102 protein-coding genes and 8 pseudogenes (2 of these 110 cut by a window edge) are annotated in these 115,343 nt (G+C 60.1%); 65 read left to right on the top strand and 45 right to left on the bottom strand.

Annotation, left to right across the window (positions count from 1 at the left end; genetic code table 11):
- On the bottom strand, positions 1 to 483 hold the 5' end (the start) of the coding sequence (locus J5286_RS21570) for a GcvT family protein (protein ID WP_142843381.1). It extends 1,959 nt beyond the left edge of the window; only the first 483 of its 2,442 coding nucleotides appear in the window; it begins with the start codon at positions 481 to 483; its stop codon lies off the left edge, out of view.
- 95 nt (positions 484 to 578) lie between these two features.
- Here J5286_RS21570 and J5286_RS21575 point away from each other — a divergent pair, with 95 nt between their 5' ends.
- Positions 579 to 1,481 (top strand): LysR substrate-binding domain-containing protein, encoded by a 903-nt coding sequence (locus J5286_RS21575; protein WP_142843382.1) that lies wholly within the window; start codon positions 579 to 581, stop codon positions 1,479 to 1,481.
- 43 nt (positions 1,482 to 1,524) lie between these two features.
- Here the strand turns inward: J5286_RS21575 and J5286_RS21580 are convergent, their stop codons facing one another.
- The gene (locus J5286_RS21580) at positions 1,525 to 2,763 is read right to left on the bottom strand and encodes a DUF3422 domain-containing protein (protein ID WP_142843413.1); all 1,239 of its coding nucleotides are present in this window, start codon (positions 2,761 to 2,763) and stop codon (positions 1,525 to 1,527) included.
- A 193-nt stretch (positions 2,764 to 2,956) separates the two neighbouring features.
- Between J5286_RS21580 and J5286_RS21585 the strand changes: the two genes are divergently transcribed.
- From J5286_RS21585 to J5286_RS21615, 7 genes are all read left to right on the top strand, one after another.
- A complete protein-coding gene (locus J5286_RS21585) occupies positions 2,957 to 4,240 on the top strand; it encodes an NAD(P)/FAD-dependent oxidoreductase (protein WP_142843383.1) in 1,284 nt (427 codons plus the stop codon).
- An 11-nt stretch (positions 4,241 to 4,251) separates the two neighbouring features.
- Entirely contained in the window at positions 4,252 to 5,148 is an 897-nt protein-coding gene (locus J5286_RS21590) for a LysR family transcriptional regulator (RefSeq protein ID WP_142843384.1), read from the top strand.
- Between the two features lie 123 nt (positions 5,149 to 5,271).
- On the top strand, positions 5,272 to 6,687 hold the full coding sequence (hglS, locus tag J5286_RS21595; RefSeq protein ID WP_142843385.1) for a 2-oxoadipate dioxygenase/decarboxylase HglS: 1,416 nt from the start codon (positions 5,272 to 5,274) through the stop codon (positions 6,685 to 6,687).
- Positions 6,688 to 6,699: 12 nt separating this feature from the next.
- Positions 6,700 to 9,723, top strand: a complete 3,024-nt coding sequence (locus J5286_RS21600; protein WP_142843386.1) for an FAD-binding and (Fe-S)-binding domain-containing protein — start codon at positions 6,700 to 6,702, stop codon at positions 9,721 to 9,723.
- A complete protein-coding gene (amaB, locus tag J5286_RS21605) occupies positions 9,713 to 11,275 on the top strand; it encodes an L-piperidine-6-carboxylate dehydrogenase (RefSeq protein WP_142843387.1) in 1,563 nt (520 codons plus the stop codon). Before J5286_RS21600 ends, amaB begins: the two co-directional genes overlap by 11 nt.
- 9 nt (positions 11,276 to 11,284) lie before the next feature.
- A complete protein-coding gene (locus J5286_RS21610) occupies positions 11,285 to 12,511 on the top strand; it encodes a pyridoxal phosphate-dependent aminotransferase (RefSeq protein ID WP_142843388.1) in 1,227 nt (408 codons plus the stop codon).
- A gap of 235 nt (positions 12,512 to 12,746) precedes the next feature.
- Positions 12,747 to 14,099 carry a Glu/Leu/Phe/Val family dehydrogenase gene (locus tag J5286_RS21615; protein ID WP_161991477.1) on the top strand — a complete coding sequence of 451 codons (1,353 nt, stop codon included), beginning with the start codon at positions 12,747 to 12,749 and terminating at the stop codon, positions 14,097 to 14,099.
- 326 nt (positions 14,100 to 14,425) lie between these two features.
- Here J5286_RS21615 and J5286_RS21620 read toward each other — a convergent pair whose 3' ends face one another.
- Positions 14,426 to 15,088: a helix-turn-helix domain-containing protein gene (locus J5286_RS21620; protein WP_142843390.1), complete on the bottom strand. Its 663-nt coding sequence runs from the start codon at positions 15,086 to 15,088 to the stop codon at positions 14,426 to 14,428.
- Between the two features lie 564 nt (positions 15,089 to 15,652).
- Between J5286_RS21620 and J5286_RS21625 the strand changes: the two genes are divergently transcribed.
- The 5 genes from J5286_RS21625 (at position 15,653) to J5286_RS21645 (ending at position 19,382) form a co-directional block, all read left to right on the top strand.
- Positions 15,653 to 16,414, top strand: coding sequence for an amino acid ABC transporter ATP-binding protein (locus tag J5286_RS21625; protein WP_142843414.1), 762 nt, complete (start codon positions 15,653 to 15,655; stop codon positions 16,412 to 16,414).
- Positions 16,411 to 17,055: an amino acid ABC transporter permease gene (locus J5286_RS21630; RefSeq protein ID WP_142843391.1), complete on the top strand. Its 645-nt coding sequence runs from the start codon at positions 16,411 to 16,413 to the stop codon at positions 17,053 to 17,055. The genes J5286_RS21625 and J5286_RS21630 overlap by 4 nt, the downstream gene beginning before the upstream one ends.
- Positions 17,055 to 17,717, top strand: coding sequence for an amino acid ABC transporter permease (locus J5286_RS21635; protein ID WP_142843392.1), 663 nt, complete (start codon positions 17,055 to 17,057; stop codon positions 17,715 to 17,717). The genes J5286_RS21630 and J5286_RS21635 overlap by 1 nt, the downstream gene beginning before the upstream one ends.
- Before the next feature lie 23 nt (positions 17,718 to 17,740).
- Positions 17,741 to 18,580 (top strand): substrate-binding periplasmic protein, encoded by an 840-nt coding sequence (locus J5286_RS21640; RefSeq protein ID WP_142843393.1) that lies wholly within the window; start codon positions 17,741 to 17,743, stop codon positions 18,578 to 18,580.
- A gap of 67 nt (positions 18,581 to 18,647) precedes the next feature.
- Positions 18,648 to 19,382 (top strand): aspartate/glutamate racemase family protein, encoded by a 735-nt coding sequence (locus J5286_RS21645; RefSeq protein WP_142843394.1) that lies wholly within the window; start codon positions 18,648 to 18,650, stop codon positions 19,380 to 19,382.
- Between the two features lie 569 nt (positions 19,383 to 19,951).
- Here the strand turns inward: J5286_RS21645 and J5286_RS21650 are convergent.
- Together J5286_RS21650 and gcvA are read right to left on the bottom strand one after the other, a co-directional pair.
- A pseudogene (locus J5286_RS21650) lies at positions 19,952 to 20,859 on the bottom strand (IS1595 family transposase); the annotation flags it as partial.
- A complete protein-coding gene (gcvA, locus tag J5286_RS21655; protein WP_142843396.1) occupies positions 20,828 to 21,751 on the bottom strand; it encodes a transcriptional regulator GcvA in 924 nt (307 codons plus the stop codon). The pseudogene J5286_RS21650 and the gene gcvA, both read right to left, overlap by 32 nt.
- A gap of 636 nt (positions 21,752 to 22,387) precedes the next feature.
- Between gcvA and J5286_RS21660 the strand changes: the two genes are divergently transcribed.
- Together J5286_RS21660 and J5286_RS21665 are read left to right on the top strand one after the other, a co-directional pair.
- Positions 22,388 to 23,071: a GGDEF domain-containing protein gene (locus tag J5286_RS21660; RefSeq protein WP_269835163.1), complete on the top strand. Its 684-nt coding sequence runs from the start codon at positions 22,388 to 22,390 to the stop codon at positions 23,069 to 23,071.
- Between the two features lie 126 nt (positions 23,072 to 23,197).
- Positions 23,198 to 23,879, top strand: a pseudogene (locus J5286_RS21665) (IS5 family transposase); the annotation flags it as partial.
- Between the two features lie 125 nt (positions 23,880 to 24,004).
- On the opposite strand, the gene istB reads toward J5286_RS21665, so the two are convergent.
- Together istB and istA are read right to left on the bottom strand one after the other, a co-directional pair.
- The gene (gene istB, locus J5286_RS21670; RefSeq protein ID WP_126924644.1) at positions 24,005 to 24,742 is read right to left on the bottom strand and encodes an IS21-like element helper ATPase IstB; all 738 of its coding nucleotides are present in this window, start codon (positions 24,740 to 24,742) and stop codon (positions 24,005 to 24,007) included.
- Between the two features lie 12 nt (positions 24,743 to 24,754).
- Entirely contained in the window at positions 24,755 to 26,284 is a 1,530-nt protein-coding gene (gene istA, locus J5286_RS21675; RefSeq protein ID WP_142843251.1) for an IS21 family transposase, read from the bottom strand.
- 890 nt (positions 26,285 to 27,174) lie between these two features.
- Here istA and J5286_RS21680 point away from each other — a divergent pair.
- Positions 27,175 to 29,145: a diguanylate cyclase gene (locus J5286_RS21680; RefSeq protein WP_142843253.1), complete on the top strand. Its 1,971-nt coding sequence runs from the start codon at positions 27,175 to 27,177 to the stop codon at positions 29,143 to 29,145.
- Between the two features lie 96 nt (positions 29,146 to 29,241).
- Here J5286_RS21680 and J5286_RS21685 read toward each other — a convergent pair.
- Positions 29,242 to 29,595, bottom strand: a pseudogene (locus J5286_RS21685) (IS5 family transposase); the annotation flags it as partial.
- Between the two features lie 656 nt (positions 29,596 to 30,251).
- On the opposite strand from J5286_RS21685, the gene J5286_RS21690 reads away from it, so the two are divergent.
- On the top strand, positions 30,252 to 32,351 hold the full coding sequence (locus tag J5286_RS21690) for a putative bifunctional diguanylate cyclase/phosphodiesterase (RefSeq protein WP_142843254.1): 2,100 nt from the start codon (positions 30,252 to 30,254) through the stop codon (positions 32,349 to 32,351).
- A gap of 1,145 nt (positions 32,352 to 33,496) precedes the next feature.
- On the opposite strand, the gene J5286_RS21695 is transcribed toward J5286_RS21690, so the two are convergent.
- The 4 genes from J5286_RS21695 to J5286_RS21710 form a co-directional block, all read right to left on the bottom strand.
- A complete protein-coding gene (locus J5286_RS21695) occupies positions 33,497 to 34,285 on the bottom strand; it encodes a sulfite exporter TauE/SafE family protein (RefSeq protein WP_142843255.1) in 789 nt (262 codons plus the stop codon).
- Positions 34,286 to 34,366: 81 nt separating this feature from the next.
- On the bottom strand, positions 34,367 to 34,801 hold the full coding sequence (locus tag J5286_RS21700) for a DUF6691 family protein (protein WP_142843256.1): 435 nt from the start codon (positions 34,799 to 34,801) through the stop codon (positions 34,367 to 34,369).
- The gene (locus tag J5286_RS21705; RefSeq protein WP_142843257.1) at positions 34,801 to 35,232 is read right to left on the bottom strand and encodes a YeeE/YedE family protein; all 432 of its coding nucleotides are present in this window, start codon (positions 35,230 to 35,232) and stop codon (positions 34,801 to 34,803) included. The genes J5286_RS21700 and J5286_RS21705 overlap by 1 nt, the downstream gene beginning before the upstream one ends.
- Before the next feature lie 4 nt (positions 35,233 to 35,236).
- Entirely contained in the window at positions 35,237 to 36,175 is a 939-nt protein-coding gene (locus tag J5286_RS21710; RefSeq protein ID WP_142843258.1) for an MBL fold metallo-hydrolase, read from the bottom strand.
- 127 nt (positions 36,176 to 36,302) lie between these two features.
- Here J5286_RS21710 and J5286_RS21715 point away from each other — a divergent pair, with 127 nt between their 5' ends.
- Positions 36,303 to 36,941 (top strand): peroxiredoxin, encoded by a 639-nt coding sequence (locus J5286_RS21715; RefSeq protein WP_142843259.1) that lies wholly within the window; start codon positions 36,303 to 36,305, stop codon positions 36,939 to 36,941.
- Positions 36,938 to 37,354, top strand: a complete 417-nt coding sequence (locus J5286_RS21720; protein WP_237681471.1) for an ArsR/SmtB family transcription factor — start codon at positions 36,938 to 36,940, stop codon at positions 37,352 to 37,354. The genes J5286_RS21715 and J5286_RS21720 overlap by 4 nt, the downstream gene beginning before the upstream one ends.
- Positions 37,355 to 37,915: 561 nt before the next feature.
- Here J5286_RS21720 and J5286_RS21725 read toward each other — a convergent pair.
- The 8 genes from J5286_RS21725 to J5286_RS21760 form a co-directional block, all read right to left on the bottom strand.
- Positions 37,916 to 38,920 (bottom strand): NADP-dependent oxidoreductase, encoded by a 1,005-nt coding sequence (locus J5286_RS21725; protein ID WP_209192022.1) that lies wholly within the window; start codon positions 38,918 to 38,920, stop codon positions 37,916 to 37,918.
- Entirely contained in the window at positions 38,917 to 39,414 is a 498-nt protein-coding gene (locus J5286_RS21730) for a PaaI family thioesterase (protein WP_142843261.1), read from the bottom strand. Before J5286_RS21730 ends, J5286_RS21725 begins: the two co-directional genes overlap by 4 nt.
- A 12-nt stretch (positions 39,415 to 39,426) precedes the next feature.
- Positions 39,427 to 40,125, bottom strand: a complete 699-nt coding sequence (locus J5286_RS21735) for an SDR family NAD(P)-dependent oxidoreductase (RefSeq protein WP_237681472.1) — start codon at positions 40,123 to 40,125, stop codon at positions 39,427 to 39,429.
- A complete protein-coding gene (locus J5286_RS21740; protein WP_142843262.1) occupies positions 40,122 to 40,712 on the bottom strand; it encodes a 2-hydroxychromene-2-carboxylate isomerase in 591 nt (196 codons plus the stop codon). The genes J5286_RS21735 and J5286_RS21740 overlap by 4 nt, the downstream gene beginning before the upstream one ends.
- Positions 40,712 to 41,206, bottom strand: coding sequence for a winged helix-turn-helix transcriptional regulator (locus tag J5286_RS21745; RefSeq protein ID WP_142843263.1), 495 nt, complete (start codon positions 41,204 to 41,206; stop codon positions 40,712 to 40,714). Before J5286_RS21745 ends, J5286_RS21740 begins: the two co-directional genes overlap by 1 nt.
- Positions 41,207 to 41,355: 149 nt before the next feature.
- Entirely contained in the window at positions 41,356 to 41,688 is a 333-nt protein-coding gene (locus J5286_RS31750) for an ATP-binding cassette domain-containing protein (RefSeq protein WP_161596379.1), read from the bottom strand.
- On the bottom strand, positions 41,633 to 41,926 hold the full coding sequence (locus J5286_RS31755; protein WP_142843265.1) for an ATP-binding cassette domain-containing protein: 294 nt from the start codon (positions 41,924 to 41,926) through the stop codon (positions 41,633 to 41,635). Before J5286_RS31755 ends, J5286_RS31750 begins: the two co-directional genes overlap by 56 nt.
- A 187-nt stretch (positions 41,927 to 42,113) precedes the next feature.
- Positions 42,114 to 42,584, bottom strand: coding sequence for a nuclear transport factor 2 family protein (locus J5286_RS21760; RefSeq protein WP_142843266.1), 471 nt, complete (start codon positions 42,582 to 42,584; stop codon positions 42,114 to 42,116).
- A gap of 186 nt (positions 42,585 to 42,770) precedes the next feature.
- Here J5286_RS21760 and J5286_RS21765 point away from each other — a divergent pair, with 186 nt between their 5' ends.
- Together J5286_RS21765 and J5286_RS21770 are read left to right on the top strand one after the other, a co-directional pair.
- Positions 42,771 to 43,148 carry a winged helix-turn-helix transcriptional regulator gene (locus tag J5286_RS21765; RefSeq protein ID WP_237681475.1) on the top strand — a complete coding sequence of 126 codons (378 nt, stop codon included), beginning with the start codon at positions 42,771 to 42,773 and terminating at the stop codon, positions 43,146 to 43,148.
- 572 nt (positions 43,149 to 43,720) lie between these two features.
- A complete protein-coding gene (locus J5286_RS21770; RefSeq protein WP_142843268.1) occupies positions 43,721 to 45,895 on the top strand; it encodes a methyl-accepting chemotaxis protein in 2,175 nt (724 codons plus the stop codon).
- A gap of 135 nt (positions 45,896 to 46,030) precedes the next feature.
- On the opposite strand, the gene J5286_RS21775 is transcribed toward J5286_RS21770, so the two are convergent.
- Together J5286_RS21775 and hpaR are read right to left on the bottom strand one after the other, a co-directional pair.
- Entirely contained in the window at positions 46,031 to 46,276 is a 246-nt protein-coding gene (locus tag J5286_RS21775) for an SDR family oxidoreductase (protein ID WP_309546942.1), read from the bottom strand.
- Between the two features lie 229 nt (positions 46,277 to 46,505).
- A complete protein-coding gene (hpaR, locus tag J5286_RS21780; protein WP_142843269.1) occupies positions 46,506 to 46,985 on the bottom strand; it encodes a homoprotocatechuate degradation operon regulator HpaR in 480 nt (159 codons plus the stop codon).
- Between the two features lie 115 nt (positions 46,986 to 47,100).
- Here hpaR and J5286_RS21785 point away from each other — a divergent pair, with 115 nt between their 5' ends.
- The 16 genes from J5286_RS21785 (at position 47,101) to J5286_RS21860 (ending at position 64,407) form a co-directional block, all read left to right on the top strand.
- The gene (locus tag J5286_RS21785) at positions 47,101 to 47,493 is read left to right on the top strand and encodes a 5-carboxymethyl-2-hydroxymuconate Delta-isomerase (protein WP_142843270.1); all 393 of its coding nucleotides are present in this window, start codon (positions 47,101 to 47,103) and stop codon (positions 47,491 to 47,493) included.
- A 61-nt stretch (positions 47,494 to 47,554) separates the two neighbouring features.
- On the top strand, positions 47,555 to 49,069 hold the full coding sequence (gene hpaE / locus J5286_RS21790; RefSeq protein ID WP_142843271.1) for a 5-carboxymethyl-2-hydroxymuconate semialdehyde dehydrogenase: 1,515 nt from the start codon (positions 47,555 to 47,557) through the stop codon (positions 49,067 to 49,069).
- 59 nt (positions 49,070 to 49,128) lie between these two features.
- Positions 49,129 to 50,109: a 3,4-dihydroxyphenylacetate 2,3-dioxygenase gene (gene hpaD / locus J5286_RS21795; protein ID WP_142843272.1), complete on the top strand. Its 981-nt coding sequence runs from the start codon at positions 49,129 to 49,131 to the stop codon at positions 50,107 to 50,109.
- Positions 50,110 to 50,175: 66 nt separating this feature from the next.
- On the top strand, positions 50,176 to 51,630 hold the full coding sequence (gabD, locus tag J5286_RS21800; RefSeq protein ID WP_209192023.1) for an NADP-dependent succinate-semialdehyde dehydrogenase: 1,455 nt from the start codon (positions 50,176 to 50,178) through the stop codon (positions 51,628 to 51,630).
- An 11-nt stretch (positions 51,631 to 51,641) separates the two neighbouring features.
- On the top strand, positions 51,642 to 52,514 hold the full coding sequence (locus tag J5286_RS21805; RefSeq protein ID WP_142843274.1) for a fumarylacetoacetate hydrolase family protein: 873 nt from the start codon (positions 51,642 to 51,644) through the stop codon (positions 52,512 to 52,514).
- Between the two features lies 1 nt (position 52,515).
- Positions 52,516 to 53,319: a 2-oxo-hept-4-ene-1,7-dioate hydratase gene (hpaH, locus tag J5286_RS21810; protein WP_142843275.1), complete on the top strand. Its 804-nt coding sequence runs from the start codon at positions 52,516 to 52,518 to the stop codon at positions 53,317 to 53,319.
- 53 nt (positions 53,320 to 53,372) lie between these two features.
- A complete protein-coding gene (gene hpaI, locus J5286_RS21815) occupies positions 53,373 to 54,179 on the top strand; it encodes a 4-hydroxy-2-oxoheptanedioate aldolase (RefSeq protein ID WP_142843276.1) in 807 nt (268 codons plus the stop codon).
- A gap of 92 nt (positions 54,180 to 54,271) precedes the next feature.
- On the top strand, positions 54,272 to 55,228 hold the full coding sequence (locus J5286_RS21820; RefSeq protein WP_142843277.1) for a helix-turn-helix domain-containing protein: 957 nt from the start codon (positions 54,272 to 54,274) through the stop codon (positions 55,226 to 55,228).
- 104 nt (positions 55,229 to 55,332) lie between these two features.
- Positions 55,333 to 56,739 (top strand): aldehyde dehydrogenase family protein, encoded by a 1,407-nt coding sequence (locus J5286_RS21825; RefSeq protein ID WP_142843278.1) that lies wholly within the window; start codon positions 55,333 to 55,335, stop codon positions 56,737 to 56,739.
- 58 nt (positions 56,740 to 56,797) lie between these two features.
- Entirely contained in the window at positions 56,798 to 58,390 is a 1,593-nt protein-coding gene (locus tag J5286_RS21830) for a GMC family oxidoreductase (protein WP_142843279.1), read from the top strand.
- 69 nt (positions 58,391 to 58,459) lie between these two features.
- Positions 58,460 to 59,716 (top strand): ABC transporter substrate-binding protein, encoded by a 1,257-nt coding sequence (locus tag J5286_RS21835; protein ID WP_142843280.1) that lies wholly within the window; start codon positions 58,460 to 58,462, stop codon positions 59,714 to 59,716.
- A gap of 30 nt (positions 59,717 to 59,746) precedes the next feature.
- Positions 59,747 to 60,604 (top strand): branched-chain amino acid ABC transporter permease, encoded by an 858-nt coding sequence (locus J5286_RS21840; protein ID WP_161991473.1) that lies wholly within the window; start codon positions 59,747 to 59,749, stop codon positions 60,602 to 60,604.
- A 4-nt stretch (positions 60,605 to 60,608) separates the two neighbouring features.
- Positions 60,609 to 61,631: a branched-chain amino acid ABC transporter permease gene (locus J5286_RS21845; RefSeq protein ID WP_161596380.1), complete on the top strand. Its 1,023-nt coding sequence runs from the start codon at positions 60,609 to 60,611 to the stop codon at positions 61,629 to 61,631.
- Positions 61,628 to 62,341: an ABC transporter ATP-binding protein gene (locus J5286_RS21850; protein ID WP_142843283.1), complete on the top strand. Its 714-nt coding sequence runs from the start codon at positions 61,628 to 61,630 to the stop codon at positions 62,339 to 62,341. Before J5286_RS21845 ends, J5286_RS21850 begins: the two co-directional genes overlap by 4 nt.
- Positions 62,341 to 63,048 (top strand): ABC transporter ATP-binding protein, encoded by a 708-nt coding sequence (locus tag J5286_RS21855; RefSeq protein ID WP_142843284.1) that lies wholly within the window; start codon positions 62,341 to 62,343, stop codon positions 63,046 to 63,048. The genes J5286_RS21850 and J5286_RS21855 overlap by 1 nt, the downstream gene beginning before the upstream one ends.
- A gap of 402 nt (positions 63,049 to 63,450) precedes the next feature.
- Positions 63,451 to 64,407, top strand: a complete 957-nt coding sequence (locus J5286_RS21860; RefSeq protein WP_161596381.1) for a helix-turn-helix transcriptional regulator — start codon at positions 63,451 to 63,453, stop codon at positions 64,405 to 64,407.
- Between the two features lie 166 nt (positions 64,408 to 64,573).
- Here J5286_RS21860 and J5286_RS21865 read toward each other — a convergent pair.
- The 3 genes and pseudogenes from J5286_RS21865 to J5286_RS31300 all read right to left on the bottom strand — a co-directional run.
- Positions 64,574 to 64,693, bottom strand: a pseudogene (locus J5286_RS21865) (transposase); the annotation flags it as partial.
- Between the two features lie 64 nt (positions 64,694 to 64,757).
- Complete coding sequence (locus tag J5286_RS21870) at positions 64,758 to 66,866, bottom strand: methyl-accepting chemotaxis protein (RefSeq protein ID WP_142843286.1); 2,109 nt, start codon at positions 66,864 to 66,866, stop codon at positions 64,758 to 64,760.
- Positions 66,867 to 67,717: 851 nt separating this feature from the next.
- A pseudogene (locus J5286_RS31300) lies at positions 67,718 to 68,064 on the bottom strand (IS5/IS1182 family transposase); the annotation flags it as partial.
- 649 nt (positions 68,065 to 68,713) lie between these two features.
- On the opposite strand from J5286_RS31300, the gene J5286_RS21875 reads away from it, so the two are divergent.
- From J5286_RS21875 to J5286_RS21890, 4 genes are all read left to right on the top strand, one after another.
- The gene (locus J5286_RS21875) at positions 68,714 to 70,681 is read left to right on the top strand and encodes a methyl-accepting chemotaxis protein (protein ID WP_373692763.1); all 1,968 of its coding nucleotides are present in this window, start codon (positions 68,714 to 68,716) and stop codon (positions 70,679 to 70,681) included.
- Positions 70,681 to 71,157, top strand: coding sequence for a chemotaxis protein CheW (locus J5286_RS21880; RefSeq protein WP_142843288.1), 477 nt, complete (start codon positions 70,681 to 70,683; stop codon positions 71,155 to 71,157). The genes J5286_RS21875 and J5286_RS21880 overlap by 1 nt, the downstream gene beginning before the upstream one ends.
- 253 nt (positions 71,158 to 71,410) lie before the next feature.
- A complete protein-coding gene (locus tag J5286_RS21885; RefSeq protein ID WP_204814857.1) occupies positions 71,411 to 71,860 on the top strand; it encodes a hypothetical protein in 450 nt (149 codons plus the stop codon).
- A 72-nt stretch (positions 71,861 to 71,932) separates the two neighbouring features.
- Positions 71,933 to 72,187: a Tn3 family transposase gene (locus J5286_RS21890; RefSeq protein ID WP_204814859.1), complete on the top strand. Its 255-nt coding sequence runs from the start codon at positions 71,933 to 71,935 to the stop codon at positions 72,185 to 72,187.
- Between the two features lie 148 nt (positions 72,188 to 72,335).
- Here J5286_RS21890 and J5286_RS21895 read toward each other — a convergent pair.
- Positions 72,336 to 72,602: pseudogene (locus tag J5286_RS21895) on the bottom strand (IS5/IS1182 family transposase); the annotation flags it as partial.
- 150 nt (positions 72,603 to 72,752) lie between these two features.
- On the bottom strand, positions 72,753 to 73,622 hold the full coding sequence (locus tag J5286_RS21900; protein WP_142843289.1) for a helix-turn-helix domain-containing protein: 870 nt from the start codon (positions 73,620 to 73,622) through the stop codon (positions 72,753 to 72,755).
- A 94-nt stretch (positions 73,623 to 73,716) separates the two neighbouring features.
- Here J5286_RS21900 and J5286_RS21905 point away from each other — a divergent pair, with 94 nt between their 5' ends.
- The 8 genes from J5286_RS21905 (at position 73,717) to J5286_RS21940 (ending at position 84,271) form a co-directional block, all read left to right on the top strand.
- Positions 73,717 to 75,279: a 4-hydroxyphenylacetate 3-hydroxylase N-terminal domain-containing protein gene (locus J5286_RS21905; protein WP_142843290.1), complete on the top strand. Its 1,563-nt coding sequence runs from the start codon at positions 73,717 to 73,719 to the stop codon at positions 75,277 to 75,279.
- A 10-nt stretch (positions 75,280 to 75,289) separates the two neighbouring features.
- On the top strand, positions 75,290 to 75,811 hold the full coding sequence (locus tag J5286_RS21910; protein ID WP_142843291.1) for a flavin reductase: 522 nt from the start codon (positions 75,290 to 75,292) through the stop codon (positions 75,809 to 75,811).
- Between the two features lie 207 nt (positions 75,812 to 76,018).
- Entirely contained in the window at positions 76,019 to 76,267 is a 249-nt protein-coding gene (locus J5286_RS21915; protein WP_348529280.1) for a LuxR C-terminal-related transcriptional regulator, read from the top strand.
- A gap of 309 nt (positions 76,268 to 76,576) precedes the next feature.
- Positions 76,577 to 76,753 (top strand): hypothetical protein, encoded by a 177-nt coding sequence (locus J5286_RS21920; RefSeq protein ID WP_162854294.1) that lies wholly within the window; start codon positions 76,577 to 76,579, stop codon positions 76,751 to 76,753.
- 178 nt (positions 76,754 to 76,931) lie between these two features.
- Entirely contained in the window at positions 76,932 to 77,960 is a 1,029-nt protein-coding gene (locus J5286_RS21925; protein ID WP_142859880.1) for a DUF3991 and toprim domain-containing protein, read from the top strand.
- A 66-nt stretch (positions 77,961 to 78,026) separates the two neighbouring features.
- Positions 78,027 to 78,632, top strand: coding sequence for a DUF1419 domain-containing protein (locus J5286_RS21930; protein ID WP_142859647.1), 606 nt, complete (start codon positions 78,027 to 78,029; stop codon positions 78,630 to 78,632).
- Positions 78,633 to 78,645: 13 nt separating this feature from the next.
- Positions 78,646 to 79,047: a DUF3085 domain-containing protein gene (locus J5286_RS21935; protein ID WP_142859646.1), complete on the top strand. Its 402-nt coding sequence runs from the start codon at positions 78,646 to 78,648 to the stop codon at positions 79,045 to 79,047.
- Between the two features lie 112 nt (positions 79,048 to 79,159).
- A complete protein-coding gene (locus tag J5286_RS21940; protein WP_142859644.1) occupies positions 79,160 to 84,271 on the top strand; it encodes a helicase-like domain-containing protein in 5,112 nt (1,703 codons plus the stop codon).
- Here J5286_RS21940 and J5286_RS21945 read toward each other — a convergent pair.
- Together J5286_RS21945 and J5286_RS21950 are read right to left on the bottom strand one after the other, a co-directional pair.
- Positions 84,268 to 84,705 (bottom strand): type II toxin-antitoxin system MqsA family antitoxin, encoded by a 438-nt coding sequence (locus J5286_RS21945; protein WP_247749725.1) that lies wholly within the window; start codon positions 84,703 to 84,705, stop codon positions 84,268 to 84,270. The two genes, J5286_RS21940 and J5286_RS21945, sit on opposite strands and share 4 nt — an antisense overlap.
- Complete coding sequence (locus J5286_RS21950; protein ID WP_142859641.1) at positions 84,702 to 85,013, bottom strand: type II toxin-antitoxin system MqsR family toxin; 312 nt, start codon at positions 85,011 to 85,013, stop codon at positions 84,702 to 84,704. The genes J5286_RS21945 and J5286_RS21950 overlap by 4 nt, the downstream gene beginning before the upstream one ends.
- A gap of 314 nt (positions 85,014 to 85,327) precedes the next feature.
- Here J5286_RS21950 and J5286_RS21955 point away from each other — a divergent pair, with 314 nt between their 5' ends.
- From J5286_RS21955 to J5286_RS21980, 6 genes are all read left to right on the top strand, one after another.
- Positions 85,328 to 87,082: a ParB N-terminal domain-containing protein gene (locus J5286_RS21955; protein WP_142913687.1), complete on the top strand. Its 1,755-nt coding sequence runs from the start codon at positions 85,328 to 85,330 to the stop codon at positions 87,080 to 87,082.
- A gap of 99 nt (positions 87,083 to 87,181) precedes the next feature.
- Positions 87,182 to 87,655 carry a UCP036055 family protein gene (locus J5286_RS21960; RefSeq protein ID WP_142859637.1) on the top strand — a complete coding sequence of 158 codons (474 nt, stop codon included), beginning with the start codon at positions 87,182 to 87,184 and terminating at the stop codon, positions 87,653 to 87,655.
- The gene (locus J5286_RS21965; RefSeq protein WP_142913688.1) at positions 87,652 to 88,545 is read left to right on the top strand and encodes a DUF7007 domain-containing protein; all 894 of its coding nucleotides are present in this window, start codon (positions 87,652 to 87,654) and stop codon (positions 88,543 to 88,545) included. The genes J5286_RS21960 and J5286_RS21965 overlap by 4 nt, the downstream gene beginning before the upstream one ends.
- Positions 88,542 to 88,877: a hypothetical protein gene (locus J5286_RS21970; protein WP_142913689.1), complete on the top strand. Its 336-nt coding sequence runs from the start codon at positions 88,542 to 88,544 to the stop codon at positions 88,875 to 88,877. Before J5286_RS21965 ends, J5286_RS21970 begins: the two co-directional genes overlap by 4 nt.
- A gap of 386 nt (positions 88,878 to 89,263) precedes the next feature.
- Entirely contained in the window at positions 89,264 to 89,851 is a 588-nt protein-coding gene (locus tag J5286_RS21975) for a hypothetical protein (protein ID WP_142859631.1), read from the top strand.
- A gap of 313 nt (positions 89,852 to 90,164) precedes the next feature.
- Positions 90,165 to 91,091: an ArdC family protein gene (locus J5286_RS21980; protein ID WP_142859629.1), complete on the top strand. Its 927-nt coding sequence runs from the start codon at positions 90,165 to 90,167 to the stop codon at positions 91,089 to 91,091.
- 3 nt (positions 91,092 to 91,094) lie between these two features.
- Here J5286_RS21980 and J5286_RS21985 read toward each other — a convergent pair whose 3' ends face one another.
- Positions 91,095 to 91,271: a hypothetical protein gene (locus J5286_RS21985; RefSeq protein WP_162854295.1), complete on the bottom strand. Its 177-nt coding sequence runs from the start codon at positions 91,269 to 91,271 to the stop codon at positions 91,095 to 91,097.
- A 454-nt stretch (positions 91,272 to 91,725) separates the two neighbouring features.
- Between J5286_RS21985 and J5286_RS21990 the strand changes: the two genes are divergently transcribed.
- From J5286_RS21990 to J5286_RS22010, 5 genes are all read left to right on the top strand, one after another.
- Positions 91,726 to 92,034, top strand: coding sequence for a DUF736 domain-containing protein (locus tag J5286_RS21990; RefSeq protein ID WP_142913690.1), 309 nt, complete (start codon positions 91,726 to 91,728; stop codon positions 92,032 to 92,034).
- Positions 92,035 to 92,204: 170 nt separating this feature from the next.
- Positions 92,205 to 93,260, top strand: a complete 1,056-nt coding sequence (locus J5286_RS21995) for a Fic family protein (RefSeq protein WP_109461990.1) — start codon at positions 92,205 to 92,207, stop codon at positions 93,258 to 93,260.
- A 421-nt stretch (positions 93,261 to 93,681) separates the two neighbouring features.
- Positions 93,682 to 93,990, top strand: coding sequence for a DUF736 domain-containing protein (locus J5286_RS22000; RefSeq protein WP_011427435.1), 309 nt, complete (start codon positions 93,682 to 93,684; stop codon positions 93,988 to 93,990).
- A 324-nt stretch (positions 93,991 to 94,314) separates the two neighbouring features.
- Positions 94,315 to 94,479: a hypothetical protein gene (locus J5286_RS22005; RefSeq protein WP_162854296.1), complete on the top strand. Its 165-nt coding sequence runs from the start codon at positions 94,315 to 94,317 to the stop codon at positions 94,477 to 94,479.
- A 321-nt stretch (positions 94,480 to 94,800) separates the two neighbouring features.
- Entirely contained in the window at positions 94,801 to 95,292 is a 492-nt protein-coding gene (locus J5286_RS22010; RefSeq protein ID WP_142859877.1) for a hypothetical protein, read from the top strand.
- A 535-nt stretch (positions 95,293 to 95,827) separates the two neighbouring features.
- Here the strand turns inward: J5286_RS22010 and J5286_RS31310 are convergent.
- From J5286_RS31310 to traC, 5 genes and pseudogenes are all read right to left on the bottom strand, one after another.
- Positions 95,828 to 96,076, bottom strand: a pseudogene (locus tag J5286_RS31310) (WGR domain-containing protein); the annotation flags it as partial.
- Between the two features lie 199 nt (positions 96,077 to 96,275).
- On the bottom strand, positions 96,276 to 96,719 hold the full coding sequence (locus tag J5286_RS22020; protein WP_193559327.1) for a thermonuclease family protein: 444 nt from the start codon (positions 96,717 to 96,719) through the stop codon (positions 96,276 to 96,278).
- A 360-nt stretch (positions 96,720 to 97,079) separates the two neighbouring features.
- Entirely contained in the window at positions 97,080 to 99,056 is a 1,977-nt protein-coding gene (gene traG / locus J5286_RS22025; RefSeq protein ID WP_142913691.1) for a Ti-type conjugative transfer system protein TraG, read from the bottom strand.
- Positions 99,049 to 99,264: a type IV conjugative transfer system coupling protein TraD gene (gene traD / locus J5286_RS22030; RefSeq protein ID WP_142913692.1), complete on the bottom strand. Its 216-nt coding sequence runs from the start codon at positions 99,262 to 99,264 to the stop codon at positions 99,049 to 99,051. Before traD ends, traG begins: the two co-directional genes overlap by 8 nt.
- Positions 99,265 to 99,268: 4 nt before the next feature.
- Positions 99,269 to 99,565 (bottom strand): conjugal transfer protein TraC, encoded by a 297-nt coding sequence (gene traC, locus J5286_RS22035; protein WP_142913693.1) that lies wholly within the window; start codon positions 99,563 to 99,565, stop codon positions 99,269 to 99,271.
- Between the two features lie 254 nt (positions 99,566 to 99,819).
- Between traC and traA the strand changes: the two genes are divergently transcribed.
- Genes traA through J5286_RS22055 form a run of 4 tightly spaced genes read left to right on the top strand, consistent with a single transcriptional unit; the run spans position 99,820 to position 105,478 of the window.
- Positions 99,820 to 103,131, top strand: coding sequence for a Ti-type conjugative transfer relaxase TraA (traA, locus tag J5286_RS22040; protein WP_142913694.1), 3,312 nt, complete (start codon positions 99,820 to 99,822; stop codon positions 103,129 to 103,131).
- 23 nt (positions 103,132 to 103,154) lie between these two features.
- A complete protein-coding gene (gene traF / locus J5286_RS22045; protein ID WP_142913700.1) occupies positions 103,155 to 103,694 on the top strand; it encodes a conjugative transfer signal peptidase TraF in 540 nt (179 codons plus the stop codon).
- A complete protein-coding gene (locus tag J5286_RS22050) occupies positions 103,684 to 104,847 on the top strand; it encodes a conjugal transfer protein TraB (RefSeq protein ID WP_142913695.1) in 1,164 nt (387 codons plus the stop codon). The genes traF and J5286_RS22050 overlap by 11 nt, the downstream gene beginning before the upstream one ends.
- 16 nt (positions 104,848 to 104,863) lie before the next feature.
- Entirely contained in the window at positions 104,864 to 105,478 is a 615-nt protein-coding gene (locus J5286_RS22055) for a TraH family protein (RefSeq protein ID WP_142913696.1), read from the top strand.
- Positions 105,479 to 105,494: 16 nt separating this feature from the next.
- On the opposite strand, the gene J5286_RS22060 is transcribed toward J5286_RS22055, so the two are convergent.
- The 3 genes from J5286_RS22060 to J5286_RS22070 all read right to left on the bottom strand — a co-directional run bounded on the left by J5286_RS22060 (position 105,495) and on the right by J5286_RS22070 (position 106,885).
- On the bottom strand, positions 105,495 to 105,872 hold the full coding sequence (locus J5286_RS22060) for a DUF5615 family PIN-like protein (protein WP_142913697.1): 378 nt from the start codon (positions 105,870 to 105,872) through the stop codon (positions 105,495 to 105,497).
- The gene (locus tag J5286_RS22065) at positions 105,869 to 106,501 is read right to left on the bottom strand and encodes a DUF433 domain-containing protein (protein WP_142913698.1); all 633 of its coding nucleotides are present in this window, start codon (positions 106,499 to 106,501) and stop codon (positions 105,869 to 105,871) included. The genes J5286_RS22060 and J5286_RS22065 overlap by 4 nt, the downstream gene beginning before the upstream one ends.
- Before the next feature lie 171 nt (positions 106,502 to 106,672).
- Positions 106,673 to 106,885, bottom strand: a complete 213-nt coding sequence (locus tag J5286_RS22070; RefSeq protein ID WP_037094533.1) for a helix-turn-helix domain-containing protein — start codon at positions 106,883 to 106,885, stop codon at positions 106,673 to 106,675.
- Positions 106,886 to 107,081: 196 nt separating this feature from the next.
- Between J5286_RS22070 and J5286_RS22075 the strand changes: the two are divergent.
- A pseudogene (locus J5286_RS22075) lies at positions 107,082 to 107,387 on the top strand (transcriptional repressor TraM); the annotation flags it as partial.
- Positions 107,388 to 107,472: 85 nt separating this feature from the next.
- Here the strand turns inward: J5286_RS22075 and J5286_RS22080 are convergent.
- The 7 genes from J5286_RS22080 to J5286_RS22110 all read right to left on the bottom strand — a co-directional run.
- On the bottom strand, positions 107,473 to 107,733 hold the full coding sequence (locus J5286_RS22080) for a PilZ domain-containing protein (protein ID WP_161596383.1): 261 nt from the start codon (positions 107,731 to 107,733) through the stop codon (positions 107,473 to 107,475).
- A 54-nt stretch (positions 107,734 to 107,787) separates the two neighbouring features.
- Positions 107,788 to 108,225, bottom strand: coding sequence for a TadE/TadG family type IV pilus assembly protein (locus tag J5286_RS22085; protein WP_142843320.1), 438 nt, complete (start codon positions 108,223 to 108,225; stop codon positions 107,788 to 107,790).
- Positions 108,222 to 108,818 (bottom strand): TadE/TadG family type IV pilus assembly protein, encoded by a 597-nt coding sequence (locus J5286_RS22090; protein ID WP_142843321.1) that lies wholly within the window; start codon positions 108,816 to 108,818, stop codon positions 108,222 to 108,224. The genes J5286_RS22085 and J5286_RS22090 overlap by 4 nt, the downstream gene beginning before the upstream one ends.
- Positions 108,815 to 110,752 (bottom strand): pilus assembly protein TadG-related protein, encoded by a 1,938-nt coding sequence (locus J5286_RS22095; protein WP_237681478.1) that lies wholly within the window; start codon positions 110,750 to 110,752, stop codon positions 108,815 to 108,817. The genes J5286_RS22090 and J5286_RS22095 overlap by 4 nt, the downstream gene beginning before the upstream one ends.
- Before the next feature lie 249 nt (positions 110,753 to 111,001).
- Positions 111,002 to 112,669 carry a globin-coupled sensor protein gene (locus J5286_RS22100; protein ID WP_142843322.1) on the bottom strand — a complete coding sequence of 556 codons (1,668 nt, stop codon included), beginning with the start codon at positions 112,667 to 112,669 and terminating at the stop codon, positions 111,002 to 111,004.
- 384 nt (positions 112,670 to 113,053) lie between these two features.
- The gene (locus J5286_RS22105; protein ID WP_142843323.1) at positions 113,054 to 114,310 is read right to left on the bottom strand and encodes an ABC transporter substrate-binding protein; all 1,257 of its coding nucleotides are present in this window, start codon (positions 114,308 to 114,310) and stop codon (positions 113,054 to 113,056) included.
- Positions 114,311 to 114,335: 25 nt separating this feature from the next.
- Positions 114,336 to 115,343, bottom strand: partial view of a putative bifunctional diguanylate cyclase/phosphodiesterase gene (locus J5286_RS22110; protein ID WP_142843324.1) — the 3' end only. It continues 1,083 nt past the right edge of the window; 1,008 of the gene's 2,091 nt are visible here — the last part of the coding sequence; its start codon lies beyond the right edge, outside the window; its stop codon occupies positions 114,336 to 114,338.

Raw genomic sequence — 115,343 nt, forward strand, 5'->3', positions numbered from 1 at the left:
ACCCTTGGCCATGGCCTGGGTCACGTCGGCCGGCGCGATATGGCCGTCGTCGGGATGGTAGAGCGCAGCCAGCATGTCCTTGTTGTTTTCGAGCAGCGGCCAGAGTTCGCGCGCTTCCTGCGGCGTGACCAGTTCGGCGCGAATGCCCTGCACGGCGGCAACGCTCATATAGCTCTTGTATTCGTCGAGACGGTCGCGCGTGTTGGCGATGCGCAGCTGGCCGCATTTGTGCCAGCCGACATGCTGGCCGGTTTCCGCTTCCAGCCCTTCGTAGATCTCGATGGTCTTGGCGATCATCCGGCCGATACTGATGTTGCGGGCATAGGAAGGAATGAGGCCGGCGGCATGCCAGGTCGATCCGGCCGTCAGCTGGGTGCGCTCAAGAAGCGCGACATCGGTCCAGCCACGCTTGGTAAGACCGTAAAGTATGGCGGCGCCGACACAACCACCGCCGATGACAACGGCGCGAGCATGAGTTTGCATGGAAGAGGTTCCCTCGTATTGGTTTGTCCAACCCTACAAACGCCAGTGGCCGTTGTAATCTTGCAAAAAATTCTTCAACGGCATAACTTCAAATTATGCACCGGCTTCGTTCTCTTGTCCCCTCCGCCAATTACCTGTTCTGCTTCGAGGCAGCCGCCCGCAGGCGCAGCTTTACTGCGGCCGCGCAGGAACTAAATGTCAGCCAACCGGCCGTGAGTAAGACCATCAGGCTGCTGGAGGAGGCAACGGGGCTGAAACTGTTTCGCCGCGAGCATACGCGGCTGGAGCTGACGGCGGACGGCCAGCGGCTTTACAGGGAGACACAGGACGCATTCGACCGCCTGCACATGGTCATCTCCTCGCTCCAGAAGAAACATTCCAATGACGTCGTGCGGGTGTCCTTCTCGGCCGCCTTCGTGCAGCTCTGGCTGCTTCCGCGACTGAAGGATTTCAAGGCTAAGCATCCGGACGTACCGTTGCGCATCGAGGAAAGCAGCCGCGACGATCAGGACCTCGTGGAAGAGGATATCGATGTTTCAGCACGCCTCGGCGATGGCAAATGGCCGGGACTCCAATCCTGGCATTTCTTCAACGAAGAGATCTTGCCGGTATGCAGCCCTGACTATCTTCGGGACTTCGGCCCGATCGTCGAACCGGCCGACCTGCTTAAGCACACGCTTCTGAATTTCGAGGAGAGGCACCGTACGCGCCTTGCCTGGCGCGAATGGCTGGAGTGTCATTCGGTGTCCGTGGCGCGGCTAAGGCAGGATTTCGTTTTTACCGACGCACTCGGCTCAATCGAGGCGGCGGTGCGCGGGCAGGGCATCGCGCTCGGCTGGAAACATCTGGTGCAGGAGCACCTAGAGGCCGGCCGGCTGGTCGCGCCACTGAAGGAGATCTATCAATCCGGTCAGTCTGTGCATCTCATCATGTCAGCTCAGAGGTTGCCGAAAAGCGGCGCGGCACTTTTCCGAGATTGGCTGATTCACCAAATTTAGTGAGCCTCCGATAACGTTTGCTAGGCAAACACAACGCGATGGTTCAACTTGGTGTTTTCGCGGTGATGGCTCGTCTGACGCGCCTGATTATTCCCGATAGCAAAAGCACGATCATAGGTAATGCGAAAAGGATTGATAACTTCGCTAAATGTGGGTTGAGACCAAGCTCTACAGCTGCCTCGAGACATATTTTGATGAGGCCGATTACGTAATATGCTATCGCGATTACGGAGAAGCCCTCGACAGCCTGCTGGATGTGGACCTGTACTCGCGTCCTCTCTTCGACCGAAGCAAGAAGCGACGCATTTTGGTCTTCAAGTTGAACTTGGACCGTTGTTCGTAGCAGGTCTCCTGCTAGTGCAACACGTTCGCCGAGTTCAGCGAGTCGACGTTCCGCAGCGCTCGCCGATTGAACTGCCGGCAGGAATCGACGCTCGATAAAGGTGGAGATACGTTGGCGCTGTTCGACGCGCTCCTCTCGAATTTCAACCAACCTCCTATTTACGATGTCAGCGTAAGCTTTTGTTGCACCAAATCGTGTTCTCGCGTTTGACGAGTAGTTTAAAACATCAGACGATAGCTTTGTGACATCAGAAAGAAGGGCTTTATCGACCTTGGCGGAGGTCTGCATGTGGGTTATCAAATGATCAACCCGCGCATCGAACTGTACGATTTTCTCCAAAGTCTCGCGTGTAACCGGAACGGCGAGCAGCGCCATCATTCTATAGGTCTCGATTTCCAACAATCGCCGCACCATACGACCCGTGCGGTAGGCATTGAGCTTTCGATTAAAAAAGTGCAGCTCGACGAAGCCGCTTTCGCTCAGTTGGAAGTTCGAACAAACCTCCGCGTCACCGCCTCCCACTTTGGAAGCGACAAAGTCGTCAGCTGGTTGACTATGTGGTTTACTGTCATTCTCGTCGCGGACGATGACGCGCGTCGCGCTAATAACCTCTCCACCCAGGCGTTCAATGTAGTCGAATATACTTGGGAGCTTATTGGCGTAATCGGAGTCTGCCGGTATCAGATAAGTGAGAGTAACAAATTCGGTATGCGCTTCCCATTTGAGTCGGCCGTTTTCCAAGCGGCCGATGCCGTGGCAGCCTTGCCCGGTGGTTGACACGTCTTCAAGGCCGGAGGTGAAGGACGTCAAACATGATCGATCGCACTCGACAATCGCGACATGCCAGACATCCGTATCACCGTCGAAGTAGAGAGATGGTCGAGCGTGTAACTCTTCGTGTAAGTTTCTGCGGAGCGGATGCTCCGTGGCAAACGGCATGGACATAACGCCTCCGATCCAAACCGGGCAATCGAACGACGATCCCGCAACACGGCAGCCGTCGAAATAGCAGGTCTGCAAGTGTGACGCTTATTCTGAATCGGAAAGACCTATTGCGCATACCTGCATATATCTGACTGGGAGACCGGGGTATTATGCAATTATAAACGGATGAGTTAGGAAAGCCCGTCGCATGCTGAATAACCCTAGATCCCATGGACTTTGGGAGCACTCCGCCACTCCGGCCCGAGAGACCGAAGCACTCGAAGCCGCCGTTGTTGCCGATGTCGCGATCGTCGGTGGGGGCTTTACCGGACAGTCGGCGGCGCTTCACCTGGCACAACGCGGAATGACAGCAGTCGTTCTTGAAGCTGTTGAAATCGGTTTTGGCGGTGCCGGGCGTAATGTCGGACTGATCAACGGCGGCATGTGGGTGATGCCTGACGACATCCCCGGCGTCCTTGGGACGAAGTACGGGGAACGCTGCCTTGGCCTTCTCTCCGATGCCCCGACTTTGGTTCGCAGGATCATCGAGGAAGAGGGCATTTCCTGTGAGATCGAGAAGAATGGAACCCTGCACCTTGCGGTGGGGTCGCAAGGACTTAAGGAACTGGAGGAACGTCATCGCCAGTGGACGGCCCGTGGGGCGCCGCTGCAGCTTTTGGATGCTGAGGAGGCCCGACGCCGAACCGGATCGCCCGCCTATGCCGGGGCGTTGTTCGACCCTCGCGCTGGCACGCTGCAACCCTTGAGTTATGTGCGCGGACTGGCTGCTGCAGCGATGGATGCCGGAGCCCAAGTATTCACGCGCAGCCCGGTCGTGTCGTACGAGCGACAAGGTGATGGCTGGCAGGTCACGACACCGCGCGGATCAGTGACTGCGAGATGGGTTATCGTCGCAACCGATGCGTATTCGACGGGTCCATGGCAGGCTGTTCGCGAGGAACAGGTTCACCTTCCCTATTTCAATCTTGCAACGAAGCCTCTGTCGTCCAATCTCCGCAAAAGCATTTTGGCGAATTGCGAAGGCTGCTGGGACACCAAGGAAATTCTTTCCTCATTCCGCATGGACCAGCGTGGCCGACTGATCTTCGGCAGTGTCGGAGCCCTGCGCAATACTGGCAATGCTATCCATCAGGCTTGGGCGAGGCGGTCCTTGAAACGATTGTTCCCGCAGCTTGCCGAAGTCGAATTTGAGTTTGCTTGGTTTGGGCAGATTGGGATGACCAGCGATGCCGTCCCGCGCTTCCACAAGTATGAGGATAACATGGTTGGTTTTAGCGGCTACAATGGCCGTGGCATTGCGCCGGGTACAGCATTCGGTCGCGTCCTTGCGTCCTATGTTTGCGGTGAAATCAACGATGATGACCTTCCATTGCCGGTGACCGAGGTGCGGCCGCAGACGTTGCGTATAGCAAAGGAAGGCTTTTACGAGTTGGGTGCACAAATCGCTCACTTGGCTGGAGCCCGCATTTAAGAGGAACCAATTTGCAACTTCCCCGCCGTTTTTTGCCTCCGCTTTCCTGGCTGGCCGCCTTTGAGGCGGCTGCTCGAACTGGAAGTGTTACCCTGGCGGCCAAAGAATTGAACCTCACTCAGAGCGCTGTCAGTCGACAGATCCGCGCGCTGGAGGATCAACTCGGCGTGGAGCTCTTTCACAGGGAAAAGCAGACGATCAAATTGACGATCGGAGGAGAGGGGTACGCCCGTGAAATTCGCGACGCTCTCTTCAAGATCAGCGCGGCTTCGCTCAATCTCCGGGCAAATCCCTATGGAGGGACGCTTAATCTCGCAATCCTCCCGACATTCGGCACGCGGTGGCTCGCACCGCGTCTTCCGGAGTTCCTGGCACAGAATCCGGGCATAACGATTAATCTCGTCACAAAAATCACCGCGTTCGATTTCCGTTTGGAACCTGTCGACGCTGCGATTCATTTCGGCCGACCAGAGTGGAGCAGCGGGGAGTTGGCGCTGCTTCGTCACGAGATCGTGGTGCCAGCCTGCAGTCCGCAACTGCGGGATCAGTTCGAATTTTCGGAGCCGGCCGATGTTCGGAAGGCGCCTCTCCTGCATCTTTCCAGCCGACCAGATGCCTGGGAGCGTTGGATGGTGATCAATGGCGTATCGCCCGATTCCGTCCATGGCATGCTCTTCGATCAGTTCGCAACGGCAACTCAAGCTGCGGTTGCCGGCGTTGGGGTTGCATTGCTGCCGAGGTTTCTTATCGAGGAAGAGCTGGCGTCTGGGAAGCTGGTATGTGCCCTCGACCTCCAGATGAAAAGCGCAGAGGCATACTATCTTGTTTGGCCCTCCGATCGTGCTTCGCATCCTCCGCTGCAGGCTTTCAAGAAATGGATTCTAGCGGAGACAGCGGATCAACGTTGATTGGTCCTATTCCCAAGCGGAATGACATCTGACGGATCGATTGATTGCTGTTGGCATTTTCCGGATGAATACTCCTCTGCATCATGAGCCCCGGGAATGAGGGCATCGACAGAGGAGGCCGTTATGACAACGCAATTCGCGCATCCCGACGACATTCGTACACGCTTTTCCAAAGCGATGTCCGAGATGTATCGCAATGAGGTGCCGCAATATGGGACCTTGATGGAACTCGTTTCGGACGTGAACGATGCGACATTGGCGAATGATCCTGCGCTTCAGGAGGCGATGGTCAGAAATGACGAGCTGGATCGTCTTGATATCGAGCGTCACGGCGCGATCCGTCTCGGGACGGCTGAAGAGCTGTTCAATATCCGGCGCGTTTTCGCGGTCATGGGAATGTATCCGGTAGGATACTACGACCTTTCGGTTGCCGGCATTCCCGTCCACTCAACGGCGTTTCGTCCGGTTGACGATAAAGCGTTGAGCCGCAATCCTTTCCGTGTGTTCACGTCGCTCCTTCGTCTCGAACTCATCGAGGACGAAGCCCTTCGTGCCGAGGCCGCCGAGATTCTCGGGCGCCGGCAGATCTTCACGGCGCCGGCTTTGGCTCTGGTTGAGAAGGCCGAGGCAGACGGCGGCCTGAGCGATGCCGACGCCGACGATTTCGTCCGCGAGGCCCTTGAGACATTTCGCTGGCACAACGATGCCACCGTTACGCTTGCCGCATACAAACGCCTTCATGATGCCCATCGCCTTATCGCCGACGTCGTGAGCTTCAAAGGGCCGCACATCAACCACCTGACACCGCGCACGCTCGATATCGATGCCGTCCAGGCAGAAATGCCGAAGCGCGGGATTTCCCCTAAGGCCGTAATCGAGGGGCCGCCGCGGCGCAAATGCGCGATCCTCCTGCGTCAGACGAGTTTCAAGGCCTTGGAAGAGGGCATCAATTTCAAGCCGTCCGAGGACCAGCAGTCGAGCGGAATGCACACCGCGCGATTCGGCGAGATCGAGCAGCGCGGTGTCGCGCTGACTCCGAAGGGCCGCAAGCTTTACGACGATCTTCTTGCGGCGGTCCGGCGCGATGTACAGGTCGGGGCATCCGGAGGTAAGTCAAAAGACTACAATGTCCAACTGACCGAGACCTTCGGTGAGTTTCCCGACGAATGGGCCGATCTGCGAAAACAGGAATTGGCGTATTTCCGGTACTCGACAACAGAAAAGGGGAGTCGTTGCTCGCCTCACGACCGCTTGCCGACAACGCTCGATGCTCTGATCGACGCCGGCTTTATCCGCTTCGACCCGATCGTTTACGAAGATTTTCTCCCCGTCAGCGCGGCAGGCATTTTCCAGTCGAACCTGGGTACCGACGCGCAGCAGAACTACTCTGAACGGTCGAACCGAGATGCATTTGAAAACGGTCTCGGTAGCACTGTGCAAGACGAGCTTGCCCTATATGCGGAGGCTGAGAATCGGTCGTTGGATCAGACCTATGAAACGCTCGGTCATCCCGAACTCGCGCAGCGTTCGATCGCGTAAGGGGTGACTTCGATGCCTGCGCGCGAAACGGAGCGAAATCAACAGGCGTTCAAACGCTTTTCCACAACGCTGGTGCGCGCCGGCTTTAAAGGCGAGACAGTCAGCGACCTCGGATCTCTGACTGTCTATTCAACTGACAACAGCATCTATCAGGTCCGCCCGATGGGCGTGGCCTTCCCGAGATCTGCCGACGATCTGGTGATCTTGGTTAAGTGTGCCGGCGAAACGGGAATCCCGCTTTCCGCTCGCGGCGGCGGAACGGGCACCAACGGCCAATCTCTGACCAGCGGTGTCGTGGTTGATCTCTCGCGCCATATGAATGGCATCGAGGGTCTCGATCTGGCCGCTGGGACGGTCACCGTCCAGCCAGGCGTCGTTCTCAACGAACTCAATGCGTTTCTCGAGCCGCACGGTTATTTCTTCCCGCCCACGGTTTCGACGGCATCTCGCGCGACGATCGGTGGGATGATCGGAACCGATGCCTCGGGAAAAGGCTCGCGCATATACGGCAAGACGTCAGACTACCTGCATTCACTCGAGATCGTGCTCTCGGATGGCAGCGCTTCTAAAATCGAGGACCTCGACCTTGCGACTGCGCGCCTCGTGGCGCAACAGGATTCACTTGTCGGTCGAGCCTACCGCGAAGTTCTGCGCGTCATTTCGGAAAACGTCGAGGAGATTGCATCGGCGTTCCCCAAAATGAATCGCGGTCTCACGGGATACAACCTTCAAAGCGTCCTGAAAGACGATGGGAAAGTACGGCTCGCTTACTTGCTGGCAGGTTCCGAAGGAACATTGGCGTTCACGACGTCGGTGACCCTGAGAATTTTGCGCCGTCCGAAGCTGAAGGCGCTCGTTCCGATACGCTACGCGCACTTCCAGACGGCGCTTGAGGATGTTTTGCTTCTTTTGGACGCAAATCCCTCGGCGGTCGAAATCATCGACGACAAGGTTCTGACCCTGGCACAGCAGGATCCTGTCTGGTCATCGATCGAAGCGGTGCTCGGAAGTGATGCAAGGGTCGCCGTCGGCGGTCTGAATTTCGTAGAGTTCCTAGCTGACGACGAAGACGAACTGCAGCGCAAGCTCGATAGTTTGGCCGGGCAACTCGCTCAGCGCTCGCACCTCTTTATCGACTGGAGGATTGTCACCGACTCAAAGCTTATTGCCGAGCTTTGGTCTCTTCGGGAAAAGTCCGTCGGCCTGCTCGGCAGGCTTTCGCCGACAAAGCAAGGCATCGCGTTCGTCGAAGATACGGCTGTTCCACCGGAAAGGCTCCCTGACTTTGTCCGCGAGTTCCGAGACGTATTGGACAGTCATGGCGTGACCTACGGCATGTATGGCCACGCCGATGTCGGTTGCCTTCACGTTCGGCCCGCGCTCAACATGCGTGATCCTCGCGATGCCGCCCTCATTCGTCCCATCAGTGACGCAATCGCGTCTTTGTCGAAGAAATACGGCGGCCTCCTGTGGGGCGAACACGGCCGCGGCTATCGAGGCGAATACTCGCCGTTCTTCTTTGGAGACAGGCTTTACCGGGAACTTTGTTCAATCAAGCGCGTCTTCGACCCTTCGAACCTGTTCAATCCCGGAAAACTCGCGTCGCCCACGGGCGAGGGGATCGATGCGATCGACACGGTCTCGTTTCGTGGAGAGTTCGATCGTCAAATCGACGCGACCCATGCGAAGGCTTTCGATCGCGCTCTAGCGTGCAACGGCAATGGCGCGTGCTTCAACTGGGACAAATCCGATCCCATGTGTCCGTCCTACAAAGCGACACGCGACCGAAACCAGTCTCCAAAGGGGCGCGCGGCCCTCATCCGTGAATGGGCTCGTTTGCGGTCTCTTAATGGCACGAGTCGCACGGCAGCCGAACTGTCCGGCGTCGAGGAGGCATTGAAACAAAGCCTTTCGACATGTCTCTCCTGCAAGGCGTGCTCGAGCCAGTGTCCGATCAAGGTCGACATACCTTCGATGAAGGCGCAATTTCTGCATAACTACTATCGCCGACGGCGCAGGCCGTTCCGGCACCATCTACTATCGCAAAGCGAAAATGCATTCCGCATTGCGCGACGGCTTCCGAAGATTGCGAATATTGCCAAAGCGGCAATGAGCTTCTGCGGAGGGGATCGTCTGACTAGATTGGTCGATCTCCCTGACTTCTATCCTGCCAAAGCTTCGCGTCCGACCCTTGGCGACCCTGAACGCCTCTTGAATCTTCCGGACGATGAGAAGCAGCGAACGGTTATTCTGCTCGAAGATACTTTTACGAGTTCCTTTGACGGCGGTGTGGTGAGCGCGTCATACGCGCTTCTCGAACGGCTTGGTTACAAGGTCTGGCGTGAACCGCCGATGGCCAATGGGAAGGCCGCTTACGTCATCGGAAATCTGGAAGCTTTCGAAAAAACCGCGCGTGCAGCGATATTGCGGCAGGAGACGCTTCTGGCAACAGGCATTTCCGTTATCGGCATCGAGCCGGTAACGACCCTGATGCATGACCATGAATACAAATCCTACCGTGCAGACAGCGCAACGTCCGCTGTTATCCTCACGTTCGAAGATTTTCTACTTCGGGAGATAAAGAGCGATCGCATCTCGATCTCTACCCTCCCAGCGAATAAGCAGAACTACTCCCTGTTCCTGCACTGCACGGAGAAAACCGCCAGACCATCTGCCGCTGCAAGTTGGATCGAGATCTTCACGTTCTTCGGCGCGGATGCGACATATGTTCCGACAGGTTGCTGCGGCATGGCCGGAATGTTCGGACACGAAATCGAACACCAAGCAATGTCCAAAAAGCTCTTCTCTATGAGCTGGGCGGAGAAACTGGACGGTCTAAAAGGCAGCATTCCTCTCATTACCGGGTTCTCTTGCCGCTGTCAGACAGAGCGTCTGACAAACATGGAAGCGCGGCACCCGGTTGAGGCCCTCTTGCAGATTGTCAGCGGCGTGCCCGCGTCCGGTCATGCGCTGACGAGACAAAACACACTCAAATCCACACAATCAGATTATGAAAGGAATGGTCATGTCGACTAACGCACTTCAAAAAGGAGCAGGCGCATCGAGCCTGCCGTTGAAAACAGTCACCGACAAGCTCCTTACAGAACTTGGGATCGCGCCGGAAGCATATGCCAAGGGCGAGATTCGCGCTCGGACACCGATTACAGGTGAGACCCTTGGTCAGATTGCCAGCATCACCCGTGATGAGGCTTCCGCAATCGTTGAAAAATCTCATCAGTCATTTCTCGAATGGCGTGACGTGCCGGGCCCACAACGTGGCGAATTGATCAGGCTTTTGGGTGAGGAACTGCGCGCGAACAAGGAGGCTCTGGGCCAGCTTGTTTCCATCGAGGTCGGCAAAATCACGTCCGAAGGTCTGGGCGAAATTCAGGAAATGATCGATATCTGCGATTTCGCAGTCGGTCTATCGCGCCAGCTCTACGGTCTGACGATCGCGACCGAGCGTGCCGACCACCGCATGATGGAAACTTGGCACCCACTCGGTGTTATCGGCATTATAACGGCCTTCAATTTCCCGGTTGCGGTTTGGGCCTGGAACGCGGCACTGGCGCTGGTTTGCGGAAACAGCGTCGTCTGGAAGCCGTCCGAGAAGACAATGCTGACCGCTCTTGCGACCCAGGCTATCTTCGAGAAAGCGCTCAAGCGCTTTAAGGCTCAGGGTGGTCAGGCTCCCGAAGGTCTTGCTCAGATGATTATCGGCCGCCGTGACGTCGGCGAGGTTCTCGTCGAAGACCATCGCGTTCCTCTCGTATCGGCGACGGGCTCAACGGCGATGGGCCGTGCGGTCGGGCCGAAGCTCGCCCAGCGTTTCGCCCGCGCAATTCTGGAGCTCGGTGGAAACAACGCCGCTATCGTTTCGCCGACAGCGGATCTCGACCTTACCCTGCGTGGCGTTGCCTTCGCAGCAATGGGGACCGCCGGCCAGCGTTGCACATCGCTGCGCCGCTTGTTCGTTCATGAAAGCGTCTACGATAGCTTCGTCGACAGGCTGACGAAGGCCTACGCCTCCGTCTCTGTCGGAAATCCGCTCGAAGGCAATCTCGTCGGTCCGCTGATCGACAGGCTCGCCTTTGACGCTATGCAATCCGCACTGCAGGCCGCTCAGGCAGCAGGTGGAAAGGTAAGTGGTGGCGAGCGTCTTAGCGCCGAAAGCGAAGAAGCCTACTACGTGCGTCCGGCACTGGTCGAAATGCCAAGCCAGCTTGGCCCCGTAAAAGACGAGACATTCGCTCCGATCCTCTACGTCATGAAATACAGCGCGTTCAACGACGTCTTGCGACTGCATAACGCAGTGCCCCAGGGTCTTTCCTCGTCAATCTTCACAAATGATATGCGTGAAGCTGAGCTGTTCATCTCCGCTCGTGGCTCGGATTGCGGTATCGCCAATGTCAACATCGGTCCGTCCGGTGCAGAAATCGGTGGCGCCTTTGGCGGCGAGAAGGAAACTGGCGGCGGCCGTGAATCCGGCTCGGACGCGTGGAAGGCCTACATGCGCCGCGCAACCAACACGATCAACTATGGCCGCACCCTGCCGCTCGCGCAGGGCGTCAAGTTCGACATCGAGTAGGACCGAACGATGGACACTGTCGTCAACAGCTCACATTTCCGGCCAGCCGAAAGGCTGGTCGAGATCGGCGTCTCCGAGATCCTGAAGATCACCGGCCATGCCAACGAACTGAAGAAACAAGGTCGCGATGTCATCATTCTCGGTGCGGGCGAACCGGACTTCGACACGCCCGACAACATCAAGGAGGCCGCGGTTAGAGCGATCGCGGCTGGCCAGACGAAGTACACCGCCCTCGACGGTACCGCAGAGCTAAAGGCGGCAATCCGGCACAAGTTCAAGACCGAAAACGGTCTGGAATTCGAGCAGAACCAGATAACTGTCGCGGCCGGCGCCAAGCAGGTGATCTACAACGCGATGATGGCGACGCTCAATCCGGGCGATGAGGTGATCATCCCGACGCCGTTCTGGGTAACCTATGCGGACATCGTGCTGATCGCCGGCGGCAAGCCCGTTCTCGTCCCCTGCAGGGAAGAGAACGGCTTTCGTTTGTCGCCGAGTGATCTCGAGGCGGCGATAACGCCGAAAACGCGTTGGCTGATGTTGAATTCTCCGTCGAACCCTTCCGGCGCGGCCTATTCGGCTGAACAATATCGCCCGCTCCTCGACATCCTGCTGCGTCATCCGCAAGTCTGGCTGATGGTGGACGATATGTACGAGCATATCGTCTATGGCGACTTTGAGTTCGTCACTCCGGCGGCGATCGAACCTAGGCTTGCCGCACGAACACTGACGATCAACGGCGTATCGAAGGCCTACGCCATGACGGGCTGGCGTATCGGATATGCCGGAGGGCCGACGGAGCTTATCAGATCGATGGCGATCGTTCAGAGCCAGTCGACTTCCTGCCCGTCGTCGGTCAGCCAGGCTGCTGCCGTCGAAGCGCTCACGGGCTCCCAGGATATTCTTGCGCCGCGCCGCGCATCCTTCCAGCAGCGCCGCGACGTCGTTGTCAGTGCCCTGAACAACATCGTCGGCATAAGCTGCCGCGTTCCGGACGGCGCTTTCTACACCTATGCGAGCGTCGAAGGTCTGATTGGGCGCAAAACGCCGACGGGAGACGTCATCGATAGCGATTCTGCTTTTGCATCCTATCTGCTCCGGGCAGCAGACGTCGCCGTCGTCCCTGGCTCCGCGTTCGGCTTGGCGCCATACTTCCGGATTTCCTACGCCACTTCAATGGAGGAATTGGTGGAAGCCTGCCGGCGCATCAGCGTCGCAGCATTGCACCTGCAGTAAGGTCGCCCGCCGGGCCGGGCGTTGGGACCTGGCCTGTCGACTTTTATGCACCGGCCTCGATGGTTCGCCGATGCAACCCAGAAATCGCCAAATGTTGGTTGGGTCGCCGGTCAGCGAGCCCCTCACTTGTCGCCTATCGCTTAGGGAGGTCTTGAAGATGGATCAATTAGCATCCAACAAAACTACACAGACGACAACATTCCTCGAAAGCGTCGATGCCTACATCGATAGCGCCATGGGCCATTTGAACCTCTCCGATGGATTGGCAGAGCGTATCAAGGCCTGCAATTCGACTTACACCGTCCGTTTCGGCGTGAGACTGCGCGGGCGGATGTTCAGTTTTGTCGGCTGGCGATCAGTCCACAGCGAACATGTCGAACCAGCAAAGGGTGGCATCCGGTACTCCATCCACTCCGACCAGGAAGAAGTTGAAGCGCTCGCGGCGTTGATGAGCCTGAAATGCGCCGTGGTCGATGTTCCCTTTGGCGGATCGAAAGGAGCGCTTAAGATAAATCCTGCGGATTGGGATGCACACGAACTGGAGCGTATCACCCGCCGCTTTACGCAAGAGCTCGCGAAAAGGAATCTGATTTGCCCAGGCCGGAATGTTCCTGCACCCGATATGGGAACAGGTGAGCGTGAGATGGCCTGGATGGCCGACGAATACAAGAGAACCGGCGCGTCTGACATCGTGAATGCAAATGCATGCGTAACGGGCAAACCACTGGCACGGGGCGGGATCGCAGGGCGCACCGAGGCGACCGGCCGAGGTGTCCAGTATGCGATCCAAAGCTACCTTCGCGACTTGAACGAAAATGGTGTCGATGGTCGCCGAAATCTTGCAGAGATGACTGTGATCGTGCAGGGCTTCGGAAACGTCGGCTATCATGCCGCAAAATTCCTACATGAGAATGATGGTGCGAAGATCGTCGCGATCGTTGAGCGCGACGGCTATATTTTTAATGACAAAGGCCTGCCTGTCGAAGATGTCAAACGCTATCAGCTCACCCACGGAACAGTTCTCGGCTTCCCGTCCGCCGAGAGCGTTCAGGATCCGGAAGCGGGTCTTACGCTTGAGTGCGACATCCTTATACCGGCAGCGATGGAAAATGCGATTACGGTCCGCAACGCCGACCAGATCAAGGCACGGCTGATCGTCGAAGGTGCGAATGGACCAGTCAGCTTCGACGCCGAAGAGCGTCTCACCGACCGGGGAGTCGTCGTGCTTCCCGATCTCTTCGTCAATGCTGGAGGCGTTGTCGTCAGTTACTTTGAGTGGGTCAAGAACATAACTCACATACCGTTTGGTCTGATGGAGCGCCGCCGTCGCGAACGTCGCAATCTTCAGATGACCCAGGCAATGGAGGCGATGACCGAGCGAGCCTTCCCTGCCGACATCAAAGACGAGTTTCTGGAGGGTGGAGCGGAGATCGACCTCGTTCGCTCCGGATTGGAAGATGTCATGCGTAGCGCCTACGATAATATCTCCGAACTGAAGCGGGCATCGAAGATTATGACCTTCCGGACCGCGGCGTATGTCATCGCCATCCGGAAGATTGGTGACGCGTATCAAGCGATCGGAATTTGATCGTCCGGGATCTCCTTTGATGAAGCTTGCAGTGAAAAAATGACTTCTTCTGCAATGCCAGATCCTGCGATGTTTTGAGTTCACATTCGCGAAAACCGCGTTTTCTCACGACGATGAAACTTGCATGCTCCAGATGAATTTTTCCGCCCTGAAGCGTTCAGGCGCGATCAGACCGCGTACAGCATGCTTCTCATGTAGATGGGGGAAGCATGCTAGCCGCGTCGATGGCCATTGCACCTCGTGCGTTCCGTTTTTACGCTACTTGTATTTGAAGAATTCATTCAACGGCGCATTCCGATGGACCAAATTCAAGCGCACTCCGGGCATCAATGCAGTTCTAGATCTCCTTCCTCTACTCCTTTGATGTTGTCACACACCCACACAATGTCGGCATCTTCCTCAGAAGTCGAAACAATAGCGTGCGCCATCATGCTATCAAAATATATGCTGTCACCGGCTTCCATTTTGAGAGGTGCGTACAAGTCGGAATAAAATGTGACGGTTCCGCTCACGACGAAGATGAAAACTTCTCCCTCGTGCGAGATGAGCGTTTTGAAATCCGAGATTTTCCTCGCCTTGACCTTTGTACGAAACGGCAGGACCCGCTTTTTCGATATGTCGGAGGCAAGTGCGTGATGTATATAATGCTTACTGGACAAAGCAGGCCCTTCGCCGCTTTTTGTATAGCTCCTTCGTCCTGCGCCCGCCTGCACCGGTGTTGAACTGAACAAGGCGCCGATCTCAAGTGAAAAGCCGGCAGCCAACTTTTGCAGGATATCGAAGGTAGGGGACATCACACCATTCTCTATCTTCGAGAGCGTGGAGCGTGCGACTTTTGTCTCATTGCTCACTTCCTGGAGCGTCAGCCCGCGCTCAAGCCGCAAATCACGAAGCTTCTGGCCAAGTTCTTGGCGACCATCGGAAGATAAATTTTCCGACATCCCTGAGCTTTGCAATAGCGTGATCTTCGTCTGCTTTGTCGCTCGCATTACTTTCCTACCTTCAAATCGACTTCAAGTACCATCGGCATACTCTGTTTCGAATTTCATACGGCGCGAACGACTGTGGCGTCAAGGAGCGCGGGGAATGAGTTTCCTATAGGAAACAAATGTCATAAATTTGAGAAAAAGTGCTTGACCGGTAGGCATCAAAGTGAGACAAACTGCCCGACAAGCTCGGAGAACGGCCAGTACGGTCGGAAAGTCGCTCAAAGAAACGACAGTCATCCGAGCATTAAAAGAGGGTGATCAATTGCGTGGATCTCAATAACGTCGTGTCATAATCGAAAGCGTTCAGATTTTAGACCAGATGTTGTCTCGCCTGGCAGCAAGTCTAAATTGAATCGTGGGCGCGCGGCGTGAGGGTTTACGTGGCTTAACGTCGAGATTGGGCGAATCGCGCAGAATATTACCTTGAAACGAAACCTGTTGTGAATCGGATGCAATCGCACGCCGACGCTTTAGCATGGGAATTCTAATGGCATGGATGGTGCAATTCTTTATCTTGGCGGGAACCAAAGCGCCGTATTGCCACCGACGGGGTGCCCGGACGTGATGGCGGCGACTGACAACGTTCTCATCCGGCTGTCTTCCTTGAGTAAGCATTACGGAAGCCACACGGTTCTTGACGGTATAGATCTCGAAGTGCGTTCGGGTGAAGTTCTCGCGATCATCGGACCGAGCGGTTCCGGGAAAAGCACGCTACTGCGCTGTATCAACTATCTCGAGCCGCCAGATGGCGGTACGATCTCTATCGGTGCAATGACGATTGACGCTGCGCGGCCCGTTGCACGCGCGGAGCTTTCTGGCCTTCGCCGGCGTGTCGGCATGGTTTTCCAGTCGTTCAATCTCTTTCCGCACATGTCGGTCCTGCGAAATGTAAGCTTGGCGCAAGAGCGCGTGCTTGGCCGCAGCCGCAGGGAAGCCGACGAGCGATCAATGCAGCTTCTCAAGCGCGTGGGCCTCGCCGATAAGGCGGAACAGTTTCCCGTCCGGTGTTCCGGCGGCCAGCAGCAGCGTATCGCTATTGCCCGTTCGCTCGCGCTCGATCCGGAAATCATGCTGTTCGACGAGCCGACATCGGCTCTCGACCCCGAGCTCGGCCTTGAGGTTCTCGCCGTAATGCGCGAGCTGGCCGAAAGCGGCATGACAATGATCGTCGTTACCCACGAGATGAGCTTTGCCGAGAACGTTTCCGACACGGTCATGATCATGGCCGACGGTCATATCGTAGAAAAAGGACCGTCGAAGGAGGTCATGCGCAATCCGCAACAGGAGCGGACGAAGCGCTTTCTCCGCGCGGTACACGATCGATGAGCGTGGCAGAGTTTCTTCCCCTCCTCCGGGGTCTAACCTGGACGATCGCGCTGACGGCAGGAGCCTTTCTAATCGGGGCCGTGCTCGGCATCCCGCTGCTTGTAGCACGCCAGAGCAAATTCTTGCCGCTGCGGGCGCTCGCGATGGTCCTAATCCAGGTCGTGCGAGCCATACCGCCTATTCTCTGGCTCTTCATCATCTTCTTCGGTCTTGGCATGAGCGTGACGCCGATAAGCCCTTTCCATGCCGCTCTTATGGGGCTTGGGCTGATTGCAGCCGCGAACATGGCGGAGATATATCGGGGCGCGGTCGCGTCCGTCCATCACGGACAGTGGGAGGCCGCCTCAGCACTCGATCTTGGCCACTGGTCGGTCTTCCGCGACATCATCGCACCCCAGGCATTCCGCGTCGCGCTGCCGTCGGCGGCGAGCTATCTCATCGGCCTCATGAAGGAGACGGCAGTCGCCTCCGCCATCGGCGTGTCGGAGCTCGCCTACCAAGGCAACCAGCTTTCGCAGCTCACCTATCGAGGCCTTGAAGTGTTCGCAGTGGTCGGGCTCTTTTACGTGCTTCTGAGCCTTCCAATCGCATGGCTCTCGCGCATGGCCGATGGCTATCTCCAGGCAAGGGTGGCGCGCTGATGTTTCCGACTTACGACGAAATCTCCACTTGGCTGCCTCATCTCCTTGGCGGGCTCTCGATCAGCCTGCAGGTAACGGCACTCAGTCTTCTTATCGGCATTCCGTTTGGTCTGGTTCTGGCGCTCGGCGTGCTGGCCAGGAACCGCGCGCTGAAGGGCCTCAGTCTCTTTCTTGTCGAGATCGGCCGCGGTGCGCCCGCGTTGGTGCTCCTTCAGTTCATCTATTTCGGCTTGCCAACGACCGGGGTGACGCTTGGCTCTTATGCCGCCGCGGTGATCGCGCTCGCTTGGAACACCGGCGCATATACCAGTGAGATCATTCGTGCCAGCTTGCAATCCGTCGCCCATGGCCAGCGGGAGGCGGCGGTCGCCCTCGGTCTCAACCGGCTCGACGAACTGCGCTACGTGCTCCTGCCGCAGGGCCTGCGTGTGGCACTTCCTGCATTGCTCGGTTTCTCGATCCTTATTTTCCAAGGTACGTCGCTCTGCTTCACCATCGCACTGCCGGAGCTGGTGAGCCGTGCCTACGAGATCGGCTCGACGACCTTCCGCTATTTCCCGGCTCTGCTTTCAGCTGGCGCACTCTATGCCTGCATTTCCATCCCCGCCGCCCTCTTCGTCAGTCACGTCGAGAAGCGTGCGGGACTTTACGCCCACCGTTGAACCTCAACTGAAAGGATACCTGCATGACCATCGTATCGACCACCAAGCAGATTCTTCTAACCGGCATTGCCGGGTTCCTGATCTCGTCCTCTCTTGCGTCCGCGCAAGATTGCACGCCGAAGCACCAGTTCGCGACAGTTGAAGCCGGAACGCTGACGGTCGCGGTTACCACCTATGCCCCGCATTCCTTCATCGATGACAGTGGGGCCATGAAGGGCATCGATGGCGACATCGCCGCGGAGTTTGCCAAGCGCGAATGCCTGAAGGTCAAGGCCGTCGCCGTCGATCCCGCCGCTGCCATCCAATATGTGCTCTCCGGCCAGGCCGATATCACAACTGGCGACTGGTATCGCACGGCAGAGCGCGCGAAGGTCATGAGCCTCTCCGCACCGCTCTACACCGACCAGATGGGCATCTACTCAAAGGAAGACTTCAAGAAGGTCTCGGATCTTGAAGGCAAGCAGGTCGGCACGGTGCAGGGCTATCTTTGGGTCGCAGACCTGAAGACCCTGCTTGGCGACTCCCTGAAACTCTACCCGAATTCGGTCAACATGCAGCAGGACCTCAAGTCCGGCCGGATCGATGTGGCCGTCGACGGCTATTCGACCGGCGTGGTTGCCGCGCAGAAAGGTGCGCTCGGTGATATCAAGGTCAATGTCGCGACCTCCGATGATCGCGTGAAGGCGAGCAAGGAAGCAGCGCAGGCGGCCTTCCCTTATTCGCTGAAAGCCAAGGAACTGGGCGTCGCGCTTGATGCCGGGATCGCCGAGATGCATGCGGATGGCACGATCGTCACCATCCTGAAGTCCTATGGACTGGACGGTACCGCAGCAGAGACCGGTGCCCCGCGCCTCGTCGAGTAAGCATTTTATCAGCGGGGGAGTTCGCTCCCCCGCTTTTCAGCTTAAATGGAAATCGGAGACAATAAAGATGACTGTCTATACGGTCACGCGCAAAACGCAGTCCTGGTACGGTGAGCAAATCGGCATCTTGATCCTGGATGCAGCCTATCCTTGTGTGCCAGGAAACGTTGGCAACGCAACCACTTATGACTACCCCGTCCGCTTCCAGGAAGTGCGCGGCGCCTCCATCGACCGGCTGCTGAACCAGCGCGATCCGGCGTTGAAAGAGGTCTTTATCGAAGCGGCCGTCGAATTGCAGAACCGCGGCGTGAAGGCTATCACCGGCGCCTGCGGCTTCATGGCCTATTTCCAGGAGGAGGTCGCGGCAGCGGTCGATATTCCGGTCTTTCTGTCCAGCTTGATGCAGATCCCGTTCATGCATGCGCTGTGCGGAGGCCGCGTCGGCGTCATTACTGCCAATGCCTCGCGGCTGACGCCGCGCCATTTCGCGGCCTGCAATGTTGCTGATTTCATTCCGTTGGCGGTTTCGGGCATGGAAGATCAGACGGAATTTCGAGAGGCCATCCTTGAAGAGCGCGGCACACTGGATTCTGCCGCAATTGAGCGTGAGGTGACAGCCGTTGCGCGCAAGCTGGTCGCCGATAACCCGGACGTAAAATCGATTCTACTCGAATGCAGTGACCTACCGCCATATGCACACGCAGTGCAGTCTGCAACCGGACGGCCGGTCTTCGACTTCATTACAATGATCAACTATGTACAGAGTTGTACCGCACGCCGTCCCTATTTCGGAAGCATTTAGGGTGCCAGACAGCAGTTTTTGGAGTTCAAGGTAGCTATTAGCTGTTACCGTTTTCAAACTGGAGGGTGATTTCCAGAGATTGGCTGAATTGTCTCCAGACTCAGCAGAAAGTAGCAGGCCAGGAATGCTCTCTCCACTGGAGAAAGCGTGCCTTCGTTGGCTTTTGCGAGGCAGAACAATTGATGAGATGGTCGTTCTAGTTGGCAGATCAAAACACGAGATTGAAACGTGTATTGCCAATGCGGTTAAGGCTGTTGGTGCAACTTCCATTGAAAATGCACTACATATACTCGCCACGAGGAAGCGTCGTGACCTTTGAGTAAATTCGAGGTCGACAAGTCTTTTCGGTCGGAATTGCTCTCCATGACTTAGTGATGTTGGATGAACCCGGGCAACCATTCTGGCCTAGCGTCTTAGCGGCACCCCACTCTGACAGAATCGCGATTAGGTCAGATTGGGGTGCCTCCATGCCGTTTTAAACCACGTCTTTCGACGATCATCTTGAGCTACCTGGCGCTGACCGGCTAGGGGTCGGAACAAGAGCAGTTCGAAATCGTACCAGGCCTTTATCAACCAAAGACAGCCACGGCAGATTTGATGGTGATGCCGCCGCTTCGACTACGGCGCATTTGGCGGCCGGTAGCAGCATGGAAGACCTGCTGCAATTGCGGTGCGGGAGGAACGCGTGATCAGAGGGTTTTCGTGCTTTCCTTGCCGCTTCGGCTTTTCCGCACTCCTTGGCCGATAACAACGCGCTGGGACAAGCGGAACCCGATTTCATGGAAATACAGGTCGGCAAGTTCCGGGCTGATGCGATGAAAGACGCCTGCAATGGTTCGCCGGATCCGGGCATTGAACCCCTCGGCTGAATTGACGTGGACGGCATCCCGTACATATTCGCGGCTGGAGTGGTTGACCGTCTCGTGTACGGCAAAGCTTTCCCCTATGGCCACGAACGCCTTTGCCTCGTCGCTCATCAAATGCGCTCGAAGTTCAACTTGTGTTGCAACTGCTCGTACAGCAGCACGCAATGAAAGGCCCGTAACGACAGTGGCACGGGCATCGCCCGCAATGGAACCTGGGGTGAGGTCTGCCGGTCGCTGCACAATCGCAATGACCGGCGTCTTCTCCGTCTTTATCTGCCCCCCTTGCGGCCTCTTCCAGGAGGCGGATCATCGGGATGCTTTCTGGGTCTGCCGCCGAGATAGAAATGGTCGACTTCCACCGTGCCGTCGAGCATGTGCTCGCGCGCCACCATGAGCCGCAGTGCATGACCGATCCGCCAGGCGGTCGGTTGGCTAACGCCAAGGGTCTCGGCGAGACGGACCGAGGATAGGCCTTTATCCGACTGCAACAACAGCCACATTGCTTTGAGCCAGGTGCGCAACGGAAGCTTCGTGGCATGCAAGGGCGTATGCGTTGTCACGGTGAACTGCAAGCGGCAATCACCGCTGGAGCATTGGTAGAGGCCAGGCCGACGTAAACTGACGAACCTGGTCAGCGACCCAAGCCCGAAAAGCCCTGACCTTAGGATGGTCCTGATTGCCAATCCGATAGACAAGGTCATAGCCCCATTCTACCTCAAGCGTCGCCTGCGGGAAGAGAGGCAGGAGACGCCCGGCAACAAGGTCTTCAGCAACAAGAACACTCCGCCCAAGTACCACGCCCACGCCACGGACCGCCGCCTCGATCGACATGCTACCATGGCTATAGCCCGGGCTTCGCATGACCGGATAAGGCAACTGCATCACGGCGAACCATCGTTCCCATGTCGTGGTCATGCCGATCTCGTGGATCAGTTGGCACTTCGCCAGGTCTTCGACCCGATCCAACCCTCCCATCTTCTCCCGGTATTCCGGAGAGCAGACGGGCGAGACAACCTCATTCATGATGCGCTCGGCCGATGCGAAGGGATATTGCCCGTTGCCATAGCGGAGCGCCACGTCGACATGGCCAGAGGCAAAGTCGACGGGGTTGTCTGTAACTTCCACGTGAACGTCCAAATCGGGATGGTCTCCAATCAGCCGATGAAGCCGCGGCATGAGCCATTTGCTTGCGAAGGACACGCCGCAACTGACCACCAGTCGGCTCCTATCGTTCCTGCGCCTGATGTCTTCGGACTCACGTGATAGTTCTGACAGGACTCGCGTGACGGTGCTGAAGAAAGATTGGCCCGCTTCAGTAAGCTCGATCCTGCGGGTCAGGCGGCGGAAGAGGGGGACGCCGACGTGGTCCTCGAGTGCTTTTATCTGGCGGCTGACCGCTCCATGCGTCAAATGCAGTTCCTCGGCCGCGAGCGTCATGCTGAGCCGCCTTCCCGTAGCCTCGAACGCGCGCAGTGTCTGGAGCGGGGGAAGAATGTCGGCCATGGCATCCCAGGCGTGAGCCGCTCTCACGCATCCCGTGAGAGCAAATGGTTTGTCGAAAGATTACACCGCATCTTACACATGCTGCGAACGCACGCCAAATTCAAGTCTCGTTCGGGACCTGTCTGCAGCCTGGTCAAGCAGAACTTGGGAAACGCCATTATCGACATCTTCACGGTTGCGGACACCGACACGCGAGATCTCCATCATTCCCGTCAAAGAACCCACCGAGTTTCAGACATTTGTAGCCAAGCAGGCGGATGTGAACCCTTCGTGTGCTTGGCGGCTCACAAGGGAAAAGTCGCGGTGGGCTCCCGCAAAAATCAAACTTCTACTGCCGCCCCGGCAAAGCCGGGGGAACTCTCACGTTCGCTTAGGAATATGTTATCCAGCTGCGGCTAAAATCATCTAATGTCTTTGCTCTGCTCCTTGATGATTGTGATTGGAATCGGATTGCTTGTTGCGGCCGTGCCGTCCCTGTCTTCTATTTTACGCACGTTGAACCAGGGTCGGATGCGCCGGGGCTGGTACAGCCTGCGGGCGCTTATCTTTCTATTCCTCATAGGCTATGCCTGTTTTGGCGTTCTCGCGGTTAACTCGCGAGCAGCAATGACGGAGTTGGTTGTTTCGACCATTTTGATGGCCGGCGGCGCCTTTGTTTTGATTGTGTCGCGTCTGTCCGATTTCACCACCAAGGATATCGTGCGGATCGCCGCTCTTGAACGCGACGTCATGCGCGATCCGTTGACCGGCGCATTCAACCGACGCTATCTCGACCACAAGCTCGACGAAGAAATCAACAGGTCCCGACGCTTAAGCCGGCCGCTCTCGGCGTTGATCCTGGACCTCGATCACTTCAAGCATATCAACGACACCTACGGACATCCGACCGGTGATGAGCTTCTACGGCACGTTTGTATGTTGATCGACAGCCATCTCCAGACAATGGGAACGGTCGTTCGCTATGGCGGTGAGGAGTTTGTCGTGGTCGCGCCTGATCACGACATCAATGCTGCCGATGCTCTCGGCAACAGGATGCTGCGCCATATCGCAGATCGGCCACTAATTTTATCGGACGGAACTAAGCTTACCGTGACCGCAAGCGTAGGCGCGGCCGAGTTCGACCACAATGATACGCCCGCGGAACTGCTCTTGAGAGCCGATGAAGCGCTATACGTGGCGAAGCGGAACGGCCGCAACCAGCTTCGGACCGCGACTCGAAGACAAGTCGTAACAGCGGCCCTAGAGCCCCCGCTTTGTCCTTTTCCTAGAGGACCTGACGGTCTCGCCACCATGGATGAGAGATCGAGGCAGCAGTTTTAGTGCATCATAAATGCGGTGCAGATGCCCCTCGCTTGAACCGATTAACGAGGGCGTGGTGACGATTTAACGATTTGGGATTCCCGGGGCGGACCAAATCAGGTTCAAGGCTAGTTTTGAAGATTGGCCATGGATTGCGATGCGCTTCGGGATGATCGGTGGGAACAGATCAAAAGATTTGTGCCCGGCGGCACGAAAGGCAAGCGCAGTCCGCGCACGAACAACCGTCGATTCCTGGACGCGCTGTTGTGGATCGCCCGCTCCGGTGGTCGCTGGCGTGATCTGCCAGAACGGCTCGGCCATTACCGCTAGGTGAAACGACGTTATTACCGCTGGATCGAAATGGGCGTCCTTGACGAGATGCTTTCGGTTTTGGCCCGCGAAGCCGACCTCGAACGGCTGATGATCGACAGTACCGTCGTGTGGGCGCATCAGCATGCGGCAGGCGCGCGCAAAGTCAAAGGGGGCAGATGCCCAGGGCCTGGGTCGGTCTCGGGGCGGGTTGAGCACCAAAATCCACGCCGCCACCGAGGCGCTCGGGCTTCCAGTCCGTTTGATCGCCAGCCCGGGGCAGCGCAACGACATCGCCTTTGCCCATGATCTCGTCGAGGGCTTCGACGCCGACGCCACCATCCCCGACAAGGGATATGACGCAGATCATCTCGTCGACAGGGCCGACAAGGCCGGAATTGACGTCGTCATCCCACCCAAGCGCAAAGTCCTGCGCCCTTACGACGCCGATCTCGACAAGGAGCGCAACAAGACCGAACGCTTCTTCAACAAGCTTAAACAGTTTTGGCGCGTTGCAACCTGCCGATTCCGATGAAGCCGCCCCATTGTTCCGAGATGATTGCGCCCCCGGATTCCGGGATGATCTCGCCCCCCGTTTCAGGGGTCTGCAGGCAATAATTGTTGTCAGTTCGTTCGAGTGATGTGTCAAGCTTTGCGCGGCAGATTTCGTCGTAGGCTTTCTCCGCTGAGTTCGATGCGGTGGGCATTGTGGACGAGACGATCCAGGATGGCGTCGGCATAGGTGGGATCACCGATGACACCGTGCCAGGCGGATACGGGGAGTTGGCTGGTGATGATCGTCGAGCGCCGGCCGTAACGGTCCTCGAGGATTTCAAGCAGATCGTGACGGGCCTGTTCGTTGAGTGGCTCGAGGCCCCAATCGTCCAGGATCAGGAGCTGAACGTGGCCCAGGGTGCGTTGTAGGCGAGCGTATCTACCGTCGCCGCGGGCGAGCGCGAGCTGGGCAAAGAGCCTTGGGACACGCTGATAGAGAACAGAACGGTCGTCACGGCAAGCCTTGTGGCCAAGGGCACATGCCAACCAGCTCTTTCCGACACCCGAGGGACCGCAGATAGCGAGATTGTCGTGAGCGCCGATCCAGTCGCCCCCGAGCAGTTTCATGAAGAGCGCACGGTCGAGACCGCGTTCGGCGCGATAATCGACATCTTCCGGGGTGGCCTGATGACGAAGCTTGGCGAACCTAAGACGCGCCGCAAGCTTGCGGTCGTAACGGGAGCTCCATTCCCGCTCGAGCAGCAGTCCGAGCCATTCGGCATGAGAGAGATGTTCGGCCTCGCCGTTGGCGACGAGTTCGCCGAAGGCTTTGGCCATGCCGGCCAGGCCCATGGCGTTCAGTCTATCAAGTGTTGGATGAGCAAGCATTCTTCGTTCTCCTTAGTGGTAATAGCGAGGTCCGCGGATGTTCTCGTGGTGGATCGGTTCGTGCGAGGCGGCTCCTTTCGTGTCCGCTGTTCGGTCGAGGCGATTGTCGAGGATGGAGCGCACCGAGCCATAGGTCCGGGCCCCGATCTCCAGCGCGCGGGCGCAGGCTGCATTGACCCTGTCGCGGCCGAAGCTCTTGTTAAGGCGGATAATGCCGAGGCAGGCGCGAAAGCCCTGCTCGGGATGCGGCCGGTCGGCAAGGATGCGCTCGCACAACAGCTCGACATCCGGCCCCATGGCAGAGGCTTCGCGCCGAATGCGTTCGATCGTCCAGTCGGCAAACCGACGATGCGCCGAGGGCATATGATCGGGGATGGTCGTGTGCTTGCCGTTGCCGCTCGAGCGGCGGTGCGCGGCAATCCGCTCGCCCTTGTGGAATATCTCGATCGTATTGGCGGTGATGCGCGCCTCGACCTGCTCGCGGGCGAAGCGATAGGGAACGGAGTAATAATGCCGTTCGATCTCGACGTGGTAATCCAGTCCAGCGCGCCGGATACGCCATTCGGCGAAGACATAGCGCTCGACAGGCAATGGCCGCAGAGCCGGACGATCGAGTTCCTCAAACAATTGACGCCGCGTGCAATTGACCCGACGCAAGACCCTGATGTCGTTGAGGTCACGGAGCAATTCCATGATCGCGGCATTGACCTCGGCGAGACTGTAAAAGACGCGATGGCGCAGCCGGCCCAGCAGCCAGCGCTCGACGATACGAACCGCGGCCTCCACTTTCGCCTTGTCGCGCGGCCGCCGCGGCCGTGTCGGAAGGACCGCGCTCCCGTAGTGCGCCGCCATGGCACAATAGGTCCTGTTGACCTGAGGATCGAAGTGGCAGGCCTTGATGATCGCCACCTTGGCATTGTCAGGGACCAGAAGGGCCGGCGAACCGCCGAAGAACTCCAGCGCCTGAACATGGCATTCGATCCAGTCCGGAAGCGTCTCTGTCCAGCGCGCCTGCGCATAAGACAGGCTGGACGCTCCCAAAACCGCGACGAACAGGTGCGCCTGCCGCGTCTTGCCCGACAGCCGATCAACGACGACTGTAACCGTGTCGCCCGCATAATCGACGAACAGCTTGTCGCCGCTTGCATGCTCCTGCCGCATCGTCACTGGCAGCTTCAGTGCCCAGCCGCGGTAAAGGTCACAATACCGGCTGTAGCGATACCCGTCCGGATAGCGGCCGATATATTCGTCCCAGAGGATTTGTAGTGTCACGTGCTTGCGCTTGAGCTCGCGATGGACCTCGGCCCAGTTCGGCTCGGGGGCCCGGCGATGACCCGTCTTCGTCCCGGCCGCCTTGTAGAGCGCCGCCTCCAGGACGGCATCGCTCACGTCGTCATCCAACGGCCACGAAAGCCCCGCAGCCGTCGCTCGCCGCAGGGTCTCGCGCACCGTCGACGGTGCTGCCCCGACCCGAACCGCGATCGATTTGTGGCCCAGTCCTTGCTCGGCTCGATATCTCAGTATCTCGCGGACACGCCGCATCTCTAGTCTCTCCGCAGGCATACCGTTCCTTCCTCGTCACCATCGACGGAAGGAACTTCACACCGGCAGAACACCCACGCCACACCCCGTCCGAAGGGGGCGGCATCATCTCGGAACGAGGGGGCGACTAATTCTCGGAATCGGGGGGCGAGATCATTTCGGAATCAGGGGGCGGATTGCCTCGGAATTTGCATTGCAACCAGATACGACAAGCTCGTCGCCAACTTCATGGGCTTCGTCAAACTCGCCGCTATCGCAATCTGGCTCTAATAGTTAAATCTTCACTGCGGATCGGAAGCATGCCTTCAAGGATACGCAGGCGCAGCTTCGCTTGGACGAAGACCCCTATCTCGTCGTGACCGGCAATTTCCTTCAGCAGGGTGGCTTCAACGCGACAAGCAACTAAGCAAGTGCCACTGCGGCAATTGCTCCATAATGCCGCAATAGCCACGAGCGCCAGTCGTTTGACAAAAGCAACCTGTTGCCTCCGTTCTCAACGTCGTTCACCTATGTCTAGCTGTTTGTTCTGGGTTTTGAGCCAGTTTTTAAGATTCTATCCAAATTGCGCAGGCAACTTCGGCCGCGTTTCGGTGTCAGCATCCTTTGTTAACTTCTCGCCACGCCTTAATGGCTCCGGTTCTTCGAGCAATGTCTCGATGCGCTGGCTGAGCTTCGGCGCCGCTGCCGAACTCGTCGCTCCACGAATGAATTGTGGCGCTTTCCCCGATGCCCATAAATGCACGACGTCTTGATGCTGCTCTCGAGGGGCAGCCGGGCGGGCTTGCTTCCAACGACTGAGGTAAATGCATGATCTCGAGCAGCCTGCTGGTTATTGGCATGCGAGCGGTCGACGCAATCGGGTTGTCGATCATGCAGGCCGGAGCACTGAAATGAGCGGCACCGGCATGAGCACGTTGTTGAAGATCGTCTTCAGGCCGAAGGTGAAGCGGAAAACACGCCATACGCTGGCGTCGCGGGCGCTGCGGCTTGCGGCACTGCGTATCGCGCTGGTCTGCGCCTGTGCCGGCGGCGTGTCCTATTTCATCAATCATTCCGCGCTTGAGCGCTCGTTGCGCTCGCAGCTCTCCTTTTCGACCGAGCAGGCTCTGCAGCGCGAGTCGCTGCCCTTCCGCGAAGTGAAGGACCTCCAAAAGAATTTCCTTGCCGAATTCAGCAGGATCTACGCGATACCGGAAGCCCGGCAATCCTTGGCACGGAATTTCGATGATATTTTCTATCGCCACGAGGACGGATCCTACACCCAGCGTCCCGGATTGTTTGAAGGCGAGCCTTTGCCCGACGGGCGCAGATTTCCCAACATGTCGGCGACCTACGCGCCCGACGTGACGCCGGATGAGGACGTGAAAACGCGGTTTGCGCTGTCTTACCTGCTCTCTTACCAATTCGGTTCTGCCACCAAGGGCCGCCTCTTCAATTTCTACGGCGTGGTTCCGGAAAAAGGCTTCCCGATTTATCAGGCTGCCGACATCGCCAAGGTTTTCAAATATGAAGGCCCGGATGCACTGAAGCTCGAGACTTTCGAATTTTTCTCCCGCGGCTTCGGGGGGCCTCAAAACGATACGTTCTTTACGCGCATCTATTGGGATCCCTCCAACAATGCATGGATGACGACGATCGCGACGCCCGGTGCGCCAGACGTTTCAGGCAAGCATCGCATCATGGCCTGCGTCGACGTGCTGCTCGACGATCTGATGAAACGAACTGCAAATCCGACGCTGCCGGGCGCACGCGCGACGATCTTTGCGGCCGATGATCAGGGAACCCTGATCTTCGACGGCAAATACGCCGATGCGATCACCGCCAGCGCCGGCGAAGCCTCGATTTCCTCCCTTGAAATTGCCGACTACCAGCCATTGCTGAAGGCAAGCCGGTCGATCGGAGCGGGTTCGGTGTCGCTCGTCGACAGCGCCAGCGAAATTACCGCGGTCGGCCGGATTCCGGATACGCCCTGGGTGCTTGCCGTCCACTATCCGAAATCTCTCATGCGGCCCGCCGTCCTCACCAATCTCGGGATCGTCATCGCGCTCGGGCTGCTTACCCTGTTCGTCGAACTCTTCATCCTCCGTTCGATCCTGCAAAAGCAGGTCGCCGAACCGCTGGTGCGATTGATCCACGCCACGCAGCTGGTCGGCCGCTCCGGCGTTACCGTTGCCAACGACGCCCTGCCCACGCACTCCGACGACGAGATCGGCGAGCTTGCCCGCGATTTTGCGTCGATGGCCGCGCGCGTTCACGCAGCCCATGAAGCGCTTGAGGGAAAGATACGGGATCGAACGTCAGAGCTGGAGCGGCTCAATCAGAAGCTCGTGACCATCAGCCAGACGGACGAGATGACGGGCGTCGCCAACCGCCGCCGCTTCGACGCCGTTCTCGCAAGCGAACTCGCAGCGTTTGGGCAAGGTCAGGACCTGCTGATGCTTGCCATGGTGGATGCCGATTGGTTCAAAGGCTACAACGACCGATACGGCCATCCGGCGGGAGACGCCTGCCTGAAGGAAATCGCCGGGGTGCTGGAACGCAATACGCGCAGCCAGCAGGATCTCGTTGCCCGCTATGGCGGAGAGGAATTCGCCATCATTGCGCGGATCGCCTCAGCCAGGAACGCGCCTGCCATCGGACAGGCTCTGTGTTCGGCAATGGCGGCCGTCAAGCTGCCGCATGAGGGATCGCCTTTCGGGCACGTGACGCTCAGCGTCGGCATTGCGCTGGCGGCGCCGGATGAGAATATCTCTCCGGAAGCGCTTTTGCTCGAAGCCGATCGCGCGCTCTATCGCGCCAAGCAGGCAGGGCGAAATCAAGCCGTCGTTGCCGACACACAGATGCAGCAGCTGGACGCCTGAAGCATATCGCGAAAAGTGTGCGGCGGCTTTTGCGGCAACCACACGGGAAAGATCGCGGTCCGCTTTAGAAAATTCTAGGCTGTGGTGACAATTTAATCATTTGAGCCAGAGCATGATGGCGGCGATCTTGATGAATCCCATGAAGTTGGGCGGCGATTTTGTCGTAGCGCGTTGCGATTCGGCGCCATTGCTTGAGCTTTGCAAAGAAGCTCTCGACGCCCCAGCGGGCCTTATAGGCGATGCGGTCGTAGCAGTGCTGATATTTTCGATGACGGCGCGGTGGAATGACCGGTTCGCTACCCTGTTCAAGGATAATGTCATGCAGGCTATCGGCGCCATAGGCGCGGTCGGTGAGCACATGCTTGGCCGACAGCCCCCTGACGACGTCGCAGGCAGAAGCCAGATCGTACTGCTGGCCGGGTCCAGGTGAAAGCGCACCGGCAGGCCGAGCTGCATCCAGTGCGGATATCCAGTGGCTGCGCCCTCTATCCTAAAGCTGCAACATTTCGGCTTATCTGCTACCCAGCTACTAGCTGATTAAATACGAGTTTACGATTGACCCCAATTTTGGGTCTGATCGAAAAGGCGGGTGACGCCAGGGCTGGCAGGATGTCGGATTTCGATACGATTGAGGCAGATGCCCAGTCGATGTCTCCCTTCTACGCCATCGAGGACACGTTGCCAGCTTACTCTCCCAACGACCATACGAGTTCTTGCCCGCAATAACTCCGCTGGAGGCTGCGCCAGATTCCATGAAGTATGCTCAACATTGAGATCGAACGCTGAAGCTGTAAGCGGCGCTGGTGCGAGAAATAACAAAACCATCTATCTTCGTAATTCAGGAAGTATATCAAAAATGCCAAATATCGTATCTTTTCCCAGCGTCAGGTTCCAACAGACTTCATTCCCTCAACTTCAGGAGGCACGGGACCAGATGGTCGAGATCTTCGCTAAGCTCGAAGAGATCCGTTTGGCCATGGCATCTCTGTCCCAAGGGGGGGATTTCTCACGAGATAGGGAGGTCTCGCACGAAGAGCTGAAGTTCGATGGGGCGAGAGATCGGCCTGCAATCGTGGCGATCTGTCTTTCGGATGACGGAGCATAAGATGGTCGGATCGGCAACGCCAGTAAGCGAACAAAACCGGTCCATGGGGCGGTATATCCGGTCGATCGGCCGTCAGTACGTCAATACTGTTGCAGTCGCGGTGTTGCTGGTCGGAGCCACATGCATGACGGTGCTGGTGGCGCTTGATCGTCACTCTTTGCAGGAGGACATAAGCTTTCTAACCAGCAATCAGTTCATAAGATTTCAACAGCTTGCCAACCAGACCCGAGCTCTGATGCGCGCTTCTGTGGATGTCCAGTTGCCTGAATACATTGTCGACGGAATGCGTGACGATATTTTGCAGGCGATCGGGGAGATACGTTCAGTAGGCGCCCGCTTGGACACGCTGCACGATGAGATCAACGAAAATTATCTTGGACAAATCCTGCCGCAGGATGAGGAATTCGAGCGTCTACGACAGGATCTAAATGCTTCGGCAAACGGATTTCTCGAGCGCGCCGAGAGGATCGCCAAGGCTGATTCTCAAGAGCGCCGGGATCGCTATACGTTCTGGGGAGCGATAGACTTCGCCGCCTCCTCGGACAGCATGCTGATGCGCGGTCTTGGCGACCTCAGCCGGCGGGTTCGTGAAAGAAGCTCGCTCAGCACCCATAACGCCAAGCTTGCAGTAGTGAGCCTTCTTTCACTCATTGCAGCGACCGTTCTTCTCACCGCCATTCTGGTATTCCGTCCCCTTTTGCAAAAGCGGCGCACAGAACATCGCCGAACCGTGAACTACCAATGCAAGCTGTCCCGAATTGCGAGCATGGACGATCTAACTGGACTCGGCAATCGCGCCTACTTTAACTCGGCCATGGCGCGTCTATTCGCAGGCGTTGAAGCCAAGCAATCGGGCTTCTCGCTGCTATTGGTAGATCTCGACCATTTCAAGAGTATCAATGACAGCCTTGGTCATGCCGCCGGCGACGCGGTTTTACGGCATGTCGCCGAAGCGCTGCGCCAGACTATTCGGTCTGGTGACATCGCGGCGCGTCTGGGTGGGGACGAGTTTGCAATACTCCTCTCCGGCGTGACAGATGCATCGTTGCTGGCCACGATTGCCGAGCGCGTCCGGCAGGCTATCGCAGCTGATATACCTTTCGACGGGCGCCTTTTGCGGACTTCGGCATCTGTCGGAGGTGCTATTGCGCCAACGCACGCGAACGATGAAAAATCCCTCCTTCAAGCGGTCGATGTTGCCTTGTATTCGGCTGAACGTGAGGGTGGAGCGGCCGTTATTTTTGACGAGGCTGCGCTTGCCAAGCGCCTTGAGCGCACGCAACTTGTGAGCGCTCTTGGCGTTGCCGCTGATCGCGATGAGTTTGTCGTGCACTACCAGCCCAAAGTCGATCTTGTTACGGGAGCTCATATTGGATTCGAGGCGTTGGTGCGATGGCAACATCCCAGCCTCGGACTATTGCCCCCCGGGCGCTTTCTGAAGTTGATGGAGGGGACCGAGCTTATGAGAGGCATGACGCGAGGCGTGATTTCGGCGGTCGGTCGCGACCTCAATGCCTGGAAACGGGCCGGGCTGGCCCCAGGTACAATCGCCATCAATATGCCTGAGCTGCTTCTTCTCTCGGAGGAAGGGTACAACATCTTCGCCGAAGTCGTTCGAGCGAATTCTCTTGAATGGAGCGACTTTGCAGTCGAGATCACCGAGGATGTATTTCTCAACCGAAACTCACAACAGATACTTAGTTCCGTCGAGGCTTTTCGTCGGCGTGGGGTCTCCGTTTCCCTCGACGACTTTGGTACCGGATTTGCTTCTCTTGTACACCTGCGGGACTTTCCGTTCGATGAATTGAAGATCGACCGGAGCTTCGTTTCGGGGATCGAAACGGATCCGCGCTCAGCACAGATCATTCGTGCAATCGTGGACCTGTCGCGCAATCTCGGGAAACGATGTGTTGCTGAGGGTATCGAAACGGATGCGCAGCAGCGTTTCCTGCTCACGGTCGGCTGCGAACTGGGACAGGGCTACCTGTTCGGTAAGCCGGCACCGGCCGCAATGGCAACCTCCCATATCCCGGCGGTTCGCACGGTACAGCTTATGAAATCGGTCTGGGCGGAACTCAGCATCGTCGGGAGCGCACATTAAAGACGCTCCGAGGCCATAGAAGGAGAACAAATTTGGTAAGGAATCTAGAGCATTTCCGGTGAACTCCGGTTCACCGGAAATGCTCTAGTTGTGAGCTGTTTTTGCCGCATTATCCGACGACGAAGCGACTTCGCTTCGGCTGGAAATGCCCTAGCATCTTTCTGCGGGCGGTAACGTCACTGCTGCTTGCACTACCGTCAAATCGTGCACACGTCCGGAACGTAGGGCAGTCGACATCGTTCACTTTTGGATTTCCAAGAGCGAGGTGACAGCGCTCGATGTGTTCGACACGCGTGGACACGGGCGGGAAATCGCTGGGTCAATATATTCGTAGCCGCTGATAGGCTCCAACAGAGAGGGCACGTGGCCCTCGCTTTGATGAAAATGATTGCCCAAAACAGTGACGTCGGTGCTCAGTCCATGGCGATGTCATGGGCAGATGTCAGAAGGGTTTATCACTCTGCTAGCCGACTTCTTTGACCATAACTGCATTTCAGTCGAAACGGCGCAGGAGCGGCTATACGCCATACTCGACCAAGGATAGCACAAAGTTCTTACCGATCGGAAATTGGCTATGCGAATTGGCTCGCGATGTGGGAAACTGCCCATCAGAACATGGTACCTCCGCTCAGCCGCCCCTTGTCGAAAGAGCGGCTATCCGGCCGGCATCCTCTCCGGCGCGCAACCTGCGGACGAACTACTCGAATCCTTCCCCAGCCAAGGCAACGCGGCGCTTGCCGCTGGCGACTGGGAGGAATTCTGACGAAGCAGCGTAAGCGGCTGCTCGGCGGCAATGCCGGTTCGCCCACGGATTGTCCGCTACCGGGGTCCGCCTGGCGCGTGCAGCGCTCAGATTGCGCGGGATCCGCTCTATCGGGAGTTTATTTTCGACACCATCGCAGAGCAACGGCGACTGCTGGAAAGCGCCGTTCAGCAGGACCGAAGCATGCGCCGCCGGGCCGAACGAGCACTCGCCCTTGGCGGGGAACGGTCAGCGCGCCGGCTGAAGACGAGACCTTGATCGACTTGTCGCCCTTAACTACGCCCGCGGCCTCAATCCCAAATCCGTGTCGTGATGGAATACATCCCTCTATCACCGCCGGTCAAAGCTCTTTTGGTCACAGGCTAGAAAGAATTGGCGCCGGTTAGGTGACTAATTGTCCATAGCCTTTGAAGAGCATGTATCCTGCAACGACGAAGATGAGTAGAGCGAAGAAGGTATTGAGCACGCCCTTTCGGGCAGCAAGCCCGCGCGCGGCAAAGGCGCCGATCAAGCCGCCCACTATGCCGCCACCGATGAAGACGGCGGCGAGTACCCAGTCGACCAGGCCGGAATAGGCATAGTTGAGTGCCGTCGTCAGGCCGAAGGCAGTGACCGCGAGGAGAGAGGAGCCGATGGCGAAGAGGATGGGCATGCCGGTCGCAGCGATGAGGCCGGGCACGATGAGAAAGCCTCCACCAATGCCGAAGAAGCCGGAAAAGGCCCCGGTTAGCCCGCCGAAAGCGATCACTTTCGGGGCGTTCTCGCTGGAGCACTGCGCATCGGGATCGCCCTCCGCGCCGCGCCCCTTGAACATGAGCGCGCCGACGACGAGCATTAGCAGGGCGAATAGGATAAGCAGGTGCTGCCCGTCGATCATCTTGCCGATGGAGGAGCCGATGAAGGCGCCAGCGATGCCGGTGAGACTGTAGACGCCCGCGCAGCGCCATTTGACATTGCCGAAGCGGGCATGGCCGAGAAGGTTGGCAAAGGCGTTGGCGGCGACCGCGAAGGCGCTGGTGCCGATGGCGAGATGCGGGTTGGGAACGCCGACCACATAAACCATCAGCGGAACGGCGAGAATGGAGCCACCGCCCCCGAACAGGCCGAGGGTGAAGCCGACGAGCCCGCCGGACAGCGCGCCGAGGCCGTATTGAATGGATTCCAGAGGCATGGCGCACCTTTTGCCGCACGTTCAAGCGGCCGTGGTCCAGTGTTGTCGAAAAGCGTACAAGGCGAGGACATTCGTTGCGGACTATCGGATCGCCGCCGCGGCGCGGCCGAACGTCAGGCGATAGAGGACCATGCCGGTGAGCATCGCGGCGACGAACAGGACGGCCTCCCAGCGGCCCGTCGTCAGGGCGGCTATGGCGGGACCGGGGCAAAGGCCGACTAGCCCCCACCCAAGGCCGAACAGCGCCGCGCCGCCGACTAGCGCTCCATCGACACGGCCATGTTCGGGAACGTGGAACTGGTCGTCGAAGATCGGTGCTCTTTGGCGCCTTCGGATCACGTAGGCGAGCGAGGAGGGGATCAGCGCACCGCCCATGACGAAGGCAAGCGAGGGGTCCCAATTGCCGGCGACATCGAGGAAGGCGAGGACGCGGGCCGGGTTGATCATGTCCGAAACGACGAGGCCCGCGCCGAAGAGGAGGCCGCTCAGGATCGCGGCAAGGGTTCTGGCGAACATCAGTTGATGCCTCCCAAGACAAGGCGGACGGCGAACACGGTGAGGGCCGCGACGGCCATGAACACCGATGTGGCGGCTAGCGAGCGCTTCGACAGACGTGCAAGGCCACAGACGCCGTGACCGCTCGTGCAGCCGGAGCCGAGGCGCGTGCCGAAGCCGACGAGAAGGCCGGCGGCAAGGAGCAGCGGAGCCGACGCGGTGACGACGATCTCGGGTTGCCGGATGAAGGCCGATGCAAACGCCGCGCCGGCCAGAATGCCACTGAGGAAGCCGAGGCCCAACGTGCTGACGCCGGCGCCGGTGAGGCCAGCGGCCGATGCGGCAAGGCCCGAAATCCCGGCGATACGGCCGGTGGTCAGCAGATAAAGGCCGGCCGACAGGCCAATCAGAAGGCCGCCGGAAAGCGGCCAGAGTATGGTCAGGTTGTTCATTGGGTCACAGCACGTTGAGGGGGATCTTGAGATATTGCACGCCATTGTCTTCAGCGGGCGGAAGCTGGCCGCCGCGCATATTGACCTGCACGGACGGCAGGATCAGCCTTGGCATGGCGAGCGTCGCATCGCGCTCCGTGCGCATCGTGTAGAAGTCGCCCTCGCTCACGCCTTCATGGACATGGACATTACCGATTCGTTGGGCGCCGATGGTGGTCTCCCAAGCGTAACTGTCGCGGCCGGGCGCCTTGTAGTCATGGCAGAGGAACATGCGTGCGTCGTCCGGCAGCTTCATGAGGCGCCGAATCGAGCGGTAAAGCTGGCGTGCGTCGCCGCCGGGGAAGTCGCAGCGCGCGGTGCCGTAGTCCGGCATGAACAGCGTATCGCCGGGGAAGACGGCATTGCCGATGACGTAAGCGAGGCAGGCGGGGGTATGGCCTGGCACGTGCAGCACGGTCGCGTCGAGAGTGCCGATCGAAAAGCGGTCCCCGTCGTTGAAAAGCTGGTCGAACTGGCTGCCGTCCCGCTGAAATTCGGTGCCGGCGTTGAAGATCTTCCCGAAGACCTGCTGCACGCGGACGATTTCTCGCCCGATGGCAAGCTGGCCGCCGAGTTCGGCCTGCAGCAGCGGCGCGGCGGAGAGGTGATCCGCGTGGGCGTGGGTCTCAAGCAGCCAGTGCACGTTGAGACTTTCAGATTTTATGTAATCGATGAGCGCTTGGGCGGACGCGCTCGCAGTGCGGCCCGAGGCCGGATCGTAGTCGAGCACGCTGTCGATGACGGCGCAGGCATTCGATTTCGGATCGCGCACGACATGGCTGATTGTGAAGGTCTGCTCGTCGAAGAAGGATTTCACGACAGGACGTTTCGCCGGATTCGCAAGGCCCGCCGCGACGATGTCACGGGCGTGATCGAGCGGGAGATCTGTAACGGTGCTTGGCATGGCTGGGTTCTCCATGGGGACGGTCAATAAATATATATTTACAGTAATTATGCAAGTGTGTATTTTGTGGAAATCGAAACCGACAGCCGTTATCACGGATATCCGGCCTGCGCTCAGGAATGCGATTATGACTGAAACGGACACCCACTCCACCCGTCCGCCGCGCCTCGACGAGGTCGCGCCCGACTTTGCCGCGCGCTCTACGGCAGGCCCCATCACGCTGTCGACCTTCCGCGGGCGCTGGCTCGTGTTCTTCTCGCACCCCGCGGATTTTACGCCGGTCTGCACCAGCGAATTCATCGCGCTCGCCCGCGCGATCCCGGAATTCGAGAAGCTTGACTGCGCGCTGCTCGGGCTTTCCGTGGACAGCCTCTATTCCCACATCGCCTGGCTGCGCGACATTGAGTGGCGCTTCGGCGTGAAGGTCACGTTCCCGCTCGTGGAGGACAGCGCGATGGTGATCGCGCAGGCCTACGGCATGATCGACGGCACCGCGCAAACCAGCGCGACCGTCAGGGCGACCTATGTTATTGACCCGGAAGGCATCGTGCGCGCGGTCGTCTGGTATCCGATGAATGTCGGACGCTCGGTCGATGAGCTCCTGCGCCTCGTCGCGGCCCTTCAAACGGCCGAGCGTGAGGAGGCCTCGACGCCGGAAGGCTGGCGGCCGGGCAATGCGCTCCTGGAACAGATATCCCTTGCCAACGAGGACGAGGGCGCTCTGCGTACGGGCGAAACCTGGTACTATCGGGAGAAGCGGGTGTGAGCGGGAAGGCGGGAGTTTCGCTCGAGACGATGATTGCCAAGGCGCCGGAAGCGGCGGATTTCATGCGCCAGTTCAGCAACGCCAACCGTCTCATGTTGCTGTGCCAGATCGCGCGTGAAGAAAGTTCGGTCAGCGACATTCAGGAGGCGCTTGGCATCAAGCAGCCAGCGCTCTCCCAGCAATTGGCGGAGCTTCGGCAGGCCGGTCTCGTCAAAACGCGCCGGGCATCGCGCCAGATCTACTATTCCATTGCGGACGGCCGCGCCGGGGCTGTAATGGACTTGTTGTTCGAGCTGTTTTGCGGCGGGGAGGCGACCGATACCGCCGAACCGGTGAAGAGGTCAGTTGAAACGGCTGTTCCAGAAACGCGCGGAGATGCCGCGCATTTTGCCCGTATTCTTCCCGCCGAGTAGTCCTGTGGAGGATTTAGGCGTGGAGGTCCGTCCACCTTAATTTGCTGCTTCAACGCCACTTATCCGGAGTTGTCCGTAGCGTGCCTTTCAGACGGCGCCTCATTTCCTGCTTCAGATTTTCGGTTCGCGCTTTCCTGGCAGTTGGCATTGTATGCGCGACGACGGTGAAACCCAGCTTTTCGGGGTTTAATATCGCCACAACATGCTGGACGAGTCCCTCGCCCCGCAATCGATCAAGGCGCCTTGAGCAATGAGCGGGGATAGGTTCATGATCTGTGACAACGCTCGCGTCCACTTGTTTGAAAACCCTCCGTCGAGGTCGGCGGTATCGGGACCGCGATGCTGATCTGCTACGAGCAACTCATCCTTTGGCCGGTGAGCCCGGCATCGTCGACACGACCGGCACGGATGCTGGACCAAGGGTCAATCGTCCCATCCACCTTGCGATCGTCAGATGGGACAGATCAAACGATCTCTTTATGAGCAGCAATTCCTTGGCCAAGAATTCCCACGTGGTACGAACATTCATTCACGTGTTTTCAGCCAGGACGGTGCCTTGCCTCACGCGTCAACCGTTCGCCGGATCACCACCTTTCCTCGCGCCCGGCCAGACGCCGATCGCTCCAGCGCGGCGGGGGTGTCCTCGAACACAAATTCGCGGTCAATGATCGGCCGCAGGGCGCCGGCTTCAACAAGCTTCCCGATTTCCGCCAGATGGCCGCCGTCCGGGCGCATGAACAGGAAGCCGTATTCGATGCCGCGCGCTCGCGCCTTCCGGCGGATCGAAAAGCTCCCGAGTCTGATCACCTGGCGGACCATCCAATTGGCACCAATCGTTCTAGCGAAGGCGGGATCGGGAGGTCCGACGATTGAGACTAGCATGCCGCCTGGTTTGAGCACGCCGAGGGACTTGGTCGTCACATCGCCGCCGCGCGTATCTAATACCATGTCGTAACCACTCAGCCGCTCTTCGAACGGTTCCTGGCGGTAGTCAATTACCTCGTCCGCGCCGAGGTCGCGGGCGAGCGCCACGTTGGCGGTTCCGACGGTAGTCGCAACATAGGCCCCGAGATGCTTAGCGAGTTGGATCGCCATCGTGCCAACGCCGCCCGAACCGGCATGGATGAGCACTCGCTGTCCCGCTCGCACCTTCGCGCGTTCGACCAGCACTTGCCAGGCGGTGAGCGACACTAGCGGCAGCGCTGCCGCTGCCGATGGATCCAGGTTCGCTGGGAGGGGGGCGAGATCCGCTTCGGCGACCGCGATCCGCTCGGCAAAGGTGCCGATGCGGTCGCCGCCGACGCAGGCGAACACCCGGTCGCCGACCTGCCAACGCCGCACGCCCTCGCCGACAGCTACGACGATGCCGGCAAGATCATGCCCAAGGACCAGCGGCATGTCATAGTGTAGGATCGCTTTGAAGGCGCCCGTGCGGAGCTTCTCGTCGAGCGGGTTGACGCTGCTTGCATCTATTTCGACCACCACCTGCCCCGGACCGGCGATCGGCTCGGGCAGGTCGTGGGGTGTCAGCGCCGCGCCGTAGCGTTCGAGGGCGTAGGCCTTCATTGGTCACCTCCCGTCGGAAGCACCGCCTCGAGCGCCCCGCGAGCGCCCGGCTCGACGTCGAAGACCAGAAGCGTCGAGGTCGCCGTCGCGCATAGGCGCGCGTCGCCGTCGTGCAGTTCGGCCTCGGCAAAGGCGACGCGCCGCCCGCAGGAGACTACTCGCCCGGTCGCGCGCACCGTTCCGCTATCGGTGCCGAGACCGCGCAGGTAGGATATCTTCAGCTCCAGTGTCGTATGGCCGCGCCCCGGCCCCAAGGCCGAATACGTGGCGATACCGCATGCGCTGTCGAGCAGGGTGGCGGCATAGCCGCCATGCACCGCGCCCAGCGGATTATAGACGCTGCGGTCAGGCGTACCCTCGAACACGGCTCTTCCTCGCTCGACCTCGACCAAGTGTAAGTTCAGGGTCTCACCGATGGGTGCACGATGGTCGGCGGCAAGCATCGCTCGGAGTTGGGCCAGCCCGTCAGGGCTGTTGTCGTTCGTCTTACTCATTGTAATGCTTTCTCACCACTGCTCGTGGAAAGGGCGCACCTCGGCCAGGAACGACCAAGCGTCCCTGGGCTGGTGGGCGAGGTGAAACACTTCTGCCGCGATCGACGTCGGCGAGATGAAGAAGTCGTCCGGTTTGGTTGGCTGGAGCTCGCGCTGCCACGGTACGTCGATCGCTGCGTCGATGACGAGATAGGCGACATGGACGCCCTTAGGCCCGAGATCGCGTGCCAGGGATTCGGCAAGGATGCGCTGCGCAGCTTTTGTTGGCGCGAATCCCGCGAAGGCCGCCTTGCCCCGTTGTGACGCGCCATTGCCAGTGACGATGATCGCCCCTTCGCCGGTCTCGACCATCGCGGGTGTCGTCAGCCGGGCGAGATGGAACAACGCCATCGCGTTGATCTCGAAGTTGCGGACGAGCGTTGCCGCCTCGATCTTGTCGAAGGTGCCGAACGCTCCGCCGACCGCATTGTGAACCACCACCTTCGGAGCGCCCACCCGCTCGATCGCGTGTGCCAGCGCCTCGGGATCCGACACGTCGCACGGCACCGCAACCGTGTCGGCGATTTCGCGCTCGAGCACGGTGAGCCGGTCGGCATCGCGGGCGAGCATCGCCACGCGGTAGCCCCCTTCCACAAAACGGCGAACGGTCGCAGTTCCCGTCCCCGGGCCGACCCCGGTCACGAGCGCGAGCGGCTTTTGGATATTGCTCATGCTGCCACCTCAAGGCGCGCGATTTCCTCGCGCAGAAAGTCGATCCGGTCGTTGCCGAAAAACATTGCGTCGTCGAGGATCATGGTCGGCGACCCGAAAACCCCGCGCATCGCCGCCTCGTCGGTGAAGCTGTCGAGCTGCGCCGCCGTTTCTTCCGTGTCGATCTGGGCGGCGATGATGGCGGTGTCGATGCCCGCTGCGGCGAGTTCGGCGACAACAGCTTCCGATGTCGCCAGCGATCGGCCTTCGCTCCAAATGGCGCGGAACAGCGTGAGCGTCACGTCCGCCCGCTGCTCCGCTGCAGTTACGATGACCGCGCGCGCCATCGCCTCGCCGTCGTTCGTTCGCATGTCCGAGGGATTGAGCGCAATCCCGTAGCGCCGTGCCCAGCGACCGAGATCGGTGCGCGCGTACCGGCCTTTGGCGGCGCAGGTGATTGTGGTCGGCGTGTTGCCGACCTTTTCCATGACTGTCAGCACCTTCATAGGCTTGAAGTCGATTGAGGCGTCCAGCGCGCGAAGCTGGGTGAATGCGAGATAGGAGTAAGGGCTGCGGAAATCATAGAAAAATTCTATTGTGCAGGACATCAGTCGGTTCCTGTTGCAGTTAAAAGGCGGTGAGTGGCGTCATCGGCTCCCGGCCCCGGCCGCAGCCGAACACGTTCGAGCGGCAAGAGCTCGCCGGTCACAGCATCGACCAGCGCTAAGGTCACGGGATGGTTGGTCTCTCGATCGACCATTTCGATCGAGGGCGACCCAAATCCGGTCGCGTCCCAGCGATCGCCCCATTCGCGCAAAGCTACGCTGACCTTCCACAGGTCATGCCCCTTGCGCGTCAGGCGGTATTCATCACGCGGGGGGCGCTCCTGATAGCGGACGCGCTCGATGATGCCCGACGCGGTCAGATGCTTCAGCCGCGCCGCAAGCGTCGCGGCCGGAATTCCCGTGCTGGCCCTCAGCTCGTCGTAGCGGCTGAGGCCGAGCGACAGGTCGCGTATCACCAGCAAGGCCCATCGGTCGCCGATCAGTTCCATCGCTCCTGCAATGGAGCAGCGCATGCCCGAGAATGACCTAGTCTTCATCCGCAGCTCCATTTCCAAGGTGTCAGGTCGCAGCGATACCGCCACTCGAGACGCGCGGCCTGCTCAGACCGTGGAGCAGCGCTGAGTAGGTTTGCTGTGCTCTGCCAGAACATGCTGAGGAATTTCATCTCAGCTCCAATCTCGCTTTATCAAGCGGCTAAACCAGTAACTTCAATAATTGAACTTACAAGAAAAGAGACAAGTGCGCAAGCCATCCATTTCGCTCGCGCGTCGGATACCGGTGAATCGAAAGAAGGCGATGGAGAACCGCGGGCGGCCTCCCGGTACACCTCAGGCGAGATCTCTGACAGAAAGCGCCGAGGCCGCTCGGTCTTAGGGTTGTCGAGGCATTCGTTCGACAGTCCTTCCTCGATGATCTCGCCGTTCTCGAGGAAGACGATACGGTTACCCACCGCGCGTGCAAAATCAATCTCCTGGGTCACCACCACCATGGTCATTGCCCCTTTGGCCAGATCCTGCATGACCGGGACCACACTTCCCCGCAACTCGGGGTCGAGAGGGGATGGTTGGCTCATCGAACAGCATCGCAGGAGGTTTGGTTGCAATCGCGCGCGCGATGGCCACACGTTGCTTCTGCCCGCCCGACAGCTGTGCCGATAGTGACCTTCTCTGTCGGCGAGGCCGACCCTGGCAATTTCCTCGCGAGCGATTTCGCGCGCTTCTTCCTTGGGTTTCCCTTTGGTATGGACGACGCCGCACATGACGTTTTTCAAAAGCGGTCGTTGATCGTTTCCAGGGCCGTTAAATCAACCTCGTTGCAAAGTCCGATGCAATCCGCCCCCTTATTCCGAGATGATGCCGCTCCCTTCGGAAGGCATCTGGCGCGACCGAAGCGCGCCAGCGGCTCTGTTGAGTGAGAACCCAAGTAGGTTTGCAAGGGCCGATGCTAGAACATTGTGTTGGTATTTGCCGCCTTCTCGGGGATGGGTTGGACGACGTCCCAATGCTCTACGATTTTCCCGTTCTCGAGCTTGAAGATGTCTATGATGGCATTTCCGCGAGTGCCTGGCTCTCGCACGGAATGGACGTGGAGGACAACGTAGTCACCATCCACGAAGGACTGCTTTATTTCGCTGCGAGATTTCGGGAACTTCTCACGTAGAAGAGCAATGAATTTGCGGAACCCTTCGGGGCCATCCTCGGCAAGTGGGTTGTGCTGAGTGTACCGTGGACCAACAAGAGCGAGTGCGGCCTCCACATCCTTTTGATTCAGCCCTTTTTCGTAGAACTCCAAAACTGTCTTTAGATTGCTCTGGCGCTGGGCGTCGTTGATTTCTGTCGCCGAGGCTGTAGCGGCGGAGATGCTCAACAACGCCGCACTGGCCGCGATGACGACAGCAAAGATTGTTGAACGCATGGGCAGGACACCCATGGACTGATGTGTGGTTTGCATTTTGGGGCGTCTGTTCACGCACATACTCCTAGTATCTGTTGGAAATCATGTTTCCATTGGTTAGATACGTTCGATTGCGATGCAGCAAAAGAGAGCACCTCGAGCTCACTTGGTTCCCAAAGGGAAACCCGTGGCCTGCAGGAGAAAAACTTGACAGTTGATAAAGCCTACGATGTCTATGAGGATGGCTGCCCAACCCGGCAGGTGCTGGAGCGCCTGGCAGAGAAGTGGGCGCTGTTGATTCTCGACCGCCTAGAGGGTGGCCCGATCCGCTTTAACCACCTGCGCCGTGACATTAAGGGCATCTCGCAAAAGGTATTGTCGCAGACGCTGAAGAGGCTTGAGCGTGACGGACTGATCAGCCGTACGATCTTCGCAACCGTACCGGTGACGGTCGAATACGCCTTGACCCCGCTCGGGCGGACCTTGACTGAAACAGTGTCGGCATTCACCCATTGGGCTGAAAGAAATATGGAGGCCGTCCTTACCGCGCAGGCGGCATACGATGCTGGAGACAGGAACGGTTAGTAATCGTAGCTGTAAGCGCTTGCCAACTTCGAGCGTGTGCTAACATTGATTGCCAATGACACGGTGCAGTCACGAGTCGTCGCAATGCGCTCAGCGATATTGGAGGGAACGGTCACGAAACGATAGAAGGCCGTGAAGCGGGCGGCTGTCGTTTCGACCTCTTGTTTGTATGGACTGTCGAGAAGCGCCTCGAAATCGGGCATGAGGTCGGACATGGCGACAAGAGGTTGATGTCATCGGCGCCGGCAGAGCAGTAAGGCACCCGGCCGGGCATCGAGATGCCGCATAATCGCCAGCATTTCCGCTATGGTCATCCTGTGTTCCTGTTCCGACCCATGCGCGAATATTCGACCGATAGGCTCGTAGCCCTGGTTCCACGCATCACATTGATCCATTGTCAGATAGTCCGAGCAGAAAACGCCGATCTTTGCGACCACACGCCCTTATGTTGGCAAGTGCCTACAGATGCCGTCGAGCGACGCGAGCGCAGTGCTTCTTAGAGGTCACTTAACCAATTATTATCCCACATACTATACAAGTTAAGTATCGACTTGTGAGGCTGGAGATAAAATATGAGCAAGGTGTCAATCCGCGGCCTTCTCTGCTTGATCGCCGCTGCGCCGCTCGCCGCATTCCTGTGGTTGAGTGTGCAGTCCGTGATCAACAGTTATGCGAAGTATCAGCGCTTGAACGAGCAGATGGTCGTGCAAAAACTCGCCTCTGCGGGCGGGAGAATTGCGCAATCAATGCCAGCGGAGGCCTTCGCCACTGCCAATGAAAGGGATGCTCGCCGTCAGATTTCCGATCAGGTCATGAAGGAACTGAGCACGGCTTATGCCTCATGGAAGGCCGAGGGCAACTCTGACGAAACGATTGACCGGTCATTCGCCTTTATCCAAGACAAACAAAAGCTATTTTCTGATTACCGCGCCAAAGTGGATGCTGGAAAGCCGACGGACGCCGAAGAGCGGGAAATCCTCCAGCCGACCTCCGCTGCCGGGCTGGAACTGGTCCGCCGTTCGGGCGGTACTATCACTGACATCGATTTGGGGCGATACATCGATGGTTATCACGCCCTAATGCAGGTCAATGATGCCGGTCTGATTGAGATCAACCTTGGCGAAAAGTATCTCTCCGGTGCGGCCCTGTCGCCGGGCGAAGTGCAGTTCCTTTTCCTCGCGAAAGGCCTGCGAGACCGCTACCTACCGGTGCTGCGGGAGTTTCTTCCGCCGGAACTGGTCAAACCGTTTAATGATCTCTTCAATGGGCCGGAGGGGGCTTTCCTGTCTTCGGTCCGTGAGCAGATGTACAACGAGCCGGCGCAGGGAAGTGATCAGGCGAGATCGGACCGCTGGAGAAAGGGCAGTAGTGCCCAGGCTGGTCTGATGGCGGAGCTGATTGCGAAAGCCGAGCAAAGTCTGGGCAAGAAAGCGACTACGGAGCTGAATGCGCTGGAGCGGGCCTTCATGAAGAGCGCCGCCATTGCTCTGGGCGTCACGACGCTCGTCCTCGTCCTCAGCTTCGTAGTCGTGCGCAACATTTCCCGGATGATCCGTTCCATTCAGCAGCGCATGGGACTACTGGCGGATGGCGATACGGCAAGTGCCATTCCGTTCATAAGCCGAAGTGATGAAATCGGGGACATGGCGCAATCGGTGGAGGCCTTCCGCCAGGCCGCCATCCGAAATGCGCAACTCGAGGCGGAAGCGGCGGCGAACCGAACCCGCGCCGAAGCGGAACGGGCCGAGATGCAGGCGCGTGCGGAGGCGGAGGCCGAGGAGCGGCTCGAAAAGGCGACGCAGACTTTCGCTTCCAATCTGCGCCGGCTTGCCCGGGGTGACATGCTCTGCGAGATCAATACGCCGATGAACGCTCAGTTCGAGGCGTTGCGGGCGGATTTTAACACCTCAGTGCGTCAGTTGCGCGAAGCCTTGCTCAGCGTCGGGCATTCGGTCTCGACGGTCACCAGTGGCTCTAAGGAGATCTCCGACGCATCGGACAATCTGGCCAAGCGAACAGAACAACAGGCAGCTTCACTGGAGGAAACGGCAGCGGCACTGGAAGAGATAACCGTTAACGTCGTCGCGACCTCCAAGCGCACGGCCGAAGCCCGTGACGTGGTGCGCGATGCTCGCCGCCGTGCGGACCAGTCGGGCGCCGTAGTGCGCAACGCCGTCAGCGCTATGCAGCGGATTGAAGAATCCTCCCGGCAGATCAATCAGATCATCGCGGTGATCGACGAAATCGCCTTTCAGACGAACCTTCTCGCCCTCAACGCTGGTGTCGAAGCCGCCCGTGCGGGCGAGGCCGGCAAGGGCTTCGCCGTCGTTGCCCAAGAAGTGCGCGAACTAGCGCAACGCTCGGCCAATGCGGCCAAGGAGATCAAGGGCTTGATCACGAATTCGTCCGCCGCCGTCTCGGAAGGGGTCAAGCTCGTCAGCGATACCGGTGAAGGATTGAGCACCATCGAGCAACTGGTGCAGACGATCAACGCCCATATGGATGCGATCGCCACCGGCACTAACGAACAGTCCACCGGGTTGGCTGAAGTGAACAGGGCGGTCAACCACATGGACCAGGTGACACAGCAAAACGCGGCGATGGTGGAGGAGATGAGTGCGGCGGGTGCGGGCCTAGCGCAGGAGAGTTCTATACTAAGCGAACTCCTGTCCCATTTCCAGTTCGAGGCTTCCAGCCTGCGCTCGGTTGCCGCAGGATCGGCGCGGGCGGGCGCGCGGGCGGCTTAGGTCGGGCCGAGGCTGCCGGTCTCGGGACCGAGCCGACGTTGCGTGAAAACTTTTTGGAGAGGTCAGGCCGACGTCATGCCGGCCTGACGCTGTAGGGGCTCAGCCCACCTGCTCGAACGTGTCGGATGCCCGGCACTACGATCTTCGGCGTCCTGGCAATGTTGATCTCCAGCGCCTTACCCAGCCCGTCCGATTCGGACCGACCAGCCGAAGGCGAGGGTGGGAACGCCGACAATGCGATCCGCCGTCGACGGTCAGGGTTGCGCCGGTGACCACGAACGCATTCGACGAGCAGAGAAATGCGATGACTGTCGCGACCTCGTCGGGATGGGCGGGGCGAGCCAGGGGCACGTCGCGCGACAACGCTAGAGGCTTCCTCACGGGTGGCAAGGTTTATCCTAGCTCGCAATTCATCCGTCCCCGCATCGACCATGTCCGTGGTGACCCAGAGGGGCCCGCATCTGCCGCATCCCTGACGAAATTGGCCGCCCCGATCGGCTCCGCCACGGCCTTCATCTGCGCCTTACGGTCGCAAAGATCGCGTCGGCTCTGGAGTCGGGGCTGCGGCGCTCTGAGCGCCGTTTGCACGGGGTCCCTCTGGGTTTCTCGTCTATTTGGGGCCCATCGAGTCCGTTAGTTCTCCCAGAAGGTCGAGAAGGAGATTGATCTTCTCCTCGCCGAACTTCCGCTCAAGCTCGGTGTAGATCATGCGGCTATCCGGTGTGACTTCTTCGATGATCCCGAGCCCGACCGCGGTAATCCGCAGCATAACCCGTCGCCCGTCGGCCTCGTCGCGCTCTTTCAGGATCAGTCCACGCTCTTCGAGCGACTTGATGATCCTGGTGAGGGAAGGGGCGAGGATGAAGGCCCGCTCGACCACTTCCGACGCATCGACCGTGCCGTTTTCGGCGAGGATACGGATGACCCGCCATTGTTGCTCGGTCAGGTCGTGGGCGGCCAGCATCGGGCGAAAGTGCGTCATCACGGCCTCGCGCGCACGCAGCAGAGCAATCGGCAGGGACCGCTTGGTGTTGCGCGGCAGGAGCGCGTCCTGCGTGAGTCGGGTGGACTTGCTTTCGGCCGTGATCATGCTCCCTCTATGCGGAAGTTCGGCTGAATTTGCAAACGTTCGTTGACTAGCATTTCCCTTCTTGACAGGCGGCAACATTCATTTAACATGTTAAATATAAATTTCGGGAGGAACCATGCCGCATTTCACATTCGACTACTCGGCGAATCTCGAGCGTCTGGTCGACTTGAAGGCTTTGGCGAAGCTCATTCATCAAACGATGATGGAGACGGGCCTCTTCGAGCTCGGGGCGGTCCGCGTGCGCGGCTTTCGCACTGACGTCTATGCCGTGGCCGATCTGCTCGAGGAGAACAGCTTCATCGACATGTCGTTGCGCATGGGTAAAGGGCGCAGTGAGGCGGATCGGAAGCGCGCTGGCGATGTCATCTTCGCCGCTGTCGATGTCTTTCTGTCCGAGCGGTTCGAGACGCCGCATTTCATGCTGTCGCTCGAAATCCGCGAAATCGACGCCAATTTCAGCTGGAAGAAGAACGCCATTCATCCGCGGCTTCGACAGAAGACCATTTGACAACAGACAAAAAGACACACGGCGCCGGCTCGGCGCGCAGTAAGTCCAAGGAGACGGATGCATGGCATCGTTTGAAGATAATCTGGCCAAGTCCAGGGCCTATCTGAAGAAGTTCGAAGGCGGCGTGAAGAACCGCATCGGCGGAGAGGATGTCGACGCTCTCGACGGCTCGACCTTCGAGACCATCTCGCCGGTGGATCTCGGTGTTCTGGCCAAGGTCGCGCGCGGCAAGGCCCAGGATGTGGATCTCGCAGCAAAGGCGGCGAAGGCCGCATTCGCCGAATGGGCCGCAATGCCGGGGGATGCCCGTAAGAAGCTGATGCACAGGATCGCCGACGCGGTCGAGGCGCGGGCGGAAGAGATCGCCTTCGTCGAGTGCATGGATACCGGACAATCGCTAAAATTCATGGCCAAGGCGGCGCTCCGCGGTGCGGAGAACTTCCGCTTCTTCGCCGATCGCGCCCCGGAAGCGCGCGACGGCAAGTCATTGCGGGCGCCCGGGCAGGTGAACGTGACCACCCGCGTGCCGATCGGCCCGGTGGGTATCATCACCCCCTGGAACACCCCGTTCATGCTGTCGACCTGGAAGATCGCGCCGGCGCTTGCCGCCGGGTGCACCATCGTCCACAAGCCGGCCGAGTTTTCGCCGTTGACGGCGCGCCTTCTCGTGGAAATCGCGGAAGAGGCGGGGCTGCCCAAGGGCGTCTGGAACCTCGTCAACGGCTTCGGCGAGGATGCCGGCAAGGCGTTGACCGAGCATCCGCTGATCAAGGCGATCGGTTTCGTCGGTGAGAGCCGCACCGGCTCGATGATTATGAAGCAGGGTGCCGACACGCTGAAGCGGGTGCATTTCGAGCTCGGCGGCAAGAACCCGGTCGTGGTCTTTGCCGACGCCGACCTGGAACGCGCCGCCGACGCGGCCGTCTTCATGATCTATTCGCTGAACGGCGAACGCTGCACGTCCTCATCGCGACTGCTGGTCGAGGAGAAGATCTACGACCAATTCACCGCCATGGTCGCGGAGAAGGCCAAACGGATCAAGGTCGGCCATCCGCTCGATCCGCAGACGGTCATAGGGCCGCTGATCCATCCCGTGCACGAGAAGAAGGTGCTGGAATACATCGAGATCGGCAAGTCGGAAGGGGCCAAGGTCGCGGCCGGCGGGGAGAAGTTCGATGGTCCCGGCGGCGGCTGCTATGTCTCCCCGACGCTGTTTACCGGCGCCAACAACCAGATGCGCATCGCGCAGGAGGAAATCTTCGGCCCGGTGCTGACCGCGATCCCCTTCCGCGATGAGGACGGGGCCCTGTCGCTCGCCAACGACGTCCAATACGGCCTGACCGGCTATCTCTGGACATCCGACGTCACGCGGGCCTTCCGCTTCACCGAACATCTCGAGGCCGGGATGATCTGGGTGAATTCGGAAAACGTCCGGCACCTGCCGACGCCATTCGGTGGCGTGAAGAATTCCGGGATCGGCCGCGACGGCGGCGACTGGTCCTTCGATTTCTACATGGAAACCAAGAACATCGCTTTCGCCACCAAGCCACACGCAATTCAGAAGCTCGGCGGCTGAATTTCCCACGACACGATCGACGTCCTACGGCGCCAACCCTAGGACGGAGGAGGTACATCATGGCACTACCGGAACCCAATCTCTACCCGCCCTTCAACATCGTGCGCCTGAGCCACGTGGAATTCGGCGTGACGGATCTCGCCCGTTCGCGAGCCTTCTATGTCGACACGCTCGGCCTGCAGGTGACCGACGAGACGTCGGATGCGATCTATCTGCGTGCGATGGAAGAACGTGGCCACCATTGCATCGTCCTGCGCAAGTCCGACAAGGCAGAGGCGCGGGATCTCGGCTTCAAGGTCTATGACGAAGCCGACTTGGAGAAGGCGGCGCGCTTCTTCGACGGCAAGGGGCTCGGCGTCGAATGGGTCGAGCGACCTTACCAGGCGCGCACCTTCCGCACCCGCGACCCGCTGGGCACGCCGCTGGAATTCTACGCCAAGATGGACCGGCTGCCGCCGATCCATCAGAAATACGCGCTCTATCGCGGCGTCAAGCCGCTGCGCATCGACCACTTCAACTGCTTCTCGCCGAACGTCGATGAAAGTGTGGCCTTCTACAACGAGATCGGCTTCCGGGTCACCGAGTACACCGCCGATGAAGAGACGGGTCGTCTCTGGGCCGCCTGGACACACCGCAAGGGCGGCGTGCACGACATCGCTTTCACCAATGGCAGGGGTCCCCGTCTGCATCACACGGCTTTCTGGGTTCCGACGCCGCTCAACATCATCGACCTGCTCGACTTGATGTCGACCACCGGCTGGGTCGCCAATATCGAGCGTGGTCCGGGCCGCCACGGCATCTCGAACGCCTTCTTCCTCTACATCCTCGATCCGGACGGTCACCGCATCGAGATCTATTGCTCGGATTACCAGACCGTGGATCCCGATCTGGAGCCGATCAAGTGGGACCTGAAGGATCCGCAGCGACAGACGCTTTGGGGTGCGCCGGCGCCGCGCTCCTGGTTCGAACACGGGAGCCTGTTTGCAGGAGCGGCAGTCCGTGAGTCCGACCTCAAGGCGCAGCCGATCATCGCGCCCTGACCTCATCCCTTAGGGGGCAGCACGGTACAGGTGCTGCCCGTCCGATCCTCTCAGCAAGGCCAGTTCATGCAGCTCAAGGACCCGACACTCTTCCGCCAGGCCGCCCTCGTCGGGGGTGACTGGATCGAGGCCGATCCGGCCAATTCCATCGCGGTGGACAATCCCGCCACCGGTGAGATCATCGGGCGCGTGCCCAATCTCGGCGCAGAGGAAACTCGTTCTGCGATCGAGGCGGCCAGAACGGCGCAGGTCGAATGGGCGTGCCGCACTGCCAAGGAACGAAGTGTCATCCTGCGCCGCTGGTACGAGCTGGTCATGGCCAGTCAGGACGATCTCGGACGGATCCTGACCCTCGAACAGGGCAAACCCCTCGCCGAAGCCAAGGGTGAAATCGCCTATGGTGCCTCCTTCATCGAGTGGTTCGCCGAGGAAGCGCGGCGGCTCTACGGCGATATCGTCCCAGGCCACCAGAAGGACAAGCGCATCCTGATCATGAAGCAGCCGATCGGCGTGGTCGCTGCCATCACACCGTGGAATTTCCCGAATGCGATGATAACCCGCAAGGCGGGCCCCGCCTTTGCCGCCGGTTGCGCCATGGTTCTGAAGCCCGCCTCGCAGACACCATTCTCGGCCATTGCGCTCGCGATCCTCGCCGAACGCGCCGGCTTACCGAAGGGGCTGTTCAGCGTGCTCACCGGTTCTGCCCGTGTGATCGGTGCCGAACTGACGTCGAGCCCTGTCGTGCGTAAGTTGACCTTTACCGGCTCCACCGAAGTGGGGGCGGAGCTCTACAGGCAGTCGGCGCCAACCATCAAGAAACTGGGGCTGGAACTCGGCGGCAATGCGCGGTTCATCGTATTCGACGACGCCGATCTCGATGCGGCGGTCGAGGGTGCGCTAATCGCGAAATTCCGCAACAACGGCCAGACCTGCGTCTGCGCCAACCGGATCTATGTCCAGGATCGCGTCTATAACACCTTTGCCGAAAAGCTCGCAAGCGCGGTGGACCGGTTGAAGACCGGCAACGGTTTCGACGAGGGTGTTACACTCGGCCCATTGATCGACGGCAATGCACTCGCCAAGCTCGAGGAACATGTCGCGGACGCGTGCGGGCAGGGCGGCCGGCTCCTGGCCGGCGGCCGGCGCCACCAACTCGGTGGCCACTTCTACGAGGCAACCGTCATCGCCGACGTCACGCCGATGATGATGGTCGCGAGGGAGGAAACCTTCGGGCCGCTCGCCCCCCTGTTCCGGTTCAAGGACGAGGCGGATGTTATCGCCCAGGCGAACGACACCGAATTTGGGCTCGCTTCCTATTTCTACGCCAAGGATCTCGCGCGCGTGTTCCGTGTCGCCGAGGCTCTGGAGTATGGGATGGTCGGCGTCAACACGGGGCTGATCTCGACAGCGGAAGCCCCCTTTGGCGGTGTGAAGCTCTCGGGCCTCGGACGCGAGGGGTCGCGCTACGGCATCGAGGAATTCACCGAAATCAAGTATGTCTGCCTTGGCGGCGTCGAGTGAGGAGCACGTCCATGTCCCATCCCCGTTTCCTGAGCTTCAGCACCTCCACCGGCGGCCGAGGCTTCGGTCTTGTCGTCGCGGGCGGCATCGTCGATCTTTCCATGAGGTATGCCGGACAGTATCCGACACTGCGCGAGGTCGTTGCCGACGGAGCGCTCGCAACGCTTGCGGAGCGGCATGCAGGAGACAAACCGGACATGGCGCTGGCTGATGTTTCGTTCGAGATACCGATTCCTGCACCGGAGAAACTGATCTGCGTCGGCGTCAATTTCCCGGACCGCAACGAGGAATACAAGGACGGGCAGGCCGCCCCCGCCAATCCCTCGCTCTTCATTCGCTTTTCCCGGTCCTTTACCGGTCACGACCATCCGCTGATCCGTCCGCCGGAAAGCCCACAACTCGACTACGAGGGCGAGATCGTCATCGTCATCGGCAAGGGTGGCCGACGGATCGCGGAACGGGACGCCCTCAATCACATCGCGGGGTTGACCTTGTGCAATGAGGGTACGATCCGCGACTGGGTGCGGCACGCCAAGTTCAACGTGACCCAGGGGAAGAACTTCGACCGGAGCGGGTCGATCGGGCCATGGCTCGTTCCGTTCGTGGACGAGAGCCAGATCGCCGACATCAAGCTGGAGACCCGGGTCAATGGCGAGGTTCGCCAGAGCGACCGCACCAGCCGGATGATCTTCTCCTTCCGCAAAATCATCAATTATATCTCGACCTTCACCACTCTAGTGCCCGGCGATGTGATCGTCTGCGGCACGCCGACCGGGGCCGGTGCCCGCTTCGACCCGCCCATCTGGCTCAAGCCTGGCGACGTCGTCGAGATCGAGGCGGATGGACTGGGCGTCCTGAGAAACACGATCGATGACGAGGTCTGACATGCTGACAAAAGACGAGATCGAAGCCGCTGCCGCCAAGCTCGATGAGGCCGAGCGCACACGGGTTCAGACTGGGTTGCTGTCACTTGCACATCCAGGAATCGATATGGATGACGCCTATGCCATCCAGGCGTCCTGGGTAAAGCGGAAGGTTGCCGCCGGGCGCAAGGTCATCGGCTGGAAGATCGGGCTGACCTCCAAGGCCATGCAGTATGCCCTTAATATCGACATCCCGGATTCAGGCGTCCTCTTCGACCACATGGTCTTCGAGGATGGTGCCACAGTTCCGAAGGATCGCTTCATCCAGCCGCGCATCGAAGCAGAGATTGCCTTCGTCATGAAGGCGCCGCTGAAGGGACCGGGGATCACCGTCTTCGATGTGCTGAACGCCACCGACTACGTTACGCCTGCACTGGAGATCCTCGATACGCGCATTCTCCGGGCGGATCCGGAAACGAAGAAGCCGCGGACGGTGTTCGACACGATTTCCGACAATGCCGCCAATGCGGGGATCGTCACCGGTGGGCGCGCGGTCAGACCGGATGCTCTCGACATGCGATGGATGGGCGCGATCGTCAGCCGCAATGCCGAAGTCGAGGAGACTGGGCTCGGCGCGGGCGTGCTCAATCAGCCGGCCCGCGGGGTTGCATGGCTCGCCAACCGGCTGGCCCAGTATGGTGACGGCATCGAGGCGGGGCAGATCGTACTTGCCGGCTCGTTCATCCGACCCGTCGAGGCTCGGCACGGAGATACGATCGTCGGCGATTTCGGTCCCTACGGAACCGTCAGCCTGTTTTTTGAATGAGCCTACCAAGTCGGACGAATCTCGTCCGACCCGACTATGAAGAGGAAGCCGTGATGCCTGCACCCGTCAACACCTTCAAGCGTGGATTGAAAGAGGGCCGCCTCCAGATCGGCTTGTGGCAGGCTCTCGGAAGCCCGAACGCTGTCGAGATCTGTGCCGGCGCCGGCTACGACTGGCTATTGCTGGACGCCGAGCACGGGCCGAGTGACGTACCACGTCTGGCCGAGCAGTTGCGCGCAATGCGCGGTTCGCCCTCGCATGCAATCATTCGACCGCCCATCGGTGAGACCTGGGTCATCAAGCAGATGCTGGACATTGGCGCGCAGACCGTACTCGTCCCCATGGTGCACGATGCGGGACTTGCCGCCGAGATGGTCAAGGCCGTGCGTTATCCGCCCCAAGGCATCCGCGGCGTCGGCGCGGCGCTGGCGCGTGCCTCGGACTTCAACCGTATCGGCGACTATCTGCAGACGGCGAACGACGAGATCTGCCTCCTGGTGCAGGTGGAGAGCTGTGTCGCGATCGACAATCTCGATGCGATCTGTGCTGTCGAGGGTGTGGATGGTGTCTTCATCGGACCCTCCGATCTGGCCGCAGACATGGGTTACCTGGGGCGGCCGGGAGCTTCAGAAGTCCAGGAGGTCGTGGAGCAATCCATCGGGCGGATCCTCGCTGCTGGCAAAGCCGCCGGGATTCTGATCGGGGATCTCGGACTCGCGAAACGCTACTGCGAGTTCGGGGCGACATTCGTGGGGATCGGCAACGACGTGGGATTGCTTGGCAATGCCTCCGCTCGATTGCTCAAGGATTTCAAGGATGCAAAGCCGACGCAGCCAACGGCGGGCGCGAAAGTCTACTGACTACGCCGGGGATCTGAACCCGGGAATTTGACAAATTCCCGATTTGTTAACATGATCAGTAATTAGGTCGCCGGCTTTGGGAGGAGACGGGCATGCACTTGGCGAGCTTGGGACGTTGCGTTCCCACGCAGTGGGTGACGCGCGAGTTCGACGCATGGACGTCGGACCTGAAATCCATATGCGGCCATTTCAATCCCAGCCGATACGACGGGTCGAACGTTGTGCGTGGTAGTGCCGCGCTGTCTCACGCCGCCGGGATAGAACTTGCGCAGGTGGCGAACGACCTCGACTACATCCGCCGTGATCCTGACGACATCCGGGCCGATCAGGGCGACAACCTGTTCCTACTGCTGCAACTGGAAGGGTCCTGCGGCGTCGAGCAGTCCGGCCGTCAGGAGCAGCTCCATCCGGGCGAATGCATCCTTGTCGATTCAACAAGGCCGTCGATCTTCTATTTTGGCGGCTCGTTTTCAAATCACCTGTCCGTGCACCTGCCCAGGCAGATGCTGCTGTCGGACAGGGCCGTTCGGATTTCGGTGACAAGGAAGATTAGGGCGGACGATCCGATGTCGATAATGCTCGGCGCGCTCGTCGCCAAGATGATAAGCACGGCAAGCGACGACAACCGGGCGCCGCATCTGAGGGAATTGCTGTTCAACACAACGCGACAGGCCTTCGCGACCGATCCGGGCGAAGAGTTCTTCGTGCGTGGCGACAGCGGCACGGGAAGGCTCGAGGTCGTCCAGGTGCTGATCGACGAGAACCTGACCGAGGAGTACCTGACGCCGCAATGGCTCGCCAACCGCGTGGGCGTCTCGCTGAGAACCCTTCAGGAGGATCTCAGCTCCCAGGGCATGACGGTGACGGGCATGATCAAGCTCAAGCGCCTGCATCTCGCCCGGGCGAGACTCGAAAGACTGCGGGGCGCGCATCATCCTGGTGCCATCGCGGACGTCGCATACTCGGTCGGCTTCAACGACATTTCCTACTTCAATCGCAGCTTCCGCAAGCTGTTCGACTGCTCGCCCAAGGATGTGGTAACGTCCTGAAGCGGGTGTCGCGCTTTTGTCCAATTCATGCCGCGCCGTGATCCAAGAATTACCGACGGCCATCGGCTAATATCCTCTCATCGCATTGCATGGGAGGATGTATCATGAAGGAATTCACGCTTGTCATCGACGGCAAGCCGGTTTCGACTGCACGTCACAGAGAGGTCAGAAATCCCTCTTCCGGCACAGTCGTCGGCATGTCGCCGCTAGCCACCAACGACGACCTGAACACTGCCGTAGCTGCCGCAAAGTCGGCATTTCCGGCGTGGGCTGCTCGGCCCTCCTCCGAGCGCGCCGCGCTCTGCGCCCGTGTGGCGGAAACGATCGAGGCGAATGCGGAGGAAATGGCGCGGCTTCTGACGCTGGAGCAGGGCAAGCCGCTCAACGGGCTCGGCTCGCGCTTCGAAATCGGTGGGGCCGTTGCCTGGACCCGTCATACGGCTTCCCTAGACCTGCCGGTCGAAGTGGTCCAGGACGGACCGGAAGGTCGGGTGGAATTGCATCGCAAGCCGATCGGTGTCGTTGGCGCCATAACGCCTTGGAACTGGCCGGTCATGATCGCCTGCTGGCATATCATCCCGGCCATCCGCACCGGCAATACGGTGGTCATCAAGCCGTCGCCGAATACGCCGCTTACGACCATCCGTCTGGTGGAACTGATGAACGAGGTGCTGCCGGCCGGTGTCGTCAACGTCATCGCCGACGACAACGATCTGGGCGCGGCGCTCACGTCGCATCCAGATGTTGCCAAGATCACTTTCACCGGATCGACCCCCACGGGGCGCCGCGTGATGGCGTCCGCTGCCGATACACTGAAGCGCCTGACGCTCGAACTGGGCGGCAACGATGCCGGCATCGTTCTTCCCGATGCCGATCCCAAGGCGATCGCCGAGGGCCTTTTCTGGGGTGCCTTCATCAACGGCGGCCAGACCTGCGCCTGCCTGAAGCGCCTTTACGTCCATGACAGCATCTATGACGCGGTGTGTGACGCGCTCGCGACCTATGCTTCCGCCATTAAGGTCGGTGATGGCTTGGTGGAGGACGTGGTTCTCGGGCCGCTGCAGAATGCAGCACAGCTCGGCATCGTCTCGGCACTCGTCGAGGAAGCGGTCGCCAGGGGCGGTCGGGTATTGACGGGGGGTGCGCCGCAGGGCGGACCGGGGTACTTTTACCCCGTGACCCTGGTCGCCGACGTCGATCACGGTGCCCAACTCGTTGACCTGGAGCAGTTCGGTCCGGCCCTGCCGATCATCCGTTACCACGACATCGAGGAGGCGATCGCCAAGGCCAACGACAATCCCAGCGGTCTTGGCGGCTCCGTCTGGTCGAAAGATGTCTCTAAGGCAAAGCAGGTCGCGGCGCGGCTCGAATGCGGCTCGGTCTGGATCAACAAGCATGGTGCAATCCAGCCCAATGCACCGTTTGGAGGCGTGAAGCAGTCCGGGATCGGGGTCGAATTCGGGGTCGACGGACTGAAGGAATTCACCACCATCCAGACAGTGTTCTCCTGAACGGTTCGTCAGGCTTTATTCAAGGCGCGGATGTTTCGACACCGCGCGGGAGGCTCAAATGCGTGAGTTTGATTATATCGTCGTCGGTGGCGGGTCCTCGGGTTCCGTGGTGGCCGCGCGTCTTTCGGAAGATCCGTCCAGGAAAGTCCTGCTGATCGAAAGCGGACAGAAGGACACCGACAAGTTCATTCATATCCCTGCCACCTTCTTCAAGGTGATCGAGAAGGGACGCGACGTGCATTTCTACACGTCCGAGCCAGATCCCGGCATCAAGGGCAAGCCGAACGTTGTGCCGCAGGGCAACGTGCTCGGAGGCGGGAGTTCGATCAATGCGATGATCTACGTCCGCGGCCAGCGCCAGGACTACGAGACTTGGGCGCAGATGGGATGCCGGTCCTGGTCTTACGATAAGGTGCTTCCCGTCTTCCGTGACCTCGAAGGCAACCAGCGGCTCTCCGGAGAGTTTCACGGCGCGGACGGTCAATTGAAGGTGTCCGACCGCCGCTACGGTCATCCGCTGTCTTGGGCCTTCGTCCGGGCGGCCCAAGAGGTCGGGATCAAGTACAACGAAGACTTCAATGGCGCCGAGCAAGAGGGCGTCGGGTTTTACCAGACGACGACGAACAATGGTCGCCGCTGGAGCGCTGCGCAAGCATTTTTGCGAGACGCTGAGGGGCGCGCTAATCTCGAGATCATGACCGGCGTCAAGGTCGAAAGGGTCCTATTCGAGGGGCGGACCGCGGTCGGCGTGCAGCTATCCTCCGGCGCAACGGTGAAGGCGCGCTGCGAGATCATCATGACGGCAGGCGCGATCGCCACGCCCAAGATCCTCCAGTTGTCCGGCATCGGCGCGGCCGAGCATCTGCGTTCGCACGGCATCGATGTCGTTGCCGATTTGCCGGGCGTTGGGGAGAACTATCAGGATCATCTCGAGGCGACAGTTCAGGCCGAAGTCAACATCCTCTCCCTGTTCGGACAGGACAAGGGCTTCGCCGCCGTCAGCCACATGCTGCAATACATGCTGACAAGGACGGGTCTGCTGACGTCGACCGTCGTCGAGTCCGGCGGCTTCGTCGACACGGCCGGTCTCGGCCAGCCCGACATCCAGTTCCATGTGCTGCCGAGCTTCGTCGGCTTCGGCGAACGGACGGCCTCGTCTGGACACGGTATCTCTATTGGCCCTTGCTTCCTGCGGCCACAATCGCGCGGCACGGTCAAACTCCGGTCGGCCAATCCCAATGATCCAGCGCTCTTCCACGCCAATTCCTTCGCGAACCCCGCAGATCTGGAGACGCTGGTCCGCGGCGTCGAACTGGCGATCAAGATCACGGAAGCGCCGTCGCTGGCGAAGATCATCAAGCGTCGCGTCCTGCCGACACCCGGCATCGAGAAAGATCCGGACGCTTTGCGCGATTACATCCGCGGGATCTCGAAAACCGTCTTCCATCCCTCGGGCACGGCCAAGATGGGCATTCGGGAGGATCGGATGGCTGTTGTCGACGAGGAACTCAAGGTCTTCGGCGTCGACCGGCTGCGGGTGGCGGACGCCTCGATCATGCCGACGCTCGTTTCGGGCAACACCAATGCACCGACGATCATGATCGGGGAGCGCGCCAGCCGCTTCATCTTGCGGAAGGATCGGGCGGCCTGAGGAGATCGCGCGATCAAAACCGGCCTTTTGGCCACGAAGCCGGGTTCCGGCTCACATTGGGAGGAAAACATGAAATCGCATCTTCTGTGCGGCACCGCCGCCATTGCATCTCTGTTCTTACTGTCGGCGGGTTCCGCCGCTGCCGCACCGAGTTGCGGCTTGAACAACGGTCAGACTGCGTCCGGCAAACCACTCAAGGTCGGCGCCATCGTCGGCCGGACGGGCCCCGACGACTTCTCGTCCGCCTCGCTAGCGGCGAAGGCCTATTTCGACTGCGTCAACGCTAATGGTGGGATCAATGGCCGCCCGATCGAGTACCTCGTCGAGGACGACCAGTGGAATCCAGAAGTTGCCGCGCAGGTCGCGACCAAGCTGGTCAAGGACGAAGAGGTGGTCGCCCTCGTCGGCAACGCCTCCTTCGTCGAGATGGGCGTCAATGCCAAGCTCTACGAGGAAGAGGGCGTGATGGCCATGGCGTCCGGTTGCGCTGTGGCGGAGTGCTTCGAATCGAAGAATATCGTTTCCACCAACGAGGGTCCGCTGCCTTCTTCCGTGGGTGCTGCCCAGTGGGCCGTCGGCAATCTGGGCTCCACCAACGTCGTGTGCATCGGTCTGACCATTCCAAGCGTCGGTCCGTATTCCTGCGGCTGGACCGAGAAATACATGCAGTCGAAGAACCTCGCAGGATCGAGCGTCCTGCTCGATCCGTCGGCCGCAGACATGAACTCGGCCTTTCTCGAAGCCGTGGCCTCCGGGGCAGACACGATGCTCGTCAATCTGCCTGCAGGTATGGCCGCCGCCTTCCTGAAGGCCGCCCTCGAGTCGGGCCAGCGCGACAGCTACAAGTGGATTTCCTCCACACCACTTTATGATCGTGATGTTCCGGCCATGCTTGGTGCCGACTGGGCAGGCGTCATGCACGTAAATATCGAACTGACGCCGATTGACGGGACCGGTCCCGATGCCAACAATTGGCGTGCGGTTCTCGATGCTCACGGCAATGCCGATGACCCGCGGGACACGTTCAGCCAGGCCGGATACCTCTCTGCCCGCTTCTTCGTCGATGCCATGCTGCAGCAGGACCCGGCGAAACTCGACCGTGCTACAGTGACTGAGGCGATCCGCAATATCAAGAACTATAAGTCCGACCTCCTGTGCGGCCCCTATTATGTCGGCCCAGGCGACCGCCACATGCCAAACCACGCCAACATGATGGTGCAGATGATCGAAGGTGGCTACAAGGTCGTCGGCCAATGCACGGACATGGACAGCGCCTATCTCGATCCCTATCGCGCCGATGAAAAGGCGCTTGGCATCGTGAATTGAGGCCCCGCGGTCATGCTGGGAGCCTTTGGAATGTTTCTCGTCTCGGGGCTCGCTGTCGGCGCCCTATATGCGCTGGGCGGGGTGGGGCTGGTGATCCTGAACCGGGCTACCGGCGTGCTCAACTTCGCCTATGGCGCCATCGGCGCCGTGGGCGCCATGACTGCCTGGCAGGTGCTGGAATGGCACCTGCCGGAGCCTCTCGCCTGGGCGGCCGCGATGGGGGTAAGCCTCGCCCTCTCGCTGGGTTTCGGGTTGCTGGTCGCTCCGCAACTTGCCCACCGGGAACCGGTGATCAAGGCGGTTGCAACACTCGGCTTCGCACTGTGCCTGCTTGGCCTGATGAACCTAATCTGGATGGTGACGTCCCGCAAGCTCGGCTTGTTCTCGGACAGCCTCGGCCTGTCCATCATCGGGGTCCGTATCAACGGGACCCGGCTGATCGCGCTGGCCGGCGGTGTGATCGCTACCTTGGCCATGGGGATCTATCTGTCCAGAACCCGGACGGGTCTCCTGATGCGGGCCTTGGCCGACAGTCGCGACGTCGCGGCCATCCTCGGTGTTCCGGTCCGCCGCGTCGAGGCCTTCGCCTGGGGGATCTCCGGTGTGCTGGCCGGCTTTACCGGTCTGCTTTTCGGAGGATTGGTGCGGCTCGATCCGGCCGTTCTCACCTTTCTCGTCATCCCGGTGATCGCCACCACTATCATCGGACGACTGAAATCCATTCCGGTTACCTTCGTGGCCGGGCTGCTAATCGGCGTGACCGAAAGCATGCTGACCCTTGTGAAACCGCTTGCCCCATTCCGCGTCGCCGCTCCCTTCGTCATCGCGACACTGGCGCTGATGTGGCTACAACGCGGCCGACGGCTGACATTTGCGGGAGAGGATTGAGATGATGGCATCGAACCCCCCGGTGGTTTCCACCCCTGTCTCGGCCCTTTGGCGGTCCCGCGCGATCGGTCTCGCCGTCCTCGTTGCGGCTCTCGCCTTTCTGCCACCGTTGTTGCTGGCCTCCCTCTGGATCAAGGTCCTGACCGGCGTGGCAATCTACACGCTGACGGCCGCCGCTATCGCGCTGCTCTATCGGCGTCTTGGGCTGGTCTCTCTCGCGCATGTCGCTCTCATGGGTGCTGGCGGCTGGGTCGGTCTCAGACTCGCTTACGGGCTTGGCACGCCCTTCGAGGTCAACATGCTGGCCGGCGGGGTCGCTGCTGCCGGGCTGGGCATGGTGTTCGCCTATCCGGCACTGCGCATGCGTGGACTCTATCTGGCGTTGGTCACCCTGATGATCGCCGGCGCCTTCGCCATCATCGTCAATGTCATCCAGTTTCCCAATGGCGGCAGTGGATGGTTGGGTTTTGCTGTGAAATCGGCCGGATACATGCCGCGTCCGACCTTCGCGAGCAGTGATGCGGCCTATTTTGCCTATTGCGTCGTGGTTACGGCGCTCGGCATGGCACTCACTCACTGGCACGAAATCGGGAAGGCGGGCCGGGCCTGGGCGCTGATCCGGCGTTCCGAGGCTGCGGCGATGTCGACCGGGGTCGACGTCCCCTTCTACAAGGTCTGGGCCTTCGCCCTCTCAGGCTTCCTCGCCGGGATTGCCGGCGTGCTGCTCGCCGGCAATCTGCAAATGCTCGACGCGCGCAGCTTTCCGGCTGCAGAGTCGGTGATGATCTTTGCCCTGACTATCGTCGGGGGCGCTTGGAGCCCGGTCGGGGCGCTGATCGCAGCGGCGCTTTATCGCCTCGTTCCGGCCCTGCTCAACGATCTGGGGGTCAACGGCGACACTGCCTACATCATCTTCGGTGCGGCCCTGATCCACGCGCTCGCCACCGCTCCCAGAGGCATCGCGGGGCAGATCGAGGATCTCGCGGTCCTGTTGCTCGGCAAGTCGAACGGAGGGAGCGCCAGATGATCGAGATCGATGGAGTAACGGTCTCCTTCGGCGGTGTGACGGCGCTGAACAGGCTGACTGTGCAACTTGATGCGCCGGTGGTCGGCATCATCGGGCCAAACGGCGCTGGAAAGACGACGTTTCTAAACGTGCTTTCCGGCTTCGTGAGGCCGGGCTCAGGGCGGATCCGCGTCTTCGGCCAGGAACTAACTGGATTGCAGCCACATCAGAGGGCTCAATGGGGCCTTCGCCGATCCTTTCAGAAGGAGCAGGCCGTCGATGAACTGACGGTGGAAGACAATGTTAGGGTTGTGCTCGACTCTCTTCGTCTGTCACGGGGTGACGCGGAGGATGCCCTTACGAGGGCTCTGGAATTCACCGGGATCAATGCCGTCCGCCGCCGCTCCGTCGCGGGCCTCAACTCCTTTGAACGGCGCATGACGGAACTGGCGCGTTGCGTGGCCGGTTCGCCCAAACTCATTCTGCTGGACGAGCCGGGTGCCGGCTTCTCACAGAGCGAGGTCGCAACGCTGCGGTCCGTGATCAACGGGATTTCCGAAACGATCGGGGCCCGAACCTTCCTGATCGATCACGATGTCGATCTGATCCAGGCCACGTGCCAGCGAACCATGGTTCTCGATTTCGGATCGCTCGTCACCTATGGCGAGACGGCCTCGGTGCTCGCCGATCCTCGGGTGCGGGCGGTTTATCTCGGTATGGAGGAAACGTGATGCAAACTCTGGAGATCGAGGGGCTGATCGTCCGCCGGGGCGTCAAGCGCGTCGTGGATGGTGTGTCGATGAGCCTGAAACCGGGCACGGTCACGGCCCTGCTGGGGCCAAACGGCGCCGGCAAGAGTTCGCTGGTGCTGGCCCTTGCCGGCGCACTCCCGCTCGAGGCAGGCTCCGTCCATATGGCTGGCCGTCGCCTCTCCGGGTTGGGGACGGAAGCGGTTCGGGCCGCCGGTGTCGCGGCTGTTCCCGAGGGGCACCGGGTGCTGCCGGGGCTTTCCGTCGACGACAACTTGCGCACGGCCGGGCATGCCCATTCCCGCCCGGAGCTCGATCGGGCGCTCGATGAAATCTATTCCATTTTCGGCGAGTTGGCTGAGCGGAAGAACCAGCGGGCCGGGTCCATGTCCGGAGGTCAGCAACAGATGCTGGCACTCGGGCAGGCGCTTATCTGTCGACCAAAATTCGTGCTCGCCGACGAGATGTCGCTGGGACTGGCGCCCTTGATCGTCAAGCGGCTGATGAACGTCATTGAAAGGCTGGCCCAGGAAGGGACGGGCATCCTGCTGATCGAGCAGTTCACTGCCGTCGCTCTCTCGCTGGCTGACCACGCCATCGTCATGTCGCGAGGGCGGTTCGCCTATTCCGGCGAGCCTCAGAGGCTGATCTCGGAGCCGGATATTCTGCACAAGGCCTATCTGGCCTGAATGGTGGCATCGGCCGGATTTTCGGTGGCGTCTTGCGGCGAGGCAGCGCGGTCCGGCCCTCTGCTTCGGGGGCGAGGCGACCCTGCCGCCAGGCTGCGGGTGAGATACCCGTTCTTTGGCGGAGGAAGCGGGAGAAATAGGCGGGGTCACCGACTTAATGATGTTGAACATCAGCAGGCGTTTTGCCTCGAGCTGGCGTCGCTCCATCAGCGTCTCCTTGACGGATGGCCCGGGGCCTCCTGCGCCGCCTTGTCGAGCAGGTGCCGGGTGGTCGCGAGCCCGTAACGTAACGCGCCACGACGGCAAACCTGTTCGGGTCCGATTGACTGGAGAGAGAGAGCGATCCAGGGGCCGGGGTGAGCATTGGTGCAGTGTGGCAAACTACCGATTTTGGAGGATAAATTGCGCTCTGCTGGGCTCCCTGCTTTCGGGATGGAGGCATCCAACGCTGGCAGTAGTTCGGAGGCCGATGGGGAGACATTCCTTTACTCCGAAGATGAACCACGGGACCACAAGATCTTCGTCGAAGGAAAGCTTTATGTTGTCGGCCGGTTCAGAGCATGGAAGGGAAAGCGCTGTCCTTGGGCGAAATTGCCTTTCGATCCTGCGCCTGACGTTTACATCCTTTGTCTGCCCGCTTCGGAAACTGAAAGTGCCGCAAAACTTGTTTCTCTGACGCGAACCAGGGGTTTTATAACGAGTTCCAGCCGGTTCGGAGAGCTCATTCAACTCGATCACGGCAGCTATGTTCTACTGGCATTCGAAAAGGCGGCAATGATTCAGCAAGTTAGTGCGCTGATTGAGGGACCTGTTGTAGATGATGTTGAATTTGACTGCGTTGTCGACCTGACAACAGTAAGTGGTTCGAGGTTGGCGGCACTTGGTAATCTTGTCTGGTATTGCATTAATGGTTCCGACGGAAACAGCTTCCCGCTGCTGGCAACTGAGCACTTGTTCCAAGCAACGATGATCGCGCTTTTGAATGCTGTTCCTAACAACTACCTCCGCCGAGTTTCACAGTCTACTTCGCCGGCCGTGCCATGGCGTGTGAAGAGAGCAATCGAATACATGCATGCCAACCTGTCTCGTTCCCTTGAGGTGTCTGAAATAGCGCGCGAGATCGGGACTAGCGTGAGAGCATTGCAGAGCGGTTTCAAGCAGTTCAAAGGTACTACAATCTTGACATACCTGCGAACTATCCGCCTAGAAGCCGCTCGCAAAACTCTGCTCGGCAACACAACCTCTCCGTCAATCTCCGACGTCGCACGGAGTACAGGTTTTACCCACATGGGGCGGTTTGCTGCGGCTTATCGACAAGCATTCGGCGAAACGCCGTCGGAAACCATCAAGTTGCGCTGAGGTCCACGCTTTCGTGCATCCGGATTTCGGAACGCCGTGCGGAAGCACTTTGAGATCACCGAGGAATGCGCTGGGCTGGGTCTCCAGCGGACGAAGCATCTTCTTCAACTCGACAAGGCCAATTGTCAGGAGCGAGTGACCCAATTGGCTCGCGCAGCGGAGCCCAACTGCGTGTCAGGGTCACTACCGCCGCTTCATCGAGAAGCGAACGCGCATAGGTGTCTCCGCGTCGGGAGATTTGGCCGTCGTAATCTACTCCGCCCGACTGATAGCGCGGCGCGTTCAATACCACCAGGGTGATCGTGGTAAGACGATCGCCCCGATGTATTGCCTGCATTTCGAAGTGCCGGTTACGCCGCCGTTCGCCTTTCAACCTCAAGATTCTCCGCCACCCGGAAGGACGCAACCAGCATTCGGAGCTTCTGCGCCTCTCCGGCGAGAACAGAACTCGCCCCGCTGGCCTCCTCCACCATTGCCGCATTCTGCTGGGTGACTTGGTCCATTTGATTGACGGCACGATTGACTTCAATCAGCCCATTCGACTGTTCCCGAGCAGCCAGTGCAATAGCATTCATCTGTCCGTTCACCTGCGAATTGGACTGCTGCATCTGCTGCAGTGAAGCGCCGGTCCGATTAACCAATGTCACGCCCCGTTCGACGGCGCCTGATGATTTGGAAATGAGCGCTTTGATTTCGCGCGCAGCGGTGGCTGATCTTTGCGCGAGCTCTCGAACTTCCTGGGCCACAACCGCAAATCCCTTGCCCGCATCTCCTGCTCGAGCGGCCTCGACACCTGCATTGAGGGCCAGAAGATTGGTTTGGAAGGCAATATCATCGATTACACCGATGATATTTGAGATTTCGCACGAGGACGCCTCAATGTCTCCCATTGCTTTGACGGCGTCCTTCACTATTTCCATGGACTGCATCGCATTTGTCGCAGCCCGCGCGGAAATGCCCTGTGCTTCATCGGCGGTTTGGGCCGAACCGGAGACGTTGACAGTGATCTCGTCCAGCGCCGCGGCGGTTTCCTCCAAAGCTGCGGCCTGCTGTTCGGTGCGCTTCGACAGGTGATCGACGCTGGTGCTGATCTCTTTTGCACCACGGTCAATCTCCGTAGCCACGTCGACAATTGAAGTCATTGTGGAGGAAAGCTGTGTAGTGGCAGCGTTGAAGTCGGCTCTCAAGCGCTCGTATTCCGGTGCAAAGGGTATCTCGAGTTTGTGCGCCAGGTCTCCTTCCGCCAAACGGCTGAGCCCCAGGGCAAGACCTTCCGTTGCCTGCATCAGCAGATGCATCCGGCGGCGCTCCTCGGCTTCGTGTGTCTGCTGACGCTCCAGTTCCTCGATCTGAAGTGCCTCCGTATCGGATTGGAGTCGCAACCGTTCAATGGCGTTCTGGCGGAACACTTCCACTGCGTCAGCCATCTGCCCAAGTTCATCCTTACCACCGCGCGAGGGTACATCAATATCGTTGTTACCTTCGGCCAGCCTCCCCATGGCGTCGGTCATTCGAAGAATAGAACCTCCAAGACGTCGACCAACGAAGGTGGCAATGACTATCGATGCAGCGAAAGCCGCGATACCGGCCAGAGCTGCCAGGATGGCAAAATTGCGGGATTGTTGCTCCAGATCGGCCATTGAAGTAAGAATGTGCCCCACACCAACAACTTGACCGGCGTAGTCGTGAATCGCGAATGCTAACCCGGCGAAATGAGTGCCGGAAAGGTCAAAATTGGTTTTGACCTCACCTCCCTGCTGAATCATGGAAAGCTGTTCTGCTGTGAGCAGCGGATCCCCGGCTTTGCTGCTTGCGGTGAGGAGAGACTTTACCTCGAGAACCGCATTTGTATCCATTGGAAGGAAATAAAGTTCCGCCTGATGTTCGCTTTCGCCAATAATCTGTCTAATATAGTTTTCCCCAAATCTGATCCCGAATTCAAGTGAACCCACGTGCTTGCCGAGATGGAAGACAGGATAGACTGCGCGGATGCCGGCCCCGGCGACACCACGCTCCAAGCCGAAGATCGGTCTTTGCGTCTTGTTTGCCTCGACCACGGTGAAGCGGAAGCTGGACAGATCATCGCCGAATTTTTCTGGCTTATGTATACGAAGAAATGCCTTCGCATCCGGCGTATGGAACTGAAATTGGTCGATGCCGAACTGTTCTTTCATCAAGGGGAATCCGGGGGTGAAGATGCTCACGAGCCTGTCACGGTCTCCCTCAGCCATTGCAGCCTGAACTTCCGGCATCTCGGCCACCAGACCTCCAAGGCTCCTCGCGCGCTCGATTTCGGCATCGATCGATTGATTAAACTTCTGGCGCAGATCATTGAGTTGCTTCTGCGATGCAGACCCAACTAAGTTGATCGCACCCAGATAGAGAGGAACTCCTACGGCTAAGCCGGAAACGATTGAGGCAAAGACGATTGCCATAAAAATTCGTCGCTTGATCAACATGTTTTGCCTTTCCACCGCTTTTGATAAGTAATGAAGTTTCGCTCATAGTTACTGAAATTGACGAAATCGCACTTAACTGCCCCCAATATCGCCCCCCGAAAAATAAAGGGCACGGATGTGCGCTAGCGAGATTTCCGTATGGGAGTTAATCAAGCGTCCATCACGGCATCCGAACGCGCTTTCCGAGCTGTCCTGCTGCATAATCTTCATGCGTCAGCTTTATTGAAATCCGTCGGGCGACATTGGTTTGCCGGTGAGATATTCCTGCCTCTTTGGCCGCTTCACTGTAACTACCCTAAAACTATAGCCGCAGACCGCGAAGTCGCGTTTCATGAGATTTCACTCCGCTCCCGTGGCCTCGGAAAATAGGAGGAGGTTCCGAGGCATTGGCGAGCGAAGCCCACGAATTCAATGCTATGGGCAGCTAAGACGTAATCGGACGCGGCCAGCCAGGCATCGAATGTATAAGTTAGGAAAACCAACGGGTTCATCCCGCAGACGCGATTGGCGTTAGAGCAATCGCATTGCTGCATCACCACTTTGGGCGGAGATTCGGCCCCGAGTTAGTAGTGGCTACCATCACAGCACTCGCCACCAGCACGGTATCGCCTAAACAAAGGATTAATCATCAAGCCCGGCGCGCAAAACGCTGCCGAAAATGGACCAAGCAGACCTGAATTGGATAGATTCGTGTGTCTGACGACGTCTCTCGCATACGCAAAGGCTCGCAAAGTGGGCTTCCGCAGCACATCGATCTAGTGGAGTTTGTCGATCGACGCTGCCGTCACGAGCGTCGCAGACTAATGCGAAGGATCGGGACGTGAGCGGATGCCGGTCACTGATGGTGCTGTTTATGCGATCGCTTCATGGCGCCGGACGGATTTCGGGTGTGCGCAGCCATGTATGCGGCTGAGGACGGCGCAACGAAGGGCGACTTCCGTCCGCTCAGCGAGGAAGTACCGAGCCCGCAGGCGCCGTCCGATGATGGACTTGTATCGCCCGATGGTGCTCTCGACGGGTGCGCGCTTGCCGTAGCTCGTGGAAGCCGATCGGACGATCGATCTGGTCGAGCAATGGCCCCACCCGCGAGCCGTCGCCAATGTCCTGACCGGGCATCTTATGGGCGATGATCTCGCCACTACCTGCCTCCAGAGCCAGGGTGCAGCTTGCGCCAACGGCGACGGGATCTGGCGCCATGGGGCGCCGTGGGGATTTCTGCAATAATAGCAGCTAAGGGGATTTGAAGTTGTTTGGGTTGAAGCGATTTGTGCCCGCGCACTCGAAACCGTTTCCGAGCTCAGGGAAACGACTCGGCTTATCTGTGTGCTATCCGCCTTTGCGCAGTGCCTTCGCGCAGTGCGTAAGGATCTTCTCGATCCTCCTATCCAGAATCCGGGAAAGACATATGCCTGAAATAGGGCTTCTTTCACTTCGGCCGTTTTCCCGCCGACTATCGGAAGTCCTATGGCGAGAAACCATCGGACACGAAAAAGACGAGCAACAAAAGCCTAGCCGAGCCCGGCCAGATCCAAGTTCAGAAGCATTGTCCGACTCGCGCATCTTTGGGTACGCGGATGTAGCACCGGTGACAAATTATTAACACGTTAAATAATACTACTGGCGAGTAGCCAGCCAAGTGCTGACCAAAGGTATGCTCACGTAGGTATACAATCTGCCTTGAGCATGCCCGCCCGACGCCGTTCAATGATTCGAGCGGCATTTCGCTCAACGTTCGACCTGAAAGAATGACGTTTTCAGCTACGCAGGAACTTCAACTAATGTCTGCAAGCGTTTTCTCACGCATCAGTACCAAGCTCGCGCTCATGTCCGGGGCAGGTATTCTTCTTATGGTACTTACTACGTTGGTCGGCTGGATCTGCGCTCAGGACGCCAATGAGGCAGCCTCACGCGCATTCACGCAAATGACCATTTCCCGCAATCTTGTCGATGCAAAGGCTTCCGTGCGCGGCATGCAAATAGGCGTGCGCGATCTCCGTCTGGCCCGCAAAGCCGAGAATGCGAACAAAGCGATTACCAACGTGCAGGAGCGCTACCACTCCGTGCAAAAATACCTGGACGAAGCGAAGGCGCAGATGTGGACGCCGGCCAACGGGGATCGCGTTCAGGCGATTAAGAATCTCGCCGAGACCTATTCGGGTTTGGCCGGCGATCTAGCGAAGGTGGTCGAAGCCAGATCGAACGGCGGCGCATCGACCAATGAGGTCAATAGCAAGGAGGAGGAGCTTCGCACATCCCTGCTTGCAACTGCGGAAGCGATGACGAAGACGCTGGACGAAGGCGTCCAGGTCGCGAAGGACCTTGCGACCGAGGCCGTGAATGAGAGCCAACGAGTGCAGGCGTTTACCAGCATCATCAATATCGGCATGGCATTTGCCATGGTGCTGCTGCTGACCGGATCCGCCGTGTTCGGCGCCCGGTCGATCGCCCGCCCGATCGGCCGGCTGACGGGCAGCATGAGCATTCTTGCCGACGGCAATCTCGAGACGGACGTCCCCTTCAGCGCCCGCCAAGACGAAATCGGCGAGATGGCCCGCGCCGTCGAAGTGTTCAAGCAGAACGGCATCAAGGTGCGCGAGTTGAACGCGCAGGAAGCGGCGTTGCAAGCGAAAAGCGCCGACCTGCAGTCGAGCATCGGCGAGGTCGTCTCGGCGGCGGTCGCCGGCGACTTCACGCAGCGCATCGACAAGGACTACCACAACGCCGACCTCAACCGGTTCGCCGCCCAGGTAAACGAGCTGGTGACTTCGGTCGATCGCGGCGTGGCCGAAACCCGCCGGGTTATCTCCGCATTGGCGGAAGGCGATCTGACGGAAACCATGCGCGGCGAGTTCCAAGGTGCCTTCGGCGAACTCAAGAACAACGTCAACGCAACCATGGCGAACCTGCGCTCCGTTCTCGGCGAGGTGCGTTCGGCCATCGACACGATCAATGGCGGCGCCGGTGAAATGCGGATGGCCTCAGGAGATCTCTCCAAGCGCACAGAGCAGCAGGCCGCCTCGCTCGAGGAAACCTCCTCGGCCTTGGAAGAAATCACCGCCGCCGTGCGGAGCTCGACCGAGCGGGCGACCGAAGCCAGCCATATGGTCGACGAGGCGCGCCGCAGCACCGAACAATCGAGCGCGGTCGTGAAGGATGCTGTTTCGGCGATGGGCAAGATTGAGCAGGCCTCGGGCGAGATTGGTCAGATCATCAACGTCATCGATGAGATCGCCTTTCAGACGAACCTTCTGGCGCTCAATGCTGGGGTGGAAGCAGCGCGCGCCGGCGACGCCGGCAAGGGCTTTGCCGTCGTCGCCCAGGAAGTACGCGAACTGGCGCAGCGCTCGGCCGCCGCGGCCAAGGACATCAAGGCCTTGATCTCGCGCTCGGGTGAGGAAGTGAACTCCGGTGTCAAGCTGGTGACTGCAACCGGAGAGGCGCTGTCGCTGATCCAGGGCCACGTGGTCAAGATCAACGAGCACGTCCATTCGATCGCCACGGCTGCGAAGGAGCAATCAACGGGCCTGGCGGAGGTAAACACGGCCGTCAACCAGATGGACCAGACGACCCAGCAGAATGCCGCGATGGTGGAGGAATCAACAGCAGCCACCAACCGATTGGCCGACGAGGCCGGGAACCTTGCTCGACTGATCACCCGCTTCAGGCTCGACGGGTCGGCATCCGCGCCGCGCACCGTCGCCCCTGACAGCAAGCCGGTCCCTTCCCCCGCCCGCGCACTCGGCCTTAAACTCGCCGGTGCCTTCGGCGGCAAAGGGGCGACCGCAGTTGCCGTGGATACCTGGGAGGAATTCTGATGCAGGTAACAGCGATCGCCCCAGGCCAAGCGACGATTCTGGAAATCATTGCCTTTCATCTCTGCGACCAGCAGTTCTGCATCAAGACAACGTCAATTCGGGAAATCCGGGGGTGGGCAGCGGCAACGCCGCTGCCCCACTCACCTCCTGATGTCATCGGGGTGATGAACTTGCGAGGATCCGTAATACCGATCATCGATCTCGCCGCGCGCTTAGGCGTGCGGAGCACGATAGACACCAGCCGCGCCGCGATCGTCGTTGCGGAGGTTGACAAAAACATCGTCGGCCTCGTGGTCGATCAGGTGTCGGATATTCTCTCTATCCGGGCGGACCAGATTCAGCCCGTGCCGGATCTTGGAACGTCTTTCGATCCGGCCTTTTCGCACGGCATCATCCCGCTCGAACGCGGCATGGTCTGCTTTCTTAACCTCGACCACATGTTCGAGAGGTTCGAAGACGGAGCACACGCCGCGTGACTCGCGATCCCGGCCAAAGACGGCCGGGGCCTATCAAAAAAGAATACTCCCGAAAGATACTTCCGATGAATCGACTCATCGCACTCCCTCACCTTGAGCCAGCCAACACAAACGGCGCTTCGCAAGCCTCAAGTGATCTCGAGACGAAGGCAGCGCTGGAACGGGAGCGTGACAGAATCCTGCACATTGCCAACTATACGGAAGCGCTCTAACCTGCGCGGGTAGTTTCCTTTCGCTGTTGCCGTTCGCGTTCATGACCCGCAAGTGGTGGCGGCGTGCGCGCTCGGACGGCGTCACTCCTACGGCCTGGGAAGTGGCGGTGCTCGTTCACCTGCGAGAGCGGCCGCGGGCCGGCGACATATGGGTCGATCGCAGCCGGGCATGGCGCAGTTTCGAGGATTATCTTCTGCCTCGACCGATCTTCGCCCTGATGCGCGCCGAAGGGCGGCTCGGGCTTGCCATCCCTGACAGCTTTGCCGAATGGCAAGCCGAACGCACTCCCACACTCGACGCGAGACTCAAAGAGCTGGCAAGGGCGGCGGCTGCCAACGCCATTCCGGATTCGGCTATTTCCGACAAGGGTTTGTCGGTCTCCCCGAACCGCGAGGAGGAGCGTGACAGGATCGTCGCGCTCAGCCGTCGACTTTATGTTTCGGTGCCACGAATCAGGATCACCAGCCTGCTTGCCGAGGTGCAGAGCTAGACCAGGTTCCTAGACAGCTTCACGCATTATCGCACCGGGCGAGACTGCGAACGATGAGCCGGCGCCGAACGCATGGCGGAAAGCTCGCTCGGCGTCACGATCCACCAGATGATGCTAATGGTGGATCGGCATCTGCGATCAGAAACCTACGCCTCGGCGACCGCCGTGCTGGTCGATGCGCAGCAAGCCCATCCCTTCGCCGCGGTCTGGGGTGACGGTCATATCTCCTCCTCGGACAGGCAGTTCTTTCCAGCGGGCGGGCGCGGCGAAGCAAGCCTTGAATACAATGCAAAATACGGCAAAAGACCGGGTGCCTCGTGCGCGTAGACCTGAAGGCCGGTGCTGTCGACGAGGATATGCACAGCTTCGTCCGAAACTTAACGGGTATGTCGCTCGAACCGAGCAGCAGGCATATCCGCGCCCTTCGGCTCAGCTTGGTATGATGGGGAGCAGCGAGCTTCAGCCCCGTCAATGACAGTACCGATTCCACCAAGCCTTCTGTCTGGCGTAGCCGCCGTCCGAATACCAGGCCATCAAGGCCGTCTCGATCGCCAGATCGGAATAGCGGGGGGCCACCTCTGGCCTTTCGTCTTGGCGACCGCCACAAAAGGGCTTCCGGCGTAAGCCATAAGGTCAAACTACCACGCCGACGAAGTCCAGTCTCATACTCCTGCCAGTTCGTCACCTTTAACCTCATCTTACCGATGCGAGGACGGCGGGACACATTATGTTTGAAAGGCATGGCTGCGACAAACCGACTATTGACCTTCCATGCGCCTACGCCAATCCGATTAATGATCCGCGCGCCAACGTCCTATCTGGCCTGAATGGTAGCATCGGCTGGATTTTCGGTGGGCGTCTTGCGGTGTGACAGCGCGGTCCGGCCCTCTGCTTAGGGGGCGATGCGACCCTGCCGCCAGGCTGCGGGTGAGATACCCGTTCTTTTGCGGAAGAAGCGGGAGAAATAGGCGGGGTCATCGAAACCGATTTCACGAGCGATGTCTTCCACCGATCTGATGGTGAACATCAGCAGACGCTTGGCCTCGAGCAGTCGTCGCTCCATCAGCATCTCCTTGACGGATTGCCCGAAGATCTCCTCCGCCGCCTTGTCGAGCAGGTGCCGGGTGGTGGCGAGCAGCGTCACGTAACGCGCGACGGTCCAGTCCTCGCGGTAATGCAGGTCGATGGCACGGCGCAGGCTGGCCGCCAACCGCTTCGACGGGGCGGCTTCGATGATGTCACTGCCCCCTCCCACCCGGGCGATCTGAGAAAGCATAACACCGGTCAGGCCCGCGAGTAGCCGCGGGCTGGTCGAGGTTGTGCCGAGATACTCGTCGATGACCATTTCGGAGAGGCGGTCGAGACGGATCCAGGCCGGATCCCCCGAGCTGCCTCCGACGAGGCAAGGCGCGTCAAGCGGCAGATCGACGGTCGCGGCGAGCGAGCGAAGCTGGTCGTCGGAGATGGAGATCACCACGGCATCCGAATGCTCTTCGACATCGAAGGCATGGACGACGCTTGATGGCACGAAACTGACGGTTGGAGCCAAAAAATTCCAAGTGCGATCTTCGATGCGGTACGTCCCGCCGCCTTTGAACCAGTATGTGATCTGTCCCATCTGTGGATGCTTGTGCGGCGAAACATGGCCAAAATGAACGCTCCTGCGCTCCATCACCGTTTCCACGTGGAAAAACCCGACATCCAGCGTTCGGGGCGGTTCGCCGTAAACGAAGTAGGTTGGGACGTCGTGTCTCTCTGTCATGCCGGAAAAAGTACCAGCGAATTGGCTTGTTTGTCCATAGTCCGGAGCCTTCGGCGGATTTAACGTTTGTCAGGATTTACAGGGAGGATCGCACATGCGTGCAGAAGATTACCGGAAAGACAAAATGCGTCCTTTTACCGGCGCCGAATATCTCGAGAGCCTGAGGGATGGACGTGAAGTCTATATCAACGGCGAGCGCGTCGCTGACGTCACGACCCATCCCTCCATGCGCAATTCGGCGCGTTCCATCGCGCGCATGTATGACGCCCTGCATGACGAGAAGACCAAGGCGCGCCTGACTTCGCAGACGGACACCGGTTCGGGGGGCTACACGCATAAATATTTTCGCGTTGCCAAATCGTCGGAAGATCTGGTCGCGCAGCAGGGCGCGATCGCCGACTGGGCGCGCATGTCCTATGGCTGGATGGGGCGCACTGCAGATTACAAGGCGGCCTTGATGAATACGCTCGGCGCCAATGCCGACTGGTACGGTCCGTTCAAGGACAACGCGCTTTCGTGGCACAAGCGCGCCCAGGAGTCCGTGCTGTTCATGAACCATGCGATCGTCAATCCGCCGATCGACCGGCACAAGCCGGCAGACGCGGTGAAGGATGTCTTCGTCCATATCACAAAGGAGACGGATGCCGGCATCTATGTCTCGGGCGCCAAGGTCGTGGCGACCTCGTCGGCGCTGACCCATTACAACTTTCTCGCCCAGAGCTCGGCGACCGTGACCGAAGATCCGTCGCTTTCCGTCATGTTCATCGTCCCGATGAATGCGCCCGGCATCAAGATGTTCTGCCGCGTTTCCTATGAGCAGACCGCGACCTCGGCGGCCCAGCCGTTCGACTATCCGCTTTCTTCGCGCTTCGACGAAAATGATGCCATCCTGGTTCTCGACAACGTTTTCGTGCCCTGGGAAGACGTGCTCGTGCTGCGCGATGCGGCCAAGATCCTGTCCTTCCACCCCGCCTCCGGCTTCATGCATGGCTACTGCTTCCAGGGCTGCACGCGTCTGGCGGTCAAGCTGGACTTCCTGGCGGGGCTCCTTGCCAAGGCGCTCCGGGCCACCGGCGGTGATGCCTTCCGCGGCAACCAGGCGATGCTGGGCGAGGTCATCGCGATCCGCCACCAGTTCTGGACCTTCTCCAACGCCATGGCACACAACCCGATCCCGTGGGCCAATGGCGCGGTTCTGCCGAACCTCGAAGCGGCACTCTGCTATCGTACCTTTATGTCGGAGGCCTATCCGAAGGTGATCGACATCGTGCGTCGGACAGTGGCTTCCGGGCTGATCTACCTGCCGTCGTCGGCCAGGGATTTCCAGAATCCCGATATCGATCGCTACCTCGCACAATATGTCCGCGGCTCGAACGACATGGGCCATATCGAGCGCATCAAGATCATGAAGCTCTTGTGGGATGCGACGGGCACCGAATTCGGTGGGCGCCATGCGCTCTACGAGTTGAACTACGCCGGCGCTCCCGAAGAAGTTCGTCTGCAGGTGCTCAAGGGCGCTGAACGGGGCGGGCGTCTGAAGGAGATGGAGGCGCTCGTCGACCAGTGCATGGCCGATTACGACGAGAACGGTTGGACCGGCGACACCTGGATGTCACCGCAGGACGACCTGCGTGCCCTGCGCGACGCGGCAGAGTGAGGGGGCAGCAATGACGACCTCCGTTTCCAAGACCGAGTTTCGCAACGCTATGGCTAGGGTTTGCGCCCCGGTCAACGTGATCACCACCAATGGACCCGCCGGTCGCGGTGGGTTCACAGCCACCGCTATGTGCTCCGTCACCGACGAGCCGCCGACGCTGCTCGTCTGCATGAATTCCCAGTCGTCGCAGACTGGTCTCTTCGTCGAAAACCGCCGGTTCTGCGTCAATGTCCTTACCCAGGAACACCGAGATCTGGCGGGTCTCTTCGCGGGTCAGCAGAGCGACATGGAGGCACGGTATGCGGCAGCAGACTGGACCAACTTGCCATCCGGTAATCAGGCGCTCTCAGATGCCATCGTTTCCTTTGATTGCCGGTTGATCCAAGCCCGTCTTGTTGGGACGCACAATATCTTCATCGCCGAGGTCGTCGATATAAGGTGCCGTTGCGATGGACACGCCCTGATTTATTTCGATCGGAATTATGTGCATGTGCCGACGCAAGCGGCAGCCGCGGGGGCTAATTCAGTCTGATCTCATGTACTTGAGTTCTCGCGGAACGGGCCTTCTGGTTCCATAAATCGCATTATGCGAGATGTTATAACGTTACATGAAAAGGAGCGAAGAAGAGATTTCGACTTTCCGAGGCACCTTGGCTGCCGTCGACCAGGTCCCGGCGGCAGCTCTTTTTGTTGGGGCGTCGCCAACTCACCTCCACCGATGTTTCGATGAGGGCACTCGGTGCCACGCTCTCCGCCGACCACGGCGCAACCAACCGCGATTTTTGTCATGAAGGAATGGATACTTTCGCCGCTTGAAAAGAGCTGCATCCGATGGATTTATCGAGGCAGAACCGTCGCCGAGATCGCATCCCTCGAGGGTAAGAGCGTTGTTGATATCGAAAACTGCCTGCGAAGTGCTTTACGCACGCTGGAGGCAAAATCGATCGCGGAGGCGCTCCAGAAGGCGAACCTCCCTAACCCCGATTGAGGGGCAAATCACTCCCGACGCCCGCTCTTGACTTGAAAACGGAAGCGATCTTGTTGCCGAGAGCCGCGGGAAGCGTCTGGCTCAAATGCGAATGCCGTACCCGACAGAGCGTTCCAGCTGGAGCAAACCAATCCCGCTCTTTTGGATGGCGTCCTGGCCCGGTGCCGGATCTTCCACGATCAACCCGCAGGGGGTCCGCTAGCAAGCTGCGGCCGCTCCGGCTTCGCCTCGCGGTGATCGCGCCCGTCCTCGGGCCTTGTGAGGAGCCATCGAGCGGGAATTGGCCCGCTCCCGATGGAGCCACTTCAAATGTCGCACGATCTTTCTCTCGCCCAGTCCCACGCCTTCCAGCTTTCCCGCGACCTGATGGTCCCGGTCACTCTGTTCACGGTCGACGGCGAATACGGCGTCCTTCCGTCCGACGAAATCGACGCCGACGACGATCTGGAGATCGTCCATGAATTTTTCCCATGGGCGGCTCATTGAGCCGCCGTTCCTGAGTGCCGCTTGCGAGCGGCAGGCCGCAAGGGAGGCTTCGCCGCGGCCGACCCAGGCATTGCATGATCCGACAATTGTCAGCCGCGCCCTGGCGGCCTTTGCTCTTCGCGGCTGGTGGAAGCGTGCCCGAGAAGAGACGGGCAAGGAAATGCGAGGAAGAAGAGGCATGGACAGAAGAGAAATAGAGGCGCTCCGCGAACGGGTGAAGTGTGCTGCCGTTCTCGAGCAGACGGGCTTCGCCATCGATATGAAGGAAAGCACGCGGCGGGCAGTGAAGTTTCGACGGGGGAGCGAGATCGTCATCGTCACCCATGAGGGGCGCGGATGGTTCGATCCGCTCAGCGATGCAAAGGGCGACGTGTTCGGTCTCGTCGCGCATCTCGACCATGTCGACTTTCTCGAATGCGCCGGACGTGTTGCCGCGCTCGTCGGTATTTCGATCACGGAACCGGAATGGCGGTCTCCAAAGATAGAGCAAGACTACGACCTCTCTTTATCCGAGCGATGGCAAACACGCCGCCGTCCATGGCCCGGTTCGTCGACCTGGGCTTATCTCGATGGTCAGCGTTTCCTGCCGGCATCTTTGCTTCGCGCCGCGATCCGGCAAGATCGTCTGCGCGAGGGGCCATATGCCAGCATGTGGGCAGCGCATACCGACAGCGCCGGAGCCGTCACCGGTTGGGAGGCGCGGGGTCCCGAGTATCGCGGTTTTGCCTCCGGAGGGACAAAGGTTCTCTTCCGCCTGGGGCAGGACACGGCGTTGCGCCTGGCTGTCACGGAAGCTGCGATCGACGCCATGAGCCTCGCCGCCATCGAGGGGTTGCGGGATGGAACGCTCTATCTCAGCACCGGCGGCGGATGGTCGCCGTCGACGGAGGCGGCGCTGCGGCAGATGGCATCGCGGCCCGAGGCTCTGCTAGTTGCGGCGACAGACGCCAATCCGCAAGGCGAGATGTTTGCCGAGCGGTTACGGGCGCTCGCTGACGACGTCGGCTGCAACTGGTCGCGCCTTCGCCCGCCGGCGGACGACTGGAACGAGGCCCTGAAAATCAGGGAGAAAGAAAGGAGGGAGAGGAAGGAAGGCGGCGTGCCGCATTCGCTTCGCCCGCGTCAAGGGAGGCTTCGCCCGGCGGAGCCGGCCCTTGACCCGGCCGGTCGCGATGCCGGCGGCCCGGAAGGTGTCATGAAGGACTGAAGAGGATGGCAAGGTCGGAAGGACAGTGCCGCACTTCGGTCCGGAACCACTCCGAAGGAGCCGCAGATGAATCCCTCTTCCGCAATCCGCAAAGTCTTCCAGGGCGTCGCCTCACGCCAGCAAATGTACCGGATGTTCGATCGTCACGCCCAGCGTCCGAACCGCTGGGAGGATGACGCTGCCCCGCTCTATGCCGGCGAATGGTTCGAGATCGCCGATACCGAACATGACTACATGTTCGAAATCCTGCCGCCGCTCTGGATCCGTGGATCGATGTTTGCGATGCGCGAGTTTCTGACAGGATCGGTGACATCGGTGTTCTTTGCGCTGCGGATCGACGGCGTCATCCGGCATTTCCATGGCTATTGCGATCTTTCCGACCGCCAGGCCGTTGAACGCATGCGGGTCGAAATCATCGAGCGCGAGAGCCGGCCGGTGCGCGCCATGTCGCGCGAGGAACGGCTTGAGCATATCTGGAGTATGACGGCGGACGACTATCGTGGTTATGCTGGCGAGCGCTGGCCGGAGGAGTCGCGTGGCAAGCGCACGATCATGCTTTACGGCGGCCAGACGGGCAGCACCCTGAAGCTGCTGGACGATCTCTCCGACGACGAAATCGCAGCCAAGCTGCCGGTGCAACTGCGCCACCTCCCCTCGCCGATCGCCGCATGAAGGAGGTCGCGCCATGCTTTCCTTCCCGCTCACATCCGTCCGCGCGGTGATTGCCCGCGGTCGGGCCGATGCGGAGGCCAATGGTGGCTTTCGTGATCTCTATTACGGCCTGCGCCCTGGCAAGGACGAGAAGCCGGGCCTCTGGCTCGTCGGCGATCACGGCGTTTATCTGATGTCCAACGGCAAGCTGCTCGATGGCGCCAAGCCCTTGGTCGTCTATGCCGAGGAGTGCGATCCCAGCACCAATGACGACTGGTTCGACGTCAAACGCCGGACATTCGGCGGCGACGACGGCGTCGATTTCATCGACGCGGAACAGCTGGAACCGATGATGGCGGCGGCTCCAGAGGCGACGCACCTTCGCATCGCATTTCATCAGGACTCGATGCAGCTCACCCTGATCGCGAAGTCCTGATCACTGAGACCACCGGCCCCCGTCAGGCCACCAATCCCTGAACCCAGAGCGTACTTCAATCCCGCGAGCTTTTCCGCGGGTGATGACGCTCGCCTTTCCCGAGGAGAACTTCATGAGCAACGATCCCTTCACTCTCGACATGTTCGGCAGCAGCGCGCTGTCGTCCGGCCTTGGCCTCGGCGGCGTCACAGCATTTGGCGGTTTCGATGCCGTTGCTGCCAATGACGACGACCCCGAACCGACACCGCCCTCTTCTGCCCCGGCCTTGCCGGTCGCGACGGCAAAGCGTCCGGCGCCGCGGCGACAGGGCGGCCGGTCCAACTTCTACCTCGACGATGCCGATCGCGTTCTTGCGGCGACGTGGAAGGAACGGGCGCGCATCAATGTCGCGGCGATCCTGATCGCAAACAACATCGAGAAGCAGGACCGGCCGGCCACTCGCGAGGAGCAGCAGCGGTTGATCCGCTTTACAGGCTTTGGCGCATCGGAACTTGCGAACACGATATTCCGTCGTCCGGGCGAGCCTGACTTCCGCGCCGGCTGGAGCGAGCTTGGCACTTCGCTCCAGAGTGCGGTTTCGGAGGGAGACTACGCGTCCCTTGCCCGCTGCACGCAATATGCGCATTTCACGCCGGAGTTCATCATCCGGTCCATCTGGGCGAGCTTGCAGCGCCTTGGCTGGCGTGGCGGCCGGGTGCTCGAGCCTGGCATCGGCACCGGCCTGTTCCCCGCGCTGATGCCGAAAGCATTGCGCGATCGGAGTTTCTTCACCGGTATCGAGCTTGACCCTGTCACCGCCAGGATCGTCCGCCTGCTACAGCCGAAGGCGCGGATCATCAACGGCGACTTTGCGCGCGCCGATCTGGCGCCGATTTACGATCTCGCCATCGGCAATCCGCCTTTCTCCGACCGGACCGTCCGATCCGACCGGGCCTATCGCTCGCTGGGCTTGCGGCTGCATGACTATTTCATCGCCCGTTCGATCGACCTCCTGAAACCCGGCGCGCTCGGCGCCTTCGTCACCAGCGCCGGCACGATGGACAAGGCGGATGCGACAGCACGCGAACACATCGCCAAAACCGCGGACCTGATCGCCGCGATCCGCCTGCCGGAGGGCACCTTCCGCCGCGATGCCGGCACGGACGTCGTGGTTGACCTGCTCTTCTTCCGCAAGCGCAAGACCGGGGAGGCTGAGGGAGACCTCTCCTGGCTCGCCCTTGAGGAGGTGCGACCGGCGACGCAAGACGACGGCGCAATTCGGGTGAACCGCTGGTTTGCGCGACATCCTGATTTCGTGCTTGGCGATCATGCCCTGACCTCCGGCCCCTTTGGCGAGACCTACACCTGCCGACCGCGTGCCGGCGAGGACCTTGAGGCGGCTTTGCAGCAGGCGATCCTCCTGCTTCCCGAGGGCCGCTATGACGGCGAGCCGACCGAAATCGACATCGACCTCGAGACCGAGCTCGGCGAGATCGTCGACCTTCGCCCCGACAGTCGACAGGTCCGGGAGGGTAGCTTCCTCATCGACATCAGACGCGGTCTCATGCAGATGGTCGACGGCGCGCCGGTCGAAGTCCAGGTGCGCAAGGGCCGCACCGGCGACGGCATGCCGGAAAAGCACGTCCGCATCATCAAGAAACTGATCCCGATCCGCGACGCCGTGCGCGATGTGCTGAAGGCCCAGGAACAGGATCGGCCGTGGCGCGATCTGCAGGTTCGCCTACGAATCGCCTGGTCGAGTTTCGTGCGCGATTTCGGGCCGATCAACCACACCACCGTCAGCATCACTGAGGATCCCGAAACCGGCGAGGTGCGCGAAACGCACCGCCGCCCGAACCTGCAGCCCTTTCTTGACGACCCCGATTGCTGGCTGGTCGCCTCAATCGAGGATTACGATCTCGACACCGACACGGCCAAGCCCGGCCCGATCTTTTCCGAACGGGTGATTTCGCCCCCTGCCCCGCCGGTAATCACCAGCGCCGCCGATGCACTCGCTGTTGTCCTCAACGAACGTGGTCGCGTCGATATCGAGCATATCGCCGAACTGCTGCACAGACATGCCGATGCGGTCGTCGATGAACTCGGCGATTCAATCTTCCGGGATCCTGACGACGGGTCCTGGCAGACGGCCGACGCCTATCTCGCCGGCCCGGTCCGCACCAAGCTCGCTGTCGCTGAAGCGGCCGCGGGACTGGATCCAGCCTATGAGCGCAACGTTCGTGCGCTTCGGGCCGTACAGCCCGGCGACCTTCGCCCCTCCGACATCACCGCACGTCTGGGTGCGCCGTGGATTCCGGCGAGCCATGTCGTGGCTTTCGTCAAGGAGAGGATGGGCGCCGACATCAGGATCCACCATATGCCGGAGCTTGGCAACTGGACCGTGGAGGCGCGGCAGCTTGGCTACAGTGCCGCCGGTACATCCGAATGGGGTACCAGCCGCCGTGATGCCGGTGAACTGCTCGCCGACGCACTGAACAGCCGCGTTCCGCAGATCTTCGACGTCTTCAAGGACGCCGGCGGCGAGCGGCGCGTCCTGAACGTGGTCGATACCGAAGCCGCGCGCGACAAGCTGCAGAAGATCAAGCAGGCCTTCCAGGATTGGGTGTGGACCGACCCGGATCGCACCGACCGGCTGGCGCGGGTCTATAACGACCGGTTCAACAACCTCGCGCCGCGCAAATTCGATGGTTCGCATCTCAAACTTCCTGGCGCCTCAGGCGCCTTTGTTCTCTATGGGCACCAGAAGCGCGGCATCTGGCGGATCATCTCGTCCGGCTCGACCTATCTCGCGCATGCCGTCGGCGCCGGCAAGACGATGACGATGGCGGCCGCAATCATGGAACAGCATCGCCTCGGTCTGATCGCCAAGGCGATGCTGGTCGTGCCCGGCCATTGCCTGGCGCAGGCGGCGCGTGAGTTCCTCGCCCTCTACCCCAATGCCCGCATCCTGGTGGCGGACGAGACCAACTTCACCAAGGACAAGCGGGCGCGATTCTTGAGCCGGGCGGCGACCGCCACCTGGGATGCGATCATCATCACGCACTCGGCGTTCAGGTTCATCGCTGTGCCGTCGGCCTTTGAACAGCAGATGATCCACGACGAGCTCGAACTCTATGAGGATCTGCTGACCAAGGTCGACAGCGAGGATCGCGTCTCGCGCAAGCGCCTCGAACGACTGAAAGAGGGTCTGCAGGAACGCCTGGAGGGCCTCGCGACTCGCAAGGACGATCTTCTCACAATCTCGGAAATCGGTGTCGACCAGATCATTGTCGACGAGGCGCAGGAGTTCCGGAAGCTTTCCTTCGCGACCAACATGTCGACGTTGAAGGGTATCGATCCGAACGGCTCGCAGCGCGCCTGGGACCTCTACGTCAAATCCCGCTTCATCGAAACCAAGAATCCCGGCCGGGCGCTGGTGCTCGCTTCCGGCACGCCGATCACCAACACGCTTGGCGAGATGTTCTCGATCCAACGCCTGCTCGGACACGAAGCGCTTGCCGAGCGCGGTCTGCACGAGTTTGACGCCTGGGCATCGTGCTTCGGCGACACGACGACCGAGCTCGAAATACAGCCCTCCGGCAAATACAAACCGGTCAGCCGGTTCGCGAGCTTCGTCAATGTTCCGGAACTGATCGCGATGTTCCGCGCTTTCGCCGATGTCGTCATGCCGGAGGATCTTCGCGAATTCGTCAGGGTGCCTGATATCTCCACCGGCCGGCGGCAGATCCTCACCGCTAAACCGACGCCGGCCTTCAAGGCCTATCAGCAGATCCTCGATGCCCGTATCAAAGCGATCGAGATGCGCGAGGGACCGGCACAGCCCGGCGACGATATCCTGCTCTCGGTCATCACCGACGGCCGCCATGCGGCGATCGATTTGCGCCTCGTCATCCCGGTAAACGATAACGAAAAGGACAACAAGCTCAACCTCCTCGTCCGCAACGCCTTCCGGATCTGGCAGGAGACCAGCGAGGCCACATTTATTCGCCCGGACGGCAAGGCTTACGAGCTGCCAGGTGCGGCGCAGATGATCTTTTCCGATCTCGGCACCATCAATGTCGAGAAGACCCGCGGCTTTTCGGCTTACCGTTGGATCCGCGACGAGCTCGTGCGGCTCGGTGTTCCCGCTTGCGAAATCGCTTTCATGCAGGACTTCAAGAAAACCGAGGCCAAGCAGCGGCTCTTCGGTGATGTGCGCGCCGGCCGGGTTCGGTTCCTGATCGGCAGTTCCGAGACAATGGGCACGGGTGTCAATGCGCAGCTCCGTCTGAAAGCGCTGCACCATCTCGACGTCCCGTGGCTGCCGTCTCACATCGAGCAACGCGAGGGCCGAATTGTCCGGCAGGGCAATCAGCATGACGTGGTCGATATCTTCGCCTATGCCACGGAAGGGTCGCTCGATGCTTCCATGTGGCAGAACAACGAGCGCAAGGCCCGCTTCATCGCGGCAGCGCTCAGCGGTGATACATCGATCCGCCGGCTCGAGGATCTCGGTGAAGGGCAAGCCAACCAGTTCGCCATGGCGAAGGCCATCGCTTCCGGTGACGAACGGCTGATGCAGAAGGCTGGACTGGAGGCCGATGTCGCCCGTCTGGAACGGCTGCGCGCCGCCCATGACGACGACCAATATGCGGTCCGCCGGCAAATGCGCGATGCGGAAGGCGACATCGAGGTCTCGACCCGCCGCATCGCGGAGATCGGCCAGGATATCGGCCGGCTGGTGCCGACTACCGGCGACGCTTTCGCGATGACCGTTCTCGGCAAAGCCTACCAGGAGCGCAAGGATGCCGGCCGCGCGCTGATGAAGGAAATCCTCACTCTTCTCCAACTGCAGCAGGAGGGTGAGGTTCATCTGGCGAGCATTGGGGGTTTCGATCTTGTCTATGAGGGCGAGCGCTTCGGAAAGGGTGATGGCTATCGTTACCTCACCACGCTCCAGCGCACCGGCGCGGATTACGAGATCGATCTTGCGGTGACGGTGACGCCGCTCGGCGCCGTGTCCCGCCTCGAGCACGCGCTCGACGGGTTCGACGAGGAGCGGGAACGCTATCGCCACCGCTTGGAGGAAGCGCGTCGGCGGCTTGCCTCCTATCGCTCGCGTGAAGGCGGCGTTTTCCCCTTTGCGGATGAACTTGCCGAGAAGCGCAGACAGCTCCGCGACATCGATCAGGCCCTCGCCGATGATGCGAGGCGTACGGACGAAGCCGCTGCTGTTGCCGCTTAGCTTGCCTGTTGCCGCAACTCTTCGATGAGTTCCGGATGCCGGTCGAGAAGGCGCAGCAATTGGCTGGTCGGGCCGCTTGGCTCGACCAAGCCGCGCTCGTATTTGTCGAACGCGCTTTCACCAACCTTCAGGATGCCGCCTGCTTCACGTTGCGACAGTTTTAGTTTTTTGCGCACTCTGCGGATTGTCGACGGAGAGGGAATGCCTTCAACTTCTTCCTTCAACGCCCGCAAGGCCGCGTCCGTTGCCTCCATGTCGTTGCCGACATGAACACCTTCGTCGCCGCTATCGGGATAATATCCCGGCAGGTCGACCGTTTTGCTCTTGCCCTTGTAGGTCACGACAAACGGTCGGACGTCCCGGCGCAGCGTCTCTCCGGTTTCCGGTGAGATCATCGTTTCGGGCAGTATATTTGCTGCAACCGCCATTATCATCTCTCCTTGAATGACATGATCCGGAATTCCGTGATCACGTCCGCCTGGAATTTCACATAAAGCACCATGCCGTGCTCGGGGACCGGCACATGATAAACATCTTGCCATACCCGATGGTCTGCGTTCGCTGTCATCGACTTGTAGAACATACGGCGCTCGATGGTGTCGATGGTCGCGACGATGCCGGCGCGGTCGTAGCCCAATGAGGCGGCATCCCGCAGCGCCGTCGTCGTGATGGCAAGCGTCGAAATCGACCCCAAAACAGCTTTAACGGCCTCGAGATCGTATGTCGGGCGCCTTTTCTCCATGACTTTATATGACACCTTAATGGTGTCAAATCAAGCTTGTCGTTGTGGGGAAAAGATAGAGGAAAATCCGGGAGGAGAACCGGTCGCAGATCGGTCGTCCCGTCGCCGCTTGCGCTCAACCGCCGCCTCCGCATCCCGGCCACTCGTCCCGCGCAGGGCGCGAGGCACCCCGCTTGTCCTTCGAAGCAGGGACGCTCGGCCGCAGTTGCGCCGGTCCGCCCGTCCTGCGGTTCGGAAAGTGTCTTCGGAAAGAGATGAAGACAGGAAGGACCGGCAAGAGGCCGCGTCCCCGCATCCCGGAAGAGGAAAATCCCATGCATATCATGAAGGTCGATCCGCGCTCGTTGAAGGACAATCCGGACAATACCCGGCAATCCAAATCCACCCCGCAGGCCGATGCGCTGCTGCTCGCCACCATCAAGGCCGTCGGCATCATCCAGCCGCCCGTCATTTTTCCCGAAGTTGGTGGTGGGAACGGCTACGTCATTGAAGCCGGTCATCGTCGCACCCGCATGGCCATCGCCGCAGGCCTCGAGGAAATCGAGGTGCTCGTCGTCGAAGCCGCAAACGACAATGGCGCCATGCGGTCGATGGTCGAGAACATTGCGCGCGAACCGCTGAACCCGGTCGACCAGTGGCGCGGCATCGAACGCCTGGTCGCACTCGACTGGACCGAGGAAGCAATTGCGGTGGCACTCGCCCTGCCCGTCCGGCAAATCCGCAAGCTGCGCCTGCTCGCCAACGTCCTACCGGCGATGCTCGACCAGATGGCGTTCGGCGACATGCCGAATGAGCAGCAGCTCCGCACGATCGCGGCAGCACACCTCGATGAGCAGAAGGAGGTCTGGAAGGCGCAGAAGCCGAAGAAGGGCCAGCCCGCCGCATGGTGGCAGATTGCCAACGCGCTGAGCAAGACCCGGATGTATGCCAAGGATGCGAGCTTCGGTGACGATCTCAGAGAAGCCTACGGCATCGAATGGATCGAGGATCTGTTCGCTCCCGCGGACGAGGACAGCCGCTACACCACCAATGTCGAAGCCTATCTCGGCGCCCAGCAGGAGTGGATGACGAACAATCTGCCCAAGAAGGGAATGATCGCCGAGGTTTCTCAATGGGGCGAGGTGAAGCTGCCGCAAAAGGCAAGCCGCGTCTATGGCAAGCCCGGCAAGGGTGACCACACCGCCATGTATCTGGATCGGAACGGCAAGGTTCAAACCGTGCATTACCGGATGCCCGAGGAGAAGAAGACCAAGGGCAAGGGAGCGGTCGTCGGAGGTGGCGACACCGCTGGCGAGGATGCGATCGACGGGCCGAAGCAGCGTCCCGACGTCACGCAGAAGGGCCTCGATATGATCGGCGACCTCAGGACCGACGCGCTGCACGAGGCGCTCGCCCGCGCACCGATCGAGGACGACACGCTGATGGCCCTCCTTGTCCTCGCCTTTGCCGGCATGAATGTCCGGGTTGACTCCGGGGCAAACGACCACGTCTTCGGCGCGAAGCGGTTCGCCCGCCATGCGGCTCGGTTGCTCGACGCTGACGGCAAGCTCGCCTTCGACCGCGACACCTTGCGGGTTTCCACCCGCTCGATGCTGGTCGATGTGCTGTCGTGCCGCCGAGGCATGTCGAACAGCGGCATCGTGTCGCGCATAGCCGGCGACGCCATCGGCGCGGACGGATACCTCCCGAACATGGGCACAGAAGACTTCCTGCTTTGCCTGTCGCGGCAGGCGCTCGAGGCTTCGTGCGAGGGCACCTCGGTTCTCCCCCGCCCGAGGGTCCGCGAGACCCGTGCCGCACTGGTCGAGCACTTCAAGCAAGGGCATTTCGTCCATCCGGCCGCCCTGTTTGCCCCCGATCCGAAGGATCTCGCCGAACTGATCAAGCAGGGCGAGGTCGTGGAGGATTACGATACGGTGACCTCCGAGGAAACAACGGATCGCCTCGAAGGCGAACTTGCTGACGGCAGCGTCGCCGGCGAGGAGGCCGATTTTGCTGTCGCCGATCCGGAAGCCGGTGACGGCGCCGACGACGCGGTCGAGACCGCCTACGGCATCGCGGCCGAATAGCCGAAGCCCTCCCATCTTTTCCGATCGATCCCCCGCCGCCGGCCATCACCGGCGGCGGTTCGTTTCCATGAACACCGCAGAATTTCAAGGAGATGTCCAATGTCTGCGTCCCTGATCTACGATCTCGTCCCGATCGGCTCCATCATTGCCTGGTCCGATGGCACACCCCGCCCGCCCGAGCGCTTCAAGAAGAAGCTCGCGGCCTGGCAGACGCGCAACAGCAAGGGCCGGCTGATCCGCAAGGAGGGTCCGCGCTCCGGAAACTACAACTCGCCTGGCTATTTCACACTGCATGAGGCGGATTTCGGCGGGAAAAACACCATCGTCATGCGCATTCACCGAACCTTCGGCCTCGACTCCGATCTCACCTTCAAGGTGCTCGAGCGCCCCGCCCTCGGTTCGATCCGCGTCTTCGATCGCGCCGGTTCGAACGCGGAACTTGTCCATCTCGCGGACAATCGCGAGGCGGCCGCGGTCTGGCTGCAAGAACACGGCTATCCGAACGCCGTGCTCGAAGAGGTGACCGCCGACGAGGTTGCGGCTGCTCAGGTCGAAGGGAGGGCCGCCGCATGAGGACCTCAGAACTTCAGCATGAGCCGGTATCGGCTTTAGAGGATTTGGACGTGGAATTCGGCGTCAGCGCCGACGGATTTCCGGTCGCCCGGATCGGCGATACGCATCTGGCAATGATGCCGGCGCGCGATGGCGCGAGCTTCCTCGCGAGCGCTTGGCGGCTCGTCCATCCGCTTTCCGAGCTGACGCGCGCAGATTTCTACGGTCACGATGGCCGCCTCGAGGATGAGGCGGCTTTTCGCGCCCGGGTCTTCGAGACGGCCCAGCACAAGCGCGAGTTATCCGCCCTGAGGCGGATCCAGACCCGCATGACGGCCAGTACGCCCTGGGGACCGTCGCAGCTTGCGACCGTCTACGCGGAGGGGATCGTGTCCCATATGACGGCTGGCCATGGCGGGTTTCATCTGTCGGCCGAACGGAATCTTCGCGTCTCCCCGTTGCTGCGAAAGTCCTCGCACTGGTACGAGGAGGATGCCGAATGGGCCATCGTCGCCCTCTCCTTCCCGGAGCTCTTCACCTCATACGAGCGCAAAGGTGCGGACGAGACATTCCGCAACAGCTGGCCGACCGCATGGGAAGAGATCCACGGGCGCGAACTCGGGTCCGGCCAATCCTGGACGAAGGACCGGCAAGCCTTCGAGCGCAGGCATGCCGGCGACTGGGTCGTCGTCTCGGCGATCTATTCCAGCCACTATGCCGATATGACGGAGGTGGTCGCCACGCGCGGCGGCATGCGGGACCAACGTGCCGACGAGCGGCGCTTTCTTGTTCCGAGCGCCGAATATGCAACCCGCGGGCCGTTCGGCTTCGTCATCGATGAACAACGTCACGCCGTCTATGACGGTCCTTCGGACTTCATCGGCTGGCAGTGGCGGAGGACCGGGACATGACCCCGATCAGTCCGTGGGTGCTCCTTTCCCGCATGGAGGCGGCGCGTCGTCAGACGCGCCATCATCTCGATCTCGTCCATCGGCAGATTGCCACACGCGCTGAGCGCCTGGCCGTGACCGAAAAGGCGAAAGCCAAAAACCGCACGCACAAGCGCTCCGGCTCACGATGGACTCGGTCGGATGAGATGCTGTTTCAGGATCACCTCGATCGCCTGTCATTCGAACGTCGCGGCGAACTCGAGGCGCTCATCCGGAAACTGGAGCGTCAGGACCGTGCCATCACCACGCTACGGCTGAAGCTCGGTGACGCGGTTTGGCGAGAGGCAGCGTGAGAGGCAGCCGCCGGCAGCGCATTTGCGGAGTGTGCCCGCGTATTGGTGAGAGGCATTGCGAGGATGGCCATCGTTTCCCACATTCGGTTTCGGGGAGAGTCTCAGCCCCGTGCCGGCCTGCCCTTCGTGTTCGTTGCGGTCTGAACCGGCGGCCGGTCGTTTCAAGGCCGCTTTCGCGCCGCGGTGCGGCCAAAACAGCCTCGCTGCGCAAAGCGAACCCGCGTCCCGCGCAGGGTGCCCCCGCTTGGTCGCAAGCCCGCTCCGCTCGCTCAGCCGCTCCGGACCTGTGAAATCGCCCGTCCCTCGCCGGTTCCTTTTGACCGCACCGAAGGGCAGACCGGCACGGGGCCGGAACCGCTTCGGACCAAACCGAAAAGGAAACCGTTATGGCCAAGCCCGCGACCCCCAACCGCTCTTCCGCCCGCGTCGTGCAACTCCGCAAGGGTGCGACCCTCGAAATGGTCCGCCTCACCTGCCCCGACAGCGCCCAGGCGCTCAAGATCGCCGAAAGCTTCGGAACCGCACTGGTCGACAGCGACGGCATCCGCGACCTGCATGAGCGACTGATCAATGAGACCGCCGACAGCCTGGCGGAGGGCCTCGGCGAACGGGCGATGCAGATCCATCTCCAGCGCATCGTCGGCGCCTTCGTCGGATCGGCACATGGCGCCGGGCAGTTCTACTCTCGTGCGGTCACAGAAGCCCGCGACGCCACGGCGAAGGCGTCCAACGATGCCCGCGACGAGGATCTCGATGGTCCCGTTGGCTACGACAGCGCCGCCCAGCGCAAGCGCGAGTTCGCGGCCGACATGGGTGTCCAGGCTCATGCGCTCAGGATGGCGGCCGAGGGCGCCGTCGCAGCCTACGAGCAGGTCGTCGGCGAGACCTGGAAGCCCTTCGATCGCCCGGTCGAAAACCCCGGCGCCAATCTCGACCGCAAGGCGGCCGAAGCGCAAATGGCCGCCCTCGGGTAAAGCGGCCCGGGCGGCGCCCACGTGCCGCCCTACCCTCATCTTTCCAGCTTCCATCGGCCGGCTCCCAAGAGGGGCCGGCCTTTCCGCATGTCGCGCTGCCCCAGGGGAAAAACAGGCAAGGAAATGAGGAACCGGCCTATCGCGGCCCGTCCCTGTCGGCGGTCCTGCAGGAGCCCGGCTTGTGAGGTGCAACGGCTTCGCCGTCCTCCACGCTGTTTCGGCCGTTCCGGTGCGCTCCAAGCCCTTCCGCTCCTGCCCTCGGACCTCCGCGACGGGCCGCGATAGGCGCGGCTCGGAATAGGAGGTTTGAGACATGAACAGGAAAACCGAAGGCGAACGCGGCGATATCTACACGAGGATCACCGACCGGATCGTTGCCGATCTGGAAAAAGGGGTTCGTCCCTGGATGAAGCCGTGGAGCGTAGCCAACACTCAAGGCAGGATTACGCGGCCGCTACGGCACAACGGGCAGCCCTATTCGGGCATGAACGTTCTCCTTCTATGGTCCGAGGGGATGGCGAGAGGTTTCGCCTCTCCGGTGTGGATGACCTTCAAGCAAGCGCGGGAGCTCGGAGCCGTGGTTCGCAAGGGCGAAACCGGCTCGACTGTGGTGTTCGCGAGCCGCTTCACCAAATCGGAAACCGACGGCAATGGCAAGGAGGTCGACCGGGAGATCCCTTTCCTGAAGGCGTATTCTGTGTTCAATGTGGACCAGATCGACGGTCTGCCGGACCATCACTACCATCGTCCGGAACCGACTCTCGATCCGGTCGAGCGGATAGAGAATGCCGATCGCTTCTTCCGCAACACCGGCGCCGTTATCCGCCATGGCGGGACGCAAGCCTACTATTCGCCGGTGACCGACCATATCCAGATGCCGCCGTTCCAGACCTTCCGCGATGCGGCTTCCTACACGGCAACGCTGAGTCATGAGGCAACGCACTGGACCGCGAACCCGCGGCGCGTGGGCCGCGATCTCAGCCGTTATGCCAAGGACAAGAGCGAGCGCGCCCGCGAGGAACTCATTGCCGAGCTCGGCAGCTGCTTCCTATGCGCCGACCTTGGAATCGTACCGGAGCTCGAGCCACGGCCCGATCACGCGTCGTACCTTGCCTCATGGCTCGCCGTGCTTTCCGAAGACAGGCGGGCGATTTTTCAGGCGGCCGCTCATGCGCAGAGGGCAGTCACCTTCCTGCACGATCTGCAGCCTGATGCAGCTGATGAGAAAGTCGCGGCTTAAAAATCAGCGTCGGTCGTTGCATCCGCCAACGGCCGACACCTCTCTCGGCTCTCTCTGCTTGAGCGCGCCCTGATCTGGTGTCAGGTCCAGCTTGCCCCAGATCGAGGTTTTGCGGTCGGTCGGTTTGAGCTTTCGGGATTGCTTGATTTCGACGGTAAACGGCTTTGTCTGCTGACGCATGTATCCTCCAGGCGACGAATCGCGAGCACACGATACCGGGTTGATTACTGGAGGCAACTCCCACTCTGGCCGGTCCGTCGCCACCGAATTGCGGCTCTGGCATTGCGATAGAGAAACGGTTCGACCACAGCAATGTTCCGCTGGGTGAGGCGGTGGCAGGTTGCCATCAGCGTGTTCCTCTTGACCCGTCGGCATAGGCCACGTCCTTTGCGGGCTCGATGAGGCATGTCTGATCGGGGAGCGGCTTCGCCTCGATCGTCTTCCCGCAACGGCCATGCAAAACTTTCTTCCCCTGGCGGCTACGCCGCCATTCCTCGCGCGGCAACAAAGTTTCTCCCGGCCGCCCTCCATTCCATTCCGGCCTTATCAGGTGCGGTCCGATCGTCCCCGATCCTTGCGACAGCCATCGAGGCCGCGAAGGGCGCGGCCCGAAACCAACGAAAGGAACACGAAAATGGCAACGATCGGCACCTTCACCTCCACCGAAACCGGCTTCAACGGCTCGATCCGCACGCTTGCCCTCAACGTCAAGGCCCGCATCGCCCGCATCGAGAACCCCTCCGACAAGGGCCCGCACTACCGCATCTACGCCGGCAATGTCGAGCTCGGTGCGGCCTGGCAGAAGCGCTCCGAGCAGGACCGCGACTACTTCTCGGTCAAGCTGGACGACCCGAGCTTCCCCGCTCCGATCTACGCAACCCTCACCGAAGTCGAAGGCGAGGACGGCTACCAGCTGATCTGGTCCCGCCCCAACCGGGATTGAGATCCGGACGAGGCCCCGCTCGCCAAGGCGGGGCCTCCTCCCGACAACAGGGCGACCTCCTTCGTGCCGCGGCTTTTTCCCGTTCGTTCTTCCATATTGGATGAAATTGGATGGAAAAATGGATCTCGCTATGTCATACCCCATTTGGATGGAAACGGATGGGAAAATGGATGACGGCGCTCGATCTCTCCAAATTGCGTATCACGCCTGAGATCCTGTCGTTGATCGCCGAGATTGACGAATTCAAAGGCGCCTGGCGAGCGCTTGGTCGCATCGCACCCGATCGGCTGTCCAGCTTGCGGCGGGTTGCGACGATCGAAAGCATCGGATCGTCGACACGTATTGAGGGCGCGAAATTAAGCGACCGCGAGGTCGAAAGGCTGCTCTCGAACCTCCGTATCGGCTCGTTCTCCAGCCGAGACGAACAGGAGGTTGCCGGCTATGCCGAGGTGATGGAGACGATCTTCTCCGCCTTCGACGCAATCCCGCTTAACGAAAATCACATCCGCCAACTGCATCGGGATCTGCTCGCGCACTCGGTCAAAGATGAACGACACAGGGGAAACTGGAAAACCCTTGCCAACAACGTCGAAGCCTTCGACGAGGATGGACGAAGTCTGGGCGTCGTCTTCGCGACAGCCTCCCCTTTCGATACGCCGGGCCGAATGTCGGAACTAGTGGCCTGGCAACAAGCTCAGGAGAAGGATGGCACGTTTCACCCTCTACTCGTCGTCGCTGTCTTCGTCGTCGTCTTTCTGGAAATCCATCCTTTCCAGGATGGCAATGGCCGACTGTCGCGCGCTCTGACCACTTTGCTGCTTCTTCGGGCGGGTTATTCCTATGTGCCGTACAGCTCACTGGAAAGTGTTATCGAGCAGAACAAGGAAGCCTATTATCTCGCGCTTCGCCGAACGCAGGGCACGATACGAACGGACCAACAGGACTGGAATCCGTGGGTCGAGTTTTTCCTGCGGAGCCTGCAACGCCAGAAGCAGCGTCTCGAGCGCAAGATCGAGCGTGAGCGCATTCTCCTCGGCGACCTGCCGGAGTTGTCCGTCGCGATCCTCGAACTGGCGCGTGAGCGCGGGCGCGTCACGGTGATGGATGTGGCCAAAGCGACAGGCGCGAGCCGCAACACCGTCAAGGATCATCTTCGGGCGCTGACCGAGCAGGGACATCTGACCCTCCACGGAGCCGGTCGTGGGACCTGGTACGGCTTAAGCTGACGCCGGAGCGAAGCGTCCCCCGATCAGCCGAAATCGGAGCTATGGTCCAATTGTGCGCAGCCGCCATTGCCACGTGCCTTTGCCTGATATAGCGGGGCTCCATTCGCGGGCTCGATGAGGCATGTCTGACCGGAGACCGGCGTCGCCTCGATCGTCCTCCCGCAACGGCCATCCGAAACTTTCTTCCCCTGCGGACGCAACCCCACTCGACAGGCCGAGTGGGGACCCCGGCGTGCCGCATTCCTCGCGCAGCAACAAAGTTCCTCCCGGCCGCCCTCCATTTCATTGCGGCCCGGCAAGCCACCCCACGGCGCGATGCGCAATGGGGACCCCGGGGGTGCGGTCCGATCGTCCCCGGTCCTTTCGACAGCCATCGAGGCCGCGAAGGGCGCGGCCCGAAACCAACGAAAGGAACACCACAATGGCAACGATCGGCACCTTCACCTCCACCGAAACCGGCTTCAACGGCTCGATCCGCACGCTTGCCCTCAACGTCAAGGCCCGCATCGCCCGCATCGAAAACCCCTCCGACAAGGGACCGCACTACCGCATCTACGCCGGCAACGTCGAGCTCGGTGCGGCCTGGCAGAAGCGCTCCGAGCAGGACCGCGACTACCTCTCGGTCAAGCTGGACGACCCGAGCTTCCCCGCTCCGATCTACGCAACCCTCACCGAAGTCGAAGGCGAGGACGGCTACCAGCTGATCTGGTCCCGCCCCAACCGGGACTGAGATCCGGACGAGGCCCCGCTCGCCAAGGCGGGGCCAAGCGGCCGAATAGAGAAGCCGGGAGCGGGCATCGAGCCCGCTTCCGGCTTTCCGGGTGCCATGCGGAACCGGAAATGTCTGCTCATAGCGCTCCAGTATGCCGTGCCGGCATGGCGGCCTCAAGGACGAGCGGTCAACCCCCAATTTTGCCTCCGCTTCGGTTCCCGCCGCTCCAACAAAATCGGCTCCCCCACTCGCCGCCGCTGGCGGTCGCGTTCGCGATCCCTGACCCCGCCATCCCGTCCCGCCCCGCGTCGTCGTCTTTCACGAACTCAAGGAGATGAGACGATGACGATCGAACAGCACATCGAGGAACTGCGTGCCGAACTGAGGAACGCATGGGGCGCGGCCGAGCGGCGTCAAATCGAGGCGGAGCTCCAACTCGCCGAGGCCGATCTGGCCGTCATGCTTGCCGAACAGGAGGGCGCCGTCGAAGCCGAGCCGCCATTCTGAGCGGCTCGTTCCTCCTGTTATTTGAGCCGGTCCGCCGGCTCGACCGGCCTCCCGGCTGTCAGGGATTTCACCCCTCAACGCTCCCCCCGGCTCCCGCCGGAGACGGTCGCGTCCCCTACGGGTCCGCGGGTCTCTTCTCTCTATGACCTCCCATTCTACTCCAGCAAATCCGGCGTCAAGGACGGCGCGGTCTCCCCCAATTTTTCCGCCGCCAGGCTCTGGAAAAATCGGTTCCCCCGCTTGCGAGCCGCGTCCCGCGGTCCTTGACCCCTCTTTGCTACAGAGTGGCCGATCTCCGTCATCAACGAAGGAGATCACATCATGACAACCGATCAGAACATCATGCTCTACGCCAAGCTTTCAGGCTTCCGTCTCGTCGTCCTCGCAAACCGCATCGGTTGCGACAGCGAATTCTCGCGAGCGCTCCACGATCGCCTGATCAAAGGACTGGAGGCAGCAATTGGCTGCGTGCGGATCATCATGGCGCTGGAGCGGAGCGTTCTCACCGGAGGCGAGGAGTTCGCCGACTATCAGTTGGAGGGGGAGGCCGAGATATTCGGGCGCTTTACTATCAACTTGCTGGACGATCTCGAATTCGATTTCGACACGCATGAATATCGCATCAACGGCGGCGATTGGGCCATCGCTTTGACGGCGGACTATACCGGCGTTGATATCGACTATCCGGAGCTGATCGCGCTCACTGACGACGAACTCGGCTCACTTGCGCCGATCATCACGGCGATCACGCGGGAAACCGGCACCCCGGTAAATGCGTCCCGTATCAGCTACGACGATCACGCAGAATCATAATCAGTCTTGCGGTGCAGTTTCATCCGAGGGGCGGCGAGAGCCGCCTCTCAATAGGGATGTCGAGGAGGCATCGCGATCGTAGCGATGGCGACCAGTTGAGCCTCTTCCTTTCGATCCTGCTGTCATCTCTCATCGGGGATGTTGCAGCCCGTTCGTCACGACGCAACCTGCCGCCGCCAGAATTTTCCCCACAGCACTGCTGCTCCTCGCGGATCAAAATTCAGTCGCCGGCAAGTCCTCCACATTCGTTTCGGTGCGTCCCTCCTTTCCGGTCTGCCGACTATCCCCGCGATGACCGCAATTCGAAAGGAGAAACAACATGCAACAGCTCGCTCAATTCCTCGCCGCCACCGGCCGTCGGCTCCGTACTCTCTGCAAGGTGATCAGCCACTTCTTCCGCAAGGGCAAGCTCGGCTTGAAGCTCGTGATCAAGATCCCCTTCTTCGTCGAGATCGAAGTGTCCCTCGAGACCGACTGGGACCGGCGTCGCTGAAACGCCCTCTTGGCCCGCTTCGGCGGGCCTTTCCCAATTTGCCACAGAGGCGCGCGGGCGGTAACCGCGTTTGCGCTTTTGTCGAAGCAGATCGAGAAACAGTTCGACAGCTTCCTCTTCCCGCCCGAAATGATGGACCATCATTTGACCCTTCGCGCCAATGCGGCCCCACTTCCTGAGTAGGCAAACATCGCCAAAGAGGTTCGGTTCGATCGACATGGCGTAGTAGCGTGCCATGTTCTTCGCGACATCCGTGCGTTCGACATAGAGATGGTAGGGTTGCGCGATCATGAGATCAGAATCGCCGATCGCGGGAATCGCGTCCAACGACACTTTTGAATCGGTCGGGGTGGATCGATTCACATCGGTGATGAAATCGGAAATGTCATGACAGGCTTGGGCGGGACGCCTTCGGCGCACGGCTCTATTCGCGGTGCTCACGGAGCCCGCACACGATCTCCGCCCCATGGTGACGATCCTCTCGCGGCTCTCAGCCGCACCATCCATGTCGAGCGCCGTCCCAGCGCCGGGCGAGGCCCTCGTTGACGAGGGTGTCTCCAAGCGAGCGCCCTGCCCGCGTCACGGTACGGAGCTTGCGGCCATACTTGTCTTCGTCGCACAACCCGGCTGAAAGCGAAAACTTGCCAGCATTGAGCAGCGCCCGCAGGCGTGCTTTCGCGGCCTCGCCCTTGATCCTTTCCGCCTCGCAGCGCGGCGGGCTGAGTTCCGGCGTGTCGATATCCGCGATGCGGATTTTCTCTCCCTCGAACCAGAACGTATCGCCGTCGACGATGCAGTTCACATGGCGATCTGCACCGCAGAATGAAAATGCCGCTGACGATGAATCCGCTGTTGGTGTGTTGGCCGCAGTCACAAACCCAGAAAGCTTATTAATACCCCCGAAGGCAAGCCAGCCTCCCGCAGCAATGACCATGGCGCAGACGATCGCGATCAGGGGTTTGCGCGGGCGGCTCGGTCCCGATCGGGGTGACTTCCCCTGCCAGCGATGTCGATCGTTCCTGCTGCCGGACTTCCTCGGCTTTCTGAACGGAACCACATTCGATTTCGTCACCTCGGTCCTCTCCTGTATTCCCCAACTTATCGGCTTCGGTTCATCCGCGTTTATGAGCAAGCGTGCTATCAGACGGTGTGCGGGAGCGGGGCGCGGTCGGTCCCGCCTCCCCTTCGGGCCTCTTTGTTGAGGCTCCTGCGGCTGCGCTATTTCCCGCTCCTCGCACGACGAGAATTCCCGAAATCCCGCCCTTTCGTGCGACGCTGATTTCTCCGATACTCTTCATTTTTCTGGATCGACCTTGCTCGCTGCTCTGCGCGCCGGCTCGATCAGAGGGGCTTCGGGTGGGCTTCCAAGCTTGTGAAACCTGTTCGTGCCAACACAAGCTTTCATGTCGTCGCGCCGAAACCAGATCGCGCGGCCGCATCGAAGCGGCGCGTTCCCCGCCGTGAAGACGATCTGTTCGTCAGCGCGCATGCGAAGGACTTCGTGCGGCTGGATCAACGGTCGTGCGGCCAACTGCTTCGACCGCGTCCGCGACGATCCTTTCATCTGCGAACTTCGGCTGACCTGGTCGATCTCGGCCGTCGTCATGCCGCAGCGACGCGAGATGTAATCCGCGGTTTCCGTATCGTTGATCGCCGCGAAACTGATCCAGCTCGCGCTCTCGAACCACTTGCTCGCGGCATCGCGGCCGCCGTAGGTTTCCCGCATCTGGCCGATTGACTGGTAGATCATGAGAAGCGTGATGCCATACTTCCGGCCGGCGTCGCGCGCGGTCTCCAGGATCCGCATGTAGCCAAGGCGGGCAACCTCATCGAGGAGGAACAGTGCTCTGCCCTTCATCAAACCATCGCGGTTATAAATTGCATTGAGGAACGAGCCGATGATGACGCGTGCGAGGCCCGCATGCGTCTCCAGGGTCTTGAGATCGATGTTGATGAAGACGTCGGTGTTTCCATCGGCAAGATCCCCCGTCGAAAACGTCTTGCCCGAAACCAGCGCGGCGTAGTTCGGATAGGACAGCCAGTGGGTTTCCTTGATGGCATTCGCATAGACGCCGGAGAAGGTTTCAGGCGTCATGTTCACGAAGGCCGCGACGTTCTCCTTTACGAAATCCGAGTCCGAATTGTCGTAGATTTCCTGCAGGCGTTGGCGCAACTGCGGTTCAGGTTCGGAAAGATTGGCGCGGACCTGGCGAAGCGTCTGGTTCTCCTTCTCAGTATGTCCGGAAAGGCAAACGTCGGCGATCATCGCCGTCAACAACTGCAAGGCCGAGGCCCGGAAGAAGTCGTCGCGCACACCGCGCGTACCGCCGCTATCGCTCATGATCCATGAGGCAACGGATGCGATATCCTCTTCCTTGGTGCCGCCGAATTGCCCGATCCAATCCAGCGCATTGAATCCGGTTTCCGGCTTCTTCGGATCGAGGACGAACAGGTCTCGGTCCGCGCTGGTGCGATGGGCCGACACCATTGGGGCAACCTCATTCGACGGGTCGAGGACGATCAGCGAGGCGCCCCATTTGAGCGCCGTCGGGATCGTCACCGATGTCGTCTTGAAACCGCCGGAACCAGCGAACACGATGCCATGCGACGAACCGAACGAACCGTCGAAGCATAAGAGCGGTGACTTACCACCGGCACCCCATGTGTCGGGATCATCGGCGCGAAACGCGCGCGTCCCTACGCTGTCCTTGTCGACGCGATATCGCTCGCCGACGACGATACCGCCGCCCTCCGCAAACAGGCCCGTCGCCTCCTGCATTTTCATCCAGTCGGCCTCTCCATGCAGCGCCCGCTTGCCGCGTATGCGTTTGGGCTCGGCACTGGCGAAGGCCGCGTTGCCGACGAGCGCAACGCGGAGGGCGAAGCAGGCAGAAAGCGCTGCAGCTGCCGCTCCGATCAGCGTCGCCGGATCGAGATAGGAGAGGAGCGACTTGCCGACCGGAACCTGGTTCGCGAATGCCGACAGCCTGATCGCCTCGCGAACGATGGCGACAATGATCGTCGCTAGCCCTCCGGCGGCGACGCCCCATCCTGCCGTCTTGATCCTGATCGCGCCGGCGCTCGCGAACAGCAACACGATGCCGATGACCGCCGCGGCGACATAAGGCAGGGCAATGCCGGCGCGGCCGAGCGTCTGTCGAGCAGCCTCCGTCTTTCCGAAGCCGGACAGCCAGTGTTCGATCCCGGTCAATCCGATCACGACCAGGATCATCAGCACGACAGGCGCCATGAAAAGAATGATCCTATTCATCGCTGTTGCCAAAGGCCCCCGCGCCGATCGCCAGCAGCCGCGGCCGTTCGGTCTCATCTGCTTTGAGGCGCTGGCTCAAATCGATGAGCGCGCCCAGCAGCAGCGCCCGTTTCTCGTATCGAAGGCCCGCTTTGACGATCAGACCGCCGAGCTCGATCTTTTCCCGCGTGTCCTTCTTGCGGGCGTCGGATGTGGTCGTGCGCGCCATCCGCTCAAGCCTCAGCAGTCCCGCCCGCAGCCGCGCCAGTCGCGTTCTGCGTGGACGGTGCCCTGCTTTCGCCTGCGCCTGCTCCCCTCTTTCCTCCGGTCGTACGAACCTCGCCTCCGCGAAACCGTTTCGCCAGGTCCTCGAAGGCCGCCTGCAGCTCTGCCTCGTCGACCTCGATCTCGCCAAGTCCGGCCTTGAGGGCGATCCGGCCGATGCGCTCGGCCTCACGGGTCTCGGCGATCTTTAGCTGCTCCTGGAGTTTGGCGATTTCGTCGCGGATCTTGGAGGATGGCCTTTTCATTCCGTACGTCTCCTTTGGGTTGGAAAGCTTGTCTTTCGAACCCAGTTTCCCGGAGGAGCGTGCGGAACGCACTACTGTGAATCCTACAATCGCCAAAGCGCCAGCTTTGGTGAATGATCCCGGCCGTTCCGAAGGAGCGGATCCGAAGGGCGCAATTATACGTCGCTGACGCGACGTTCTGCTTTTTGCCCCTGGCGGGGCCTTCCGCTTCCGACGAACCTGTTGATTTCGTTCGCAACCGGGAAAGAATTGCTGTGGCCGTCCCCCATTTCTCCGTCAGCGTTGTCGCCCGCGGCTCCGGCCGCAGCGCCGTGCTGTCGGCGGCCTACCGGCACTGCGCCAAGATGGAGTTCGAGCGCGAGGCTCGAACGATCGACTACACTCGCAAGCACGGATTACTGCACGAAGAGTTCGTTATTCCCGCAGACGCTCCCGAATGGCTGCGAACGATGATCGCGGATCGTTCGGTCGCCGGTGCTTCCGAAGCCTTCTGGAACAAGGTCGAAGATTTCGAGAAGCGCTCCGATGCGCAGCTTGCCAAGGACGTCACCATTGCTCTGCCGATCGAACTGAGCGCTCAGCAGAATATCGCGCTCGTGCGGGATTTCGTCGAACGGCACATCACGTCGAACGGCATGGTGGCCGACTGGGTCTATCATGACGCGCCGGGCAACCCGCACGTTCATCTGATGACAACCTTGCGGCCGCTGACCGAAGACGGTTTCGGCGCCAAGAAGGTCGCGCTGCTTGGACCGGACGGCAATCCGATCCGCAACGATGCCGGCAAGATCGTCTATGAGCTCTGGGCTGGAGGCATCGACGATTTCAACGCGTTTCGCGACGGATGGTTTGCCTGCCAGAACAGGCATCTGGCGCTGGCCGGTCTCGACCTTCGCGTCGACGGCCGCTCCTTCGAAAAGCAGGGGATCGATCTCGAACCGACCATCCACCTTGGCGTCGGGACCAAAGCGATCGAGCGGAAAGCCGATGTTGCTACGAAGCCGGTCGAGCTCGAGCGCATCGAACTGCAGGATGCGCGCAGAGCCGAAAACGCGAGACGGATCGACCGGAGCCCAAAACTCGTCATCGACCTGATCACGCGTGAGAAGAGCGTCTTCGACGAGCGTGATGTCGCCAAGATCCTGCATCGTTATATCGACGATCCCGCCCTGTTCCAAAGCCTCATGGTCCGGATCATCCTGCATCCCGACACGTTCCGCCTTGAGCGCGAGCGGATCGACTTTGCCACTGGTTCCAGATTGCCCGCCAAATACACGACGCGGGAAATGATCCGGCTGGAAGCGCAGATGGCCAATCGCGCCGTCTGGCTATCGCAACGGTCGTCACATGGCGTGCGGGATCCGGTGCTCGCCGCGACTTTTGCCCGTCATGACCGCCTGTCGGATGAGCAGAGAACTGCGATCGAGCACGTCGCGGGAGCCGAGCGGATTGCCTCGGTGATCGGCCGCGCCGGCGCCGGTAAGACGACGATGATGAAGGCGGCACGCGAAGCCTGGGAGGCGGCCGGCTATCGGGTCGTCGGTGGCGCACTTGCCGGCAAGGCGGCCGAAGGGCTGGAGAAAGAAGCGGGAATCCCTTCTCGGACACTTTCGTCCTGGGAGCTTCGCTGGAATGCGGGAAGAAACCAGCTCGACAGCAAGACGGTCTTCGTTCTGGACGAGGCCGGCATGGTGTCGTCGCGGCAGATGGCGCTGTTCGTCGAAGCGGTGACGAAGGCCGGCGCCAAGCTCGTTCTCATCGGCGATCCCGAACAGCTCCAACCGATCGAAGCAGGCGCCGCGTTTCGGGCGATTTCCGATCGCATTGGGTATGCGGAACTCGAAACCATCTATCGCCAGCGCCAGCAATGGATGCGCGATGCCTCGCTCGACCTGGCGCGCGGCAACGTCGGCAAGGCAGTCGACGCCTACCGTGCCAATGGCAAGGTGATCGGGTGGGATCTGAAGGCCGACGCCGTCGACAACCTCATCGCCGCCTGGGACCGCGATTACGATCCGGCGAAGACGTCGCTGATCCTGGCTCATTTGCGCAGGGACGTTCGCATGCTCAACCAGATGGCGCGCATCAAACTCATCGAGCGCGGGGTTCTCGACAAGGGAGCTATGTTCAAGACGGCGGACGGCGATCGCAATTTTGCCGTGGGCGACCAGATCGTGTTCCTCAAGAACGAAGGATCGCTCGGCGTCAAGAATGGCATGTTGGCCAAGGTCGTTGAGACCGGGCCGGGCCGCATCGTCGCGCAGGTTGGCGATGGCGAGCTTGCGCGCCAGGTGCTGGTGGAACAACGCTTCTACAACAACCTCGATTATGGCTATGCCACGACGATCCATAAAAGCCAGGGCGCCACGGTCGATCGGGTCAAGGTGCTGGGTTCTCTTTCTCTTGATCGCCACCTCACCTATGTCGCCATGACTCGTCATCGTGAGGACCTGGCCGTCTATTACGGCCGAAGATCCTTCGCCAAGGCCGGCGGCTTGATCCCAGTCCTCTCGCGCAGGAACGCCAAGGAAACGACCCTCGATTACGCTGGTGGTCCCTTCTACCATCAGGCCCTTCGCTTCGCCGAGGCTCGAGGTCTCAATCTCGTCAACGTGGCCCGCACGCTCCTCCGCGATCGGCTGGAATGGACGGTTGGGCAAAAGCAAAAGCTCATCGATCTTGGTGCGCGGCTGGCCGCGGTCGCCGCCAAGCTCGGGCTCATCATCGGCTCTGTGAAATCCCCAATTCATGACACTGTCAGGAAGGCAAGACCCATGGTTTCCGGCATCACCACCTTCGCAAAATCAATCGACCAGGCGGTGGAGGACAAGGTCACAGCCGATCCCGGTTTGAAGAAACAGTGGGAGGAGGTTTCGACCCGTTTCCACCTCGTCTACGCGCAGCCGGGAATCGCGTTCAAGGCGATCAACGTCGACGCACTGCTGAAGGATGGAGCGGTGGCGAATGCCACCATCGGCAGGATCCGCGATCAACCGGAAAGCTTCGGCGCCTTGAAAGGCAAGACCGGTCTACTGGCAAGCGGCACTGACAAGCAGGCGCGGGCAACAGCGCTGACCAACGCGCCGGCTCTGGCTCGAAATCTGGAACGCTATCTGCGCCAGCGTGCAGAGGCGGAGCGCAAATATGAGGTCGAGGAACGCGCCGTCCGTCTGAAGGTGTCCATCGATATTCCGGCGCTCTCGGCAAACGCAAAGCAGACCCTCGAACGTGTGCGCGATGCGATCGACCGCAACGACCTGCCGGCCGGTCTCGAATATGCGCTTGCCGACAAAATGGTGAAGGCGGAGCTCGAGGGATTTGCGAGAGCTGTATCGGAGCGTTTCGGCGAGCGGACCTTCCTGCCTCTTGCCGCAAAAGGCACCAACGGACAGACATTTAACACCGTCACCGCGGGGATGACGGCCGGACAGAGGGCCGAAGTGCAATCAGCATGGAATTTTATGCGGACCGCGCAGCAGCTGGCCGCGCATGAGCGCACGACGGAGGCTTTGAAACAGACGGAAACCCTGCGTCAGACAAAGAGCCAGGGACTGTCCCTGAAATGACGGCGCAAGTCTCTGTACGTCGGATGCGACCTGCGCGACGATCGAATGCCGTCGTGCTTTTGTTGGTGGCGGCAACCGTCGTTGGGGGCAGTGCCGCTGCCGCCAAGATCGGCGGCTACCGCATCAACCTGACGCCGAGCGAGCCCCTCGGGATATGGCGCATCTCGGCGCTCAATCGAGTGGTATCGGCAGGCGATCTCGTCTTCATTTGCCCTCCGCAAACGCCTGTCATGCGAGAGGCCAGAGCGCGTGGCTATCTCCGCTTCGGAACCTGCCCGGGCGGGGTCGCTCCGCTCATCAAGACGGTCATCGCGGTTCCCGGGCAGCATGTCGAAATCGGTGCGGGCGTAACGATCGACGGGCATGCGATCCCTTTCTCCGATCTGGCTCAGCGCGACGGCAAGGGTCGGCCGATGGTGCCGTATTTCGGCGGCGCCGTGCCGGCACAAAGCGTCTTCCTCCATTCACCGCACAGGAGCTCCTACGACTCCCGCTACTTCGGTCCCCTTCCCGTTTCGGGCATCCTCGGCCTGGCGCAACCGGTGCTCACCTATGTGCCGTAAGCGCGTTCGGCCGGTCCTGTTGATTGCCGCTTCAATCATCGCCGGAACGGTGGCGTGGAGCGGTCACGTCCTTTTCCTTCCGCTCGCATGCACGTTTCCAACCCTCTGGGCGCTTGCGCGGTCACGACTGGCGGCCGCAGCGGTTTCCGCCGGTTATTTCCTCGCTGCATCACGCGGTCTGCCGCAGGGCGTTGCCACCTTCTATTCCTCCGACCTCTGGCCGGGACTGCTGCTCTGGCTCAGCGCATCGCTGGGCTTTGTCGGTGTCCACGCAATGTTCTGGACGAGATGCGAACGTACACGACCGTTTCGCTACCTCGCGGCAGTCTTGCTCATGGCCATTCCGCCAATCGGTATCACCGGCTGGGCGCATCCGATCACGGCCGCGGGCGTGCTGTTTCCGGGATGGGGATGGTGGGGGCTCCTTGCCGCGACAGCCGGCCTCATGGGCCTCGTAACCCGCATGTGGCCAGCTGTCGCGATTGTCCTGGCAGGCTTTTGGATCTGGTCCGCCGCAACCTGGGACGAGCCGAAGCTAACGGAAGCGTGGCGGGGCGTCGATCTCGAATTCGGCGCTTCACTCGGTCGCGACGTCAGCATTAGGCACCACCGTGATCTGATTGCCACGGTGAAGGATCGAGCATCCGGCGGCGCCCTCACCATTGTCCTCCCCGAGAGCGCCCTGGGCTTCTGGACGCCGACCGTCGAGCGGCTCTGGGTAAATGGGCTGCAGGGCACTGACGTCACCGTCATTGCCGGCGCTGCGGTCGTCGATACGGGCGGATACGATAATGTTCTGGTCGCTCTCTCTCGTAACGGTGCTCGCGTCATTTATCGCGAGCGCATGCCGGTCCCGGGCTCGATGTGGCAGCCTTGGCGTCCCCTGCTGGGTCAGAGCGGTGGCGCGCGGGCGCATTTCATCGCGGACCCGGTAGTGGCGGTCGCTGATGCTCGGGTCGCACCGCTGATCTGCTACGAGCAACTGATCGTCTGGCCCGTTCTCCAATCCATGCTCCACGATCCGGACGTCATTGTCGCCGTCGGCAACGGCTGGTGGACCAAGGGGACATCCATCGTCGCCATCCAACGCGCCAATGCGGAAGCCTGGGCGCGTCTGTTCGATAAGCCCCTCTTGATTTCCTTCAACACCTGAAGCCCGAGGAGACCTCATGCTCGACGCTGCCCTGATCCAACAATGCGCCGACCCCTCATTGAAGCCGGCAATCGTCGAACAGTTCGTGACCGCTGCGGGCTCGAACGATCCGCTTGCCGTCACGGTCAAATCGGGTGGCCGATTGATCCTCGTCCCGAAGGCGATGACGCCGGACGAGGCCATGGCGATCGTCCGGCAGTATGTCGGCCAGGCAGTGGTCCGCGTCGGCTTGACACAGTTCCCTGCGGGTGTCGGCGTCAAGGATACGGCCGACTTAAAGGCTGATCTCGTCGATCCTTGCGAAAACCTTCGCAAGGGAACGGCGATGTTCGCGAAGGTCTTGCGGATCGTTGCCAAATGGTACGGCAATCCGAAGAGCGATGACGTCTTCCCTCAGATCTTCGAGGACGCTGTCTACGCCTGGAAGACCGGCGAGTTCGAAGGCGTGAGCGTGTTCCAGGCGGAGGATCCGAGAAAAAGCGTGACGATAGACAATGTATTGCCTCCAGAGGAGGCCGAGGCGAGCAGCGACATACCTCCTGCGGATACAAGCACTGAAGGCGCCGAGAAAAGCGAGAACGTTGGGTCAGCTGAGATGCGGATCGACCTGTCGAGGATCGGAGGAAAATGATTTCCTTGGAAGGTGACTATACTTCCGGAAGCGAATAGCGCGTGAGAACCGCTTCCTCTCCGTCGAGGGTTACTTCGATGACTGCGTTGACCATATCCTGCGCGCCTGCCAGATCCTGCAATATGAGGGCAAACAATTCTCGTTGCAGCACAGGCAGCACCTGCGGGACGATAATCACCAGACCCGCATGCAGCTCTTCCTTGGCATAGAGCTTCCGGAAGTCGCGGGCGTTGTTCGTCACGAAGGTGAAATCTTCCTCGATAATCCGAGGCATTAGGTCCCAATCGGTCTCGCCGCTCAGTCCCAGCCAATTTACATGGAAACAATCGTGGCCGTGCTCTTGAGCCACGGCCACGAGAGACGTGTGAAGGCATTCATCGATAAGAAACTTCACGAGGTCGAGCCAGACGTTTTAGGGACGTTCTCGTTCCGAAGGATCAGGCGCTTCACGGATTTCACCTTCAGGCCCTGCTCCGAAAGCTTCCTCGGACGTCCTCTGGCGGGATGGGCCGCAACCCAGATCTCGGCAAGTTCCACCATGCGCTCGGTGAGCGAAGGATAGCCCTCAACGATTTCCGCTGTACTTGCGCCTTGGGTCTTCATCGCGGCAATCGTTCGCACGGGAACACGGGTTCGCTTGAAAACCGGCTCGCCGCCCACGACGCCTTTCACGCTTTCAATCAGTCGTTCGGCTTCTCGAAGCGCCTCGGCCCGCGCGGCCAGTTGTTCTCGTGCTCGCGCAACGTCGATAATGAGATAATCGTCTGCCCTAACAGTTTCGGCATCGGGGTTCTGGTCGATCGTATCGAATAGGCGCTTGCGGCGCTCGGCAGACAAGATCGATCCGACGCCGTACCAGAGCTTCAACCGAAGCAGATCCTCATCGGTGAGTGCTCGACCCCTGCTACCAACGAGATGAGTCTCGATGATGCGCTTGTCGATCGCATTGTGCACCGACTTCACAGCGATCTCGCTGACAGCCGCCGCCTCGGCGGGTGTGTAGGCGTGTGACGTGCTGGCCATAATCATTCTCCTTGTGGAGAATATATAATGCGGCCCGCCGCTCGTGTAAAGCCTTGACCCATGCTCAATCTCAGTGGTCGAGCTGTCCCAATCGATCGATGCACATCGGCTTCGGAGCGGAAACCGCCTCCGAACCCTAAAATCCAGTCGACCACGGGCGCGATTTGCAGATCAGTTCGATTTGGTCACAAGCTCGGCGGGTTCGACGCCCAGCGCTTCTGAAATCTGGCCAAGGACGGTGAGGGTTGCCGACATTTCGGCGCGTTCAATGGCACCGATATGGCGTGCGCTCAGGCCTGTGCGGTGCGCCAGTTCCTCCTGCGTCAGTTTCTTGCCATGACGTATTCGACGCAAATTGACCGCCATGACCTCGTTGAGATCCATGACGTGAGCGGAACCTGAATCGGAATTATTGTTCTAGGAACTATAGTTCCGATTCGACATGTCCTGTGATATTGGGGGCAATCGATCTTCGACGGATTTGCAATGTTGGTCTTATGATAGTCTGTAGCGCGGCCGCACAGTGCGGGACCAAAGCATCGTTTCGAGTGGTGAAGGAATGAGTTTCGAGGAAAAACGAATGAACGATGCGGAGTCCTCTGAGACCGACAAGAGCGAGCGGGATCCGCGGTTCTGTTCGATGCCGAAGGAAGCGTTGGAGGAATTGGCGGTGTCGGCAATACACGAACACCGCCGGCTGCTCGCCGCGGATGAGGCTGTCTACGAGGAATGGACTCGCGCGAGCGGCGACCCCTCGGTTTCCAGCGACGTCCTGGCAAACCTGCAGGATGAATACATTGCCCGTCAGAAGAAGTCCGAAGCCCAGCAGGAAGAGCTGTCGCAGATCATCGACGCACTTGGCTACATCCCCGACGTCCCATTGGACGATTCAGCACGGTGTTTCGAACATACAATCCGGCCATCAGTATCATCGTATCGGGCGGAGAAGACTGGAAGCTAGCTCGTTGTGTTCATGTTGGTATATTGCCACCCATAAATTCGACGCCCAGTTCATTAAACCTACGCCAACGTATTTCACATTGACGCCGAGAACCGCCTTCCAGCGCCAGCTCGAACACGTTGGGAAGTTCCATCGTCGTTTCCATGACCAACCGGGCGCCACCTGCAGACAGATTGCGGATCGTGCAATCCCGCGTGGCCACGCCGTTGTTATAGATGATACGCGCGCCCTTGAAGGCGCGTATTCTGGGGGACGCCCGCCGCTCATCCACGGCAGAGCAAACCGTCGGGACGTGCAACGTGGTATGGAGCCCCGTGCGGCCACATCAGTAGTTGGTGTAGCATGCTTCGGCTTTCAGCTGAGTGCCGCCCGCCAGGGACGTCAGGAGATTTGGCACAACGGTCGTGAACTCGTATTCGATCCTCGCCTTTGAAAGACCTTCCAAACCGTTGCAGCTGGCACTGCGATCGAGAGTGATCGCCGTCGGATCAAGTTGGATGAGCCACCCCGCCGCTTTGGACTTCGCAAATGCGATCGCATTCTCCGAGCTGTAGGCTCCACCGTCTTCGCATTGGATCTGCGGTATGCCCATGCAACGCGCCGTGGCGATTGCTGTTTCGTGAAGAGCATGGGTCGCCCAGAACAACCGGGCAAATTCGATCATACCAAACAGCAACAACAAAAAGACCGGCGCGACCAACGCAAACTCAACGGCGCTGGCGCCGGAACGTTCACGAATGAACCTGCGTATGGAATACCTCATTTCGTCTGCACCATTGCGTTGGCGGCAATGGAACCGTCCTTGACGACATCGAACATCGTGAAGAACGGGGTATATGCCTGCTTTGCCGTTACAGCGACATAGCGTCCGGCACGCCCGCCGTCAGGGCAAGACGAGTTGCAGGTGACTTGCGACCCCCACTCGACAGATGCGGCATTCCCCTTCGGGCAATAGCAGGCATTGGCCTGACTGGAGACGCCACCGATCTTGATCGTCGCCCCGTCATAACTGGCCTGCGGACCGTTATTGACCTGTATTGCCGCGGTGGCATCGCCCCGATAATTGCTGGCGATCATGAGGGCAAGATTCTTGGCCAGTTCGCTACCGTTGCTGCCATCGACCTGGTCGGCATGGGCGATTGCATAGCTGGCGCTTGCCGAGACGGCCGCCTCCAGTTGAAATCGCGAGAACACCAGCATTCCCAGATCGACACTCGCCACGAAGACGAGAGCGAAGATGGGAACGACCAAGGCAAATTCGATAGCAGCATTGCCCTTTGTGTCTTTCAACACAAAAAGCGGATGGCCAAGGCGAACGCGTGCTCGCAGCGCCATTATTCTCAGAAACGTCTTCATTGGACCAAGGCCACCTTTCGGGTTCCACTCAGTTGCGTACATTCGGACATCGCTTGGGAGCCGCCGGATAGCGAGATGCTCGTGCCGATCAGTTGCAGACAGCCGTTACCCGCGTCCCCGAGCTGACCACCACCGCCAAAATCGATCACGCCATTTGGAAAATAGAAGGCGCCCGAGATTTTCGCTCTGCCGCCGGAGGTGATCTCAGCGCCTGTCGTATTCTTGGAAGACTGCGGACCGATAACCGCCAATTCCGCATAGGGGCCGGATTTCGGGGCGTTGAGCGTGATGGCGTTGCCGCCGGTCAGGCAGAATGACTTTCCGCTACATTCCCAATCAGAAGGTGTTTCGGTGCCTGACAGGACGATGGTGACGTCCTTGCCGGAGACCGCGACGTTGTCGCTGCATGCGGAGCCGCCGGTATTCACCGAGAAGTACCCGTCAACGGTATAGGTACCAGCGCCAAGTCGTGCACCGCCTGCCAGATTGACGTTTCCGGATATGTCATGCTCGGCGCTTGCGGGGATGGTGATGCAGCTACCGCCACCACCGCCGTTCAGATCTCCGTTCAGGCGGAAAACACCCTTTCCGGTGCTGGCATCCGCCATGACCGTGATGGAGCCGCCATCAAGCCCGATGGCGTTGTCGCCGCTGGATTTCCCGATGGTGTAGCTGTTGGACGTACCGGCCCCGAGTTTGAGTGTGGCGCCTGCACCCGTGTAGAAACCTGCGTCAAACACGAAGGCGCTTGGTCCATCTATGGTGACTTTGCCCGAGGCACAGAGGCTATAGCGGGCATCACCACATTTCTCGCCTCCCATGCCGAAGTGGAACGAACCAGTTCCAAATGTCAGGTCCGCACCATAGACCCCCTTCTCGACGTTGAACGTGCCGTCACCGAATTCGAGCTTCGTGCCGAAGTCGTTCTGAATCCTGCCCGAGAAGTTATAGACTGTCGACTTGACCCCCGAGACGTTGAACTTCACCTGGAGGTTGCCGTGGACAAGCAACGAGCCGATGTTGATCTTGGAACCGCTGCAGGTCACATCCCACTTGTCCATCCAGTACTGATTGTAGTTGGCCGGATCGTAGCTGCATCCAATGGCCTGCAGGGCGGCGGCAGTGTCCGGGGGTGAGGTGCTGCCACCGAACTCGATGTCCTTGCCTTTGGTGACCGAAGCCTCAGTCGGCCAGGACGCCTTCCGAATTATGTCGAGGCGAGCATTGAGTTCCGCCACGCCCGCGTGATTTTCCAAGGGATCGGAGGTGTACTGCTTGGTGACGGGAGCTTCGCTGCCGTCGCCTTTCACAATGTTCGCTGTCCACGGACAGGGCTGCGAAGAACCCTCAAAGTAGGTGGCACTCTTGGCTGTGATCTTGGTACCACATGGTGCGATCAGATCGTTGTTAGAGGCCACGTAGCAATTTGGCGCGCCGACCTGGACACCACCGGAAAGCGTCACGCCTGTTCCCGATTTATCAAGCGCGATGATGCAGGCACTTTCCGCCGCGCCAAACGAAGAATAGGCCTCTGCTGCGACGTCAAGCTGAGGTTTCACCCCTAGAACCGGCGCCAGAAACAGCGTGTTCGTCGTCTTCACCTCAACGTATACCGCCTGGAGCTTTTCGTTTTTCGGTGACGCCGCAAGCGAGACGGAAACGTTCGCGGGATCGACGCCGTTGAGCTTCGCAACATTGAGCGCGGCAGACCTCATCCGATCCTGCGAGCTTGTTTCACTATAGGCGAGCGCGCCCGCGTAAGATGCCAGATCAGCAGTGCGCTGATTTTCGTCCCGGACCAGCAACCCGTATCCATACTCGACGGACAAAGCAGCAAAACCAATGATGACCGGCAGCAGTATTGCCGCCATGATCGCGATGCCGCCGTGCCGGTCGGCGCTCAAACGTAAAATAAGGTGGTGAATAATCTTCATGGTCAAAATTCTCTTTGGGAGCCATGGGCCAGTGCAAACCTGATGGCCGGGCGCCTTTGCTCTTCATATTTTTTGTCTGGCAAATGGCGACCCGGCTCCGTTCCACGAGGGACCCCAAAACAGGGTTCTCGCTCCAGCGATGGGACCGAAAAACGAAGTGCTCTGCGCTGTTCCTGGCTGCACTTCACCGCGAACGCGGACAGAGCCCGACGGAATGGACACCACTGAGCAATCGCTCAGTCCGCGTTCTCAGAACGCCTCCCAATCTCCGGTAGCGATTGCTGCATTGCCCTGACTGGCAAATGTTTCACGCAGTTTCGACCGAAGGTCGCGCGCCGGAGAGGACGCCGCGTGCACAGTGGCTTTCCCAACAGGGCGAGGACGCGCGATCGAACCTCGGCCGGTGTTGAAATCGCTGAGCATACCCGTGATACGGCTGACCTCCTGGACCAGAGCATGGCTTGCAGCAGTGGATTCTTCCACCATCGCGGCGTTCTGTTGCGTTCCCTGATCCATCGTGTTGACGGCAGTATTGATCTCCTGAAGAGCGGTCGCCTGCTCGCTGGATGCCCTGACGATCGCCCCGATGTGACGGTCGATCTCTTTCACTTCGCCGACGATCTCCGTCAGAGCTTCACCGGTCTGCCCGACCAGCGATACACCTTCCTTTACCTGCTCGCCGGAATTGTTGATCAGTTCCTTGATCTCCTTGGCGGCCTTGGCCGAGCGTTGCGCCAGTTCGCGGACTTCCTGGGCGACAACGGCAAAGCCCTTACCCGCATCGCCGGCCCTTGCGGCTTCGACACCCGCATTGAGCGCCAGGAGGTTGGTCTGGAAGGCGATCTCGTCGATCACCCCGATGATGCTGGAGATTTCCCGCGATGAGCTGTCGATCGCACCCATGGCGGAGACGGCCTGCTGAACAATCTGGCCGGACTTTTCGGCGCCTGCACGGGCCTTGGCAACAAGGTGCCCAGCCTCTTCCGCGCGTCGGCTCGAATCCTTGACAGTTGTCGTGATCTCCTCCAGCGCCGCCGCCGTCTCCTCGATCGAGGCGGCCTGTTGTTCGGTGCGCTTGGCGAGATCATCGGCGGCAGAGCGGATCTCCTGCGCGCCGGCGCTGATCTGGGTCGCGGCACCATCAATATGCTGGATCGTCGTCGACAGCTGTTCCAGTGCATTGTTGAAGTCGTCTCGCAGCACATGATAGGCCGCCGGTAGATCGTCATCGATCCGGTAGCTCACATCCTTGGCGGCGATTGCCGCCATCGCCTTGCCGAAACAGTTGCAGACGAGCTGACGCTCCGCGTCGATGGCTTCTGTCTGGGCCTTCTGCTTGGCGATCTCCGCCTCGTCGATATAGACGGATATCGCCAGGTCCATGTCCAGCATCACGGCCTTCACGAGACCGGCGAGTGCTTTGCCGAACTCTGCCGGCTTCATCGTCTTCTTCGAGAACATCCCGCCCTTCGGGAATATCTCTTCGACGGCGCTGTTGATCAGATGGTCGAGAATGATGGCGTATCCACCGATATACCATTGTGGCTCCAGGCCGATGCGGGCATGCACCGTGCCAATCGTCCGCACCTTGGCAACATAATCCTCGTTGAAGTTGCCGTCCGCGATATTGACCCAATGACCCATCTGTGCGCCCTTGGCGCGGGAAATGTGATCATCGGAGGAGAAGAAGCGGCTGGCTTCGGGGGTTATTCGCAGTTGCGTGTAGAATTTGTCGAGGCCATGTGGCAGTTCGCGTTCGACGAGGGCCTTCAGCGATCGGATCCCGGCGCGTCCTTCCTGATCGAGTTGCATGAAATCGAGACGACGCTCGACACTCTGACTTTTTGACTTTGAGACTACAGCTGCAGCACTCTGGACGGAGTTGCTGCAGGTATGCATGGCGGACTGGCTCGACATTCCCGACCTCGATTAAAATGGCTGAAACGGTGATCGGGCAGTGCCTCAATCACGTCGAAACCCGTCATCATGTCCGGCTTTGGCGCTCATCCGCCTTTCTCGACGACCCCAAATTTGGCCGACCTGGTTAATTTGGTGTTAACCGAAACCCATAGGTGCTTGACCCTTCACCCTTAGCTGCGCCCATGGGACATCGCGTGCGAATTTCGGATATTATCGGCCGATACTGTCGGGATGAAAAATGAGCGGTCATTCCGACGCGATCAATTGCTTGGCAGGCACACGACCGCCACCGCATGTGCTATGCTCGGCTCATCTACCTCCGCGGCCCGCTCTGGCACTCCGGCCGTTGCGAGTGATCAGCGCTCACTTCCCCTGATGAGCCTATTTCTTGCTTAGGACAGCATAAAGCTGCTCCTGAGCGCTTTCGACGGGTATGCGATCATCGTCGAAAAAGTTCGCAAGAACCGCGATAAATGCTTCGGACATCTGGGCGGGCATTGCCATGGATTGGGCGCTAACGTCGCTGTTCCTTGCGATCATTTCCAATCCAAGACGACCACAGCGATCAAGGTTACTCGGATCCACGTCTGTCCGTACGGGAAGTGATCCCTTGAGCCCGCTGAAAGCAACCTGATTGACCGGGTCCATGACCACGCGGGCAAAATCCCGCTGTGCTTTGATTGAAGCTTCGCGATTTGTAATCGGGAAGGCGAAGGCATCGACGACCATGAAGTAGGCGATTTCCGTACCCGGCACGAGGCTGCATTGGAAGTCCTTGTCCAAGACATAGCCTCTTGTCATCAGTTCTCCCTTGGCCCAATCACCCATGAACTGCATGCCGGCATCCCCGCTTCCCACCGCCGCAGCAGCATCCGCCCAGGTTTTGCCCACCCGCCGCTGCGCAGGCTCAGCATAGCTGGACAGTCGTCGCAACATCGAGAGCGCTTCAGCCATCCGGGGATCACGTATCATCGACGCGTCACCCCGGATTACGCGGGCATATCCTTGCGAACCCAGCTGCTGGTACATGATGTTATTGAATATGAGCGAGATCTCCCAGCGGCCGCCTCCCAGTGCGAGAGCAACATGCCCCTCCTGTTTTATCCTGTCGGCAGCGCCAATAATTTCCTCCCACGTCCTCGGCGCCGGAAGTCCCAGCCGATCAAAGAGGGCCTTGCTGGTCCACAGCCAGTTCTCGGCATGAATGTTCGTTGGTGCGAAGTAGATCTTCCCCTTGAAGCTTATCCGATCAACCACGGTCGCAGGTAGCACCTCACGCCAGCGGTCTGCCGCGGCAACCTCTTCCAGATCCAGGACGATTCCCATTTCCGGCAATTCCCGGGAACCTTCATTGGCGTTCCACTGCATGACCGCGGGTGCGTAGCCGCTGGCGACGCGATCACTCACTGTGCGTTGAACGGCAACCTTGTTTTCCATAGGAAGATCGATCCAACGGTTTCCCGCACGCGACCAAGCATCCCGAAACACGTCGAGCGCTCGTGCCTCACTCTTCGACACCCAATAATGGACGACATCGATGGCGCCGCGCTCGTCTGCCGAAACAGGACTGGAGGGCAGGCCAAATACCAGTGGCGCAAGAACCAGACCAAGATGCTTTGCTTTGTTTGAAAAGGTCATTTTGCATTTGCTCCGGAATGATGCGTCAATGTGCGCCCGCGGCGACCGGGTGGATTGTTTCGACAAACGGTACGAATTGGACCGCAGGAATGTGAGAGACCGCAATCTCAGCGGGCGCGGGTTTGCCGAACAGGTAGCCTTGACCCAGCTCGCAGCCGATCTCGAGAAGGAAGCGGCTTTGGGCATCCGTCTCGATACCCTCGGCGACGCATCGTTTTCCGAGATTGTTGGAGAGGTCCACGATTGCGCGGATGATTTGTGCCGACCGCGGATCCGTTTCGATGCCGGAAACGAAGCTACGATCGATTTTCAGTTCGTCGAAGGGGAAGTCCCGCAGATGGACCAAGGAAGCAAACCCAGTGCCAAAATCGTCGAGCGACACGGAAACGCCCTGTCGACGAAATCCCTCCACAGCGTTGAGAATCCGCTGGGAACCTCGGTTGAGGAATACATCTTCTGTGATCTCGACAGAAAAATCGCTCCATTCAAGGCGGTTTTCTCGGATTACCTTCGCAAAGATATCATAGCTTTCGTCCGTCAGGAGAAGCATCTCTGGCAGGTTGATGGCGACGGTGCCGGGCGCCAAGCCGGAACGCTTCCAGAAACGAAGGTCACGGCCAACAGTCGATATGACTGCCTTGGTCATACCCTTCATGAGTTGGGTGCCATCCATCAATGGCAGGAACCGACCGGGCGGCAGCAATCCGAAACATGGGTGCTGCCAGCGCACCAGCGCCTCAAACCCCACATGCTTGCCTGTGAGGAGGTCGACCTTTGGCTGATAGTGAACGACAAACTCCTGTCGGTCGGCTGCGGTGGCAAGTGCAGCCAAGAGCTGAGTGTCCTCGATCCGGTTGGCAAGTGCAGCTTCGTCGATGACGACGGCGGCACTACGTTCCCCCTTGGCGGCGTACAAAGCCACATCGGCCGCTTGCAGCAGACCGGTGCCATCATTTGCATGAAGAGGCGCGATAGCCCCACCAACGGATGCCGACGTCCGAAGAATTCGCCCCTCGAAGACGATATCTTCGGC

The sequence above is a fragment of the Rhizobium sp. 16-488-2b genome (assembly GCF_017741815.1).
GTDB lineage: Bacteria > Pseudomonadota > Alphaproteobacteria > Rhizobiales > Rhizobiaceae > Rhizobium.

Coding starts and splice junctions, on each gene's coding strand:
- J5286_RS21660 (WP_269835163.1), top strand. CDS start 22,388: ATGGCCGGCGGCGCCTTTGTTTTGATTGTGTCGCGTCTGTCCGATTTC.
- J5286_RS21930 (WP_142859647.1), top strand. CDS start 78,027: ATGAATCCCTCTTCCGCAATCCGCAAAGTCTTCCAGGGCGTCGCCTCA.
- J5286_RS21585 (WP_142843383.1), top strand. CDS start 2,957: ATGCTGAATAACCCTAGATCCCATGGACTTTGGGAGCACTCCGCCACT.
- J5286_RS22085 (WP_142843320.1), bottom strand. CDS start 108,225: ATGAGGTATTCCATACGCAGGTTCATTCGTGAACGTTCCGGCGCCAGC.
- J5286_RS21885 (WP_204814857.1), top strand. CDS start 71,411: ATGACCCGCAAGTGGTGGCGGCGTGCGCGCTCGGACGGCGTCACTCCT.
- amaB (WP_142843387.1), top strand. CDS start 9,713: ATGTCGACTAACGCACTTCAAAAAGGAGCAGGCGCATCGAGCCTGCCG.
- J5286_RS21640 (WP_142843393.1), top strand. CDS start 17,741: ATGACCATCGTATCGACCACCAAGCAGATTCTTCTAACCGGCATTGCC.
- J5286_RS21940 (WP_142859644.1), top strand. CDS start 79,160: ATGAGCAACGATCCCTTCACTCTCGACATGTTCGGCAGCAGCGCGCTG.
- traF (WP_142913700.1), top strand. CDS start 103,155: ATGCGACCTGCGCGACGATCGAATGCCGTCGTGCTTTTGTTGGTGGCG.
- J5286_RS21855 (WP_142843284.1), top strand. CDS start 62,341: ATGCAAACTCTGGAGATCGAGGGGCTGATCGTCCGCCGGGGCGTCAAG.
- J5286_RS21680 (WP_142843253.1), top strand. CDS start 27,175: ATGAGCGGCACCGGCATGAGCACGTTGTTGAAGATCGTCTTCAGGCCG.
- hpaH (WP_142843275.1), top strand. CDS start 52,516: ATGCTGACAAAAGACGAGATCGAAGCCGCTGCCGCCAAGCTCGATGAG.
- J5286_RS21615 (WP_161991477.1), top strand. CDS start 12,747: ATGGGCCATTTGAACCTCTCCGATGGATTGGCAGAGCGTATCAAGGCC.
- J5286_RS21805 (WP_142843274.1), top strand. CDS start 51,642: ATGTCCCATCCCCGTTTCCTGAGCTTCAGCACCTCCACCGGCGGCCGA.
- J5286_RS21900 (WP_142843289.1), bottom strand. CDS start 73,622: ATGACAGAGAGACACGACGTCCCAACCTACTTCGTTTACGGCGAACCG.
- J5286_RS21630 (WP_142843391.1), top strand. CDS start 16,411: ATGAGCGTGGCAGAGTTTCTTCCCCTCCTCCGGGGTCTAACCTGGACG.
- hpaR (WP_142843269.1), bottom strand. CDS start 46,985: ATGATCACGGCCGAAAGCAAGTCCACCCGACTCACGCAGGACGCGCTC.
- gcvA (WP_142843396.1), bottom strand. CDS start 21,751: ATGGCCGACATTCTTCCCCCGCTCCAGACACTGCGCGCGTTCGAGGCT.
- hpaD (WP_142843272.1), top strand. CDS start 49,129: ATGGCACTACCGGAACCCAATCTCTACCCGCCCTTCAACATCGTGCGC.
- gabD (WP_209192023.1), top strand. CDS start 50,176: ATGCAGCTCAAGGACCCGACACTCTTCCGCCAGGCCGCCCTCGTCGGG.
- J5286_RS21835 (WP_142843280.1), top strand. CDS start 58,460: ATGAAATCGCATCTTCTGTGCGGCACCGCCGCCATTGCATCTCTGTTC.
- J5286_RS21935 (WP_142859646.1), top strand. CDS start 78,646: ATGCTTTCCTTCCCGCTCACATCCGTCCGCGCGGTGATTGCCCGCGGT.
- J5286_RS21945 (WP_247749725.1), bottom strand. CDS start 84,705: ATGATAATGGCGGTTGCAGCAAATATACTGCCCGAAACGATGATCTCA.
- J5286_RS21760 (WP_142843266.1), bottom strand. CDS start 42,584: ATGCGTTCAACAATCTTTGCTGTCGTCATCGCGGCCAGTGCGGCGTTG.
- hglS (WP_142843385.1), top strand. CDS start 5,272: ATGACAACGCAATTCGCGCATCCCGACGACATTCGTACACGCTTTTCC.
- J5286_RS21785 (WP_142843270.1), top strand. CDS start 47,101: ATGCCGCATTTCACATTCGACTACTCGGCGAATCTCGAGCGTCTGGTC.
- J5286_RS21975 (WP_142859631.1), top strand. CDS start 89,264: ATGGCCAAGCCCGCGACCCCCAACCGCTCTTCCGCCCGCGTCGTGCAA.
- J5286_RS22070 (WP_037094533.1), bottom strand. CDS start 106,885: ATGGATCTCAACGAGGTCATGGCGGTCAATTTGCGTCGAATACGTCAT.
- J5286_RS21825 (WP_142843278.1), top strand. CDS start 55,333: ATGAAGGAATTCACGCTTGTCATCGACGGCAAGCCGGTTTCGACTGCA.
- J5286_RS22095 (WP_237681478.1), bottom strand. CDS start 110,752: ATGAAGATTATTCACCACCTTATTTTACGTTTGAGCGCCGACCGGCAC.
- traG (WP_142913691.1), bottom strand. CDS start 99,056: ATGAATAGGATCATTCTTTTCATGGCGCCTGTCGTGCTGATGATCCTG.
- J5286_RS21995 (WP_109461990.1), top strand. CDS start 92,205: ATGACGGCGCTCGATCTCTCCAAATTGCGTATCACGCCTGAGATCCTG.
- J5286_RS21950 (WP_142859641.1), bottom strand. CDS start 85,013: ATGGAGAAAAGGCGCCCGACATACGATCTCGAGGCCGTTAAAGCTGTT.
- J5286_RS21620 (WP_142843390.1), bottom strand. CDS start 15,088: ATGCGAGCGACAAAGCAGACGAAGATCACGCTATTGCAAAGCTCAGGG.
- J5286_RS21840 (WP_161991473.1), top strand. CDS start 59,747: ATGTTTCTCGTCTCGGGGCTCGCTGTCGGCGCCCTATATGCGCTGGGC.
- J5286_RS21905 (WP_142843290.1), top strand. CDS start 73,717: ATGCGTGCAGAAGATTACCGGAAAGACAAAATGCGTCCTTTTACCGGC.
- traC (WP_142913693.1), bottom strand. CDS start 99,565: ATGAAAAGGCCATCCTCCAAGATCCGCGACGAAATCGCCAAACTCCAG.
- J5286_RS21910 (WP_142843291.1), top strand. CDS start 75,290: ATGACGACCTCCGTTTCCAAGACCGAGTTTCGCAACGCTATGGCTAGG.
- J5286_RS21830 (WP_142843279.1), top strand. CDS start 56,798: ATGCGTGAGTTTGATTATATCGTCGTCGGTGGCGGGTCCTCGGGTTCC.
- J5286_RS21600 (WP_142843386.1), top strand. CDS start 6,700: ATGCCTGCGCGCGAAACGGAGCGAAATCAACAGGCGTTCAAACGCTTT.
- J5286_RS21715 (WP_142843259.1), top strand. CDS start 36,303: ATGACTGAAACGGACACCCACTCCACCCGTCCGCCGCGCCTCGACGAG.
- hpaI (WP_142843276.1), top strand. CDS start 53,373: ATGCCTGCACCCGTCAACACCTTCAAGCGTGGATTGAAAGAGGGCCGC.
- J5286_RS21730 (WP_142843261.1), bottom strand. CDS start 39,414: ATGAGTAAGACGAACGACAACAGCCCTGACGGGCTGGCCCAACTCCGA.
- J5286_RS22090 (WP_142843321.1), bottom strand. CDS start 108,818: ATGAAGACGTTTCTGAGAATAATGGCGCTGCGAGCACGCGTTCGCCTT.
- J5286_RS21820 (WP_142843277.1), top strand. CDS start 54,272: ATGCACTTGGCGAGCTTGGGACGTTGCGTTCCCACGCAGTGGGTGACG.
- J5286_RS21580 (WP_142843413.1), bottom strand. CDS start 2,763: ATGCCGTTTGCCACGGAGCATCCGCTCCGCAGAAACTTACACGAAGAG.
- J5286_RS21965 (WP_142913688.1), top strand. CDS start 87,652: ATGAGGACCTCAGAACTTCAGCATGAGCCGGTATCGGCTTTAGAGGAT.
- J5286_RS21705 (WP_142843257.1), bottom strand. CDS start 35,232: ATGAACAACCTGACCATACTCTGGCCGCTTTCCGGCGGCCTTCTGATT.
- J5286_RS21645 (WP_142843394.1), top strand. CDS start 18,648: ATGACTGTCTATACGGTCACGCGCAAAACGCAGTCCTGGTACGGTGAG.
- hpaE (WP_142843271.1), top strand. CDS start 47,555: ATGGCATCGTTTGAAGATAATCTGGCCAAGTCCAGGGCCTATCTGAAG.
- J5286_RS21845 (WP_161596380.1), top strand. CDS start 60,609: ATGGCATCGAACCCCCCGGTGGTTTCCACCCCTGTCTCGGCCCTTTGG.
- J5286_RS21690 (WP_142843254.1), top strand. CDS start 30,252: ATGGTCGGATCGGCAACGCCAGTAAGCGAACAAAACCGGTCCATGGGG.
- traD (WP_142913692.1), bottom strand. CDS start 99,264: ATGGCGCGCACGACCACATCCGACGCCCGCAAGAAGGACACGCGGGAA.
- J5286_RS21990 (WP_142913690.1), top strand. CDS start 91,726: ATGGCAACGATCGGCACCTTCACCTCCACCGAAACCGGCTTCAACGGC.
- J5286_RS21710 (WP_142843258.1), bottom strand. CDS start 36,175: ATGCCAAGCACCGTTACAGATCTCCCGCTCGATCACGCCCGTGACATC.
- J5286_RS22065 (WP_142913698.1), bottom strand. CDS start 106,501: ATGGCCAGCACGTCACACGCCTACACACCCGCCGAGGCGGCGGCTGTC.
- J5286_RS21960 (WP_142859637.1), top strand. CDS start 87,182: ATGTCTGCGTCCCTGATCTACGATCTCGTCCCGATCGGCTCCATCATT.
- J5286_RS22055 (WP_142913696.1), top strand. CDS start 104,864: ATGCTCGACGCTGCCCTGATCCAACAATGCGCCGACCCCTCATTGAAG.
- J5286_RS21725 (WP_209192022.1), bottom strand. CDS start 38,920: ATGAAGGCCTACGCCCTCGAACGCTACGGCGCGGCGCTGACACCCCAC.
- J5286_RS21880 (WP_142843288.1), top strand. CDS start 70,681: ATGCAGGTAACAGCGATCGCCCCAGGCCAAGCGACGATTCTGGAAATC.
- J5286_RS21920 (WP_162854294.1), top strand. CDS start 76,577: ATGTCGCACGATCTTTCTCTCGCCCAGTCCCACGCCTTCCAGCTTTCC.
- J5286_RS22020 (WP_193559327.1), bottom strand. CDS start 96,719: ATGGTCATTGCTGCGGGAGGCTGGCTTGCCTTCGGGGGTATTAATAAG.
- J5286_RS22050 (WP_142913695.1), top strand. CDS start 103,684: ATGTGCCGTAAGCGCGTTCGGCCGGTCCTGTTGATTGCCGCTTCAATC.
- J5286_RS22000 (WP_011427435.1), top strand. CDS start 93,682: ATGGCAACGATCGGCACCTTCACCTCCACCGAAACCGGCTTCAACGGC.
- J5286_RS31750 (WP_161596379.1), bottom strand. CDS start 41,688: ATGCAGGATCTGGCCAAAGGGGCAATGACCATGGTGGTGGTGACCCAG.
- J5286_RS21745 (WP_142843263.1), bottom strand. CDS start 41,206: ATGAAGACTAGGTCATTCTCGGGCATGCGCTGCTCCATTGCAGGAGCG.
- J5286_RS21740 (WP_142843262.1), bottom strand. CDS start 40,712: ATGTCCTGCACAATAGAATTTTTCTATGATTTCCGCAGCCCTTACTCC.
- J5286_RS21635 (WP_142843392.1), top strand. CDS start 17,055: ATGTTTCCGACTTACGACGAAATCTCCACTTGGCTGCCTCATCTCCTT.
- J5286_RS22010 (WP_142859877.1), top strand. CDS start 94,801: ATGACAACCGATCAGAACATCATGCTCTACGCCAAGCTTTCAGGCTTC.
- istA (WP_142843251.1), bottom strand. CDS start 26,284: ATGCGGCGTGTCCGCGAGATACTGAGATATCGAGCCGAGCAAGGACTG.
- istB (WP_126924644.1), bottom strand. CDS start 24,742: ATGCTTGCTCATCCAACACTTGATAGACTGAACGCCATGGGCCTGGCC.
- J5286_RS21970 (WP_142913689.1), top strand. CDS start 88,542: ATGACCCCGATCAGTCCGTGGGTGCTCCTTTCCCGCATGGAGGCGGCG.
- J5286_RS21925 (WP_142859880.1), top strand. CDS start 76,932: ATGGACAGAAGAGAAATAGAGGCGCTCCGCGAACGGGTGAAGTGTGCT.
- J5286_RS21850 (WP_142843283.1), top strand. CDS start 61,628: ATGATCGAGATCGATGGAGTAACGGTCTCCTTCGGCGGTGTGACGGCG.
- J5286_RS21870 (WP_142843286.1), bottom strand. CDS start 66,866: ATGTTGATCAAGCGACGAATTTTTATGGCAATCGTCTTTGCCTCAATC.
- J5286_RS21980 (WP_142859629.1), top strand. CDS start 90,165: ATGAACAGGAAAACCGAAGGCGAACGCGGCGATATCTACACGAGGATC.
- J5286_RS21875 (WP_373692763.1), top strand. CDS start 68,714: ATGGTACTTACTACGTTGGTCGGCTGGATCTGCGCTCAGGACGCCAAT.
- J5286_RS21770 (WP_142843268.1), top strand. CDS start 43,721: ATGAGCAAGGTGTCAATCCGCGGCCTTCTCTGCTTGATCGCCGCTGCG.
- J5286_RS22100 (WP_142843322.1), bottom strand. CDS start 112,669: ATGTCGAGCCAGTCCGCCATGCATACCTGCAGCAACTCCGTCCAGAGT.
- J5286_RS21575 (WP_142843382.1), top strand. CDS start 579: ATGCACCGGCTTCGTTCTCTTGTCCCCTCCGCCAATTACCTGTTCTGC.
- J5286_RS21735 (WP_237681472.1), bottom strand. CDS start 40,125: ATGAGCAATATCCAAAAGCCGCTCGCGCTCGTGACCGGGGTCGGCCCG.
- J5286_RS21625 (WP_142843414.1), top strand. CDS start 15,653: ATGGCGGCGACTGACAACGTTCTCATCCGGCTGTCTTCCTTGAGTAAG.
- J5286_RS21985 (WP_162854295.1), bottom strand. CDS start 91,271: ATGCGTCAGCAGACAAAGCCGTTTACCGTCGAAATCAAGCAATCCCGA.
- J5286_RS21890 (WP_204814859.1), top strand. CDS start 71,933: ATGGCGGAAAGCTCGCTCGGCGTCACGATCCACCAGATGATGCTAATG.
- J5286_RS22105 (WP_142843323.1), bottom strand. CDS start 114,310: ATGACCTTTTCAAACAAAGCAAAGCATCTTGGTCTGGTTCTTGCGCCA.
- J5286_RS22005 (WP_162854296.1), top strand. CDS start 94,315: ATGACGATCGAACAGCACATCGAGGAACTGCGTGCCGAACTGAGGAAC.
- J5286_RS21955 (WP_142913687.1), top strand. CDS start 85,328: ATGCATATCATGAAGGTCGATCCGCGCTCGTTGAAGGACAATCCGGAC.
- J5286_RS21610 (WP_142843388.1), top strand. CDS start 11,285: ATGGACACTGTCGTCAACAGCTCACATTTCCGGCCAGCCGAAAGGCTG.
- J5286_RS21700 (WP_142843256.1), bottom strand. CDS start 34,801: ATGTTCGCCAGAACCCTTGCCGCGATCCTGAGCGGCCTCCTCTTCGGC.
- J5286_RS21695 (WP_142843255.1), bottom strand. CDS start 34,285: ATGCCTCTGGAATCCATTCAATACGGCCTCGGCGCGCTGTCCGGCGGG.